Below are 110,772 nucleotides of genomic sequence, written 5' to 3' on the forward strand. Positions count from 1 at the left end.
GGCGATTGGCGCGCGCCGTCTGACGGCAATCCCGAAGCGTGGCTCGCGGAGCTCCGCCGGGCGCTCCCCGATCTCGTGGACTGACTCTCTCAGGCTGTCGGCAGCGTGCCGTAGGCGAGTGTGATGAGCCACCCGTCGCGCGAGATGTCGACGAGGGTGTACTTCATATTGCGGTCGGGGATCCAGCCGCGGTGGCGTCCCGGATCGAGCCGCACCTGCTCCGGCGCCACCCGCACACCGCGACCGTCTGCCTCGAGCACCGCTTGAACGTGCACCCAATGGTCGACGAGGTCGAGCGTGTCGGCCCCGGAGAACAGCCGGGAATGCTTGCGCATGCGGGCGAGGTCGGCGGGCTCCGGGTGTCCGTCGCGGATGTCGATGCCCACCGGCAGCCCCGGGTCGCTGACCGCGACGACCGTCGCCGCACGATAGCTGGCCGTCGTGATCGCCAGCGGCACCTCGACGCCGTCGCGTGAGGCGACGAGGCGCGTGTGGTAGCCGAAGCCGCGCGGCGCCTCGCGCTCGATGCGGACATCCTTCTCGTCGCAGCCGAGGGCCTGCGCGACGAGTTCGCGCGCGATCATCCGCCGACGGTGGTGCACCGTGATCGCCGGGTCCCAGCCGAGCCGGGCCGTGATCCCCGTGGGGGTGTCGAGAAGTACCGTCTGCATGCCGTCGCTCCCGCCTGTGGATGGTCTGACCTCAGCTCGAGTCTAGCGATCGCCCCTGGCGGCACCAGGGTGCGTCACCGGGTCAATCCCCGTGCCGCACCGCCGCGACTCCCGTTGAGGCGACCTCGCCTAGGCTGGCGGGATGAGCCTCGACAACGGCGACGACAAACGGCCGTCCTCCGCCCGCATCGCGATCTGGGTGGTGGTGGGCGGCATCGGTGCCTACCTGCTGATCTCCGGCATCCTCGGCATCATCGCTCGAGGCGGTGCCTGAGCGTGCGGCGGCTTCTGGTGGTCGCGCACCGCGACGAGCTGGTGGGCTTCCCCGCCGACATTCCGGGGTTCGACATCCTGCTCACCGGCCCGGGCAAACTGCTCGCCGCGCATGAGCTCACCCGTGCGCTCGATCGCACCGCGTACGACGAGATCGTCGTCGTGGGAACCGCGGGAGCCGTGGCGGGCGCGGTCGGACCGGGCATCTACGAGGTCGGCGACGCCGTCCAGCACGATGTGTTCGATCTGGCCGGGGTACGCGGCCGTCACCTCTCGATGCCCGACCGCGTCGAGGCGGGCGGCGAAGGCGTGCGCATCGCGACGGGAGACGTCTTCGTCGACGACGCCGAGGCGGTCGCGCTCATCCAGTCGCTCGGCGCCCAGCTGGTCGACATGGAGACCTACGTCTACATCTGGGTCGCCCAGCGCTTCGACATCCCCATCCGGGTGCTCAAGGCGGTGTCGGACGATGCCCAGGACGGCGCGACCACCGGTTGGGACGAGGCCGTAGCCGCGTGCAGCCGGGCCCTCTACGAACGCATCCGCGCCGACTACGGAGTCTGATCGCCGCTGCGGGCGAAAAGCCGGCGCAGCAGCAGGAAGACGACGAGCGCGACGACAGCGACGAGCCCGAGCTTGACCGCGAAGACGGCCAGGCGCAGCACGACGTCGACGATCACCCACGCGACGAAGATCGCGGCGATCACTCCGACGACGGTCCAGAAAGTCCTCACCCGCTCAGCCTAGTCGCGCTCGCTGAGCGCCTCCTGCCGGATGACGCTCGGCCCTTCACGAGTGGACTCGACGACGATCTGCGCGGCGAGCTGCTCTTTCATGCCTTCGACATGGCTGATGACGCCGACGGTGCGTCCGCCCGCGCGCAACTCGTCGAGGGTGCGCATCGCGAGCTCGAGGGTTTCGGGGTCGAGTGACCCGAAGCCCTCGTCGACGAACAGCGTGTCGAGACGGATGCCCCCGGCGCGCCCGGTCACGACCTCGGCGAGGCCGAGCGCGAGGGCGAGAGAGGCGAGGAAGGTCTCGCCTCCCGACAACGACTGCGGCGATCTGAGGCGCCCCGTGTGCGCGTCGAGAACCTCGAGCCCGAGGCCCGAAGCCGCGCCGCGCGCCTGGAGCGCGTCACTGTGATGGAGGGTGTACCGCCCCGACGACATGTCGCGCAGGCGCAGGTTGGCTGCCGCGACGATCTCTTCGAGCTCTGCCGCGAGCACGAACGTCTCGAGATCCATCTTCCGGGTGTTCGGCGCGCGGCCCGCGACCGTGTCGGCCAGGCGGGTCACGGCCGCCGTCCGCTCGGCGAGACCGGCGACGGCGACGAACGCGTCATCGATGCGCACGAGGAGCTCACGCATCCTCTCGGCGGCGTTGACGGCGTCGCGATGCGCGGCGATCGCGGCGCTGCGCGCGAGATCCCCGGCGGCGACCGCCTGCGCGGACGCGTCGAGGTCCGGCCGCTCGTCGGGGAGTCCCGCGGCGGTGAGCTCGAGCTCGAGCAGACGCGCGCGGGTGGCCGCGACATCCGCGGCGTGCTCGGCGACGCGCCGGGTGATGGCGGTGCGCTCGGATTCGGGAAGCAGCGCCTCGCGGACGTCGTCGACGTCGGCGAAGATCGATGCCTCGATGCGCCTCGCTCGGTCGCGTGCCGCGTCCGCCGCCGTCGCTTCGCCGTGGGCGAGCGCGGTGCGGCTCTCGAGGACGGCACGGGCGAGATCGCGGCGTTCGACCGTCGACGCGATGCGCTCCGCGACCGTCGCGAACGCACCGCGAGCATCGGCGACCTCGGTCTCGAGGCGCGTCAGGGTCGTTCCCGCCACGGCGAGGCGCTCGCGCGCGTCGGCCAGGGCGGCGGTGAGGCGGGATCGTTCTTCTGTCGCCTCGGCATCGAGGCGGTCGAGCACGTCACGCTGTTCGACGAGCGAGGCGACCCGCTCAGCGGCCAGCTCGGCTCCAGCCAGCTCCTCTCGGGCACCGGCGAGCGAGGTCGCGAGCTCGTCGCCGCCACGTCCACCGGCGCGCGCCGCCGCCGCGGCGTGCTCAGCGCGCAGGCGGGCGGTGTTCTCCCCTGTCTCGCGCGCCTCGGCCGCAGCGGCATCCCGCTCCGCCTCGGCGGCCGCCAGGTCGTCGTCGGTGACTCCGTCGGCGACCCGGGGGGCGGGATGCGGGTGCTCGAGCGATCCGCAGACCGGGCAGGCCGACCCGTCGGAGAGCTCGGCGGCGAGGTCGCCCGCACGGTCGGCCACCCGTCGGCGCAGCAGCTCGGTGACCGCGGCAGCGGCAGCCTCCGCCGCGCCGCTCGCGTGCAGGTAGGCCTCCTCGGCGGCGCCGAGCTCGGCAGCCAGGCGGTCGGCTTCGCCGGCGGCCTCGACCTGCGCCGCGAGATCGGCGACGCGGACGCGCACCTCGTCGCTTCGCGCAGCCTCGAGGGTCGCCGCCGCGAGGTCGGTCGTGAGCCGTTCGCGCTCTGCCGGCAGAAGCGCATGCTGCTCATCGAGAAGACCCGCTTGCTCCTCCAGCAGTGCGATCTCGGCGATGGTCGCGTCTCGCGCGTCGACGGCGGCCGTCAGCTCGTGCTCACGTGCGAGCGCATCGGTCCACCGCGCGATGTCTCCCGTGAGCGTCTCGACGACCGCGGCGACGTCGTCATCGGCGTTGCCGCCCGCCTCGGTCCAGCGCTCGGCAGCCCGGTCGGCCGCGGCGCGGGCCTCCCCCGCCGCCTCCTCGGACCGGTCTGCCTGCTCGAGCGTCGCACGCAGCGCCTCAGCCGCGCGCGCACGCTCGACTCTGCGTTCGATCGTGGCGACCTCGTCGGCGATCGCGTCGAGGTCGGCCAGACGTCGACGCGCCGCGGCGAGCTCGTCGAGCACTCGCACCTGCTCGACGAGTTCGGCGTGCGTCGCGGAGAGGTGAGCGTGGCGCGACTCCGCTTGCTGGCGGAGCTCTTCGGCCTGCTCCACGCGATAGTCGGCGCGACGGCGGGCACGCTCGATGAGATCTCGTCGAGCGGCGAGGTCGGGTGACGCCGGCACCGTCTCGTCGGTCGGGCTCTCGTCGGCGTCCGAGGCGGCCTGCCGCGCCATCGCCGCCTCGGCGAGATCGAGCAGCGTGCGCACCTGGTCACCGGCGGCGTCGAGCTCGCGCTGCGCGGCGCGGCGGCGGTTCTCGAGATCGTCCTTGTACTGCTCGAACCGCTTCGTCCCGAACAGGGTGCGCAGCAGCTGCTGGCGTTCGTCGTTGCGTGCCAGGAGGAACCGCGAGAACTTGTTCTGCGCCAGCAGGATGACCTGCTGGAACTGCTGGGCATTCAGCCCGAGCACCTCGTCGAGCAGGAGGGCGACCTCACGCGGCTTCGCAGCCCGTCCGATCCACTCGCCGTCCACGCGCTGCTCGAGCTCGGCGCGGGCGACCTCGGTGGTGAGCTTGTCACCCCGCTTCGCGGGACGCTCGTACTCCGGCGCCCGCGTCACACGCCAGCGCTCCCCGCCGACGGTGAACTCCAGACGCACCTCCGTCGGGTCGCCCAAGAAGCTGTGGTCACTGCGAAGGCGCCGCTCGCCGTTTTCGTAGCGCGGCACGGATCCGTAGAGCGCGAAGCTCACGCCGTCGAGGATGCTCGACTTGCCCGCACCGGTCCGCCCCGAGATGAGGAACACGCCGTCGCGGTCGAAGGCGTCGAAGTCGACGGTCTGCTTCTCGCGGAACGGGCCGAATCCGGTCAACTCGAGGCGATGGAGCTTCACGCCATCGCCTCGACGCGGACCCGCTCGTCGAGGACATCGGCGAGCAGCTCGCGCTCACGCTCGTCGGCGCCGACACCCTCACGCACGTGCACGAGGAACGCCTCGACGAGCTCGGCATCGCTGCGCGCGGCGCGCACGCGGTCGACGTAGGTGCGCGCATCGCGAGGCGCGATGTCGGCGGGCGCGTGCACGACCTTCGCGCAGAACGGGAACCGCTCCTGCAGGCGGCGCATGGGATCACGCTCGGGCAGGGTGTCGGTGTACTCGACGCAGATCCACGCATCGGCATACCGTTCGTGCGCAGGATCGGCGAGCACCTCGGCGAGCGGCCCGCGCAAGGTGACGACGGGGCGCGGGATCGGCAGCTCGAGCCAACGGGCGTCGACGAAGCCGTCGGCGTCGAGCTCGACCAGCCACGAGCCGCGGGGCTTGTCGCCCTCGCCGAAGCTGTAGTGCAGCGGCGCGCCGGCGTACCGCACGGCGGGGGCGAGCTGCTGGCGGCCGTGGATGTGGCCCAGAGCCATGTAGTCGACTCCGGCGAACGCGGCGAGCGGCACCACGTCGAGCCCGCCCTGCTGGATGTCGCGTTCGAGATGCGGTGTCGGCTCGACCCCCGCGGCGAAGCAGTGGGCGATCGCGACCGAGCGACCGCCGCGTGCCGCGAGATCGTCGCGCACGAGCCCCATCGCGCGGTCGATGACGGCCGCCTGCGAACGGGCTTCGGGCCAGAGGTGGCGAAGAAGGGCCGGTTCGAGATACGGGATGCCGTAGAAGTGCACGGGCCCGTCGGCATCCTCGACGGTGATGGGCGTGCCCACCGCGGCCGGGTCGGTCAGAACGTGGATGCCCTCGCGCAGCAGCCCCGCCTGGAAGCCGAGGCGGGCGGCCGAATCATGGTTGCCGCTGGTGACGATGACGCGCGCTCCGGCGTCGGCGATACCCCGCAGCGTGTCGGAGAGAAGGGCGTAGCAAGCGGCCGCCGGCGCGGCTGAGTCGAACACGTCGCCTGCGACCACGACGACGTCGACCTCGTGTTCGCGGACCTGCTCGGTGAGCCTCTCGAGCACGCCCCGCAGCGCGTCGAGCGTCGAATGACCGTGGAAGGTCCGCCCGATATGCCAGTCGGAGGTGTGGAGGATCCGCATGCCGACCAGGGTAGGAGCAGCCTCCGACATCGCCGGGGTGCCCCGCGGGGAAGGCGCAGACTCAGACCCGGCCGGCGCGTCGCCGCGACGTCAGATCGGCGACGCCCAGCACGAGGGCGAGCGCGAGGAAGAGCCCGACGGAGACCATCCCGAGGGCGTAGGCGTCGTGGTAGACATCGATCCGCGGTGTCGATCCACCCCCGAGCCGGTTCACCGTCGAGTAGAACAGCGACAGGGCGACGGCGGTTCCGACGGCCGTGCCGATCCGCTGCACGAGCTGACCGACGGAGCCGGCCAGCCCGCCCTGCTTGACCGGGATGTCCGCGAGGGTCAGGGTCTGGTTCGGTGAGATGACGAGGCCACCGCCGAAGCCCCCGACGGTCAACACTCCCGCCATCGCGAACTCGACGATCCCGGGCGGCACGAAGTAGGCGACGAGGGCGAGGGCGACGACCGCCGAGAGCATGATGATCAGACCCCCGACGACGAGCGGGCGCCCGACACGGGTCACGATCCGGCCGCCGACGTAGGAGGCGCCGGCGCTCGCGACGGCGAAGCCGATGGAGACCATGCCCGCGAAGACGGGCTCGAGGCCGACGCCCAACTGCAGGAACAGCGTCGTCAGCAGGAACATCGCCGGCAGCGCCATGAAGTAGACCGCCTGGATGAGAGTGCCGTTGCGGTACGACGAGATGGCGAAGAGCTGCAGCGGAATGAGCGGATGCTTGCCGGATGCCGCATAGCGACGCTCCCACCACACGAACAGGGCGGCGAAGACCCCGAAGGCCACGAGCGACCACCAGCGCTGCGGATCGTCGCCCTGCGCGCCGGTCGTGAGGAGGAACGGCACCATCAGCGCGATGACGACGAACGCGAAGAGCACGAGACCGACGGGATCCAGTTGCAGCCGCGCCGGCCGGGATTCGCGTGTCTTCGGGAGGAGCCAGACGACCCCGGCGAGGACGGCGAGGGTGAGCGGGACGTTCATCCAGAAGATGTAGCGCCAGCCGTCCTCGGCGCCGCCCAACGCGATCATGAGGCCCCCGAGCGTCGGGCCGAACGCCGTCGAGATTCCGATGGTGGCGCCGAAGAGCCCGAATGCCTTGCCGCGCTCGGCCCCCTGGAACATCTCCTGCGCCAGTCCGATCACCTGCGGCATCTGGATGCCGGCCGCGACGCCCTGCACCAGACGGGCGGCCAGGAGCACCTCCGTGTTCGGCGCGAGCGCGCACGCGACGCTCGTCACGGTGAACAGCAAGAGTCCGATCACGAACAGCGCGCGTCGCGACCGCTGGTCACCGATGCGTCCGGCGGGCACGAGCGTCAGTCCGAACGTGAGCACGTACCCCGACACGATGAGCTGCAGCTCCGTCGAGCCCGCGCCGAAGGCCTTCTCGATCGAGGGCAGCGCGACGTTGACCTTCGTCAGGTCGAGGATCGTCAGCGCCGCCACGGCGACGCAGACCCAGAAAGCCCGCCACCGCTGGTGCACCGACAGCGGGATGCTCGCCGTGTCACTCATCGTGGGTCAGGGTACGCCCGCGCGAAGGCAGCGATCCCGCCCTTGCACTGTCGGCCCGGGGGCCGTAAAGAGAACAGCCCCGGCACGACGAATGCCCCGAGGCCGGCCCGGGGCATTCGCGACGTCGTCGGGTCAGTCGACGGCGAGGTCGTCGACGATCCGCGCGATCTCGTCCTCGCCGACACCGAGGCCGACCTCTGAGACGCGCTGGCGCACGTACTTCTCGACCGTCGCCCGGTTCTCACCCGGGAGATCCGCGCGCAGCTGCGCGATGAGCCCGTCGATGCGCTCCCGCTCGGTCGTGTCGTGCATCGACAGCGCCGGGCCGTCCTGCACGCCCGGAGGGGAGACGGGGGTGTCCTCCTTCGGAGGCGTGACGTCTCCGTCGGTCCCCGCCGAGGTGGCGCGTGTGCCACCACGCCCCGTCTCGGGGGCGTCCTGCGTCGCGGAGTCCGAGACGCTCGAGTCGATCTCGTCGGCCTGTCCGCTCATCGCTGCTCCTCCTCGTCCGCCTGCTCGTCGGTGACGAGGTCCGGGTCGAGCCCCTGCTGGATCTCGGCGCTCTCGACGAAGCCGTCGGGGCTGTCACCGTCGGGCATCGCGGCGGCATCGGCGGGCGTGTCAGCGTCGCGGACGGCGTCGTCTTCGGCCTCGCTCGCGGCGAGCGAGGTGGCCCCAGCGCCATCGGGATCGACGACACCCTCGGGTAGATCGCGGTTCATGACTGTCTCCTTCGATCGATGGCCCCAGTCTGACGCCGGCATCCGATCGTCAGCACCGTCTTGACAGGCGCGCGGCGAGGGACGTAGCCCGGCGAAGACTCCACCGCGGCGCGGCCGGTCAGCGTCGCGGCTGCAGGATTCCCGCACGATCGGGGTGGGCCTCGAACCAGTCGGCGACGTACCAGCAGACCGGGCTGATCGTCCGGTCGCCGACCCCTTCGATGTCGGACACGGCGCGCTCGACGACCTCGGCCGCGTAACCGTGACCGCGGAAGGTCGGAATCGTGTAGGCACGGGTCAGCGCGACGGTGCGCCCGTCGTCGCGGTAGTCGAGCACGCTGACGAGGTCGCCTCCGCGGTGCAACGTGTAGCGGGAGGCATCCTTCTCGTGGGTGAAGGTCAGATCGCTCATGAGGCCACGCTACGCCCGGCCGGCGGCAGCGAGGCCAGCCAGACGTCGATCTCCGAACGACTGCGCAGCCGCACGATCCGCTCCCCCGCGGCGATGCGCCCGAGCATCCGCTCACGCGTGACGGGATGATTGGTCCACGCGAACCGGATGATGTTGCGTTCGGGATGCCATCGGAGCAGATTGCTCGCACGCTCGCGGTTCCCGTGCCAGAGCTCCTCGCGCCGCACCACACGCCGCAGCGTGCGCCCGATCACCTGACGCATCACGCGCCGACGCGGGAGATCGAGCCATACGACCGTGTCGGGACCTTCCGGCGAGCCCGGGTCGAGCAGATCGCCCAGCTTCGAGTCCCAGTTGCCGTCCATGACCCAGCCCTCGGGGTGCTGCCGCATGAATCCGCGGACCCGGGCGTGCGCCTCGTCGAGGTCGCGCCTGCGCCAGCCGGCATCCCAGAAGACCGCGTCGAGCTCGAGCCGCGGGAGCCCCGTGCGCGTTGAGACGCGGTCCGCGAGCACGCTCTTTCCCGAGCCGGAGGTGCCGACGATGCGGATACGCGTAGCCACGATCGTGCACCGTAGCGACGATTGAGCAATCTGTCACATTCCGTCATCGGACGACGCCGCGAGCTGGTGTGTTTGACACATCGGGACACGGATCGTCATAATCAACCCCATGACTGACATCGCACGCACTCTGTCCGCCCGGGAGGCGAACGGAACTGCCGGCATCATGATGATGCCGCAGCGTGCTGTCATGTGTTGCCGAATGTGCCGCTGACAGGTGAACCCCGCCTGATCCTCCGCCGCTTCTGAACGCGGCCGCGGATCCCCGAGTTCCGATGGACGGCCCACAACGCCGACATCCGGATGCTCGCTCACCGGCCCCCGCTGGGCCTCACGCAACGCACACCCGAACCCGCCGCAGGCTGCCAGCCCGGGTTCACGTTCCGAGGACGAACCTCCCATGTCGAACACCGCTCTTCTCGCCCCCGCCGCCCCCGCTCGCCACCTCCGCGCCGTCGAGACCCCTCCGCCGGCCCCCGCCGCCGCGACCTCGACCGCGCCGCGCGGCTTCGCGCTCTACGTCGGCATCGACGAGGCCAAGGCCGCCGCCGACGGCGTCTCGCTCTCGACCCTCGTCGAAGCTCTGCGCCGCACGCTGGGCGACCTCGCACCCCACGCCGAGACCTACGCGACCGTCGCGCTCGCACCGATCGGCACGGGTGGCCGTGACGTCGACGTCGTGCGCCTCGCGCTCCACGAACCCAGCGCCGTGGCTCGCACGAAGCAGGACGTCCCGTCCGAGGACCACGTTCCCGGCGGCGTGACCGTCGACATCTCGCGCAAGCGCGTCTTCATCGACGGCGAGTCCGCGGCCTTCACCTTCAAGGAGTTCGAGCTGCTGCAGTACCTCGTGCTCCGCGAGGGTCGCACGATCGAGCGCTCCGAGCTCGTCGAGTCGCTGTGGAACAACGGCTCCGACGACGAGGCGCCGGGTGAGCGCACGATCGACGTCCACGTGCGCCGCCTGCGCGCGAAGCTCGGACGCTACGAGGACATCGTGCGCACGGTGCGCGGCGTCGGCTACCGGTTCGACCGTCACGCCGACGTGGTCATCCGCTACGGACACGGCACGCCGTCGCCCGACCGCTTCTGACCCGGGCCACCGCGCCGCGGCATCATCCGGCGTCTCTCACGGCGGGATGTCGGAGGTTCCGACGTAGGGTGTGCCCATGAGCGCGGTGACGACGGGACGGATGCCAGGCCGTCGCCCGGCGATCCGCGAACGGGGTCGCGAGACCGAACCGTCGCACGCCCGCCCGATCGAGACGGAGTACCGCCCGGCCGCGCCGACCGACGTCGCCCGTGCGGTGCGCCACCAGCAGCACGGCGCACACGATCCCACCATGACCACGTCGGGCGAGGTGATCTGGCGCGTCAGCCGCACGCCGCACGGCATCGCGACGCTCGCCCTGCGGGTGGGCCGCTCGCTCGTGAGGGCGGCGGCGTGGGGTCCCGGCGCGGAATGGGCGATCGAGCAGCTGCCGCGGCTGTGCGGCGGCCATGACGATCCCGACGGTTTCGACATGGCGCGGCATCCGCTCATCGCCGACATCCATCACCGGTATCCCGACATCCGCCTGGGCGCGACCGATCTCGTCTTCGACGACCTCGCGAGCGCGATCTTCGAGCAGAAGGTGACCGGCCTGCAGGCGTTCGGTGCGTGGCGCGCGATCGTGACCTGGTACGGCGAGCGCGCGCCGGGACCGACGCCGCGTCCGATGTTCGCCCCTCCCGCCGACTGGCACCTCATCCCGAGCTGGGCGTGGCATCGCGCCGGTCTCGAACCGCCGCAGTCTCGGACCGTCGTGCGCGCGGCACAGCGACGGTCGTCGATCGAGCGCGCGGTCGGCGAGGCATCCGACGGCGACGAGCGCGAACGCATCCTGACGTCGCTGCCGGGCATCGGGCCGTGGACGTCGGCCGAGACCCGCATCCGCGCCTTCGGTGACCCCGACGCCGTGAGCGTGGGCGACTATCACCTGTGCCACACCGTGGGCTACGCCCTGACGGGGCACCGGGTCGACGACGACGGGATGCTCGAACTGCTCGAGCCGTGGCGGGGCCATCGACAGCGCGTCATCCGGCTCATCTACGCCGGCGGCGTGTTCGAACCCCGTCGCGGGCCGCGGCTGCATCCCGAAGACCATCGCGACCGCTGACGCCCCCGGCATCGTAGGCTCGGGTCATGGCGAATCGGGGATGGCAGCGCGGACACACCTATTGGGCGCTCGGCGCCGCCCTCGTCTTCGTGCTGGGCATCGTGTTCGGCCTCGTGATGAACAACGTGTGGCTGGGGCTCGTGCTCGCTGCGGCGATCTCGGTGGGCTGGCTCATCGCGTACGAGTCGCGTCGCGGACGCAACGAGGGCGTCTACGACCGCGATGACGACGGCGCGCAGCTCTGACGCCCGCGGGAACCGCTTCGCCTGACAGTTCCCGCCCCTTCGCCGCGCGAGATGGGGCCGGAACTGACAGGTGACGGCCTGCTCCGCGCGGCTCAGCGGAAGTACACGGCGAGCGGATAGTCGCCGTCGTCGCGAACGGCGATCGGCGTGTGGAACACGCTCTCGAGCACAGCGGGGCGCATGATCTCGTGCGGCGTCCCCGCGCACGCCACCGTTCCCCCGGTGAGCGCGACGATGCGGTCGGCATAAGCGGCAGCGAAGTTGATGTCGTGGATGACGACGACCACGGTCTTGCCCAGCTCGTCCGCTGCGCGCCGCAGCTGCCGCATCATCCCCACCGCGTGGCGCATGTCGAGGTTGTTGAGCGGCTCGTCGAGCAGGAGGTACTCGGTGTCCTGCGCCAGCACCATCGCTACGTAGGCGCGCTGACGCTGCCCGCCGGAGAGCTGATCGAGGTAGCGGTGGGAGAGATCCTCCAGATCGAGGAATCGCAGCGCCTCATCGACGTGGCGCCGATCGTCGGGGGTGAGGCGTCCTCCGGAGTGGGGGAAGCGCCCGAAGCCGACGAGGTCGCGCACCGTGAGCCGCGTGACGAAATGGTTCTCCTGTCGCAGGATCGACACGACGCGCGCCAGCTCGCGGCTCGGGGTGCGCGCGACATCGAGACCTCCGACGGTGACCGTGCCCGTGCTCGGCTCGGTCAGGCGCCCGACGATCGTGAGCAGCGTGGACTTGCCGGCGCCGTTGGGCCCGACGAGGGCGGTCACCCCGCCGGCCGGGATCTGGAGGTCGATGGGACCCAGCACGCGCAGACCCCCGTAGGACTTCGAGACGTCGGTGAGCGTGATCACAGCGCGCCCTTTCGCAGAAGGTAGACGATGAAGAACAGGCCGCCGACGAACTCGATGATGACCGTGAGCAGGCCCGCGGCGTAGAACACGTGCCGCAGCACGAAGTAGCCGCCGAGCAGCATCGCCGCCCCCAACAGCGCCGCGAAGGGCAGGATCACGGCGTGGCGGGACGATCCGGCGAGCTGGTAGGCGAGGGTCGCGACGATGAACCCGAAGAAGGTCATCGGGCCGACGAGCGTCGTGGAGACCGAGATGAGCACGGCCACCAGGATCAGCAGGACCGTCACCTCGCGCTTGTACGCGAGGCCGAGGTTCGTGGCGACGTCGCGGCCGAGGGTCAGCACGTCGAGACGTCGGCGGCGACGCCATACGACGACGAGGACGATCGCGACGATCACCGCAGCCCACGGAAGATACTCGGGGTTCGAGTTGCTCAGGTTGCCGAACAGCCGCGCCGAGAGCAGGTCGAAATCGCTCGGCGTGAGCAGCCGCTGCATCACCGACGAGAGCGAGCCGAACCCGACCCCGAGCACGATTCCGATCAGCAGCATGATGTGCAGGTTCCCCCGCTTGCCGGCGAAGAGCCATCCATAGAGGAGGGTCGCGAAGGCCACCATCAGCAGGCTCTGGAGAGCCACCTTGGCGAGCCCGTCGGTGGCCGCGAGCGCGGCTCCACCGAAGAAGAACACCAGGCCGGTCTGCATCACGACATAGAGCGCGTCGAACCCCATGATCGAGGGTGTGAGGATGCGGTTGCCCGTCGCGGTGTGGAACAGCACAGTCGCGACCGCCTGACAGCACGCGACGATCGCGACCGTCGCCACCGTCGTGACCCGGAGATCCACGGCGAGCCAATAGCCGCGCCGTCCCGGATCGAGCGGAATGTTCCAGGTCAGCAGCAGCACGGCGGCCGCGACGACCACGACCGCGAGAACGACGAATCGCAGCCAGACCCGCGGCACCCGCTCCACGGTGGTCGGGGACGGCGCATCGACGGCACCGCGCAGCGCCTCAGCCATCGTGCCCTCGCTGCCGGAGCAGCAGCGCGACGAACACCGCAGCACCCAGGACGCCGAGGATCATCGAGACGGGCACCTCGAACGGCGTCCGGATGACGCGGCCGACGATGTCGCAGACGACGATGACAGCCACTCCCCCGAGGCACACCCACGGGAGGTTCGCGCGGAGGTTGTCTCCGCGCCACATCGACACGAGATTCGGCACGATCAGCCCGAGGAAGGGCAGGAACCCCACGACGACGGTCGTGACCCCGGTCGCGACGGCGACGAGAGCCGTGCCGAGGAGGAGCACCCGGTCGTAGTCGACGCCGAGCGTCGTCGCGACATCCTTGCCGAGGCTCGCCGCCGTCAGCCGGTCGGCGAAGAGCGCGACGAGCACGACGACGATGCCGACGATCCACAACACCTCGTAGCGGCCGCGGACGACGGCGGTGAAGCTGCCCATGAACCACGTGCCCAGCATCTGCAGCGCGTTCGCGCTGACCGCGAGGTAGGTCGTGAAGGACGAAACGACGGCGCCGAGCATGATGCCGATGAGGGGGACGATCAGCGACGAGCGCAGCTGGATGCGCCGCAGGATCGCGAGGAAGACCATCGTGCCCAGGAACGCCGCGATGCTCGCGACGACCATACGCACGACCAGCGGCGCGTCGGGCACCAGGAGCACCGTGGCGAGGAGGCCGAGCGCTGCCCACTCGGTCGTGCCGGTGGTGGTCGGCTCGACGAAGCGGTTCTGCGTCAGCAATTGCATGACGAGGCCCGAGACGGCCATCGCGCAGCCCGCGAGGACCAGCGCGAGCGTGCGCGGAATGCGGGTGATCCACAGCATCTCGCCTCCGACGCCGCCGGAGGCGAGGTCGTAGACGCCGACGAAGAGTGAGAGCACGACGAGACCGGCCACGACGATGATCGCGGCCGGCAGGACGAGACGCCCGCGGAGGCGGGCGGGAACGGTGAGAGAAATCATGACGGATCACGGGCCCCGGCCAGCTGTCCCGGCCGGGGCACCGCGCAGAACGATCAGGCCGCCGCGGCGAACGCCGTCGCGATGTCGGCGTAGAGCTTGGTGTAGGCCTGGATGCCCTCGTCGAGGTAGAAGCTCGGTGCGAGGTAGACGATCTGCCCCTTCTGCACGGCGGGAACGTTCTGCAGGGCCTCGGAGCCCTCGATAAGCTCCTTGGCCGAGACGTAGCCGTCCTCACCGAACATGGCGTCGCGATCCAGCACGATCAGCCACTCGGGGTTCGCCGCCGCGATCGCCTCGACGCTGATGTCGTCGCCGTGCGAGGCGTTCTCGGCTCCGCGATCGATGCCGGGGACGAGCCCGAGCGTGGGGAAGACGGCACCGACGCCGCGCCCCTCCCCCGGGGCCGCGAACGAGATCTTGCCGCCCGACGTGAGCAGGCCCACCACCGTGTCAGTGCCGTTGTAGGCCGCCTTCGCGTCGGCGACGGCGCCATCGAGGTCGTCGGCGAGCTTCTTCGCGTCATCCTGCCGGTCGAAGACCTGCCCGAGGATCTCGACCTGGCGCTTCAGTTCGGCGACCTGCTCCTCACCCTCGCGAGCGCTGGTCTCGATCGTCGCGGGCTGGATCGCCCTCAGGTCGTCGTAGATGTCGCGAAAGCGGTATCCCCCGACGATGAGGTCGGGCTGCGCCGAGATGATCGCCTCGAGGTCGGGCTCGCGGTGCAGCCCGACGTCGAGCACCTCGTCGCCGCCGGACAGGTTGGGCCATAGGTCGTACATCAGCGGCTTCGGTGCCGCCACGAGGTCGATGTCCCAGTCGCTCAGCGTCTGGAAGGTCGTGTTGTCGAGCGCGACGACGCGTTCGGGCGCCACGGGCACTTCGATCTCGCCGTGGTTGTCTGTCACGGAGACGGTCGTCGGCGAGCTCGCGTCGCCACCGGACTCGGCGGCCGGGCTCGCCGACGAGGCGCAACCGGCGAGGCCGAGTGCTGCGACGAGCGCGATCGAGACGAGTGCGGGACGGCGGAATGCATGGCTCACGTGACGTATCTCCTGGTGCGGTGCGAATCGGATGCTGGTCGACGGGCGACCGGGTGCCGAAATCGAGACCCCGGCAGCCACTTAGGTTAGCCTAACCTTTATGTCCGCCTCGACCGCAACCCCCTCATTCCGGATCGCCCGCCGAGCGCTCGACCTGCGCTTTCGCTTCGTACGTCTGGCCGCCCGACAATGGCTGACACCGGCCTACGTGCGCGTGAGACTCGAAGGCGCGGATCTGCGGGACTTCGATTCCCCGGGCTGCGACGACCACGTGCGCGTCTTCTTCCCCGAGGTGGCCCCCGAGAGCATCGACGAGATGCGGGCGGCGCCGAGCCGCGAATACACCCCGCTCTCCTGGGACGCCGACGAGGGCTGGCTCGATCTCGAGTTCGCCCTGCACGGCGACGGCGTCGCAGCGGAGTGGGCGGCGACGGCGGAGATCGGGTCGACGATCGGGATCGGCGGCCCGCGCGGGTCGGCGGTGCTCACGGGCCGCCCCGACGGCTGGTTCCTCGCGGGAGACGAGACAGCCGTCCCCGCCATCCGGCGGTTCGCCCATCACATGGATGCCGCCGCCGTCGGGCGCGTGCTCATCGAGGTGCCCGACGCCGAGCACGAGTTGCCCATCGCCACGCCGCCGGGGGTCGTCGTCGAGCAGGTGCACCGCGGATCGGCATCCGCCGGCGTTGCCCTCGCCGCCCGGCTCGACGCCCTCGGCGACGAGCCGCGACCGGGCGGCGCCATCTTCGGATTCGTCGCGGCCGAACAGTCGATCGTGCGCTCGGCTCGAGCGCTGCTCATCGAGCGCTGGCGCCTCGACCCCGAGCAGATCACCGTCAAGGGCTACTGGAAGCGGGGCGAGCCCGAGTACCACGCTCCCCACTGACCCGCGCGGACCCGCTTCGCCTGACAGTTCCCGCCCCTTCGCCGCGCGAGATGGGGCCGGAACTGACAGGTGACGGCCTGCGCCGCGCGGCGACGCTCGGCTAGCATCGCGGGATGGAAGCCGTCTCGACAGCACCGCTGCCGAACGCTTCGCTGGCCCAGGCGATGCGCCGTTTCGTCGCGCTTCTCCTGCTCGCGCTGCGACGGTCGCGCTCAGAGGGCGCACGTTTCGACGGGGATGCCGCTCTGCTCGAGCGCGCCGCCGGCTGGGCGCGGACCGAGGTGGTGTGATGCCTTTCCTCTCCGTGATCCCGATGCTGCTGTCGGTCATAGGTGCGATGTCCGTCGGCGACTCCAGCGGGCTCGCGACGGCGGCCGCCGTCGCCCTTGTCACGATGGCGATCGCCGTCGTCTCGATCTCGGCCGCGACGACGACGACCGGGGCCGCGGGTTCACGGCGACCCCACCCGCGGCGGTCGATCTCACCGTCGACGCTGCTGGCGCAGAGCGACCCGGATGCTCCCGGTCGACGACGTCCCCGCGCGCCGGGCTGCGTGGCCCCGGCCGCGTAGCCACGCCCGGAACGGCTTCACACCAACGCGCGCGCCCGCGCCCGCGCTCCGCGCCAGCGCCGTCCGGCGTCCCTTCGCGGCTGATCCCTCGTGCTCAGCCTCGACGATCGGACTCATCATGGACCTGTCCTCCTTCCCACCCACCGCCACCGCGCTCGACGCGGTGGCCTCGATCCTCGCCGCTCTGACCGCGGCACTCGCACCCGCGCTCGGCGGCCTCGCCGCCGCGGCATCCGTCATCCTCATCACCGTCGTGGTGCGAACGGCGTTGATTCCCGCCGGGGTCGCACAGGCACGCGCGGATCGCGCCCGCGCGCGGTTGGCGCCCCAGCTGCGCGAGCTGCAGCAGCGCTGCCGCACCGACCGCGAGAGGCTGCAGCGCGAGACCCTCAAGCTCTATCGCGACGAGAACGTCTCGCCGACGGCGGGCTGCCTGCCTCTGCTCGTCCAGGCCCCCGTCGTGGGACTGCTCTACGGGGTCTTCATCCATCCCACGATCGCGGGCCATGCCAATGGGCTGCTCACCGAAACACTCGCCGGTGTCCCGCTCGGGTCGAGCCTCGCGGGCACCGTCGCGGCGGGGCCAGTGCCGCTCGCAGCCGCCCTCGTGTTCGGCTTCGTGATCGCCGCGATCGCGCTCGTCGGCGAGCTGACCCGCCGGTCGTTCCGTGTCACCGACGCCCCGGCGGCGGTGTCGGGGCTGCTCGGCGCGGCACAGTTCGCGACGGCGGTGGTCGCGGTGTTCGTGCCGCTCGCGGCGGGGCTCTACCTGGCGGTGACGGTGGCCTGGACGCTGGCGCAACGACTCATCCTCCGCCGCATTCTCCCGCCGACAGCGGCGTGAACGCGTGACCTGACAGGAATGGCCCCTTCCCGAGCGAGGAAGGGGCCATTCCCGTCAAGCGGTCGCCCCGCGGGGCGACCGACGCGCGGCTCAGGCGCGCGCGGGCAGATTCTCCTCGAGGAACGTGAAGACCGTCTCGTACCAGACGCGCGCGTTCTGCGGCGAGAGGATCCAGTGGTTCTCGTCGGGGTAGTACAAGAAGCGGTGCGGGCTCGTGCCGTCCTCGGCGGCGTGATGCTCGTTGAGGTCGGCCCACAGCCGCAGCCCCTCACCGATCGGCACGCGATAGTCGCGGTCGCCGTGGATCACGAGCATCGGCGTCCGGATGTCGGCGACGAAGCGGTGCGGCGAGTTGGCGATGGCTCCCTCGGGGCTGAAGATGCTCTGCCAGTACGGCGCGAAGTCGGTCGTGCCGGCGAACTGGTCGAATGCCCACAGGCTCGCGTGGGTGACGATCGCGTCGAAGCGGTCGGTGTGCCCGGCGACCCAGTTGGCCATGTAGCCGCCGAACGAGCCGCCCATGGCGGCGGTCCGGGTCTGGTCGATGTCGTCGCGGGCCACGACGGCATCCGTGATCGACATGAGGTCGGTGAACGGTGCCGCACCCCACGCATCCCACCCGCGGGCGATGAAGTCGAGCCCGTAACCGGTCGACAGGGCGGGATCGGGCAGCAGGACGGCGTATCCGCGGGCCGCAGCCAGCAGCGGACTCCATCGCCAGCTCCACGCGTTCCAGCTGTTGAGCGGGCCGCCGTGGATCCACAGGAGCAGGGGCGCGGGCGCCGCGGCATCCGCACCCTCGGGCAGCACGAGCCAGCCGCGCACGCGGGCTCCGTCGTCGGCCGTCGTCTCGACCTCGACCATGGATGCGGTCGTCGCCGGCGAGGGCGCGGGGCTCACCAGCGGCGTCACGGTGCCGTCGGCTGCGACCCGGACCGGATGCGGCGGGGTCATCCAGTTCGAGCGGAGAGCGATGACATCGGCGGTTCCCGCGACCGGCTCGACGTGCGTGTAGGCGAAGTCGTCGTGCGTCGTCTGCGCGACAGCACCGCCGTCGAGCGGCACCGTGAACACGGGGCCGCGACCGTCGTGATCGGCGGTGACGACGAGTGCGGCATCGTCGTCGGCGAAGCGGAGGCTGCTCGGCCAGCGGTCCCAGCCGGGTGCCAGGCGCTGCGCGTCGGTGCCGTCGAGGGCAGCCGCCCACAGCTCCTGGTCGGCGGGCCCGGCGGGGGTGGACTTCGCGGTGCGGACGTAGGCGATGCGCGTGCCGTCACGGCTGATCGCGGGTGCTTCGACATCGACGTCGACCTCGTCGCGGAGGATGCGCAGCTCGCCCGTCGCGGTGTCGATCGCAACGAGACGATGGCGGGCGTCGCGACCCTGCGGCTCGGGCACCGAGGCGACGAGCGTCGCGCCGTCGGGGGTGAGAGCCATGCCCGCCGTCGACGCCGCGCGACCGCGGAGCAGGATTCGCGGTCGCGGCAGGCCCGCCGGGTACGGCTCGTCGGCGGCGTCGGATGCTCCCGCGGCGGCTCCGACCACCTCGTCGACAGCCTGGTCGGCGGTCGCGATGACGGCGGGCGCGTCGGCCAGCTCGTCGAGGTCGAGGGCGAGCAGCACGGGCTCGTGCGGGCCGAGGTCGTGGTCCCAGTACCGCACGGGGTAGGTGTCGTGGATGATCGCCGAGACCTTGAGCTTCTTCCGCTCCGCCCGCAGCTTCGCGTCGGCCTCGATCGTGGCAGCGTCGGGAAGCAACGACGACGCGATCACGATGCGGTCCGATTCGGCCGCGGTCACGACGCCGGAGACGCCCCCGGCCAGCCGGGTCACGGGACGCGCCTCACCGCCGGCGGCCGGAAGCAGCCACAGCTGCGCAGGTGCCTCGTCGGCCGCGTCGTTGTCGGGGCGCGCCGAGACGAACAGCAGATCGCCGGACGAGGTGAACACGGCCCCGGATTCGCCGGTGGTCGAGCGGGTCAGGCGCCGCGGGGCGCCGGTGCCGTCGGCGGGCACGGACCAGAGCGAGCGCTCGTACCCGGTGCGGTCCTTCGTGAGGGTCGCGACCGTGAGCACGACGTGCGAGCCGTCGGGCGAGGTCGCCGCCGCGTCGATGCGGGGAAGGGCGTAGTAGTCGTCGAGAGAGTCGAACGGTGTCGTCGGCATGCCTCCACGCTATCCGGCGCCGCCTACATCTCCTCGTGCGTGTCGGGGTCTCCGTCCCAGAGCCGGCCGCGTTCGAGCGCGCTGATCGCGGCGATCTCGTCGTTCGACAGCAGGAGGCCGAACACGTCGGCGTTCTCGCGCTGGCGCGCCGGGTCGGCCGACTTCGGGATGGGGGTCGACGACAGCTGCGTGTGCCAGCGCAGCACGACCTGCGTGCCCGTCACCCCGTGGGCGGCCGCGATGTCGGCGATGACCTGCTCGTTCAGCAGCTCGCTGCGCCGGGCCAGAGGGCTCCAGCTCTCGGTGCGGATGCCGTTCGCGGCGTGGAACGCGCGCAGGCCGGCCTGCGGGAAGTACGGGTGCATCTCGACCTGGTTCACCGCGGGCGCGACTCCGGTCTCGTCGATCAGACGGGCGAGCATCGGCTCGGTGAAGTTCGACACGCCGACCGAGCCGACCTGCCCCTCGTCGCGGAGGGCGAGCATCGCCCGGTAGGTCTCGAGCCACTTGCCCTGACTGGGGTTCGGCCAGTGGATGAGATAGAGGTCGATCTTCTCCACCCCGAGCCGGCCGAGCGACCCCTCGGCGCTGCGGATCGTCTCATCGAAGCCGTGATCGCGTCCGGGCACCTTGGTGGTGATGATGAGCTGGTCACGGATGCCGCTGCGGCGCACGGCCTCGCCGACCTCCGACTCGTTCTGGTAGTTCACCGCCGTGTCGAGCAGCCGGTAGCCGGAGTCGATCGCGGCGGCGATGGCATCGACGCCCTCGGGTCCGCGCAGGTTGTAGGTGCCGAGCCCGAGCTCGGGGAAGTCGGAGCCGTCGTTGAGCGAGACCGTGGGAATCGTGAGCATGCCGCACACGCTACGCCTTCGGCGCTGCCGGCGGCGCGGGGTTGCGCAGGGCGTTCCCGTCGCTCAGCGAGCGAGGAACTCCTCGATCACCGTGAGCACTCCCGCCTCGGTGTGCGAGGGGGCGCTGTAGCGCGCGACCGCCGCGATCTCGGGATGCGCCTCGGCCATCGCGTAGGAGTACCGCGCCTGCTGCAGCAGTTCGAGGTCGTTGAGGTAGTCGCCGAACGCCATCGTGTGCTCGGGACCGATTCCCAGCGTCTCCTGCAACCTCGCCAGCGCCCGCCCCTTGTTGACTCCGGGGTTCATGATGTCGACCCAGTGCTGCCCCGAGACCACCACCTGGTGGGTTGCGCGCAGATCGATCAGTTCACGAGCGACCGAGTCCTCCGCGCGGGCGAAGTCGAAGACGGCGAGTTTGAGGATCTCATCGTCGACGCGGGTCAGGTCGTCGACGACTGCGAGCTCGGCGTAGTACGTGTCGGCCTCGGCGAAGAAGGTGTCGTCGGCGCGTTCGATGTAGGCCGAGCGCTTGCCGCAGACGACCAGACCGACATCGAGATGGTCGAGGCCGCGGATGCGCCGGACGACGGATGCCGCGAACTCGGGGTCGACGGCATCCGAGCTGATCTCGGCGCCGTCGCGGACGACGTACGCACCGTTCTCGGCGATGTAGTCGAGCTCCACCGGGGCGTCGGCGAACTGTCGGCGGAGCGTCGCGAGCTGCCGCCCGCTCGCGGGTGCGAACACGATGCCCCGGTCGCGCAGTCGCGGCAGCAGCCGCCACAGCCCGTCCGGGATGCGTCCGTCCGCGTCGAGGAGGGTGCCGTCCATGTCGACGGCGATCAGGCGGATATCGGGAGCGGTCACCGTCCCATCCTCGCCGACGGGACCGGCGGCGGTGATCGCGCGCTCCCGGGGGATAACCCGAAGGCGAGTCTCCGGGCCGCTCGCCTGCGCCGCACCGGGTCGCGGTCCTAGCGTGGAGCCATGACCACAGCCGTCGCCAGCACCGCCCCTCCATCCCGCATCATGACGTGGGTGCGCCCGCTCGGGGCCCTCACCCAGCTCGCCGCCCTCGGCTTCGCCGGCAGCGCCGCGTTCACGGTGATCCTGACGCTCATGGGTGTCGGCATCGGCCTCACCCCGGCACTGGGCCTCGGGCTCCCGGTGCTCGTGGGCTTCGTCTATGCGCTCTGGCTCACCGGCTGGCTCGAGTACGCCCGCGTCGACGGCCTGTACGGATGGGGCCTCCCCGCGCTCTCGCCGCGCAGCAGCGGCCGGCCCGGGTTCGGCGGATGGCTGCGCACCGTCTGGATGCAGTTCACCGACGGGCGGATGTGGCGCGGTGTCGCCCACGCCGCGATCTCGACGGTGCTGGGCCTGATCGTGCTGAGTCTCGCAGGCCTGCTCGCCTCGGGCATCGCGCTTCTCTTCGCGCCGCTGTACGCGACCCGCGACGTCACGCTCGCGGCGACCTGGATCACCGTCCCGCTCGAGGGCGCCGTCGTGGCCGGAGTGCTGATGATCATCGTCCCCGCGGCTGTGCTCCTGGGCATCGCGCTGCTGCACGGGATACTCGCGAAGTCGATCCTCGTCCCCTCCCGCGAGGCCCAGCTCGTCGAGGCCGCCCGCACCGCAGGCGTGCAGCGCGAGGGCGCGGTCCGCGCCGGGGAGCTGGAGCGCACCCGTATCGAGCGCGACCTGCACGACGGCGTCCAGCCGCGTCTCGTCTCGGTCGGGATGACGCTGGGGCTCGCCCAGCAGAAGATCGACGACGATCCGGATGCCGCCAAGGAACTGCTCGCCGAGGCGCACACCTCGACGAAGGCAGCCATCACCGAACTGCGTCAGCTCGCACGCGGCATCCACGCCTCGGTGCTCGACGATCGCGGGCTCGACGCGGCACTGTCGGCCCTCGCCGCCCGCTCGCACGTGCCCGTCAGCCTCGACGTGCGCGTCGACCAGCGGTGCAGCCGCACCGCCGAGGCGGCGGTGTACTTCGCGATCGCGGAGTCACTCACCAACGCGGCCAAGCATTCGCGGGCCGGGGAATGCCGCGTGGTGGTCCGCCACCGCGACGATCACACCCTCTGGGCACGGGTCGAGGACAACGGCGTCGGCGGGGCCCGGGTCATCGCCGGCGGCGGGCTCGACGGGATCATCAACCGCATCACCGCCGCGGGCGGCACGACACGCCTCGACAGCCCGGCCGGCGGACCGACCGCTCTGGAGGTGAGCGTCCCGTGCGCATCCTGATCTGCGAGGACTCGACGCTGCTGCGCGAGGGGATCGTCCGGCTGCTGGCCGACTCGGGCCACGAGGTCGTCGCGGCCCTCCCCGATGCCGACGGCATCTCGGCCGCCGTCGCCGAGACCGGTCCCGACCTCTGCATCCTCGACGTCCGACTGCCCCCGACGTTCACCGATGAGGGCATCCGCGCCGCCCTCGCCCTGCGCGCCGAGAACCCCCGACTGCCGATCCTCGTCCTGAGCCAGTACGTCGAGGAGCGCTACGCCAGCGAGCTCATCACCTCGCAGGGTGCGGCCCTCGGGTACCTCTTGAAAGACCGCGTGGCCGACGTCGGCGAGTTCCTCGCGACGATCGAACGCATCGGTTCGGGAGCCACCGTGCTCGATCCCGAGGTGGTCGCTCAGCTGCTCATGCGCCGATCGCGAGACGAGCGGATGTCGCGGCTCACCGAACGCGAGCGCACGGTGCTCTCGCTCATCGCCGAGGGGCGCAGCAACCAGGCGATCGCCGCCGCGATGTTCCTCAGCGAGGCGAGCGTCGAGAAGTACATCACCTCGCTCTTCCAGAAGCTCGACCTCGAGCAGGACGAGCACGGCAACCGCCGCGTGCTCGCCGCGCTCGTCCACCTCGAACACGGCGGCACGCAGCCGCAGAACGGAGCAGTGCGATGAGCACGACCCTGACCCCGCCCCCCGCCACGCCGCCCGGGGCCCCCGTCGAGCCTCCGACGACGGGAGGCACGCCCCCGACCGGCCCGACGTCGACGCCGTCGTCGGCAGCCCGCGTGATCGCGGGACTGACGATCGCCGCGGGCGCCGGCCTCCTCCTGTTCACCGCCGGAACCAGCGTCATGTCGACCATCATCAGCGGCGGCGCCGCGACCTCGACGATCTCGGCGCCGACGGCGGGTGTGAGCATGCTCGAGATGGATGCCGCCGCGGCAGACGTCGAGGTCTCATTCGGCGATGTCGACGAGGCGACCCTCACGGTCACGGGCACGGGAGGCGCCGAGGCGTGGGAGCTCGCCCGCGAGGGTGACCGGCTCACGGTCGACTCCGACCGCGACTGGTGGAGCGGATGGCGCCTGTGGGGCGGCTCGTCACGAGCGACCCTCGTGCTGCCTGCCGACCTCGCGGGGATCGACGCCCAGCTGAGCGTGGGGGCGGGAGCCCTGCGCGCGGACGGTGAGTTCGGCGCCCTCGCGCTGCGTGCCGACGCGGGATCGATCGATGCGGCAGGGACGGCGACGAGCCTCGATGCCCGGGTGTCGGCCGGACGCGTCTCGGTCGAGCTCGACGGTGTGCGTGAAGCGACGGTCGACGTCAGCGCCGGTCGCATGTCGGGCGCCCTCGCCGGCACAGCGCCGACGTCGGTGACGATCGCCGCCGAGGCGGGCGGCGTCGATCTCGCCCTCCCCCGCGGCGGCTACGCGGTCAGCTCGACACAGGAGGCGGGCTCGTTCGTCAACGGGCTCACCGAGGACCCCTCGTCCCGCAACCGGCTCGAGGTCCGGGTCTCGGCGGGCTCGGTCGTCTTGCGCGAGGGGCGCTGACGGCCCGCGGGGCGATCCTGAACGATCGCTATGCAGCATTGATGAGAACGACTCAGCCGTTGCATCCCGTTACCTGGCCGTTATAACTTCGAGGCACGCAGTTCCCCCCAACTGCGCGGTGTGATCTCTGGTGCAAGGGATGACAGGGCCGGTCGACGATTCTGAGTCGGCCGGCCCTTCTCACGTCCGCGGGGTGCTCCCGCCGGTCGTAGGCTGGCCCGGTGCGAGCGTTCACCGGTCATCTTCCCGGGTCACCCGCTTACCGCCGGCTCATCACCGGGTTGTTCTTCGCCGGCGTCGCGACATTCGCGCAGTTGTACTCGCCGCAGGCGGTCCTCCCCTTCATCGGCTCGGAGTTCGCGGTCGAACCCGCCACAGCCGCGCTGGCGGTCTCGGTCTCAACTCTCGGTCTCGCCGTCGGTGTCATCCCCTGGTCGGTCGTGGCCGACCGCATCGGGCGCGTGCCCGCGATGGCGATCGGAGTGATCGCCGCGACGGTCCTGGGCCTGCTCGCCCCGCTCGCTCCGACACTGCCCCTGTTACTCGGCGCCCGACTGCTCGAGGGCGCGGCGCTCGGCGCCGTGCCGGCCATCGCCCTGGCGTATCTGTCGGAAGAGGTCGACGCCGCCCACACCGCGACTGCGGCGGGCAGCTACATCGCCGGTACCACGATCGGCGGGCTGCTCGGAAGGCTGGTCGCGGGTCCCTTCGGCGACGTCGGTCTGTGGCGGGGCGGGGTGTTCGCCGTCGCGGCGGTGTGTGCCGCGTCGGCCGTGCTCTTCCTGTGGCTCACGCCACCGGCTCGCGGTTTCGCGCCGCAGCGTAGGACCGGCGCGACGGGCCCGTCACTGGTCGCCCGACTCACGACGAACCTGCGCGACCGCCGCCAGCTCGCTCTGTACGCTCAGGGGTTCCTCCTCATGGGCGGCTTCGTCGCCGTGTACAACTACCTCGGGTTCCACCTCGTCGCGCCGCCGTACTCGTTGCCGTTGTGGGTGGTGAGCTTCCTCTTCCTCGCCTACCTCGCCGGCACCGTCGCTTCGCCCTGGGCCGGGTCGCTCGCGGCATGGTACGGCCGCCTGGCGGTACTGCTCGCCGCGCTGGCGGTCATGGCGATCGGCATCGTCGTGACCGCGGTGCCTCACGTCATCGCGGTACTGGTGGGGCTGCTGATCCTGACGGCGGGCTTCTTCGGCGCGCATGCGATCGCGTCGGGCTGGGCTCCCGCGGCGGCGAGGCCGGAGACCCGGGCTCAGGCCGCATCGCTGTACTACCTCGGTTACTACGGCGGCTCGAGTCTGTTCGGATGGCTCCTGGGCTATGCCTTCCACGATCTCGGCTGGATCGGTGTCGCCGGATGCACCCTCGCGATGGTCGCGATCGCAGCGCTGCTCGCGGTGTTCGGGCTCACGGCGCCGCGTCGGTCTGCCTGACCGCCGGCGCCACACCCGACGACCGGGCGACCTCGCTGGAATCCGCACCCCGGGTGCCGCGGGCTCGGACGGCGGCGCCTCGGCGTACGCCCGGCTCAGCCGCCGGTACTGCGGCGAGGCGAAGGCGAGGAGCACGATGACGAGCATGAGGGCGCTCGCGGCGACGAAGGCCAGGGCGATGCCCCGCGCCTCGCCCCCGCCGAGCAACCAGCCGAAGGTGCGCTCACCGGTATCCGTACGCATGAAGGGGATGAGGCCGAACTGCGCGAGCGGCCCGATCAGATACGCCGAAATCGGCGACGCCGCCGACTCGACCGACGCCGCGAAGCCGAAGACCCTCCCCTGGGTATGGAACGGCACGACGCGCTGGATGACGGTCTGCTCGGCAGCCTCGGCCACGGGCATGAGCATCATGAAGACGAAGATCCCGAGTGCGTAGAGCCACCACCACTCGCGGATTGCGAAGGTCATGCCCAGCACGGCGACGCCCACGTTGACGAGAAGCAGCGTACGCACGGGGTTGCGTCCGAGTCCGCGCGCAGCGACGAGGGCGCCGCCGAGGATGAAGCCGGTGCCGGTGACCGCGAGCACGATCCCCCACGCCTCCACAGTGAAGAGCGTCAGCCCGTAGGGATCCATGAGAGCCATGAAGACCCCGCCCACGAGGTTGTTGATGGTGGTGAACAGGATCAGTGCCAGCAGGCCCGGCACGGCGCGGATCGCCGGGATCACACCGCGGAACGTGAAGGCCGGTGTGGCGGCATCGTGAGCCGCGGCGACGCCGCGCTCGGGGATCGACACGAACATCAGATGGCCGAGGGCGAGCGCCGTCGCGGTGACCGCGATCACGACCGTCCATCCCATTCCGAGCAGGCCGATCGAGAGGCCGGAGAAGACGCTCGTGACGATGAACGCCACGCCTTGCACGGTTCCGACCAGGCCGTTCGCCCGGTCGCGGCGGTCGCCCGGCACGAGAAGCGTCACGGTGGTCGACAGCGCGATGTTGCGCAGGTTCTCGACCACTCCCCCGATGAGGATCAGCCCCGCGAAGATCCAGAACCAGGGCCGGCCCCAATCGACGAGGACCGCCTCGGGGAACAGCAGATAGACCGCACCGGCACCGAGATAGGTCGCGAGGGTGATGAGGCTCGAGAGCACCATCACCGCCTTCTTCTTCAGGTGGTCGACGAGGGCCCCGAAGACCACCCCGAACACGGCGACGAGCAGCATGTACGAGCCGCCGATGATGGATGTCGCCAGGACGTTCTCCGTCGCGAGGTAGGCCCAGAACGTCAGGGCGAACCAGAGGAAGCTCGAGGTCACGTTCGCGAGCAGAGTATTGCCGAGCACCTGGTGGAACGCGCGCATGCGCGAGGACTCCAGTGCGCTGAGCGGGGCGGTCATGGGACGAACAGTAGACCCGGTCGCCGACACGGAGAAGAACGGGTTTCGGGTGGCTCGTCAGGCTCGCAGCGCGGGGTCGGCGAGCGACCACTTCTGGGCCGTCTGCATCATCCAGAACACGAGGAACAGCGCCAGGGCGACGAGCTCTCCGGCCAGCACGACGGGGAGGTCGAAGAGCATCGCCGACACGGCGGTCGCGGCGAGGTCGAGCAGCAGCGCGACCGCGACGACGATGTACCCGATCCGCGTCCGCCGCGCGGGTGGGTGCGTATCGGAGGGCCGCAGCGCCTCGGCGAGCGCAACGAGGGCGATGAGGATGAAGAAGCCGAACGCCGCGACGGCGTGACCGTAGCGGACGAGCTGGTCGGGCGCGAGAGTCCAGACGAGGGTCGTGGCCGCCAGCACCGCGGCCGCCAGAGCGAGGGTCGGACCGGTGTCGCGGAGGGCGATGTCGCCCCGCCGGGCCAGCACGAGCCCGATCGCGAGCACGGCAGCGCCGATCGCGAGGTACGTCGCCACGGCGTTGTCGAGGTCGTCCGTGAACCCGACGGGAACGCACGGGGCGGCGCAGTCGACGACGACGCCGGGCACCTCACCGGGCGAGACCGGCGTGGGGATGATGGCGATGAGCGGGGCCAGGAGCGCCGCGACATCCAACAGCACGCGTTGCGGGCCCCGCCCGGAGAGCGCGAGCAGGCAGGCCGCGGCGGTGACCAGGGCGGCGGAGAAGACGGTGCGGGCCGAGGAATAGAAGTAATGGCTGACGCTGGGGAGCACTCCCGCGTCGGGGATCGCGAAGAGCACCGCGAGCATGATCGCGATCGGGGTCCCCGCGAGGGTCAGGCGCAGGTAGCGATAAGTGCGCTGCGAGGTCGAGACGGCCGCCACGACGCCAGGCTAACGGCGGGCTCGGACGCGCGCATCCGCCCCGCGGCAGAGTGACTGCGGCGGAGCGGATGCGGCGACGCCGTGGATCAGGAGACGGCGGCGATCTCGTTCGGAACGTGAGGCAGCGTCACCGTCTGCACGATCTCACCCGTCGTGAGATCGACCGCGATGAGCTCGCTGTCGGCCGGATCGGTGATGTAGGCGATGTCTCCCGCGACCTTGACCGCCGGGTGCGGAGCCTGCCACTCGGCCGGCCCTTCCCACGGGTCGACGACGGGCAGCGACTTCGTGACACCGCCGGTGGCGGGATCGATCCAGTGCAGCGATCCGTCGGTGCCGATCAGCACGGCCTCGGCGGACGGCCCGCGCGCGATGCCGCGGAAGGTGTACTCGACGCCGGCGGGCAGCGCGACCTTGGTCAGCGACTTCGCCTCGGTGTCGACGAGAGCGATGTTGCGCAGCAGGTAGCCCTCGGCGTCGGGGTCGTCCTTATAGTCCATGACGACGAGCGGGCTGTCCTCGGCGACGAAGGCGTTGCCGATCCGGCCATAGAAGTCGGGCGAGGTGACCTTGGTGATCTCGCCGCCGTCGTAGATGATCGCGCCGTTCTCGCATCCGAACACGACGCGCTCCCCCTCGGCGGTGCCCTCACCGTGGACGCCCGGGCAGTCGGCGTTCGAGGCGATCTCGGCGCGATTCGCGTCGAGCACGCGGATGCCGGTGCGCCCGGCCTCGCCGCCGACGGTGGTCAGCAGCGTGCCGTCCTCGAGCTCGACCGAGACACCGTGGTGCGCCTCGACGCCGGGGATCACCTCGGCGTCGGGCAGCTCGCCGCTCAGCGACCCGAGGGCGGCGGTGTCGAAGATCGTCGTATCGCTCGTCGCGTCGTCGTAGAGCACGGTCTTGCCGCCGTGGACGACGACGTGGCCGGCGGCGGCCGCCGGGACGACGAGGTCGGTAAGTTCGGGCTGCTGGACGTCGAGCAGCTGGAAGCCCTCCGACGTCGTGACCATGACGTGGCGGCCGTCACCGGCCGCATTGAGTCGGATGAAGTCCTCCGAATCGAAGTCTCCGATCACCTCGAGCTCGTCGCCGCCGAGCACGAGCACACCGCCTTCGTAGCCGAGCGCGACCCGGGGACCGGCGGGGACGGATGCCTCGGTCGACGCGTCGCCGGACGGGCTGGAGGTCGCGGAGGGCGAGGACGAGCATCCCGCCAGCACCAGGGCTGCGGCGCCGGCGAGGGCGCCGAACTGCAGGGTTCTCTTCATGGGGTGGGTTTCCTTTCCAGGGAAATGCCTCATCGGGTGAGGCCGTCGGTGATGCGCTGGAGGTTCTGGCGCATCATGTCGAGGTAGGTGTCGCCGGGCTGCCCCTCCGGCGCGAGCGACTCGGTCAGCAGCGGCACGACCGCCACGTCGCGCCCGGCCTCATCGGCGAGGACGCGCATGAGCCGGTCGGGCTGCGACGAGTCGGCGAAGATCGTGCGGACGCCGGCGGCGTCGATCGCGTCGACGAGCTCCTGCAGGTCGGACGCGCTGGGGGCTGCGAGCGTCGTGCCGCCCGGCACGGCCGCCCCCAGGATGCGGACGTCGTAACGGCGCGCGAGGTAACCGAACACGTGATGGTTGGTGACGAGCGCGCGGTGCTCGGCGGGGATGGCCTGCAGGCCTGCGGCCATCTCGGCATCGACCGCCTCGAGTTCCGCGACGTACGCGTCGCCGGCATCCGTCACGGCCTGTCCGCCGGCGCCGGCGAGCTCGGCGAGGACCGGCGCGAGTGCGTCGACGACGCGGGCGGTCTGGGTCGGATCGGTCCAGAAGTGCGGGTCGACGGCGTCGGAGTCGAGGTAACCGAGGGTCTCGACGTGGTCGCCCGCGACGAACTGAGCCACACCGTCGGCGGCGGACGCGTCGACATGACGCTGCACGCCCTCTTCGAGCCCGAGCCCGTTCGAGACCACCAGATCGGCACTGCGCATCGTCGCCGCGTCCTGAGCCGACAGCTCGAACGAGTGCGGATCCGCGTCCGGAGGCATGAACGTCACGACGTCGAGCTCGTGGCCGGCGAGGTTCTCGACGATGTCGCCGAGGATGTTGGTCGTCACGACCACGGTCGGACGGTCGCTTCCGCCCGCCGAGCAGCCCGCGAGCGAGACGATTCCGGCGACGACGAGACCGAGAGCCAGCGTCACCCGCCTCATCGGCCCGTCTCCGCGAAGAAAGCGGGCGCATGCTCAGTCGTGAAGCTCCGGGCCACCCGCCCGCCGTCGGCGGGATCGATTTCGAAGAGCGTTCGCTCGGCGGGCCCGTTGAGGTAGGTGCGCCGCTGATCCGCGACGAGGTCGACACCGGCGGCGAGCGCCGGGTCGGCGAGGGATGCCGCCACGAGCGGCTCGGTGCGGGAGACCTGCTGCCCCGTTGCGCCCGAGATGACGATCACCGAACCGTCGGCGGCGAGCGCGACGACCGTCTCGTCGGCGTCGTCGATCGCCGTCACGCGGACGAGGGGTTCACCCGCGTCGTGCGCTGTCCACGTGCGCTCGCGGGTATCGAGCAGCCAGAACGCCGAAGATTCGGTGCGACCGGCCACGGTGGGGCGACCCTCGCGGTTCGCGAACGACAGGGCGCGGCTCGGCCCGCCCTCGGGGTACGGGATGCGCTCGAGGGTCGTGCCCGCGGCATCCGAGACGGCGAGCACGGCACCGTCGGCGCAGCCGACGACGACGCCGACGTTCGTTGCGATAGACCCCGCGGGATCGACGCAGGGCGTGGTGCCGAGTTCGGCCCCCGTCGCGTCGACGCGACGGATCTCGCCCGCGGCCGCGTCGCCGATCAGGGCGCCTCCGGGGCTCGGCACGACGAAGGAGCCGGGCGCGTCGAGCGTGAGCCGGAAGCTCTCGACGATGTCGCCCTCCTTCAGCGCGTCGAAGTCGAGCAGCACGGCCTCGCCGCCGCGGTCGCCGTCGTCGAAGTACACGCCCACTCCGAGGTCGCTCGTGACGGTGCGCGGGGTGCCGGAGCCGGCCACCTCGCCGAGGAGGCGGGCCGGAGCCTCGTAGTAGTGGAAGTGGTCGATGTGATTCCACGTCCACACGCCGCTGTCGATGATCGACACCTCGCCCTCACGACCGGAGAACAGGAAGCGCCCCTCGCTGTCGAGCGTGTCGGCCGGGGCGACGTCACCGAGCACCTCGGACTCCTCGTCGATCAGGTCGAGGTGGTGCACGGCACCGTCGGTGCCGATGCTCGTGAGGTGCAGAGCGGGCTCGGCGAGTTCGCGCGCCCCGGCGATGGCGCCGTGACCGTCGCCGAGGTCGGAGGCAGCCGCATCCGGGGTCGCCGCCGGTGTGCCGGCGTGCGTGGCCTGGCAGCCGGCGAGCAGCGCGGCGCCGATCGTGAGCGCGGTGAGCGAGAGAGGTGCACGAGTTCTCATGCGGTCCTTTCCGGGGTGTTCGGGATGACGGATGCCGGCGCGCGGCGTCCGTCGGGGCGGATGAAGGCGCGGGCGACCGCGCGGATGCCGGCCGAGAGCGCGCCCGAGCAGATCGCGGTGAACGCGACCGTGGCGCCGGCAGCGGTGGCGGCGTGCCACGAGATGAGCAGGCCCGTGGCGACCGAGAGGATGCCGATGAGCGCGGCGAGCATCATCGTGGGCACGATGCGCCTGGTCCACTGGCCGGCCGCGACGGCCGGGCCCAGAAGCATGCCCACCACGAGCAGCGAGCCGACGGCCTGATACGCCGAGACGACGGCCAGCGTGACGAGTCCGACGAGCACGATATGCGCCGCACGAGGGCGAAGCCCGAGCAGCTGCGCCTGACGCGGGTCGACGGTCAGCGCGACGAAGGAGCGATGCGCGAGGGCGGCGACGACGACGGTGACGACCATGGCGACGGCGAGCGCGACGAGTTCGGACGAGCCGATCGCCAGGATGTCGCCGAAGAGGATCGCCGAGGCATCCGTCGCGAAGCTCCGCGACGCGGAGATGACGATGATGCCGAGCGACAGGCTCGCGACGAACAGCAACCCGATGCTCGTGTCGGCGGAGAGCCTGCCGCGGCGTTGCAGGGCACCGACGCCGAGCGACATCACCGCGGCGCTGAGGGCGGCACCGACCATCGGCGGGAATCCCGTGAGGGTCGCGACCGCGACGCCGGGAAGCATGCCGTGCGCCATCGCCTCGCCCAGGAAGGCCATGCCCCGCAGCACGACCCACGTGCCGACGATGCCGCACACGATCGCGACGAGGGCGCCGCCGAGCAGCGCACGCTGGACGAACGTGACGGCGAGGGGGTCGAGGAGGAAGGACACGATCGACGACGATACATGAAAGTGAGAACGGTTTTCATTTGCAATACTGGGGCGATGCCCAGCTCGACCGCTTCTCCCGATCGCCGCCCCGTCGTCGAACTGCGCGAGGTGACCGTCGTCTTCGATGGCCACCTCGCCCTCCGCGGGGTCGACCTCGACATCTCGGGCGGCGAGGTCCTCGCGGTGGTGGGCGCCAACGGCTCGGGGAAGTCGACACTGGTCGCGGTCGCTGCGGGCCTCCTCTCGCCCACCTCGGGAACACTCCGCCGCGAGCCCGGCATCCGCGTGGGTCTCGTGCCGCAGACCTCGAACGACGGCGCCCGCCTCCCCCTCACCGTGAGCGACCTGGTCGCGATGGGCCGCTGGCGCGAACGCGGCCCGTTCCTGCCGTTGCGGCGGAGCGATCGGGCACGCATCGCGGACGCGATCGAGACCGTTGGGCTGACCTCGCTCGCCCGACGTCCACTCGGCCTGCTGTCGGGCGGCCAGCGCCAGCGAGCACACATCGCGCAGGCTCTCGCGCAGGAGGCCGACCTGCTGCTGCTCGACGAGCCGATGAGCGGGCTCGACGCGGCATCCCGTGAGGCCGTGGCATCCGCCCTCGCTGTCGCGGCGCGCGCCGGCGCAGCCGTCGTCGCCGTCACACACGATCTGGCCGAGCTCGGCGAGGTCGACGCGATCTGCCGACTCGTCGACGGGCGGGTCGTCGAGGGTTCTCCCGCCGCGCCGCGTGGACGAGGACGCGGCACCGGGGCTACCGTGAGAGCGTGACCGCTGCTCCCATCGATGCCACCACCACCGCCGCCTGGACCGACCTCGAGTCGCTGAAGAACGGCTTCACCCCCGACCTCCGCGGCTGGTTCGACAGCGACCCGGACCGCGTCGAGCGCCTGACCCTGCCGCTGGCCGATCTGCACGTCGACCTGTCGAAGAACCTCGTCACCGACGAGATCGTCGCGGCCCTCGTGCGCCTGGCCGAGCAGACCGGCGTCGCCGAACGCTACGCCGCCATGGTCTCGGGTGAGCACATCAACACCAGCGAAGACCGCGCCGTGCTCCACACGGCGTTGCGTCGCCCCGCGGGCGCCTCACCCGAGCTCGTCGTCGACGGGCAGCACATCGACGCCGACGTCCAGGCGGTGCTCGAGAAGATGTCGGCCTTCGCCGACCGGGTTCGTTCGGGTGAATGGACCGGTATCACCGGCAAGAAGGTGACCCACGTCGTCAACATCGGCATCGGCGGGTCCGACCTCGGGCCGGTCATGATCTCCGAGGCGCTGCGCCCCTATGCGACGGCCGGCATCCAGGCGCGATTCGTGTCGAACATCGACCCGTTCGACATCGCGGACAAGACCGCCGACCTCGACCCCGAGACGACGCTGTTCATCGTCGCGTCGAAGACCTTCACCACTCTCGAGACCCTGACCAACGCGCGTCTCGCACGCGACTGGCTGTGGGCGGGCCTGCAGGAGGCCGGCGCGATCGACGACAGCGAGGCGAAGAAGACCGATGCCGTCGCGCACCACTTCGTCGCCGTCTCCACCGCGCTCGACAAGGTCGAGGCCTTCGGCATCGACCCCGCCAACGCGTTCGGTTTCTGGGACTGGGTGGGCGGCCGCTACTCCGTCGACTCGGCGATCGGCCTGTCGCTCGTGATCGAGCTCGGACCCGACGCGTTCCGCGACCTGCTCGCCGGATTCCACGCGGTCGACGAGCACGTGGCATCCACCCCGCTCGAGAAGAACGTGCCCGTCCTCATGGGGCTGCTCAACGTCTGGTACACCAACTTCCTCGGCGCGCAGACGCACGCGGTGCTCCCGTACGCGCAACAGCTGCACCGCTTCGCCGCGTACCTGCAGCAGCTCACCATGGAGTCCAACGGCAAGTCGGTGCGGTGGGACGGCAGCCCCGTCACCTCCGACACCGGTGAGGTGTTCTGGGGAGAACCCGGCACGAATGGCCAGCACGCCTTCTACCAGCTGATCCACCAGGGCACGCGGCTCATCCCGGCCGACTTCATCGCCTTCGTCAACCCCGCCCACCCGCTCACCGACGGCGGCCGCGACGTGCACGGACTGTTCCTGGCGAACTTCCTCGCGCAGACCAAGGCACTCGCGTTCGGCAAGACCGCCGAGGAGGTCGAGGCCGAGGGCACGACCGGTGCGCTCGTGGCCGCCCGCACGTTCGCGGGGAACCGCCCGACGACGTCGATCTTCGCGCCCGCCCTGACCCCGAAGGTGCTCGGCGAGCTCATCGCGCTCTACGAGCACATCACCTTCACACAGGGCACGATCTGGGGCATCAACTCATTCGACCAGTGGGGCGTCGAGCTGGGCAAGCAGCTCGCCCTGCAGATCGCGCCCGCGATCGAGGGAGACGCCGACGCGCTCGCCGCGCAGGACGCCTCGACCCAGGCCCTCCTCGCCTACTACCGCACCCACCGCACTTCCTGACCCCTCCCCCTTCCTTCCGTCGACTCGCCAAGAAGAGCGGATGCCGGCACCCCGGCATCCGCGCTATCTGGCGAGTCGACGGGTAGGACGTGGGTCAGTCGGGGGCGGTCAGGGTGTGCATACGCTCACCGGCGGCGTTGAAGATGCTGATCACCTCGGCGGGGCGCGCGCCGACCGCGCTGATGGAGTGAGGGGTGCGCGTGTCGAACTCCGCCGCCTCGCCCCGTGACAGCGTGAGCTCCTGGTCTCCGAGGACGAGACGGACGCGCCCGCTCAGCACGTAGAACCATTCGAATCCGTCGTGGACCCGCGGCGCCGGCGCCGTATCCGAGGGCGGATAGGTCACCTTGTAGGTCTGGACGGGCGAACTCTCCCGCGTCAGCGGCGCGATCACGTGGCCGTGCCTGGTCGTCGCCGGCCGCCGGACGCGCGGGTCGGGATGCTCGGCGGGCACGAGGTCGTCGATGCGGATGCCGAGCTGCCGCGTGAGAGGAACGAGCAGCTCGAGGTTCGCCTGCCGCTTGCCCGACTCGAGGCGCGAGAGGGTGCTCGTCGACATCCCTGCCCGCCCGGCGAGCTCGTCGAGGGTCAATCCGCGGTCCTGCCGCGCAGCGCGCAGGCGCGGTCCGATCTGGTCGAGTCCGGTCATCCGTCTAGTTTGCCATTTTCGCAAACATGTTTGCTGAGAGTCGTCGACCGGGCGGATGCTGGTCGGCATGCAGAACTTCGATCATGACGTCGTCATCGTCGGTGCCGGGCCCGCGGGTCTCAGCGCCGCGCAGATGCTCGGGCGCGCCCGCCGCCGCACGCTCGTTGTCGACTCCGACAGCCCGCGCAACCGATTCGCCGAGCACATGCACGCCGTCGTGGGCTTCGACGGCACCGCGCCGGCGGAGCTGCGGCGACGCGGTCGCGACGAAGCGGGAGCGTACGGCGTCGGCTTCCGCACCGCGCGCGTCGAGCGGGTCGGCGAGATCGACGGCGGCCTCGAGGTCGTGCTCGCGGGCGATGAGCGCCTCACGACACGCGCACTCCTGATCGCCACCGGGGTCATCGACCATCTACCCGACATCCCGGGCCTCGCCGAGCGATGGGGCCGGACCGTGCTGCACTGCCCCTACTGCCACGGGTGGGAGGTGCGCGATCGCCGCATCGGTGTGCTGGCGACGTCGCCGATGAGCCTGCACCAGATCGAGCTGCTCCGGCAGTGGAGCCCCGACGTCGTGGCCTTCACCGCCGCGGCGGGCGAGCTCGGCGACGATGTCCACGAGCGACTTCACGCCCGCGGCATCCGCACCGTCGCCTCACCCGTGGTGGCCGTGACCGGCCCGGACGACGCGGACGGCACGGCGGCGGCGACCGACGGCGCAGCCATCGGTGCCGTCGTGACCGCCGACGGACAGCGCGTCGCGATCGACGCGATCTTCACCGGCGGGCAGCTCGAGCCCCACGACGGCTTCGTCGCCGCACTCGACCTCGCGCGCGCCGACGGTCCCGTGGGCTCGTTCATCGCCGTCGATGCGGCGGGCGCGACGAGCCACCCCCTCGTCTGGGCCGCCGGCAACGTCGTGGCACCGATGGCGAACGTCCCCCTTTCGATGGGCGCCGGATCGATGGCCGGCGCGGCGATCAACGGCGCGCTCGTCGCCCGCGACGCCGCGGCAGCGGTCGAGCGTCGCCGCGGCCACGCCGCCGACTGGGAGGCTCGCTACGCCGAGACCGACCGGGTCTGGTCGGGCCGGGTCAACGAGACGACCTCGACGATCATCGGCGAGCTCGAGGCAGACGGCACGCTCACCCCGACGACCGCGCTCGACCTCGGCTGCGGCGAGGGCGGCGATGCGTTGTGGCTGGCGTCGCGCGGCTGGTCGGTAACGGGCATCGATCTGTCGCCGACCGCGGTCGCACGCGCCCGCGCCGCCGCCCGGAGCGCTCAGCTCGAGGCGACGTTCGTCGCGGGCGAGATCGACGCCGCGGAGCTCGGGGAGTTCGACCTGGTGACGACGAGCTTCCTGCACTCGTGGGATCCGGGGTTCTCCCGTATCCCGCTTCTGCGCGCGGCCCTTCGCCACGTCGCTCCCGGCGGCCGGCTCCTCGTGGTGTCACATGTCGGCGGCACGTCCGCCGAGCCCGGAGGACCCGACGCGCACGAACATCCGGCGTTCGCGACGCCTGCGGAGGAGCGCGTCTCACTCGACCTCGATCCGGCCGAGTGGGTCGTCGAGCGCGAGGAGATCCGCGAGCGCCCAGCCCGCGCCGAATCCTCCCCCGCAGCATCCGCCCCCGCGCATCTGCTGGACGGCGTCCTCCTGCTCCGCCGCCTCCCCTGACCCGCCGACAAAAACGTCGACTCGCCAGAATCGCGGATGCCGGGTCCGGCATCCGCGATTCGTGGCGAGTCGACGTTCGGGGGTGGGGTGTTACTTCTCCAGGATCAGGAGCGGGGCGCCGGCCGTCGTCGCGCCCAGGCCCACCGGGTCGACCGTCGCGAACGCGTCGCCGTTGAGGACGATGACCGGTGTGATCAGCGGGTAGCCCGCCTTCTCGATCACGGAGCGGTCGAACGACACCAGGGGCGTGCCCTGCTCGACGCGGTCGCCCGCCTTGACGTGGACCTCGAAGCCCTCGCCCTTCAGGTTGACGGTGTCGATGCCGACGTGGATGAGCAGTTCCACGCCGTTGTCGAGCTCGAGCCCGAACGCGTGGCCGGTCGGCTGGGCCGCCGCGACGGTTCCGGCACCGGGCGAGACGACCGTGTCGCCCGTGGGCTCGATCGCCACACCGGGGCCCATGACGCCACCGCCGAAGACCGGATCGGGCACCTCGGAGAGCGCGACCACCGTGCCGTCGAGCGGCGACGCGATCTCGATCGCAGCAGACACCTCGTCGGTGGCGCCGGGCTTCTCGAGCGTCGCGGTCGCGGTTCCCCGCGGCGTCTCCGCGGGCGTCGTGGTCGACGAGCCCGCGGTCGTGGTCGCCGCACCTGCGCCGGCGGGCGCTGCCGCAGCACCGGCAGCCGTCGCACCGGCCTTGGCCTCGGCCTTGTCGCGCTGCGCCTCGAACTCGGCGCGCTGCTCGGGCGTGCGGTAGTCACTGATGATGACGAGCACCATCGCCACGACGAACGCGGCGAGCACGGCGATGCCGTAGAGGATGACCGAGTCGAACGCCGGGATCGTCAGCAGCGAGGTGAACACGAACGCCTGCGTCTTCACGCCGCCGCCGATGCCGATGATGAGGCCGCCCACGAGGCATCCGACGAGCATCCGGGGGTAGATGCGCTTGAACCGCAGGTGGATGCCGTACAGCGACGGCTCCGAGATGCCGCCGAGCAGACCGGCCGCGAGGGCACCCGTCGCGGTCTGGCGCATCTGCTTGTCACGGGCACGCCACGAGATCCACAGCACACCGGCGGTCGCGCCGAAGCACGCGAAGTTCCACGCACCCATGGGGCCCTGGATGAAGTCGTAGCCGAGGGTCTGGATGTTCAGCAGCATGACCGCGTTGATCGGCCAGTGCAGACCGAGCGGCACCATGAACGGGTATGCGAGCGGGATGACGATCGCGAAGATGAACGGCGAGAAGTCGTTGATCGAGCTCAGCAGGTTCGCAAGACCGGCACCGGCATAGACGCCGATGGGGCCGATGAGGAAGGCCGTGAGCGGGATCATGACCAGCATCGCCAGGAACGGCACGAAGATCAGCTGGATGTTCTCGGGGATGATCTTGCGCAGCCCCTTCCACAGCAGACCGAGCACGCCCGCCATGAGCAGCGGCGGGAACACCTGCGAGCTGTAGTCGAAGACCGTCAGCGGCAGACCGAACACCGAGACGGTGGTGATGTCCGACCCGAGGAAGTTGATCTGCTGGGCGCTCTCGTGGCTGGCCAGCCCCGAGAACTGGGGCAGCATGACGACGGCCATGATCGCGAATCCGACCCACGGGTCGGCGCCGACCTTCTTGGCCGCGTTGTAGGCGACCATGAGCGGCAGGAAGATGAAGACGCACTGCCACATCAGGTTGACGAACTGCCACGACGGGTCGAGGACGACCCCCGGGGCGTTCCACGCCGGGATGACACCGAGCGTCGCCATCAGCGCCATGAAAGTGATGAACAGCGACGCGCCCAGCAGCGCGCCGAGGATGGGGCGGAACGAGTCGGACAGGAACTCGAACAGGGAGTCGAGCCAGGCGACCTTGCCGCGAGGGCCCTTGGCCCGCTCGCGCGCCTTCACCGAATCGATGTCGTCTTCGTCGACCGCGCCACCACCGGCGCCCGACATCGCGGGAAGCGCGTTGATGTCGTTGTAGACGTTCTGGACGGCACCGCCGATGACGACCTGGTAACGGTTTCCCGCCTGCGGAACGGCGCCCATGACGCCCGGGATCGCCTCGACCGTCGACTGGTCGACGTTCGAGGAATCGCGCAGTTGGAAACGCAGGCGCGTGGCGCAGTGCGTCAGACTCTCGATGTTTCCGGGACCGCCGACGGCGTCGACGATCGATTCAGCGGGGCTTGTCGCCATGGCTCTTCTCCTGTTCTCCGACGGGTGGCCGGAGTTCTTCGCCCGGAACTTTACCCTGAGAGTTCGCCGGGAACGAGGGGTTGACCCGTCATGGCCTGACCACACTCGCTTCCGCTCCCCCGGACGAAGATTTCGGCGCACGTCGGGCTCGGATCCCCTGCACGATCGCATCGCCGATCACGAATGCCGCGAGTGGCACCCCGACGAGAGGAAGGGCGTATCCGATGCCGATCGCGGCGGCGACGACGAGGGCGACCGCCCACACCGGTGCGTTCGGCAGTGCGTCGCCGGGAACCGCTCCCATTCGACGGGCACCGTCGCGCGTGGGGCGGCGTCTCCACCACATGAGGTAGCCCAGCACGACCATCACGGCGATGCCCGCGGCGACGACGAACAGGACGAGCTGGTTCACCAGTCCGAACATCGACCCCATGTGGAGGTCGACGGCCCAGCGCGCGAGCTTCGCCATGACGGGGTAGTCGGCGAAATCCACCCGATCGACGACCGCGAGCGTGTCGCCGTCGACCGCGACCGCATCGACCTCGGTCGGGAAGCTCCGCTGGATCTCCTGGACGACCCAGGCCTGCCCCGCCGAGGCGGGCGGCCGGATCTCGATCAGCCCGACGTTCACGTTCTCGGTGCGGGCGACCGCGAGCACGTCGTCGAACGTGTCGGGCGACACCGCCGCCGTCGGCGCGGTGACGACGCCATGGTCGGCGTGGGTTCCGGCGGTCGAGCCGGCGGTCGAGCCAGCATTGCCGAGCTCGGTCGTCAACGCGGGGTTCTGCCACGACAGCGCGGCGCGCAGCGTCGAGACGTTGGCTCCGCCGTAGGTCGACCACGTGATGCCCGACGCCGAGAGGAAGAGCGCTCCGACGACGAGCCACACCCCGAGCGACGCGTGCCATCCGAAGAGCCTGCGATACCCCGTGGCGCCGCGCTTCGGGCGGAGCAGGTCCTTCTTCGCGCGTGCCCGGCGCAGCCGCGCGACCCAGAGGGCGAGTCCCACCGCGACGACGATGCCGAGCCATGAGGCGGCGAGCTCGCTGTAGAGGCGGCCGGGCTCACCGAGCTGGAGGTTGCGGTGCAGATCGCTCACCCACGCGCGGATCGGCAGCGCGCCGCTCGTGCCGTACACCGTGAGGTCGCCGCGGATCTCGCCGGTGCCCGGGTCGACGAAGACGGCACGGGTCTCGCTCGGTCCGAGGCCTTCCTGCGCGAACATGACACGCGTCGTGTCGCCGGCTTCCGGCGCGGGCCGGACGGCGGCGAGGGATGCGCCCTCGCCGATGTACGCCTGCGCGACGCGGACCTGGTCGCCGATCGAGAGTGCCGTTTCGGTGACGGGCGCGCTGAGCTCGTGGGCGTAGACGGCACGCTCGAGCTGCGGCGTCACGACGTAGACCGCGCCGCTGAGGGCGGCGATCAGGATGAACGGGCCGACCAGGATGCCGGCGAAGAAGTGGATGCGCAGCAGCAGCGGCATCGCCCACGGCCGGCGACGGGCGGGCGGAGCGTGTTCGCGCGTCGGGGTGACGGGTGCGCCGTCGCGGTCGGAGGCGCCGCCTGCGGGCGTGCGCGACTCGGTGATGGACATGGGTCTCCTCGGTCGTCGGGGTGCCGGCGCGCGGAGAAGGTTCGGCGCGCACGACGCATCGCCCCGACGGTCGCCGAGGCGTCAGGAAGCGAGGAGTGCGGGCGGGCCGCGGCGGGCGGGAGCCGCCAGGAGAGTCCGGAGGCGCGGCATACCGACGCTCGCCGTCAGCGGGCGCACCCGCGGCGGCATCTGGACGCGAGGGAGGGCGCCTCGGGTCACGGTACGCAGTCGCAGCGCGATCCGCCGGGCGATGTCCGACAGGGCCGCGACGAGCTGCTCGCCGCGATGGAGCAGAAGCGTCGTCACCGCGGCGGCCAGCACGTGGGCCACGAGCATCGCGGCATCCGGTGCGACCCCGGCCAGCCCACCGGGCACACCGGGTATAGCGAGGAATGCCGGCAGCGACATATGTCCCGCATGCAGGCTGAACGGACCCGTCTGGCCCGCGGCGCCGGGCGCGCCCGGCGCCGAGCCTGCAAGCGGGACGACCCCGAGCGCGAACATGACGTGGAAGAGCGCCTGCGCGGCGGTGACGGCCACCCCGAGGCGAACGACCGAGAGACGCCGCCCGACGACGAGAAGGCTCACCATCAGCGAGAGCGCCCACGGTAGCGCGGCGCCCAGGGGCGAAGGCGGTTCGCCTCCCGCCGCGACGTGCGAGAGCAGCGCGACGAACGTCGCCAGGGTCGCGGCGGCGACGGCTCTCAGCGCGCGCTGGTGGCGAGGGGAGGTCACGTCGCGGCGGTCAGTCGGTCGATCGGTCGGTCGGGCGGTCGTCAGACTCCGACGCGGGAGAAGGCGTCGAGGCTGATGCCCTGATCGAGCACGGTCCTCGACCACTCGCGGGCAGAGTGCAGGGAGTGGTCGCGGTAGTTGCCGCACTCGAGCGCGGAGACGCCCGGGATGTCGGCCTCGACCGCCTCATCTGCGATGAAGCGCAGGCTCCCCGTCAGTGCGGCGACGACGTCGGCGACCTCGGGCTCGCCCCACATCAGCAGGTGGAATCCGGTGCGGCAACCGAAGGGCGAGATGTCGATGACACCGTCGATGCGGTCACGGAGGAGGCCGGCGAGCATGTGCTCGATGGTGTGGATGCCGGCGGTCGGGATCTCGCCCGCGTTGGGCTGCACGAACCGCACGTCGAAGTTCGTGATGGTTCCGCCGCCCGGACCGTGCTCGACCCCGATGCGCCGCACATAAGGGGCGATCACGGCGGTGTGGTCCAGCGTGAAGCTCTCGATTTCAGCCATGGTTTCCTCCCTCGGCGCGGGCGGTCGGACAGCAGACACAGCCCGTCGTTCCGGCCAGATTAGCCCGCCGAGCCGCGGGGTCGGCCCACCCCCGCTCCCAGGTTACGTCCAGGGACTGTCCGGGACTCGTCCAGACTCACCGCGCAGACTCGGGGAGTTTTGTGCGTCCGCCCGAGACGCCCGCCGCCTGTCGCGGTGCCCGCAAACATCGAAGGACCGCCCCTGTTCGCATGACTTCTTCGTCAAGCCAGCCCACCCGCCGCGACCTGCGGCGCTCCACCAGCTCCAGCTCCACCAGCTCCACCACCTCCGCATCCCGCCGCTTCGTCCGCCCCGCCGCCCTCACTCTCGGGCTGGCCCTGGGCCTGACAGCGGTCGTCGGCACGACGGCCTCGGCCGCGCTTCCCACCGCCTCGGGTCCCGCCCCCGTCATGCAGCGCGCCGCGCTCGTGACCGCGGCGGCGACGTCGACGGCCAAGCCGCTCAGCGCGATCGAGCAGGCCACGAGCGACGCGGTCGCCGCAGCCGAGGCATCCGTCGTCGAGGCCGCGACCGTGACCGGCGACGTGTCTGCGGCCGCCCTCCCCATCGAGGGCGACACGACGATCGACACCGCGCAGCTGCGTGAGCGTATCGAGGGTCTGAAGCAGACCGACGTCATCCCGACGCTGCTCCTCCCCGACCTGACCGACAAGCTGGTCGACGCGACCGATGACGTGCAGGCCGAGACGTCCGACCTGCGCGGGCGCCTCGAGGCGGCGCAGGCGCAGAAGGCCGCCGAGGAGGAGGCCGCTCGCATCGCCGCTGAGGAGGCTGCAGCAGCCGAGGCCGCCGCACAGGCCAAGGCCGAGGAAGAAGCCGCCGCCGCCGCGGCCGCACAGCGCTCGACCAGCTCGCGTTCGTCGTCCTCGTCGTCGGCTGCGCCCGCTGCTTCTGCGGTCGCCTCGACGGGTGACAACTCGCCCGGCGCCGCACAGGAGGCCGCGAGCAGCATGCTCGGCGAGTTCGGTTGGGGCCAGGACCAGTTCTCGTGCCTCGTCTCCCTCTGGAACAAGGAGTCGGGCTGGAACTACCAGGCCTACAACAGCGGCAGCGGCGCCTACGGCATCCCGCAGGCGCTCCCCGGCAGCAAGATGGCGTCGGCCGGCGGCGACTGGCAGACCAGTGCCGTCACGCAGGTCCGCTGGGGCCTCGGCTACATCTCCGGCCGCTACGGCTCGCCGTGCGGCGCGTGGGGCCACTCCCAGTCGACCGGCTGGTACTGACCCGATAGCAGGCGAAAGCGCACGTCTGCACGGTCCGCTGACGCGGAGACCGTGCAGACGTGCGCTTTCGCTGTTCCGGCGGGTCAGTCCTCGTCCGGGAGAGCCTCGTCGTCGAGGAGGTCGTCGCCCGTGACCTCGAGCGTCGGGGCCTCCTCGATCGGGTCGATCGGCATCTCACCGGGTGCGACGAAGGGCACGTTTCCATTGAGACTCATGAGGGTTCCTCCCTGCAGTTCGTGAACCGCTCACGCTACGACGATGCCCGGCCGCGGTCAGCCCCGTTGCCTCGCGGCGACGTCGGGTGTACCCGGTGTCGGTGGTCGGGGGTACCGTCGGTCGCGACGAGGAGGTCACCATGAACAGGCTCGGCAACATCACCTTCTATGCAGACGATCCGCGGGCGCTCTCGCACTTCTGGTCGGATGTCTTCGGCTATCCCCGCCTCGACTGGCCCGACGACATGCGCCGGCAGCAGCTCGAGGCCGGTCTCACCGACGACGATCTCGACCGCCGAGGGCTCGCCGAAGATCCCGACGGCCGCGGGCCGCGCCTCTACTTCCATCACGCCGACGGCGCGAAGACGGGGCGCAACCGGCTGCACATCGACGTCTCGGTCGCACCCGCAGACGGCGAGCGCCGGGCCTCGCCGCAAGCCGTAGACGCCGAGAAGGATCGGCTCGTCGCGCTCGGCGCGAGCGTCGTCCGGCTCGTCGAGCAGCAGTGGGGCGCGTGGCCCGAGCGCTACTGGCAGATGACAGACCCCGAGGGCAACGAGTTCTGCCTCCAGTGACCACCCGTCATAGGGTCGACGTCATGGCCCCCCGCATCCTCGCCGTCGTGAACGGCCGCATCGTCCCCGTGTCCGCACCCGTCATCGAGGGCGGGACGGTCGTCGTCACCGACGGCGTGATCACCGCCGTCGGCGGACCCGAGACGCCCGTTCCCGACGGAGCCGAGATCGTGGATGCCGCGGAGCGCTGGGTGCTGCCCGGATTCGTCGAGGCCCACGGGCATCTCGGCGTCCACGAAGACGGCGAAGGCTGGTCGGGCAATGACACCAACGAGATGACCGACCCGAACGGCGCTCGTTTCCGCGCACTCGACGGCATCGACATCGAGGAGGTCGGGTTCCGCGACGCATTGCGCGGCGGCGTGACGTCCGTCGTCATCAAGCCGGGATCGGGCAACCCGATCGGCGGACGCACGGTCGCGATCAAGACCTGGGGCGGGCGCACCGTCGACGAACAGGTGATCGCCGAGAACGTGTCGGTGAAGTCGGCCCTCGGCGAGAACCCCAAGCGCGTCTACGGTGACAAGAAGCAGACGCCCTCGACCCGCCTGGGCGTCGCCTCCGTGCTGCGCGACGCCTTCGTCGATGCGCAGAACTACGTGGCCAAACGGGATGCCGCGGCAGCCAAGGGCGAACCATTCGATCGCGACCTCGGCAAAGAGACGCTCGCGGAGGTGCTCGACGGCACGCTCCTGTGGGACCAGCACAGCCACCGGCACGACGACATCGTCACCGCGATCCGTCTGGCCGAGGAGTTCGGCTACCGCCTCGTCGTCAACCACGGCACCGAAGGCCACAAGATCGCCGATGTCCTGGCCGAGAAGGGCATCCCGGTCATCTTCGGACCGATGCTCACCTCGCGCTCGAAGGTCGAACTGCGCGACCGTGCGATCGGGGCCCTCGCCCTGATCGCTGCGGCGGGCGTCACCGTCGCGATCACGACCGATCACCCCGTTGTGCCGATCGACCAGATCCGGCTGCAGGCCATCCTGGCAGTGCGCGAGGGCCTCCCGGCCGACGTCGCCCTGCAGGCGCTGACGACCAACCCCGCCAGCATCCTGCGTCTCGACGATCGCGTCGGTGCTCTCGAGCCCGGTCGCGACGGCGACCTCGTGCTGTGGTCGGGCGACCCCCTCGCGGTCGAATCGCGTGTCGAGCACGTCGTGATCGGCGGCGCCACGGTGCTCGAGACCACCGATGACGGAGACGTGCACATCGTCGAGCGGTGGGAGCGGTTCGGGCGCTCCAGCTGGCTGCGCTGATCCCGCCCGGCTGAACCGGGGTCTCCCTCGCGCGCGAGCGCAAGAGGTACCCGCATGCCGCGGAACGGGTGTGCACTGAGGGCATGTCGAACCTGCCCCTGTGGCTGCTCCTGGTGATGTTCGTCGGCGCTGCCGCCGTCGTGTGGGTAGCGGGCATCCAGCTCTCGAAGTCGACCGACGTGCTCGACGACCGGTGGCATATCGGCAGTGCCTTCGGCGGACTCATCGTGCTCGCCGTGGCGACGAATCTTCCGGAGATAGCCATCACCGTCAGCGCCGCGATCTCGGGCAACCTCGAGGTCGCCGTGGGCAACATCCTCGGTGGCATCGCCCTGCAGACGGTCGTGCTGGTGATCCTCGACGCGTTCGGCAGGCGCGGGCACGGGGTCAAGCCACTGACCTACCGCGCGGCATCCCTCGTCCTCGTCCTCGAAGCCGTGGTCGTGGTCGCCGTGCTCGCCGTGGTGATGGCGGGGAGCCAGCTGCCCGGTGACCTCGTCGTCGCACGGCTGACCCCCGATGTCGTGCTCATCGCGGCGCTCTGGCTCGCGGGACTGTTCCTCGTGCAGCGCGCCGGGAAGCATCTGCCCTGGCATGAGAACGGCACGTCGCCGGGCGCGAGCGAGCACACGCCGGGCCACCGGCGCGCGAAGCCGCAGCATCCGCATCATGCGATGAGCACTCCCGCGGTCGTCGTGGTGTTCGTGGTCTCGGCGCTCGCGACCCTCGGTGCGGGAGTCGTTCTCGAACGATCCGGCGACGCGATCGCCGACGGGATCGGGCTGTCGGGCGTGCTGTTCGGAGCCACCGTCCTCGCGCTGGCCACCGCGCTGCCGGAGATCTCGACGGGGCTGCAGGCGATCCGGCAGGGCGACGACAACCTCGCGATGAGCGACATCTTCGGCGGCAACGCCTTCCTGCCGGTGTTGTTCCTCGTGGCGACACTGATCTCGGGGCAGGCCGTGCTGCCCCAAGCGAACGGCGCCGACATCTATCTCACGGCGCTGGCCGCGCTGCTGACCCTCGTGTATGTCGTCGGGCTCATCTTCCGGCCCGCACGGCGCGTCGCCGGGATGGGCGTCGACTCGCTCGTCGTGCTCGTGCTCTACGGCGCCGGCGTGGCGGGTCTCTTCGCCGTCGCCGGGTGAGCGTCGCCGAGTGGGCGTCGCCGAGGGCGCGGGTCAGACCTCGTCCGAGCGGGGCGACCGCACCGACCAGCCCACGCGGCGCAGTGCATCTGCCAGGCGCGCGGCCTCGGTCGCCGCAGCATCCCACGACACGTCGGAGCACACGTCCACCGCCAGCGGGGGCGGGTCGGCGAACTTCGGGATCTGCACCTCCGCCCATACGTCCCGGCCGAGTCCGACGCGGGGGAACGCGGTGCCCGCGTTCTCGATGACGCCGTCCGAGACGAAGGCGATCGTCTCGAGCGCGTCGGGCTTGGCGATCGGCAGGTCGACGACGAGCGTGACCACGAAGGGTCCGCTGGCGGTGTCTCGGCCGTGGGCGTGCACCCGCTCATCCTGACAGACCGGCGGCTCCTCGAAGGCCGAAAGCCCGACGTCGGTGAGGCGCAGGCTCAGTGTTCTCAATGATTACGAAGAGATAACGGAAAACCCTTGCTCGTCGTTACCTCGTCGTTATAGAGTGCTCGCACGGTAGCTGTTTTGCTGTGGCAGCCACCGGCATGTGATTGCAGGAAACTCTTGGTGCAAAGGGACGAGGGCCCGACCGAATGCCTCTTCGGTCGGGCCCTCAACTGCGTTCGCGACGCCCGGCGGGGCTCCGACTGACGGTCACTCAGGCGCCGCCGCCACCACCCCCGCCGCCTCCCCCGCCCGCTGAACCGCCGCCGCTCGACCCGCCAGCCGTCGACGACGACGACGCGGCGGCCGACGACAGGGTGCCGATGCCGGCCGCGAACGACGAGGCGTCGAACCCTCCGGAACCGGAGTACCAGATCGGCGCGGTCACGCCGGCTGCGGCGTACGCCGCCGTCAGGTGGGCCGCCCACTCCTTCTCGCGGCCGAACAGCACGGCGTACGGCAGCAGCCGCTCGTAGATCCGCAGCACCTCCCGCGGGTCGTCCGTCGCCACGGGCTCGCGTTCAGCGCCCGCCGGCGACTGCAGCATCCGGATGCGATCTTCTTCGGCCCAGCGAATGAACAGGTCGAGCCCCAGGAGGTGATCACGCGTCTCGGCGCCGGCTCGCGAGAGCGGCGAGCCCGAGACGGCGAAGATCACGACGAAGAAGGATGCCGCGGCCAGCACGATCCCCACCACGGGGAGGGCCGGGTGCACGTACGAGCTCAGGGCCAGCGCGCCGAACAGGATGACGAGACCGGCCAGCACGACGCACGCGGCGACTGGCCAGCCACGAACCCCGGCCGGAACCGTGCGGTACATGTCGCGCCGCTTGAGGTTGTCCTCGGCGAGCTTGAGGGCGCGCTGCGTCTCGGATGAGAGCCGGGTATCGGACGAGCCGAAACGGTAGATCTCGCCGCGCCGGTGGTGCGGGAACATCCCGCTCAGCAGCATCCGGCCGTTCTGATCGGCCAGCTTCGGGTCGACCAGTTCCGCCTGCAGCTTCGCCCGCCCCCAGCGATGCTTGCCGTCGTCGACGATGCGGATCGAGCCGACGAGCGCCTGCTCGAGCACCTCGGCCGGGATCGCCTTCGAGGTCTTCTTCAGCAGCACCGCCGACTCGAGAGCATCGATATCCCGGGGAGGGGTGTACTCGGCGATGATCGTGGGGCGCCCCGGCTCGTCGCGGAGGTAACGGCGCCGGTTCCGCAGCGCCCAGCCGGTAGCGCCGGCGAGGAGCGCGACCGACCCGGACTGAAGCCATCCGAGAGGCGACGACACGAACGAGGTGTCGTAGGTCTCGAACGCACCCGCTTCGAACCCGACCGCCAGGGTGAGGGTCTCATGCGGAGCCAGGTCGGACGCCGACGCGGTGATCGTGGCGCCATCCGGCGACGCGGTGATCTCCGGGCACGCGGTGGTGCTGTCCTGCTCACCGACGTAGCAGGCCTGACGTCCCGCGAGGGAGTCCGCGATGGTCGGATCGACATGCAGCGTCGCGGTCACCTGACGGAACGGCTGGTTCCAGTCGGTGCCGTTGACGTCCCAATAGAACTCGAGTCCCGTGTCGGGGAAGTCCCAGACGACGTTCTCAAGGTCGTAGGTGAACACGAACGTGTTCCGGCCGTGCAGGTAGGCAGCGCCTCGCGTCAGGATGCCGAGCGTGCCGTCCTCGCTGTCGGTCTCGACGGGCCGGGCCGCGCCGTTCTCATCCGTGACCGAGATGAGCTCGGGATGCAGCGGCTGCCCGTTGTAGGTCTCGGGAAGAAGTCGCCGCATGCCGCGGTTCTGATCCGAATCGGGGAAGTCGGCGACGAACGTCTCGACGACGCGCATGCGTGCGGTCCCGTCGTCTTCGCGGGTGAGTGTGTAGTCGACGGACAGCGAGTCGAAGACGAACGCATCGAGATGGGCGGATTCGTCGGCGGATGCCGCGGCCGGTGCTGCCAGCGCGAAAACTGCTGTGATCAGCATGAGGACCGCGACCGCGACTGCCGCCCGGCTGCGACGGATCATGCCGACCAGCTTAGGCGGGCAGTAAAGTTGTCGCCATGAGCGATCGTCGTCGTGCCGTGGCAGCGTGGGAGAGTCTCTTCCGCGCACAGCACGAGATCTTCGACGACATCAGCAACGACTTCGCCGGCGACGAGCTCACGCAAGCCGAGTACGACGTGCTCTTGACCGTCGTGCGTGGCGCCGGTCATCGTGCGCGGCTGCGCGACGTCACGGCGAATATGCTCATCAGCCAGCCGAGCGTGTCGCGGCTCGTCGACCGGATGGTCGCGCGCGGGCTCATCACCAAATGCGGAGACCCGACCGACGGCCGCGGCGCGATGCTCACCGCGACACCCGAAGGCGTCTCGGCGTTCCGCCGCCTCGCGGCAGCTCACGGACGTTCGATCGCCGAGCGGATGTCGGTGCTGTCGACCGACGAACTGGAGCAGCTCGAGCAGCTCACGACGAAGCTGCGCCGACTCTCCTGATCTGCGGCGCCCGGTCCGGTGACTTTCGGGCGGGTGGTGGCGTGGCGGTTCGTGACGGGCCTTGGCTCGGTTCGGGTGCGGCGTCGCCGGGGCCGGAGTGCCGGGCGCCTGCTCCTCCCCAGCGGCGCCGTCATCAATTGCCCTCACAGTCGCACAAAAGTTCGACCTGAATGTCGTACCCCGCTGCCACAATGGGAACATGGCAGCGAGCGGCGAGATGGGTGGGGTGCGATGCGATGACGCCGCGCCCGCGCAGGTGCTCGCGTTTGCGCGGTTCGCGGAAGCGCTCGATGTTGTCCATGCCGGCGAGGTCGCGCGGATGCGTGCGTTGGCCGATCTGGGCCGGTCGGCGTTGCGGGAGGCCCGGCACGGTGGGGTGCGGGGCATGGCCTCCGACATGGAGCTGCGATCGGTTGCGGCCGAGGCCGCGGGGATGGCCCGGTTGACGGATCGGCGGTTGCAGGGCGAGATCGACCATGCGATGACCGTCATCGACGACTACCCCGCCGTGTTCGAGGCGTGGGTGGAACGGCGGATCGAACGCGGACACGTCGATGTGATCGTGCGGGTCGGGGCGGGGCTGCCGGACGAGGTGTGGGAGTCGTTCGCGGAAGCGGCGATCGGCGTGTGCGAGCGGGATGTGCCGTCTCGGGTGCGGGGTGCGCTCGAGGTTTTGGCGGCGCGGGTGCACCCCCAGTCGTTCACGGAGCGGCACACGGCTGCGGCGGCGGAGCGGTGCGTGCGGGTCTTCCACGGGGCCGACGGGATGTCGAACCTCGTCGCCAACCTCCCCACCGTCATCGCCACGGGGATGCTCGATCGGCTCACCCAGATGGGACAGTCGGTGAAGGACGCCCGGGATGCGGGTGGTTGCGGTGGGGCGAATGAGGTCGGGGCGAGCCCGGAGGCTGACGCGGCGGATGCCGCCGGGGAGGATGCGGCGCCAGACGCCCGAACCATGGACCAGCTGCGGGCCGACATCCTCGGCGACCTCGTCCTCGGCGGAGCACCGGTGGTCGACCCGACCTACGGAACCGACCGGGCCGGCGGGCTCGGCGCGATCCGGGCGCGCGTGCAGGTCACCCTCACCGCGGAGACCCTGATAGGCCGTGACGAGCACCCCGCCGACGCTGTCGGTGCCGGACTGATCGACGCCGACACGGCGCGTGACCTCGCCGGACAGGTCTCCGAGTGGGACCGGTTGTTCATCGACCCGGTCACCCGCACCCCGGTCGAGGTCGACACCTACCGACCCACCATCGCGATGAAGAAACTCCTCACCGCACGCGACCAGCACTGCAGGTTCCCCGGATGCCGCAGAGCCGCGATCCGGTGCGAACTCGACCACACCATCGACTACGCCCTCGGCGGCCACACCCACATCTACAACCTCGCCCACCTGTGCCAGAGACACCACTCCATGAAGCAATTCACGACATGGGAAGTGCGGCAGGTTGGTGGCGGAGTCCTGGAATGGACCTCACCCCTCGGCAGGGTCTACCGAGAAGACGTACCCGTGCCCGCGGTCTGCTTCACCACCGACCCGACCGACACGACCGATCCACCGCGGGGCGGTCGAACTGGCGGGGCACCGCCACCCGAACCACCACCCTTCTGAGCCGGTGCGTCGCGCACTCGCGCGCACCACGACTTTTCCCAGGCGTGGCGAAACTATGCCAGCGCGCCCCACGACGCATCGCTGCCTCGACGCATCGCTGCCTCTCTGAGGTCAGTCCGCGACGACCCTGAGACCCTGCCGTCGCTGTGCACACGCAAAGGGCGGCCGCGCCCCCGAAGGGGCTGCGGCCGCCCGTCATGCAGTGCGCTCGACGCGCGCCGTGAACGCGTCACGACATGCGCTTCGGCAGGTCCTGCGCGATCAGTTGTCGATCAGTTCTCGATCGGCACCACCGGCGCGGCGGCGTCGGTCGTGACCTCCACCTTCCGCGGCTTGGCCTTCTCGCTGACCGGGATCGTCACCGTCAGGACACCGTTGTTGTAGGTCGCGGCGATGCCCTCGGTGTCGACGCCCTGACCGAGGTTCAGCTGACGCAGGAAGCTGGCGGCCTCGCGCTCGCGCGTGATCCACTTCACACCGTCACCGCTCGCGAGCGTGCGCTCGGCGCGGATCGTCAGCAGCTGGCCGTCGACGTCGATGTCGACCGAACCCGGGTCGATGCCGGGCAGGTCGGCGGTCATCACGTAGTGGTCGCCGTCACGGTAGAGGTCCATCGGCATGCGACGGGGGCCGCGGCGCGTGTCGAAGAGGCTCGAGGCGATGCGGTCGAGGTCGCGGAACGGGTCGTAAGTAGCCATCGATCTTTCCCTTCTCTGATGCTTCGTGTTGAGATCTGAAAGTTGAGCCTTAGCGGCTCAACTGCATACAGATTAGCACTCCACCCCATCGAGTGCCAAGGGTTCTCGCACGGCGAACAGCGCCCCGACGAGCGGGGCACATGGGCGCCACTCAGCACTCGACGACGTTGACGGCGAGACCGCCTTCGCTCGTCTCCTTGTACTTGTGCGACATGTCGATCCCGGTCTGACGCATCGTCTCGACGACGGCGTCGAGCGAGACGTAGTGCTGCCCATCGCCGCGCAGGGCGAGGCGCGCCGCGGTGACCGCGGTCGACGCGGCGATCGCGTTCCGCTCGATGCATGGAATCTGCACGAGGCCGCCGACCGGGTCGCACGTGAGCCCCAGGTGATGCTCCATGGCGATCTCAGCAGCGTTCTCGATCTGCGCGCTATTGCCGCCCATGACTGCCGTCAGACCGCCCGCCGCCATCGCGCACGCGGAACCCACCTCCGCCTGGCAGCCGCCCTCCGCGCCCGAGATCGACGCGTTCGCCTTGAAGAGCGAGCCGAGCGCGGTCGCGGTCAGCAGAAACCGCCGGATGCCGCGCCGGCGATCGAGCTCCTCCGACCCGAGCCGCGACTCCGCGGCGAACCGCCACCAGTACATCGCGACGGCGGGGAGGATGCCCGCGGCCCCATTCGTGGGCGCGGTGACCACGCGTCCCCCCGATGCGTTCTCCTCGTTGACGGCGAGCGCGAAAGCGCCGAGCCACTCCCCCGGGAGCTCGCGCCCACCGGCGGCCTCGGCCGCTTCGAGCTGCGCGCGCATCGCACCTGCGCGACGCCGCACCCGCAGCATCCCCGGCAATGTGCCCTCGGCGCGCAGGCCCGCCTCGACGCACCCCGCCATGGCGTCCCAGATCGCGTCGAGGCCGGCGGCGACCTCGGCCTCGGGCCGGAGCGCCTCCTCGTTGCGGCGCGCCAGCCCGGCGATGCTCAGGCCATCGCGATCGCACAGCTCCAGCAGCTCTGCGGCACTGCCGAAGCGGTACGGCCATGCGACATCCCGGCCCGGCGAACCATCGGCGTGCGATTGCTCGCCCGTCCCCGCCCGGCGGATGAAACCGCCCCCGACCGAGAGGTAGGTCTCCGATGCGACGAGCACGCCTGCGGCATCCCAGGCGTTGAGCGTCATCGCGTTCGGGTGCTCGGGCAGTCGCGTCCGCGGCTCGAAGGACACGTCGCTTCGCGAGAACGACACCGGGTGCCGCCCCGCGAGCGAAAGGACCGCTCCGTCGACCCAGTCCGTCCACGCCGCGCGAACCACATCGGGATCGACGGTCTCCGGCGCGTGGCCCTGCAGCCCCGCGACCACGGCATCCGGCGTGCCGTGCCCGATCCCGGTCGCCCCGAGCGACCCGTACAGCACACAGCCGACGCGCTCGACCTCGTTCAGCCGGCCACCGGCTTCGAGCCCCACCGCGAAGGCGCGGGCAGCGCGCAACGGTCCGACCGTGTGGGAGCTCGAGGGTCCTACACCGATGGAGAACAGCTCGAACGCCGAGACGTAAGCGCTCACACCCCCAGGCTACGCCAGCATCTGCCGCAGGAGCCCGGCGACGTCAAGGGCATATGCGAGAACCCGGGGCGCACCTATCGTCGCGACCGATGACCACTGCACCCCACCCCCGTCTGGCGTCGCTCAAAGCCGCCGCGCGAACCGCGGGCGGCGAGGCCTTCGCGGTCTCGCGCCTGCTGCTGGCCGGCAAGACGGCCCTCGCCGCCGCCATCGCCTGGTACCTCGCACCGTTCGTCCCCTTCGCGCACGACGAGTACTCCTACTACGCACCGCTCGGCGTGCTCGTCAGCATGTACCCGACGATCGCCGACTCGGCCAAGGCCGGACTGCAAGCGGTCGGCGGGCTGGCGATCGGCATCGCGATCGGGCTCGCGGGCCTGTGGATCGTCTCGGGCCCGAGCCCCCGCATCCTGGGTGTCGCGATCGTCGTCGCCGCGGGCGTGGCTGTCGGCGGCATCCGGGCGCTCGGCACCGGCCGGGACTGGATCGCCATCGCGGCGTTGTTCGTGCTGCTGCTGGGAGCGAACGACGCCGGCGGTTTCTCGGTGTCGTACCTCGTCACGATGGCGTTCGGCGTCGTCATCGGTGTCGCCGTCAACCTCGCGATCGTTCCGCCCCTGTACCTGCGACGCGCCTCCACCCGCCTGTCGCAGCTGCGCGACGCGGTCTCGGACCGCCTCGAGATGCTCGCCGCCTCCGTCGCCGACAGCGCGCCCACCGACGCGACCGGCCAGCGCTATCTCCAAGAGATCCTCGACGCCGTCTCGGCCGACGTGCGCGAGGCCGCCCGCAGCCGCAAAGCCCACCCGCTCGCCCGACGACGCCGCGGGATCGAGGCCGAGAACGGGCGCCGCCTGAGAGCGCTCGAGAACACCGTCCGCCAGACGATCGAGCTCGCCGAGGGGATCGACGCCCTCCCTCTGACCCCGGATGCAGAGCCGCTGCGCGCCGAGCTCGCCGAGGCGGTACGGGCCACGGCGCGGGCGGTGGCACGGCCGGTGCGCGATCCCGCGACCCCGGCGGCGGTCGAGGAGGCCGAGACGGCACTCGCCCGCGTCGTCGAGGCGGCACCCACGCCCAGCGACGGCCGCATCTCGCCGTGGACCCGCGCCGCGGTCGATCTCAGCCGCATCATCGACGCGTCTCGACCGTTCGCCTGACGCGACCGGTCGGCGCGGCAGGTCACCGCGCCGGGATACCCAGCACCCGTTCGAGGTACGGCCCCGAGAACTTGCCGTTCGGGTCGACCCGCGCGACAAGCTCGCGGAAGTCGTCGAGGCGCGGAAGCGAGTCGCCGATGGGCATCGAGAAGACCTTGCCCCAGTGCGGACGAGCGTCGAACGGTGCGAGCACGCGCTCGACGTGAGAGATCGCCGCCCGAACGGCATCCGGTTCGTTCTTCCAGGTGAAGTGGATGCAGACGCTGTCGCGTCCGAACCCGGGCGAGAGCCAGAGGTCGTCGGCCGCCACGGTACGCAGCTCGGTCACGAGGAGTGCCGGCTCGACCCGGTCGGCGATCGAACGAACGGCCGCGATGGCCTCGACGGCCACAGCCCGGTCGACCCAGTACTCGGTCTGGATCTCGTCGCCGTTGGACGGCGTCGCGTCGATACGGAAGTGCGGCAGACGCTCGCACCAGTCGCCGGGCACGCCACCCTGCTCGGTGGTGTTGTCGACCCCGTCCGCGGCCGGCGAGTCTGCCTTCGTCCTCACGCGACGGGCACTCAGCAGCCGCTCCGCCATGTCGGGAGCCGAGGTTTCGTCGAGACGCTCTTTGATCCAGACCTCGCCGACATCGGCCGTGTTCCAGCGCGTGAACACGCTGACGCTGTACCCGGATGCCGTCACCTCGTCGAACCGCTCGAAGAGGTCGTCCCACGTGAGCCCGGCATACGTGTCCTGGCGAACCCGGTACGTGGGTTCGATCGCGAGCGTCAGGCGCACGACCGGCCCGAGCGCGCCGAGGTGGACGACGCTCCCGGCAAAGTCGTCGTCGCCCGCTGAGACCGTGCGCAGCTCGCCGTCCGGGTCGATGAACTCCAGCGCGCGGACGGCGGTCGCGAGCGAACCGTTGCGATCGCCTGATCCGTGCGTCGACGTCGCCGTCGCGCCCCCGACGGAGATGTGCGGCAGCGACCCCATGTTGTGCAGCGCCCACCCGTGATCGGCGAGGTGCCGAGCGACGACGGCGTACCGCGTGCCGGCCCCCACGGTCACGGTGCGGGCCGCCTCATCGATGACGATGTCGGGATCGATCCCGGTCAGGTCGAGGAGAACGCCGGCAGCGTCGGCCAGGTCGTTGAAGGAATGCCGAGTCCCCAGCGATCTGACGTGGTCGTGAGACGCGACGAGTCGCTGCGCCTCGGCGATCGTCGTCGGCACGAGCACGCCTTCGGCGGCGAAGGTGTGTGTTCCGGCCCAGTTCCGTTCGGTCACGAGCCCACGCTACGCGATGGCCACCGAGAATGTACACAGCTACAACAAAGTCCTCGACGCTGTCACGCCAGATGGCGCCAGAGAAACAAAGAAGCCCCCGCAGAGCGGAGGCTTCTCGTTCACTGTCTCAACACAGTGTGCGCCCGAAGGGACTCGAACCCCTAACCTTCTGATCCGTAGTCAGATGCTCTATCCATTGAGCTACGGGCGCATGGCCTGGAATGTCTCCCGGGCCGTCGTCAAGCATAGCCCGCTCTCGCACAAAGAGCGAATCGAGCGCGGAACGGCTAGTCGATCACCGGCGCGGCCGCGGAATCGAGGGCTTCGTCGCGCTCGACAACCTGCCGTTGCGCGTTGCGACGCTGCGACCGCAAGCGCGGAAGATCGACCATCCGTAGAGCTTGCATGCGCGCCGTGCGCATGCGCTCGTAGTCGGGTTCGAGATCCGGCCGCGCCGCCTCGATGCGAAGGGTCCGGTCGATGTTGCCGGCGACCTCGGACCACGCGGCCTCGCGCGCGTCGGCGATCAGTTTGCGCAGCTCGCCCTCATCCGCCGCGCGTTCACGCAGCTCCTTGGCGATGCGCAGCGACTGCTTGCGCCGCCGTCGCAGGTTCGACACATCGCGGCTGCGGTAATCGTGGGTGCCGCTCGAGTCGCTGTAGCGGCCGCTCGCCGCCTTACGTTCTCGGTGAGTGCGCTCGGCGTCGGCCTCGGCTTCCTCCGCGAGCGAGATCAGCGCATCGCGGGCGTCGTCGAGAAAGCGATCGGGCTCGAAATCGCGCCCGTCGGCGAGGATGTCGACGAGGATGGCGTTCTTGAGCGCCAGGCGGGTCGCCGCGGAGGCGATGTACAGCCCTTCGGCGACGATCTCCGAGCTCTTGGTACGCGCTTGACGGGTGGCCAACGCTGCCCCTCCTCACCTCACCCCAATCCTATGGGGCCCAGGTGTCATCCGAGCTTGGTGATGATCGCCGCGATCCGTCTCGCACGGGTCTCCGGCGTCTTCGCCGACTCGACGTTGACGACGTGCGCCTTGCGCGCGCTCGGCGCCAGACGGTCGAACGCCGCGGTCGCCCCCGCTTCGGCCAGCGCGGCGACCAGATCGTCCGGCGTCTCGACCTCTCGAGGCGCCTCATCCAGCTCGATGTCGACGACGATGGCATCCCCGCCCGCGAGGCCACTCTCGCGCCGCCGCTCGGCGGAGAACGGCACCAGCGCGAGCCCGCGCATCGAACCCACCGTGCTGCGGAAGGAGAAGCCGTTGACGGTGACGGAGACGGCGGGACGACGCCCACCGCCTAGGGCATCCAGCACCGAGAAGGGCACCTCGATGCCGGTGTTGTTCCCGAACTGGGACAGCGTCGTCTCGAATCGCACGATTCTCATTACCACCGCCCATGAAGGCAGCACAAGGCCTGTGAGCCGTGAAGTCGCTGACCGTAGCCTCGCGTCACGGCCTGGGCATTACTCCCCATCGATATCGACGACCACACAAGATCGGACGCCCCGGGCCCACCCAGAGGCAAACCGATCTGCCACTGTCACCGAACAACCGCAGCACCGCGACATCCGTCGCCCAATGGGAGGGAACCCTCATGCGTACATCACCGAACCGCCTCGTGGCGATCATCTTCGGCGCCGTCTACATCCTCGTCGGCCTCCTCGGCTTCACCGTGACCGCGGGCGTCGACTTCATCGCCACCGAGGGTGGCCTGCTGCTCGGCATCTTCGAGGTCAACCCGCTGCACAACATCGCGCACCTCCTGATCGGCGCCGCGCTGCTCATCGGCGGCCTCTCCGGCGTCCGCGCCGCGAAGGGCGTGAACACGACGGTCGGTGCCGCCTACCTGCTTCTCGGCATCGTGGGCTTCTTCATCCAGGACAGCGCCGCCAACGTGCTCGCCCTGAACACCGCCGACCACTTCCTCCACCTCGCCAGCGCCCTCGTGCTGCTGGGTGTCGGCCTCGGCACCGACCGCGCCACCGCCCCGCGCACGGCCGCGATCTGATGAACGCCGCCGCGCTCACCCGCTCCTGGCCCACGCTCGCCGCGTGGGGGGCTGGCCTGCTCCAGCTCGGCGTGGGCGCGGGCATGATCACCCAGGGCACCGGAGCCGCCGACCGCGGCGTCGGTGCCCTGGCGGTCGCGGTCGGGGCGGCCGCCCTGGGTTGGGGCGTCGCCGCCCTGACGCGCGGCCGCCTCGTCGCTCCCCGCGTCGCGATGGCCATCGCCGTCGTCGGCACGGTGATGTCGGGGCTTGCTCTTGCGGCGGACCCGATGCGCATCAGCGTGCACGCCGTCGGCGTGACCGCCCTTCTCCACGTCGCGTACGGCGTAGCGGCGGCGGCCGTCGTACGGCGGGCGCGCTCAGCGTCAGCCGACACCTCTCCCGCCGACGCCCGAGTCGCACCACGGACGAGCGTCATCGGACTCGTCGCGGGCTGCGTCATCGTCGCCGGACTCGTCACACCGGCACTGGGCGCGACGGAGGCCGGCCGCGCTGCGCCGAGCCACTCCGACCACCCGCTCTTCTCCACCGAGCACAGTCACTGAGACCCGGCGCTCGGCGACCCAGCCGCGGGATCAGATCGCGCTGATGCGCCAGGAAGCCTCGACCGTCTCGGCGGGAGCGATGAAGATGAGTCCCGCGTCGTAGTCGTAGCGTGCGGCGTTGAACGCATCCGGCGCGCACGTCATCGGCTCGACCGCGAGACCCGCACGGTGCCCCGGCTGCGCCGGTCCCCCGGGAAGGTCGGCGGTGTGCACCTGCACCCAGGGACACGCGGAATCCCACGAGATCGCGACGCCGGTGCCCGACGGATCGGTCACCCGCACGGTTGCCACGCTGTCATCGGTACGCGAGAGCCCCGTGAACGCATGGTCGATCTCGACGGCGCCCAGCGCCCGCGGCTCTCGGAAGTCGAACTCGGCGATATCCGAGACATCGGCCAGCGCGACCGGCGACAACCGATCAGGCGTCACCTCGAGCACGCGTGCGGCGGGAAGCTCGAGCGTCCACTCGTCGAGCGGCGACGACCCGGCGACGAGATAGGGATGCGGCCCCGTGCCGAAAGGCGCGGCATCCGTACTCTCGTTCGTCGCGCGCACCGTCTGCGTCAATCCGTCGGCGCCGAGCCGGTAGGTCGTCTCGACGCGCACCGTCCACGGGTAGGCCGTCTGCGCGACGATCGTGGCGCCGAGCGTCACGTGATCGGCGGCGACGACCAAGGGCTCGAAGTCGAGCCAGGCCACCAGGCCGTGCAGCGCATGGTGCCGCTCGGGTTCGGTCAGGGCGAGGCGGTAGCGCGTGCCGTCCACCTCGTACTGGCCGTCGACGACCCGGTTCGGCCACGGCGCGAGCGTCGCGCCGCGGTAACCCGGACGCACCTCGTCCTCGCCGTAGGGCACGACGAGGTCGCGTCCGGCGACCCGGAAGGAGCGCAGCGACGCTCCCACGCTCGCCACGATCGCCTCGGCGTCGCCGAATCGCAGCACGTACGACGTTCCGGATGCCGCCACGGGCGTCCCCTCTCGATTCTGGTTCTCAGAGCTCACAGTCCGCGGGCCAGGCGGTAGTAGGCCTGGTTCCAGCGGAGCTCCTTCTGGAATCCTCGCACCGTCGTGTCGTCGTCGATGACCACGAGCTCCGTCCCGGCGATCTCGGCGAAGTCGCGGAACACCTCGATGCCGACCGCCGTCGTCATGACCGTGTGGTGGGCTGCACCGGCTGCGAGCCAGCACGCGGCGGACGTGGCGAAGTCGGGCGCCGGCTTCCAGATCGCGCGTCCTACGGGCAGCTTCGGCAGGTCGGGAGCCTCGACGTTCTCGACGACGTTCGCCGTCAGACGGAACCGGTCGCGCATGTCGCTCATCGCCACGACGAGCGCGGGACCCGGGTCGGCGGTGAAGACGAGGCGCACCGGGTCGTCCTTGCCGCCGATGCCCAGCGGGTGGATCTCCAGACGGGGCTTCGCGGTCGTCAGCGACGGCGACACCTCGAGCATGTGCGCCCCGAGGATGCGCTCAGAACCGGGAACGAGGTCGTAGGTGTAGTCCTCCATGAGGCTCGCCCCACCGGGCAGACCCGAACCCATGACATTGGCGACGCGCACGAGGATCGCGGTCTTCCAGTCGCCCTCGGCGCCGAAGCCGTACCCCTCGGCCATGAGGCGCTGGACGGCGAGGCCGGGCAGCTGCTTCAGGTCGCCGAGATCTTCGAACGATGTGGTGAACGCCCCGAAGCCGCCGCTCACGAGGAACGAGCGCAGCCCGATCTCGATCGCCGCGCCGTCGCGCAGCGACTGGTGCCGCTCGGCTCCCGGGAGCAGTTCGTCGGCGACGTCGTACTGCGCGAGATAGACCTCGACCAGCGCATCGACGTCGGCGTCGGATGCCGCGGCCACGGCCTCCGCCAGCTCGTTCACGCCCCACGTGTTGACCTGCACGCCGAACTGCAGCTCGGCCTCGGTCTTGTCGCCCTCGGTCACCGCGACGTAGCGCATGTTGTCGCCGAAGCGCGCGAGCTTGAGCGTGCGGGCGGCCTGCCAACCGGCCGCGGCCCGCTGCCAGTCCTCGATCTGGCGGGTGACCTCGGGGTTGGAGACGTGCCCGACGACGGTCTTGCGCGAGACGCCGAGACGCGTCTGGATGTAGCCGAACTCGCGGTCGCCGTGGGCGGCCTGGTTGAGGTTCATGAAGTCGAAGTCGATGTCGGCCCACGGCAGCTCGACGTTGGCCTGCGTGTGCAGGTGCAGCAGCGGCTTGCGCAGGGCGTCGAGACCCGTGATCCACATCTTGGCCGGGCTGAACGTGTGCATCCACGCGATGACGCCGATCACCGAGTCGTCGGCGTTCGCGTCGAGCGCGAGCCGGCGGATCGACTCGGAGTCCTTCAGGACGGGCTTCCACTCGACACGCACCGGCAGCCCGGCGAGGCCGGCGACGACCTGCTGCGACTGCTCGGCGACCTGGCGGAGGGTCTCCTCGCCGTAGAGGTTCTGACTGCCCGTCACGAACCAGACGGTGTACTGCTCGAGAGAGGTGGAGAGGGTCATTGTTCTTCTTCCGGTGGTATCGGACGGGTCAGGAGAGGGCGGCGACGGCGGCACGCTCGACGGCGAGCCCCGCGTCGTAACGATCGAGGTAGGCGGCGAAGCCGGCGGCATCCGCCTCGTCGGGCTCGGCGACGTCGATCGACGCAGCCGCGAAGACGCGCTCGCGGAGGTAATCGTCGAGATCGAGCCCGTCGCCGTGGACGAGATAATCGGCGAGGACGGCGATGCCCCACGCGCCTCCCTCGGAGGCGGTGTCGCCGACGGCCACCGGGGCACCGAGAGCGGCGGCGAGGAACCGCTGGGCGACGCCGGCGGTGCGGAACATGCCACCGTGGGCGAACATCCGGTCGAGCTGCACACCCTCGCGGTCGAGCACCCGCATACCGAGCGCGAGGGTGCCGAAGACGCCGTACAGCTGCGCGCGGATCGCGTTCGCGAGCGTGAAGCGGCTGTCGGGGGTGCGGACGAAGAGCGGACGCCCCTCGTCGGTACCGGCGATGGGTTCGCCCGCGAGGTGGTTGTAGGCGATCAGGCCGCCCGCGTCCGGGTCGCCCGAGAGGGCCTCGCGGAACAGGATGTCGTAGACGCCGTCCGCACCGAGCTCCGAACCCGACGCTGCGGCGAACCGCTCGAACATCCCGACCCACGCCGCGAGCTCGCTCGCTCCGTTGTTGCAGTGGACCATCGCGACGAGATCGCCCGCGGGCGTCGTGACGACGTCGATCTCATGGTGAGTGCTCTGCAGCGGCCGCTCGAGGACGACCATGGCGAAGATGCTCGTGCCGGCGCTGACGTTGCCCGTGCGCGGGGCGACCGCAGCGGTGGCGACCATGCCGGTCCCGGCGTCGCCCTCGGGAGGGCAGAACGGGATGCCGGGGTGCAGCGCCCCCGACGGGTCGAGCAGTGCGGCGCCGGCGTCGGTGAGCACACCGGCGGCCTGCCCGGCGACACGGACCTCCGGCAGCAACGAGCGAACGCCGGCGGGAAGACGGCCCGCCAAGTGGGCGTCGAAGAGGTCGACGCGGCGCTGGTCGTAGTCGCGCGTGGCCGGATCGATGGGGAACATCCCCGACGCGTCACCGACGCCGAGCACCTTCTCGCCGGTCAGTCGCGCGTGCACGTAGCCGGCGAGGGTGGTCACGTGACGGATGTCGTCGACGTGCGCCTCGCCGTCGAGCACCGCCTGGTGCAGGTGGGCGATCGACCAGCGGAGCGGGATGTTGATGCCGAGCAGCTCGGTGAGCTCGGCGGCGGCCGGGCCGGTGCTGGTGTTGCGCCAGGTGCGGAAGGGCACCAGCAGCTCGTCGTCAGCGTCGAAGGCGAGGTAGCCGTGCATCATCGCCGAGACCCCGATCGCCCCGAGAGTCTCGGGCACGACGCCGTACGCGGACTCGACCGCGGCCGTCAGGTCGGCGTAGGCGGCTTGGAGACCTGACCACACGTCGTCGAGGGCGTAGGTCCAGCGACGCTCTTCGAACCGGTTCTCCCACGCGTGCGATCCGGTCGCGAGGACGTGTGCCGGATCCGGGCCGATGAGGCACGCCTTGATGCGCGTCGAGCCGAACTCGATGCCCAGGCTGGTGCGACCGGCGAGGATGTCGTCGCGATCGGCGGATCGATCGCGCGTGGCGGTGTGGGTCACGGATGCCTCCATTGGTCGTGCCGCGGTGGGATCATGTTACCGGTAACACCTGCTTCGTGCGAGCGTCGAAGACCTGGTCACCCGGCCTCATACCCCGCGAGTCGATTCGCGCACGACGAGTCGAGGCGGAGTGGGCTCGGCGGGCGAGGCATCGCCCAGCAGGATACGGACGCATCTCCACGCCTCCCCCGCGATGTCGAGCCGCACCGTGGTCAGGGCCGGCCGGTAGAACGCAGCGTCGGGATGGTCGTCGAAACCCACCACGCTGACGTCCGCGGGCACATCCAGCCCGAGGCGAGCCAGCCCGGAGATCAAGCCGAGCGCCATCTGGTCATTCGCGACGACGACCGCGGTCGGCCCTGCCGCGGCGCCGATCGCGCCCGCGATCTCGGGAGCCAGGGCAGCGCCCGAGCCGGCGGACCAGTCGCCGCGCCACCGGCCCGCGATCTGCAGTCCCCGGCGCGCGAGGGCAGACTCCGCGCCGGTGTCGCGGGCGACGGCCTCGAGCCAGGCAGCCGGGCCCGACAGGTGGGCGATGCGGCGGTGCCCGGCATCCAGCAGGTGGTCGACGGCCAGCGCCGCTCCCTCGGCGCCGCGATCGCCCCCGCTCGCGCGCTCCCCCGCTGCATCCACCCGCGCATGCAGGGGCACGACGGGAACTCCGAGGGAAGCCGCAGCGAGGACCGCGAGGGCGGCGGTATGCGGAGCCACGACGACGATGCCGTCCACGCCCTGGGCGAGCAGATGATCGGCGGCAGCGGAGACGCTGCCCGCGTCGGAGCCGTCGGCGTAAGCCGTGGCAATCCACCGGCCTGCTGAGCGCGCCGCACGCTCGAGGGCGCCGATGCCCGCCGCGGGGCCGTACAGGTCGGTGTCGGAGGCGATCACCCCGATCGTCCGCGTCGTCGCGGTGCCGAGGGCACGGGCTGCGTTGTTGACGCGGTAGCCCAGCTCGGACATCGCCGTGATCACGCGCTCGCGCGTCTCGGGCCGGATGTGGGGGTGGTCGTTGATGACACGCGAGACCGTCTGCGTCGACACGCCCGCAGCGGCCGCGACATCCCGCACACCCACTCGCGCCCGCCCGGGCATCGCTTCGCTCACTGCGCCAGGCTAGCGGGCACGCCGAAGGGCGGCACCGGCCGAAGCCGCGTGCCGCCCCTCGAGATCTCTCGGTCGGATCCGGTCCTGAGGATCAGCGGTCGCCGAGGATGCCGCCGACCAGGTCGTCGACGTCGGAGGTCACATCCGAGGTGATGCCGCCGACGAGGTTGTCGACGGTGCTGCCGATGCCGCTCGTGACGTCGCCCGTGCTGACATCACCGGTGCCGACGTCCGTGCCGTTGCCGAGGTCGGTGCCGACCTCGTTGCCGTTGCCCACCTCGTTGCCGGTGCCGACCTCGTTACCGTTGCCGGTCTCGTTGCCGGAGACGACGGGGGCGTCGATCGGGGCCTCCACGGCGGTGTCGTTGCCCGAGGCGATCGGGGTGTCGTTACCCGACAGCAGTGCGCCGTTGCCGACGTCGCTGATCAGCGGGCCGTTGACGAGGCCGCCCTCGAGCCCGAGGTTGCCGATGTTCGCACCCTCGCCGACTCCGGTGCCGTTGGCCTCGAGGACGCTGTCGATCCACGTCGACAGCGCGTCGAAGGACGACGTGACATCCGTGGTGGTGGTCGTGTCTGTGGTGGACGAGTCGACCGCGGTGGTGTCGTCAGCCGACGCGGGCAGAGCGAATCCGGCGGTGGCGATCGCGGCTGCACCGAGGCCCGCCGTGCCGAAGATTGCTGCTCGCTTCAGGTTCGTACGCATGTCTCTTCCTTCCGTCACGTCCGCTGGATTGCGGCACGTGGGGCTATCCGAGACGGGCACCGGGGCGGATTGGACACCTCGAGCGAAAACCGTGCATCCGCCCCCGTTTGGAGCGACGGCGATCCGCGCCCTCATGCGGATCGCGGCGGTTTCCTGGCAGTCGCCTGAGAGCGCGGCATCCGGCCCCGTAGGCTCTGCGTCATGCGCGCAGAGCTCGCCGATCGCCGTGACACGACCTGGGAGGATCTCGGCCCGAGATTCCGGGTGTTCGTCTACCCCTGCGACGCAGAAGACACGCGGATCATCGACATCGTCGACGTCTCGATCGACACCGTGTTCCGCGAGATGCGCATCCTCTCCGACGACGATCGCCACCTCTGGTCGGTCGCTCTGGTCCGTGGGGAGGGAGCGCAACGGGGTCTGGTCTGGCTGTCGGGTTACGACTACGACGACACCCCGACCGACGGCGTCGAATGGCAACGTCGTCGTGAGATGCAGGATCGCTACCTGATGGCGCGTTCCCGTCGCGGCGAGCCGGTCGTGCTCCCCGACGGACGGCGCGTCATCCGCATGTTCTCGGGATGGGCCTCGAGCCCGCTGTGGGAGAGCTTCACGGACGAGTACGTCGTCGACCCGCGCAGTCTCGGAATCAGCGATGACCTGACCCGGGATCTCCTCGCCTGGGACGGCGCGATCCAGGACGCGGGGCCCGACGGCCCGGTCCCCGCCGACTCGTTCGAGACCGGCCTGGCGATCTGGCGCCGCCTGCGCGACGAGCTCGCCCCCATCGCCGAGGTCCGCCCCGATTTCTGGGCTACCGGGTGTGGGCTCGGCTGAACTCAGGCTTTGACCGGCCGCCCGCGCTTGGGCTTCTCCGTCGACAGCTCGATCGCCATCGCGCGGCCGGGATGCTGCGCGAGGCGCTGCTCGGTGTGATCGAGCCAGCGCACCTCGGCCTCGGCGGCGAAGATCATCGAGTCGACGACGAGCGACCAGGCGAGCTGCTCGGGTCCGTCGGGGTTCGCGCCGGCGTACTCGGCACCAGTGAGTGCCTGCAGCTGCGCAAGCGACGCCCGCCGCTGGGCGTGGATCACCTCACCCACATCGATCCCGGGCAGCGTCGCCGCGACGGCGAGCTTGATCGCGAGCTCATCGCGCGTGCCCGCGGGCCGCTCGACGGGAGACCCCAACCACGACGCGACCTCGGCTCGGCCGGCATCCGTGATCTGCCAGTAGACATGCCCCTGACCGTCGACGGCCCCCTTCTCGACGAGCCCGTCTCGCTCGAGCCGGTCGAGCGTGTTGTAGATCTGACCGACGTTGAGCGGCCACGTCGAGCCGGTGCGACGATCGAACTCCGCCCGCAGCTGATAGCCGTAGCACGGGCCCTGATCGAGGATCGCCAGAAGGCTGAGTCGAACCGACACGGTCATCCTTTCGCATACCGGGTATGTAATTTGCGAGTATATGCATACCGAGTATCGAACGAGCTACCGACGCGGTCCCACCACGATCAGGCTGCTGAGGATGCCGAGCCCGACGCCCACCGCCGTATCGACCACCCGCTCGACGGCGAGCTCCGGACCGCCACCTCCCGCTGAGCTGAGGATGAGGAGCACGAGCGGGGTGATGAAGACGAGCGCGAGAGCGTAATGGCGCACGACCACCAGCTCGATGACGAACTGCAGCGCCCCGAGCACGAGGCCGAGCACGACACCGCCGAGCGGCACGATGCTGACGGCGAGGAAGACGGCGCCGCCGGCCGCGGTGCCGAGCGCCCGGTGGATGCCGCGCGACAGCGCGACGCGGCGGCTCGCGCTGACCCCGAGCACGGCGATGCCCGCCCCGACGATCCAATAGGCGCGCTCCGGATCGACGATCACCGCGATCAGGGTGCCGACGACCGCGACCGCCGCCGTGCGCGCGACCAGCGTCCGCGTCGTCGCCGTCCCGAGCGCGGCCGGGAAGAGGGAGCGCAGCGCTCGAGGCTGGGCGCCTCGGTGCGAGCGCCGCACGAGCGGCGCCGCGGTGACCAGCCACCCGAACGCGAGCGACGCTGCGAGGACGCCGAGGTACAGCGCCGGGTGCACCGCATGCGCCGCCTGCGGAGCCGTGACATGTGCGGACAGACCGTAGATGAGCACCGCGAACAGCGGGCCCGGGGGCCCCACCGAGCGCCCGAAGACCAGAACGGATGCCGCGACGGCGACCACGACGAGGCCGACGGCCACCGCGACCGGACCGACCGCTGCCGCCAGGACCCCGAGGGCTGCACACGCCCACAGCACCGCCGCGACGATGGGCACGAATCCCGCGCGCTCGCGGGGAGTCAGTCGCCCGCCGTAGAGCGTCGCGAACGCGCCGGTCGCGGCGAGCAGCGCGATGCTCTCGAGCCCCAACGCCGAGAGCGCCACGACGGGCAGCGCCATCGCGATCGCTGCCTGCAGCCCCAGGTGCCAGCGCGGCCCGGGCGACGGGCCGAACCGGGCGAGACTGCGCCCCAGCTCACCCGCTTCGCGCCGCCACCGGCCGGAACTGTCGGGCGTCGGTCCGGGCGAGAGCGGCATTACCCCATTGTCTCGCGACATCGGCATCGACCAGGCGAGCACATCTACGCTGGAGGAGGAGAACGATATGAGCGACGATTCCCCCGCCTCCCCGACGCCGGACACGCCTGCGCCCGGCGCACGCGAACGCGCCGCCTACATCGAGACGGCGATCCAGCAGGCCATCCGCCGCGGCGACTTCGACGATCTGCCAGGGGCCGGTAAGCCCATCGCCGACCTCGGGCCGAGCCACGATCCCGACTGGTGGATCAAACGCAAGATCCGCGACGAGCAGCTCACCGGCCTCGGTCCGCCGGCACTGACCCTGCGGATCGAGCACGCGGAGTTCGACGAACGCGCCGACGCCCTCGCCCGCGAGGACGACGTGCGCGAGTACGTCGCCGATTTCAACCGGCGCGTCGTCGAGGCCCGGCGCCAGTTGCAGGGCGGACCGCCCGTCGTGACGCCCACACGCGACGTCGAGAGCGAGGTCGCGGCCTGGCGTCAGCGCCGCAGGGATGCGGCTGCCGCGGCATCCGCCGCTCCCCCACCCGAACCCCGCCGGCGCCGGCGGCTGTTCCGGCGCTGAGCGCCCCGCCCGCACAGCGGGTCACTCAGCGGGTTCAGCGCAGCGCCTGCTCCACGTCGGCCAGCAGATCGTCCACCGACTCGATGCCCACCGAGAGCCGGACGACCTCGACCGGCACGGCCGCCTCGGTGCCGCGGACCGACGCGTGGGTCATCGCATCGGGGTAGTTCACGAGCGACTCGACCCCGCCGAGCGACTCGGCGAGCTGGAACAGCCGCGTGGACTCGGCGAAGCGACGTGCCGCCTCACCCGACTCGAGCGCGAGCGAGAGCATGCCGCCGAAACGGATCATCTGCGATGCCGCGAGCTCGTGCCCCGGGTGCGAGGCGAGACCGGGATAGAACACGCGAGCCACGCGCTCGTGTCCCTCGAGGAACGCTGCGATCGCGCCCGCGTTCTCGCTGTGGCGCTGCATACGGACGTCGAGCGTCTTGATGCCGCGCGTGGTGAGCCAGGCATCCATCGGCCCCGACACCGCGCCGGCGGCGTACTGCAGGAAGCCGATCTTCTCGGCGAGCGCGTCATCGTCGAGCACGAGTGCGCCGCCGACGACATCCGAGTGTCCGCCGAGGTATTTCGTCGTCGAGTGCACGACCACATCGGCGCCGAGTTCGAGGGGGCGCTGCAGCGCCGGTGTCGCGAAGGTGTTGTCGACGACGACGAGCGAGCCGGCCTCATGACCGATGGCTGCGAGCCCGGCGATATCGGTGATGCGCAGCAGCGGGTTGGACGGCGTCTCGACCCACAGCACGCGGGGCGCGCGCTCGGCGACCGCGGCCCGCACGGCGGCGAGGTCGCTCATGTCGACCACGCGCAGCTTGACACCCCAGGGAGCCAGGACACGCGCGATGAGACGATGTGTGCCCCCGTAGACGTCGTTGCCGAGCAGCACCTCGTCGCCGGGCGTCAGCGCGGCACGCAGCAGCACGTCCTCAGCGGCGAGCCCCGACGCGAACGAGAAGCCGTGAGCTCCGCCCTCGAGCGCGGCGAGCTGCACCTGGAGCGCCGTGCGCGTCGGGTTGCCCGAACGGCCGTACTCGTACCCGCCGCGGAGGCCCCCGATCCCGTCCTGGGTGAAGGTGGTGGAGAAGTGCACCGGCGGGATGACGGCGCCGGTCGTGGGGTCGAACTCCTGGCCGGCGTGGACCGCGAGGCTGGCGAGGCCGCGGGCGGAATCGTGCGTGGTCATGCGTCGCTCCTGGTGTCGGGGGTGGTGTGGGGATCGTCGACGAGGTCGGCGAAGCCGTGGGCGCGCATCCAGTCGTCGTCGTAGATCTTCGAGAGATATCCGCGGCCGTGGTCGGGGAGCAGAACGACGACGATGTCGTCGGACCCGAGGTCGCGGGCGGTGCGAAGCGCGGCGACCACCGCCATGCCCGACGAGCCGCCGACGAGCAGACCCTCCTCGCGCGCCAGGCGACGCGTCATCGCGAACGACTCGCGATCGCCCACCCGCTCGTAACGGTCGACCATCGAAGGGTCGAAGGTCTCGGGCCAGAAGTCCTCACCGACGCCTTCGACGAGGTACCGGCCGACGTCGCCGCTGTAGATCGAGCCGTCGGGGTCGGCGCCGACGATCGTGACGGCTCCGGAAGAGGCCTCGCGGAGGTACCGGCCGGTGCCCGTGATCGTGCCGCCCGTGCCGACACCGGCGACGAAGTGCGTCACGCGCCCGTCCGTGTCGCGCCAGATCTCGGGTCCAGTCGTCTCGTAGTGCGCGCGGGGTCCTGCGGCGTTGGCGAACTGGTTGGGCTTGAACGCGCCGGGGATCTCCCGCGCGAGCCGGTCTGAGACGCTGTAGTACGAATCCGGATGCTCGGGCGGCACGCTCGTGGGAGTCATGACGATCTCGGCTCCGTAGGCCTTCAGCACCGCGACCTTCTCGCCCGCGAACTTGTCGGGAACGACGAAGACCATCCGATATCCCCGTTGCTGCGCGACGAGAGCGAGGCCGACACCGGTGTTGCCGCTCGTGGGTTCGACGATCGTTCCCCCCGGCCGCAGCGAGCCGTCGCGCTCGGCGGCCTCGATGATCCTCGCGGCGATGCGGTCCTTCGCCGAACTGCCCGGGTTGAAGTACTCGATCTTGGCGAGCACGGTCGCCCGCGTCGACGCGGCGACACGGTTCAGCCGGACCAGGGGTGTGTTGCCGACGAGTTCGGCGATGTTCTCTGCGTAGCGCACGAGGGTGTCCTCACGGTGTCCGCGCGCTCAGAGGCGCGGGTGCTGTCGGGGTCGTCTGAGGTGAGCGCGGCGGCGCTCAGCGACAACAACGACAGGTCTGCACGCGTCCACCCTAGGCCAGGGCCGGGGCGCTGTCGAGGGTTCCGCCCGTCGAGCTCAGCGCGACGACAGCCCGCGCCGCTCGAGAGAGCTGCGCAGCGTGTGACGCCCGTGCAGGCTGGCGGCATCCCGCACCCGCGCGATCGCGGCGCGCAGCCAGCCCCGCGGCTCGCCCTGCGCGCGGTAGTACGCCGTGACGGCCTCCTCGTATGCGGCGATGTCGGCGTCGACCGGCATGCGGTAGGTCTCGCGGTGACGGACGACCCGCTGCGGCAATCGCGGCTTCACCCCGGCGCGATCGTCCGGGTCGGGGCGACCGAGCACGAGACCGAACGCGGGGAAGGCGCCCACGGGAAGCTCGAGCAGGTCGGCGATCTGCTCTGGGTGGTTTCGGACGGCTCCGACGTAGACGGCGCCGAGCCCCAGCGACTCCGCCGCGACGACGGCGTTCTGGGCGGCGAGCGCCGCGTCGATGAAGCCGACGATCGTGCTCTCGATGTACTCGACGGCGTCCGACCTCTCCCCCGCTCGGTGTGCGAGCTCGCGCGCGCGGGCCCAGTCCGCGACGAAGACGAGGAAGACGCCGCCCCGGCGGATGAAGTCCTGGTCGCCGGCGAGCGTCGCGAGCGCGTCGAGCCGCTCGGGGTCGCGCACCTCGATGACCGACCACGCCTGCAGGTTCGAGCTCGTCGACGCCGACTGCGCCGCGGCGACGATCGCGGTCAGTGTCGCATCGTCGATCTCGCCGGGCGCGAACCGGCGCACGGAACGGTGACGGTAGAGCAGGTCGAGCACGTCGTTGCGCGGAAGGTCGTCGTGGGGCGCAGCCGAGCCGTACCGGCGCGACCATCCGTCGTGGGGTTTCGTCGTCACGCGGGGAACGTTACATGGCGTCATCGATCGTCTCCGACGTTCACGGAACATGTGGTGAGCCTTCGTGGTTACTAACGTCGTGATCATGTCTCAGCCGAACATCGACCCGTCCGCGGAGCACCCCTCCCGTCATCTGGGCGGCTCGCTGTCCGCCGATGACTTCAAGACGCTCTTCCGCGGGCACCCCGGCGGTGTCGCCGTCATCACGGCTGACGCAGGCGACGGCCCGGTCGCGCTGACGGCGACCTCGGTGTCGTCGGTGAGCGCCGACCCGCCGCTGCTGGTGTTCTCGGTGTCGGCGCAGTCGTCCGCCTCGGCGGTGCTGTCGACGGCCGAGACCGTCGTGGTGCATCTCCTCGACGCCGACGACCTTCCGCTCGCGAAGCTCGGCGCGACGAGCGGCATCGATCGCTTCGCCGACACCTCGACCTGGTCACGGCTGACTACGGGAGAGCCCGTGTACCGCGGCGTGCGTGCGTGGGTCCGTTGCGCGGTCGTGTCGCGCATGGATGCGGGCGGCTCCATCGTCATCGCCGGCCACGCCCTGCAGTCTCACGTCGAACGCGACGTCGAGCCGGGCGGTCACGGCGACGCACTGGTCTACCACAACCGCACGTGGCACCGCCTCAGCGAGGGCTCCGCCCTCCGCGACTGATCGTCGTCAGATCAGATCGTCGTCTATTAGACGACGCCGATCGCGGCGGCCGGGCTGGGACCGGTCGCGACCGGACGGCCGCGGTCGCGAGACCACTGGCTCCACGATCCCGCGAACACCCGCGCACGGCCGTATCCGGCGACGGCGAAGGCGAGGGCGGTGTGAGCCGAGGCGATTCCCGAACTGCACGTGATGACGACATCCGTGTCGGGACCGATGCCCACTGTTGCGAGCGAGGCACGGATCTCGTCGGGGCTTCGCAGCAGGCCATCCGGGGCGATGTGGACGACCGTCGGAAGATTGAGCGCGCCCGGGATATGCCCGCTGACCGGGTCGGCCCCGGCCGTCTGACCGCGGTAGTGCTGTGGCGCGCGGACGTCGAGCAGCACGCCTCGGGCCGGAGCGACGGCCGCCTCGTCGATACCGGCGAGACCACCCCTCCCCTCCGGCAGCTCCACGTCGCCCGCGGCCGCGGCGCGGTCGCTGCGCTCGAGACGCCGGCCCGATGCGACCCACGCCCGGAAGCCACCGTCGAGCACGCGGATGTCGAGGCCGTGACGGCGCAGCAACCACCACGCGCGGGCTGCCGCGACGCCGTCGTTGTCGTCGTAGACGACGAGCCGGTCGCCCCCGGTGACACCCCAGCGTCGAGCCGCGATCTCGAGGTCGGCGCGACCGGGCAGCGGATGCCGCCCCTGCTCGGGAACACCGGGGCGAGCGAGCTCGCGCTCCAGGTCGACGTAGACGGCGCCGGGCAGGTGCCCGCTCAGGTAGTCGGGCCGCCCCTCGGCACGGTCCAGCCGCCACCGGACATCCAGCAGACGCACGGGAGCGTCCGCGGCGAGTTCGGCGGCGAGGTCGTCGACGCTCACCAGGGGGGACATGACCCCATGCTCGCCACGACCGCCCGCGGCCCACCTCCCCCGGCGAAACAGTCGGAAACGCGAGAACACAGGGCGACACATGAGAACACAGGGCGACACACGAGGGCGGCCGACAGGCGCCGCGTGACTCCGCATGACGAGACGAAAGCGCCGCCTCGGTCGCCCGCCGTACTCTTCCCTCCATGTCCGCTCTGGAGAACAACCCCGAATCCCTCGCCTTCGCGACGCGTCAGTTGCACGCGGGGGCCCGCGGTTTCGACGCGTACGGCTCGCGCGCGACACCGATCTATCTGACCGCCGGGTTCGAGTTCGACGACATCGCCGACGGCGAGGGCCGCTTCGCCGACCCCGGCACGGGCTTCAGCTACACGCGCGTCGGCAACCCGACGGCGGCGGCGGCCGAGCGGCGCATCGCCGATCTCGAGGGTGGCGTCGGAGCGCTGCTGGTCGGCAGCGGCCAGGCGGCAACGACGACGGCGCTGCTGACGATCCTGGAATCCGGCGATCACATCGTCGCCGCCTCCGCGATCTACGAAGGCACGCGCGAGCTGCTGCGCTCGGAGTTCGCACGGCTCGGGATCACGACGGACTTCGTCGACGACCCGCGCGACCCCGCCGCCTGGGAGTCGGCGATCGGCCCGCGCACCCGCGCCCTCGTGGCCGAGTCGATCGCCAACCCACGCGGCGGCGTGCTCGACATCCCCACCGTCGCCGAGGTCGCACACCGCCACGGCATCCCGCTCGTGGTCGACTCGACCCTCGCGACCCCGTACCTGCTGCGTCCGCTCGAGCTGGGTGCCGACATCGTCATCCACTCCGCGTCGAAGTTCCTGTCGGGCCACGGCACGGGCCTCGGCGGCGTCATCATCGACGGCGGACGCTTCGCGTGGGATGCGGTACCAGGACGCTTCCGCCAGATCGCCTCCGAGACCGGACCCGACGGCCGCACGTTCGTCGAACGCTCGGGCGAGAGAGCCTTCCTCGACACGGCACGACGCGTCGCGATGCGCTTCGGTCCGTCACCGTCGCCCCTCAACGCGTTCCTGCTGCTACAGGGCATCGAGACCCTCTCGCTGCGCGTGGCTCGCCAATCGCAGACGGCGGCGGCGCTCGCTGCCTGGCTCGAGACGCGCCCCGAGGTCGTCGGCGTCGACTACAGCGGACTCGCCTCGCACCCCGACCACGACCTCGCCGCCCGCCTCCTCCCGGCCGGGCAGGGCGCCCTGTTCTCCTTCACCCTCGCGGGCGGGAGAGCAGCCGCGGAGGCATTCACCCGCAGCGTCCGGCTGTTCACCCCGATGACCCATCTCGGCGATGTGAGGTCGCTCGTGCTGCATCCCGCGACCACCACCCACGCCAGCCGCAGCGACGCCGATCTCGAGCGGATCGGCGTCGGACCGGGGCTCCTGCGGCTCTCGGTCGGGCTGGAGGACACCGGCGACCTCATCGCCGACCTCGAGCGCGGGCTCATCGCGGCCGCGGCCGCGACCGCCGATGTGTCGGAGGCGGTGTCGGCGTGACCCGCACGCAGCATTTCGGGTGGTTCCTCTCCCGAGGTTTCGGTCCCCACGGCTGGGCGCGGCCCTACCAGCGGTGGAACTGGCCGTGGCAGAAGCCCGACCTCTACCAGCACTCGGCGCGCGAGCTCGAGCAGGCGGGGTTCGACTTCGTCCTCATCGAAGACGCGCTCTCGGTCGGCATCACCCCCGAGACGCTCAATCTGCGGGTGCGCAAGGCCTACGGCGGGCCGAAGCACGACCCGTGGACACTCGCGCCGTACCTGTTCGCCGCGACGCAGCACCTCGGCGTGATCCCCACCGTCAATCCGGCCGCCTGGCCGCCGTACCTCGCGGCCCGTCAGTTCGCATCGCTGCAGCACCTCAGCGGCAGCCGGCTCGGACTCAACGTCGTCACCGACGTCGGCTCGGCGCACCACTTCGGCACCGAGCGCCTCGGTCACGATGCAGCGTACGACCGCGCCCAGGAATGGCTCGACGCCCTGCGCCTGCTCTGGCACAGCTGGGACGACGACGCGCTGATCGCCGACCCCGACACGCAGATCTACGCCGACGGCTCGAAGATCCACGCCGTCCGGCACCGGGGCGAGTACTTCTCGTTCGACGGTCCACTGAATGCCGAGCCGCTGCCCGCCGGTGATCCGATCGTGGCCTCGCCCGGCGGCTCCCCCCGGGGCATCGGCTTCGCCGGTGCGAACTCCGAGATCCAGCTCGCCCTGTCGAACCTCGATCCCGCGAGCATCCGCGCCTACCGCGCCCGGGTGCGCGAGGCGGCGCGCGCTGCGGGCCGGGATGCCGACGCCGTCAAGACCTTCTTCGTCTTCAAGCCGATCGTCGCGAGCTCGGCCGACGAGGCGGAGCGCATCGTCGAGGCGTCACGCCACCCGGACGAGGCGACCCTCGTCGAGGTCGCCGAGGCCTGGTCGAGCGACCTCGAGACCGACCTCACGACGCTCGATCTCGACCGCCCGCTCGACCCCGCGATCTTCGGCGATCACGTCTCGAAAGGCACCATCCGGGGCCTGCTCGGCCGATACTCCGATTTCTCGGAGGCGCCGCTGCGCGACATCCTCGCCGGCAAGGCACGGCTCGGTCGCGTGACCGACGGCGCCGGAGGAACGGTGGGGACCGCGGAGGAGATCGCCGACGTCATCCAGGCGCTCGGCGACGACGCCGACAACGACGGTCTGATCTTCTCGGGAGACTTCCACCCCGTCACACTGCACCGAGCGCTCGACGAGCTCGTTCCGGTGCTCCGGCGGCGCGGCATCCTGCGCACCGAGCACACCGGTCAGGGCCTGCGCGCCGACCTCGACGCCTTCTGAGACCCTGCCCCTCAGACGTGCGGGTGCGTCCGCTCGAGCTTGGCGCCCTCGACGTCGACATCGGGCAGGATGCGGTCGAGCCACCGGGGCAGCCACCACGCGCCGCGGCCGATGAGGTGCATGAGCGCCGGCATCAGCAGCATGCGCACCACGAGCGCGTCGACCAGGATGCCGAAGGCCAGACCGAAGCCCATCGAGCGGATGATCGTCGCCTCGGCGAAGATGAAGCCGCCGAAGACGGACACCATGATCAGCGCCGCCGCCACGACGACCGAGCGGCCGGCGCGGAACCCCTGCATGACGGCGAGCCTCGCTTCGGAGCCGTGCACGAACGCTTCACGCATGCCCGATGCGAGGAACAGCTGGTAGTCCATGGCCAGCCCGAACAGGATGCCCACGAGGATCACGGGGAGGAAGTTCAGGATCGGACCGGTCGTATGCAGACCGATGAGCTCGGCGCCCCACCCCCACTGGAACACCGCGACGACGGCGCCGTAGGTCGCGAACAGCGACAGGATGAAGCCGCCGGTGGCGATGAGCGGCACGACGAGCGACCGGAACACGACGATCATGATCACGAGCGACAGCCCCACCACGACCGCGAGGTAGATCGGCAGGATGCCGACGAGACCTTCGGAGATGTCGATGTTGATGGCGGCCTGACCGGCGACACCGAGCGCGTACTCGCCGTCGACGGGCGGCAGTGAGCGCAGGTCGCGCACCAGGTCTTCGGTCGCGACGCTGCTCGGGCCTTCGGTGGGGATCACCTGGAACGCGGCGATGGCACCGCTGTCGGAGACGGCGATCGGGGCGACGGCGCTCACGTGCTCCCGGCCGGCGATCGCCTCGGCCACCGCGACCTGCGCCTGCAGACGCCCGGCGTCGTCGAGGCCCTCCGGGAGGCTCGCGGTCACCAGCAGCGGCGAGTTCGCGCCGGGACCGAAAGCGTCTTCGGTGAGCTGGAACGCACGCTGTCCGTACGACCCCTCCGGCTCGGATGCCCCATCGGGAAGGCCGACCCGCATCGACAGCGCCGGCACCGCCAGGACGAGCAGGAGCCCGACCGAGACGACGGCGGTCGTGACGGCGCGCCAGGTCGGCATGGCGCGCGTCGGCGTCGACACGACGTCGGGCGCTCCGACACGGGTGCGCGCCCGGCGGCCGAGCACGCGCATCCCGAGCAGCCCGAGGAGCGCCGGAAGCAGCGTGATCGCGATCAGGACGGCGATGGCGACGCACACGGCCCCGGCCGTTCCCATGAGACCGAGGAACGGGATGCCGGTGATGTTGAGGGCGAGGAGGGCGACGACGACCGTCGAGCCGGCGAAGACCACGGCGTTGCCGGCGGTGCCGCCGGCGAGGCCGATCGACTCGTGCAGGTCGATGCCGCGCAGCAGCTGCTTGCGGTGCCGATTGAGCACGAACAGCGCGTAGTCGATGCCGACCGCGAGCCCGAGCATCACGCCGAGCACGGGGGTCACAGACGCCATCTGCACGACTCCCGACAGCGAGAGCACCCCGAGCACGCCGACCCCCACGCCGACGATGGCGGTGACCAGCGGAAGCGCGGCCGCGATCAGGCTTCCGAGCATGACGAGCAGGACGACGGCGGCGACGCCGACGCCGACGGCCTCGCCGACACCGAGGATCTTCGGCACGCCCTGCGAGATCTCGGTCGAGAAGCCCACCTCGACACCGTCGATCGGCTCGGCGGTGAAGTGCTCGACGACGGCGTCCTTCGCGTCCTGCGGCAGTTCGAGGCGCGGCAGGGTGAAGGCGACGTTGACCGTCGCGGTCGAGCCGTCGGGCGAGACCAGCGCGATCCCGTCGGCCAGGTCGAGCAGACGACCGCCGAGGTCGGCGGTCTCGGCCTGCGCCTCGAGCTCGGCGCGGCCCGAGTCGAGGGTCGCCTGTTGCCGTTCCAGCTCGGCGCGGCCGGCGTCGAGCTGTGCCTGCTGGGCATCGAGCGCGGCGAGCTGCTGAGTGGGGGCGCCGGCAGCCTCGAGCTGAGCCCGTGCGGCGTCGAGCTGGGCCTGCCCCGCCTCGAGCTGGGCCGTCCCCTGGTCGAGCTGCGCTTGTCCGGCGTCGAGCTGGTCACGCGCGGCCGACAGCTGCGCCCGGCCGTCGGCCAGCTGCTGAGCCTGCGTCGCCCGCTGCGCCTCCGCCTGGAACGGATCGTTGACGGTCGCGACGTCGGGCAGGTCGGTGGCCGAGGCGACGAGGTCGGAGATCGCCGTGCGCTGATCGTCGGTGAGCGCACCGTCCTCGGCGTGGAACACCACGGTTCCCGCGGCTCCGGCGAAGTCGGGCAGCTCGTCGGCGAGCTGATCGGTGACCTTCGACGAGGCGGTGCCCGGGATGTCGAAGCTCGACGACAGCCCGCCGAATCCGAGTGCGAAGGCACCGCCGGCGATCCCCAGCACCGCGATCCAGGCGACGACGACGAGCCAGGCGCGGCGCGCGGCTCCCTTGCTCAGGCGGTACAGCAGCTCGGCCATCGGCGACTCCTTCGCGGTGCGGACGCCTTGACGAGACGCGACGTCTCGTCAACCCTAACTCGGCACGAGGACGTGGACGATCGCTCGGATGCTGTCGGGCGTGGGAGCCGCGCCCAGGAGCGCCTGCATCATCATCCACCCCGCCACCGCGTCGCCGATCTCGACCGCCGCGAGCGCGGGATCACCGTGAGCGACCACGCGCGCCCGGATGCCCCCGTCGGCGCTCAGGCGATCACGCATGAGCTCGCCGATCGGCGGGTGCTCGGTGGCCGCTGCGACGAGCGATCGCAGCAGCAGGCGCCCCTGCGGGGCATCGAGCACCGTCCATACCCGCGACATCCACTCCGTGAGGTCGCCCCGCAGGTCGCCGGTGTCGCGCACCGCGAGCTGATGCCGGAAGATCATCCCCTCCAGCAGCGCCTCACTGAGGATGGCGGCGCGTGAGGGCCACCACCGATAGATCGTCTGCTTGCCCACGGCCGCGTGCCGGGCGATGGCCTCGATGGTGAGGTTCTCGTAGCCGCTCCGGGCGATCAGCTCGGCCGCTGCCGTGAGCACCGCCAGACGAGCCTGCTCGCTGCGGCGCGGACCGGCGCGATGCTCCTCCATCCCTCCACCGTAACGAGCCGGACGCTACGGTGGAGCCCATGCTCGCCGTGCTCGTCCTGGCCGACCACGACCTGGTCCGTCGCGGCGTCGCCGACCTGATCGATGCGGCCACGGGCATGCAGGTCGTCGCCGAGGCGGCCACCGCCCGACAGGCCACCGCACGCGCCGAGGTGACACGACCGGATGTCGCAGTCCTCGGCTATCGACTCGCGGACGGCACCGGGGCAGACGCGTGTCGCGCACTCCGGGCGATGGATCCGCGCGTGAGGTGCATCGTCCTGAGCGCCGCCGACGACGATGAGGCCCGCAGCGCGAGCGCGTCGGCGGGGGCCTCGGCATTCCTCCTCGAAGACCTCGCGGCGAGTGAGCTCATCGACGCGGTGCGCCGCGTCGGCTCGGGGCACCCGCTGAGCGCGACCCTGCACACGGCGGCGGCGCCGGTGCCGCCCGGGGAGGCCCTTCCCCGCCGACAGCGCGAGGTCTTGGCGCTGGTCGCGCGCGGGCTGTCGAATCGCGCGATCGCGGCCGAGCTCGGCGTCGCCGAGAAGACGGTCAAGAACCACCTGACCGGCATCATGCGCACGCTGGGTGTCACGAGCCGCACGCAGGCCGCGCTGCGCGCCAGGCACCCCGGACGCGAATGAGCGAAGGCACGGACCCGGGTGGGGTCCGCGCCTTCGCTGGGGCGACTCGATGTCAGACGAGCCACCGGAAGCGCTGCACGAGAGGCAGCTTCTTCCACATGGCGCCGAGGCCCCAGGTGTCGCCGGCGTGGAGCACGGCGATCACGATCAGCGCGAGCGCGTAGACGATGTGGTAGTCGACGAGGGGGTTGGTGGATGCGGCACCCCAGGCGAACGGCCACTCGGCGAGATACATCAGGAGCATGACGAGGCTTCCGGCGACCGCGGCGACGCGGAGTCCGATCCCGGACATCACCGCGACACCGATGGCGAGCATGCCGCCCATGAACAGGACGTCGGCGAGCGGGCTCGCCATGCCCTGGAACCACGGCTGGAGCGGGCCGGTGACGGCAGGGCTGTTGAGGAAGCCCTGCGCCGGCGTGCCGCCGTTGATCCACGCCCGCTCGAACGGCGTCGAGAAACCGAGGCCGAGCAGCTTGTCGAGGAACGCCCAGAGGAAGATGAAGCCGGTCGCATAGCGCAGCGCAGCGAGGGTGCGGCGTCCGGTGAGCGAGGTCACGATCTCGTCCTGGCGGGCGATCGCCTGGGTGCGGGTCCGAGCCTCCGTGCGGGGAATGGCTGCGTGGACCGCGTGCGTGGTCATTTCTGTCTCCTTCGTCGTATGTGGTCTGACCACATAACTTTCTCGCGTTTACTCCCCGCCGAACTAGGACTAAAGTCCCGATTCTGCATGCAGGTGCGGCGCACGTATCACCGCACCGGTTTCCGGACAATCCCCGCGCCCCCGGCGCCGCGCGGTGCTTAGGGTCGCCCCAGGAGGAGACATGACACACATCGACGAACTCGCCCGCCGCGCGCAGGAGACCGGCACCGTGATCGCCGTGGCGGAATCACTGACCTCGGGCAACCTCGCCGCGACGATCGGCGCCGCCGAGGGCGCCGGCGACTGGTTCGCCGGCGGGGTCGTCGCCTACCGACTCGAGACGAAGCACCGGGTCCTGGATCTGGCCGAGGGCATCGATCCCTGCTCCCCCGAGTGCGCCGAACAGCTGGCGCGGGCCGTCCGCGAGCTCACGGGAGCCGACCTCGCAGTGTCGGCGACCGGCGTCGGCGGACCGGAGCCCCACGACGGACATGAGCCGGGGACGGTCTACCTCGGGTGGAGCGCCGGCGACGACACCGGGCACGTGCTGCTCGAGCTCGACGGCGAACCCGAGCAGGTCATCGACGACAGCGTGAACGCGGCCGTGGGACTGCTCATCGATCGGATGCGAGACTGACCGCGGTCGCGCCTCACGCCGGCGAAAGCGGAGGCCGGTGCGCGATGGGCAACGGCTTGGTCGCCAGCGGCGATCCCGCCCGGCGCGACGCGGCATGGCGGGCGGCGATGGCGAACGCCGCCTCACCGATCGCGACGAACGTCTCCGTCCCCGCGGTCCCGCAGAGCCACACGACCTCGTAGACACCGTCGCGGCGCCGTTCGACGTAGGCGACGACGGCGTCGGCATCCGAGGCCGGGCGAGCGGGATCGCATACCCGCCAGGCATCCTCAGCGATCTCATCCCAGCGCAGTCCCGAGTGTTGCATGATTCGAGCCTGCGTCGAGCGGCCACGGAACCCCAGGGCCTTGACACCACGCTCGACGGATGCGTCAGGCGGCGGCCGCCTGACGAATGCGCTCGAGGGTGCGCAACGTAGCCGATGTCCGAACCTGGTCGTCGTCGGGGGCGGCGCCACCGCCGACGAGCTCCACGAAACGAGCGACCTCACCGTCGAGAGTGTCGACGGGCGCCTCGGACGTCCACTCCGACTCGGGGCCGCCGGCCCCGAGTCGCGTCACGCGGCGCGGGCTGGCCAGATGATCGATCAGGAGCGTCGCGCTCTCGCCCTGGATCTCGCTCGGCCGGACCGCGGTCGTGATCTTCGAGTATCCGACGTCGACGACCAGTCCCGGGTACCGCAGCACCGCGAGACCGGCGCCGTCCGCGCCGGTGGCGATCGTCACCGCCGACGCGGAGACCTGTGCGGGCTCACCGAAGAGCAGGATGGCCGCATGCACGCCGTAGACGCCGAGGTCGGCGAGCGCACCTCCGCCCATCGCGGGGTCGAAGATGTTCGGCGTCTCTCCGGCGAGCACGGCGTCGTAGCGCGAGGACCGCTTGGCGTAATGGAATGAAGCGCGACGGAGGACTCCGAGCGATCCCAGCTGCTCGCGAACAGCCCCGATGCCCGGATCGTATGCCGTGCGCATCGCCTCGATCAGCACCACCCCGGCACGCCGGGCGCGGTCGACGAGGTCGTCCCACTCGGCGGCGGAGGCGACCGCGGGCTTCTCGACGAGCACGTGCTTTCCGGCTGCGATGGCGGCTGCGACCTGCGGTGCGTGCGCCGAGTTGGGCGACCCGATGTAGACCGCGTCGATACCGGGGTCGGCCAGGACCGCGTCCAGGCCCGCGAACGCCCCGGCCACGCCCAGACGATCCGCGTACGAGCGCGCCTTCGCACCGTCGCGCGAGGAGACCGCGGCGACCTCGATGCCGGGGGTGCGGGATGCCGCGCCGATGAACGCGTCGGTGATGACGCTCGTGCCGACGGTCGCGATCCGGATCATGCCTTCAGCCTAGAAGGCCGCGGCCTCGGCTCCGAGCGCCGTCAGTGGCGCCGGGTCGAACGCAGCGTCTGCACCGCTTCGTCGAAACGCAGCGTCTGCCGCAATTCGACCGCGGCCGAGTACCACGGGCCGCCGAGCGCGACGAAGACGGCGCCGACGACGTCGATGAATCCGAGGACGACCTCGCCCTCGCGCACCTCGTAGCGGTCGACGTCGACGAGCTCCCAGCGGACATCCGCCTGCGCGCTCGCGGGCTCGGGGCGCCGAGTGGGTAGCTGACGAAGCGCTCCCGATGTGGCCAGGCGCACCGCGCTGGGCTTGCGGGCGATCGGTGACATATCCAGAACCATGACCACTCCTGTCGCTCTTCACCGAGTGTCGCGCCCCGGGCCCGCCGCACCTAGCCGCTTGACAGAAGTTCACGCGGGGTTTACGCACGAGCAACACGGCCTAACTAGTTCGCCTAACTAACCGGAATTAGTTAGGCCGGAACCCGCGATTAGCCTCGCGTCCGTGGGAACACTCGTTTACGGAAGCCAGGGGCGGACGTTCGACGTCGAGGACCGTCTGCTCGCGCACCTGCGGGTGGTCTTCATGAACAAGTTGCGACGCAACGAGCCCTTCATGTTCCATCGCTCGACCGACAGTGGGCTGTTCAGCGTCTGGGTGCATCCGGCGGTGCCGATGGTGTTCCTCTTCAGCGGCAGCCGACCGCCGACGATCAACCGGCACTGGGTCGAGGCGCTCATGCTCGAGGCGGGCGGGGCGAACGGCCTCCGTGTGATCCCGGAGCCGGCGACCGCCGACGCCTGACGACCCGCGTGCCTCAGCGGCACTCCTCGTCGACGGCCTCCGCGATCGCGTCGAGAAGGGTCGCCAGCTTGGCGGCGGTCTCCTCGTCGAGCCCGCGCGCGATGTCGCGGACACGGACCGTGAGCGGATCGACGCCCTCGACGTCGGCGTTGCGGTCGGTCGGGACGACGTACTTGCTCCGGCCGTCGTCGGGGTTCCGCTGAAACGCGACGAGTCCCCCGTCGTGGAGTCGCTTCAGCATCGTGGTGGCCGTCGGCGTCGAGATGCCGAGCGTCGCCGCGATATCGGTCGGAGTGACGCGCTTGCCGGCATCCGCACTGTCGTAGACGACGCGCATCGCGGCGCGCGCGGTCTCACTCGGACCGCAGTCGCTCTGCCGACGCCGAGCCAGACTGGCTTCGGCCAACCGCAGACGCTCGACCGCACGCGCGACGGATTCGGGCTCGGACGAACCGCTCACCATGGAACCTCCCGCAGACGACGATGATCCGTCCACTGTAAGAGCGCGGCGGATCGACGCACTTCCGCTTGACTCGGACACATCGCGACCCTAGAGACGCGGCGACAGGTCGGGCCGGGTGCGCACACCGAACTCGTGCCGCAACGCGCTCAGCGCCGCCCACCACCCCGCCAGGCCGTGCACACCCGGCCCCGGACTCGTCGACGACGAGCAGAGGTACACCCCCGTCATCGGCGTTCGCCACGGGTCGCGGGCGAGCACGGGCCGCGCGATCAACTGGTCGAGCGACGGCACACCGGCGGAGATGTCGCCGTCAGGGTAGTTCAGGTTACGGGTCGCCACCTGCCGCGCGGTCTCGGAGCGTGTGCCGAGGATCGTGTCGCGGAAGCCCGGCGCGAAGCGTTCGATCTGACGCACGATCGCCTCCGTGCGGTCGACGTCGCTGCCCGCGGGGACGTGCGTGTACGCCCACAACGTGTGGTGGCCGGCCGGCGCGCGGCTCTCGTCGAACAGCGACGGCTGGGCGACCAGCACGTATGGCGCATCGGGCAGGCGACCCGCCCGCACCGCGTTCTCCGAGGCCGCGATCTCCGACCGCGTGCCGCCCACGTGCACCGTGCCACTGCGCGCGATGTCCGGATCGCGCCACGGCACGGGCGCCGAGAGCGCGAAATCGACCTTCGCGACGGCGTCGCCATAGCGGAAGCGCTCGAGGCGGTGGCGGTAGCGCGCCGGCATCCGCTCACCCGACATCCCGATGAGGGCTCGCGGGGTGACATCCAGCAGAAGCGCACGCGCGGAGGGCAGCTCGTCGAGCGAGCTGATGCGGCGACTCGCGAAGAGCTGGCCGCCGTGGGCGCGGATGTCGTCGACCATCGCCGCGACGATGGCGCCACTGCCGCCCACCGGGATCGGCCACCCCCGAGCGTGGCCGTAGGTCGCGAGCGCGAGTCCGCCACCGGCCGCCGCGAGCGTGGGCAGACCCAGGATCGTGTGGGCCGCGACCCCCGACACGAGCGCCGGTGCGGCCTGCTCGCGGAACCGCAGGTTCCATGCCGCCGTCCCCTGTTCGAGGGTGCGAGCCCCGAACCAGGCCGCGGCGATCGGATCACCGGGCACGCGCAGCAGCGAGCCACCCGTGAAATCGGCGATCCCCCGCACGCGGTCGACGAGGGGGGCCATCAGTCGTGCGTATGCGCGGCCGTCGACGCCCAGGCCGTCGGCGGTGCGGTCGAGGTCGCGATAGGCCAGGGCCGCCCCACCGTCGAGCGGGTGCGCGTACGACACCTCCGGCACGACGAACTCGACCCGCCGACGGAGTCCGAACTCGCGGAAGAACGCTGATTCGAACGCGAGCGGGTGCACCGCCGAGCAGAGGTCGTGCCGGTACCCCGGAAGGGTGATCTCACCCGTCGCCGCGCCGCCGCCGAAGTGGTCCTCCGCTTCGAAGACGGCCACCCTCAGTCCCGAGCGGGCGAGGGTGACGGCCGCCGCCAGTCCGTTCGGCCCCGAGCCGACGATGACGGCGTCGTACTCGGTCGTCACCGTCCCGCGCCGCCCTCCGCCAGGTGCGCGAGCCGCCGGAGCGTCTCGGCGTTGCGCACGTGGAGGGGCAGATCGAGGAGCGGCTGCGGGATGAGGGAGCCCGGCCCCTCCGCGGCGACCTCCTGCAGCCGCACGACGCAGTCGTCGCCCCGCGGCTTGACGTCGATGGTGATGTGGGCCTCGCCGACCGGCCACCCTCGCGCCTGGAGCACCATGCGTCGGGGCGGGTCGAACTCGAGCACCGAGGTGCTGTCGTCGATCACGAAGGGCCACACTCCGAAGGAATGGTGCAGCTTCGAGCCCTTCTGCGGCCACGCTTCGCCGACGTCTCTCATGCGCGACGCGCCGACGACCCAGGCCGGGAAGAGCCAGCCGTCGTTCAGGACCGCGAAGACATCCTCGGGTGCACAGTGCATGAGCCGGACGTTACGCGACACGGCGGTCTCCTCTCCGGGGCGAGGTCACGGCTGCAGCACCACCTTGATGCAGCCGTCCTCCTTCTTCTGGAAAGTTTCGTAGAGGTCCGGCGCGTCGGCCAGCGGCGCGCGGTGGGTCGTCAGATCCATGACCCCGAGCGGGTCGGCGGGATCTTCCACGAGGGGCAGCAGGTCATCGATCCAGCGCTTGACGTTGCACTGTCCCATCCGCAGGCTCAGCTGCTTGTCGAACATCGTCTTCATCGGCATCATGTCGGCCTCGCCCGCGTACACGCCGCTGATCGACACGGTGCCGCCGCGGCGCACCAGGTCGATCGACGAGTGGAGCGCGGCGAGCCGGTCGAGTCCGCCGGTCTCCATGACTTTCTGCGCCAGAGCGTCGGGCAGCAGGCCCAACGCCTTGTGCACGGTCGAGACGGCCGGGTTGCCGTGCGCCTCCATGCCGACCGCGTCGACGACGGCGTCCGCGCCACGTCCGTCGGTGAGATCACGGAGCTCGTCGACCACCGAGTCGGTCAGGTCGAACACCTCCGCGCCGTGTCGTTCGGCCATCGCACGCCGCTCGGCGACAGGATCGACCGCGAGCACCCGGTAGCCGCGATGCGCGCCGACGCGAGCGACGAACTGCCCCACGGGACCGAGGCCCATGACGGCGAGCGTCCCGCCGTCGGGCACGTCGGCATACTCGACGCCCTGCCATGCGGTCGGGAGGATGTCGCTGAGGAACAGGTAACGGTCGTCGGGCAGGTCGGAACCGACCCGGATGTGGTTGTAGTCGGCGAGCGGCACGCGGAGGTACTCGGCCTGCCCTCCCGCAACCTGACCGTACAGCTTCGTGTAGCCGAACAGCGACGCACCGCTGCCGTACTCCGTCACCTGGGTCGTCTCGCACTGGGACTGCAGTCCCCTCCGGCACATGAAGCAGTGGCCGCATGAGATGTTGAACGGCACCACGACCCGGTCGCCGACCGCGAGGTTCGTCACCGCCGAGCCGACCTCGACGACGACGCCCATCGGCTCGTGGCCGAGCACGTCGCCGCGGTCGATGAACGGCCCGAAGATCTCGTAGAGGTGCAGATCCGACCCGCAGATCGCCGTCGACGTGATCCGCACGATCGCGTCCGTCGGCTCGAGGATCTCGGGATCGGGCACGTTCTCGACCGAGACGTTGCGGCGCCCCTGCCAGGTGAGTGCCTTCATCGCGCCTCCTCCGATCCGTCGCCGTCGGCTTCGGGCGTGCCGGGGCCGGGGCCGGGGCGCACGGCGGCGGTCTCGGCGATGTCGATGCGCGTCACACCATCGTGCTCGCTCGTCTCGATACGTGGTGCCGCGTCGGCCTCGGTCGAGCCGCCGGCGCGCAGCAGCTCTTCACGGCGGTCGTTCTCGTCGGTCAGGGGTTCAGATGAGTCGGACATGGGCCGACCGTAAGCACGTCGCCCCGACCGGGGCGAGGGGATGGCGACGACCTGGCAAGCGTGATAGCCAGGGGACGACAAGCCCATCCCGGAAGGAGACCGTCGATGTCGCGAGACGACGCGAAGCCCAGTCAGGCCGAAGGTGCCGACCCCGAACACCCCGACACGGGCGAAGCCCCGGAGGAGGCTACGGGACACCCCTCGCAGGCCGAGGGCGAAGACAGCTGACCACGAGATCAGCTGAACGCAATGAGCCAGGGGCCGGCATCCACCGAGGTGGAGCCGGCCCCCGGCATGTTCAGGCTCGTCAGGCGCTGCGTCCGGCGACGTCGTCGAGGGCGGCGGCGAGCAGGTCCATGACCTCGGCGGCGATGGCGGCCCGGTCGGCGTCGAGCTCATCGATGACGGTGACGATCGCGCGGTGATGGGCGGCGAAGGCGGCATCCACCCGCTCGATCGCCGCCTCCGTGGGAACGAGGTAGTGCGCGCGGCGGTCGCTGGGGTGCTGGACGCGTTCGACCAGGCCCTTCGATGCGAGGCGCTCGACGACGTTGGTCACGGTCGCGCTCGAGGTGGCGAGCATGACGATGAGGTCCTTCGGGCCCAGGTCGCGGCCGTCCCGGTGACCCTGGACGAGGTACCGCAGCGCCGTCAGGTCGATCGCCGACAGCTCGGACGCCCGCACGGCGAGACCCGCCTGCACCTGCTCGGCGCGCCGCAGGCGCAGCACGGCATCGCTCAACCGACGGCCGACCTCATCGCGGGGTTGGTCCGCGTAGAGATGAAGTCCTTCATGACGGACGACGTTCTGAGGCATCGGGTTGCCACCTCCTCACGAACAGCATCCTAGAACACTAGTCCGGCTTGACAGATTCTGTCTTTCACAGATCGTGAGATACATAAGATCTAAGAATTGACAGGAAGTGTCTTGTCTGGCTAGATACTTAACGAGGGAACCAACACTTTCCTCTCTCATCGACGATCTCAGGAGGACAGCATGGGACAGCTCCACTACGGAAACTCCGACACCCGCATCGAGATCCCGGACCGCCTGCTCGCGCACCTGAAGGTCGTCATCGCGACCAAGCTCCGGCGCAACGAGAGCTTCATGATGTCGTGGACCGGCGACGGAGGTCGTTCGTCGATCTGGCTGCAGCCGTCGATCCCCCTGCGCTTCGTCTTCGGAAGCGCCGACATGGAGGTCCTCAACCCGGCCGCTGTCCGCGACATGGCCAACGCCGCGACGTCGTCCGCCGGTCTCATCGTGGCTCTCGATCAGGAGATCCCCGAGGCCCCGCAGCGGGAGCTGCGCCCCGTGACCGCCGGAGTGCCGCGGCTGAAGGTCCCGGCCTGACCCGCACCGCACCGCACACTTCACGCCGTCGTCGGTCGTTCCTATAATCGGAACGTCCGGCGGCGGCGTTGCCGTCGGTGCTCGAAAAATGGGCACGAAGCGGCATCCGCGCGTGAGACACATACGGCCTCCATCACCGTCCCGTCTCGAAAGGCATCGCCATGCCCTCCGTCTCCGCGCATGTCTCCGCAGTCCTCGCCCGACACGTATCGCACGTCTTCGGCGTGATGGGCAACGGCAACGCCCATCTGCTCGATGCACTCGAGCGTTCGCCCCGCGTCACCTTCACCGCGCTTCGCCATGAAGCCGGCGGCGTGGTCGCCGCCGATGCCCACTACCGTGCCGGAGGCGGCCTCGCGGCAGCGACCGCGACGTACGGCGCGGGCTTCACGAACACCCTGACGCCGCTCGCCGAGGCGGCTCAGGCACGCACCCCGCTGGTCCTGGTCGTCGGCGACGCGCCGACGTCGGGACCGCGCCCGTGGGACGTCGACCAGATCGCCCTCGCCTCGGCGGTCGGGGTCCGCACGTACACGGTCGGCCGAACGGATGCCGCCGCCACGACCATCATCGCGATCGAGCACGCCCTCGCGTACTCCGCCCCCGTCGTCCTGGCGATCCCCTACGACGTCGCGAAGGCCGACGCCGGGCCGCTGACCGACACGCCCGAGCCGCGGCACAGCGCAGCACCGGCTCCGACCACACCGTTCGCGGCGGGCACGGTCGCACAGATCGCCCGCGCGCTCGCGACGTCGCAGCGCCCCCTCATCCTGGCCGGCCGGGGCGGCTGGCTCGCGGGAGCGGGACGAGCACTCGGAGACATCGCCGACGCCACCGGCGCCGTGACCGCGACCACCGCGCTCGGACGCGGCCTTTTCCCCCGCCCGGAGTTCGACCTCGGAGTCACGGGCGGCTTCGGCGCCGAGGGCGCGATGCACCTCATCCGCGAAGCCGATGTCGTGGTCGTCGTGGGCGCGTCGCTGAATCAGTTCACGATGCGGTTCGGCGCCCTGTTCTCACCCGGGACGACCGTCGCACAGATCGACACGGCCCCCACGGCGACGCATCCGCATGTCGGGCTCTACGTGCGCGCCGACGCGGCCCTCGCCGCCCGGGCGATCGCCGACGAGCTCACCGCGATCGGTGCTCCCGCGAGCGGCTGGCGCGAATCGCTCGACATCGCCGACCTGCGCGACCACCACCCCGGCGACGCTCTCGCCCCCGATGGGCGCCTCGACCCCCGGTCCGCCGCGCGGCGGATCGGAGAGCTGCTGCCCGAGGACCGCGTCGTCGTGTCGGACGGCGGACACTTCATCGGGTGGGCGAACATGTACTGGCCCGTGTCGTCGCCCGACCGGATGATGATGGTGGGCACGGCGTATCAGTCGATCGGACTCGGCTTCCCCTCCGTCCCCGGCGCGGCTCGCGCCCGCCCCGACGCGACGATCGTGCTGACGACCGGTGATGGCGGCGGACTCATGGCCGTCAGCGACCTCGAGTCCGCGGTGCGGGTCGCGGGCGGCCGCGGCCTCGCGGTCGTGTGGAACGATCGCGCGTACGGCGCCGAGGTGCACCTCTACGGCGCACAGGGCCTCGCGCCCGCCCCCATGCTCATCCCCGAGGTCGACTTCGCCGCGCTGTGCCGCGCTGTCGGCGGTGAGGGCGTCGTCGTGCGCGCACTCGACGATCTCGACGCCCTCGCCCGGTGGCGCGATCGCCCCGCCGATGAGCGGCCGTTCCTCCTGCTCGACCTGCGGGTGTCGGCGCAGATCCGTGCGCCGTACCAGGAGGAGATCCTGCGCGTGAACTCCTAGCGCGGCAGCAGTGCTGCCGCGAAGAAGCGGGCGAGCTCGTCCGTCGCGGTCAGCGGCAGCACGGCGGCCACATACTGGTCGGGGCGGACGACCACGACGACCCCGTCTCGCGAGAGCCCCCGCTCGTCGAAGATGTCGGAATCGTGCCACGCGCTCGGCGCCGCGGCGAACACCTTCTCCCAGTCCGTCAGGCCGAGCGGGCCCGTGCTCGGACGGAAGACGTCGGGCACGAGCGGCAGCTCGATCTCGTCGTACCGCTGCTGGTACACGACCTTGACGTCGAACACCGCATCGACGTCGGCGCCCGCGGGGGTGTGCACGGACACCGGCGACACCGGCGACGCCAGCCACCGCGCGAAGTCGTCGAGGGCCGAGGGCGCGCCAGGCAACGGGGCATCGGCGAACGCGTAGATGCGCCACCGCCCGTCGGCGCGGGCATGGTGACCGAGGTGGACCGCGTTGCCGTCGGCGACGCGCGCGACCTCGACCGAGGCGAAGCGCATGCCGATCGGGAAGCCCGAAGCGAGCTCCTGGTGGGCACCGTCGGCGACGATCACCGACGGTGCGTAGCGCGTTCGGAAGCCCGAGGGGAACTCGGCCGTCGCCAGGTAGTGCGTCGCGAGGTCTTGCGGATCAGTGACCTCCTCGGGCTTTCGCGCCATGAGGGCCGACCACTCCCGGTCGAAGTCGATGAGCTGCTGCGCGACGGGGCGCCGCTCCGCTGAGTACGTGGACAGCAGCGACGGCGCAGCCAACCCCGTCAGGACATGACCGAGCTTCCACCCGAGGTTGAACCCGTCCTGCATCGAGACGTTCATCCCCTGACCGGCTTTCGCGCTGTGGGTGTGGCAGGCATCACCGGTGAGGAACACGCGCGGCGCACGCTCGGCCCCCGCCGGGACGTCGTCGAAGCCGTCTGTGACACGGTGTCCGACCTCGTAGACGCTGTGCCAGGCGACTTCCTTCACGTCGACCGAGTACGGATGCAGGATCGCGTTAGCTCGCCGGATGATCTCGTCGATCGGCGCCTGCCGCACACGGTGGTCGTCGTCGGGGGCCACCGCGCCGAGATCGATGTACATGCGGCTGAGGTAACCGCCCTCCCGCGGGATGTGCAGGATGTTGCCGGCGGCCGAGTTGATCGCGCACTTGATCCGCCAGTCGGGGAAGTCGGTGTTCACCAGCACATCCATGACGCCCCACGCGTGAGCGGATGCCTCACCGACGTGGACCCGCCCGATCGCGTCGCGCACGCGGCTGCGCGCACCGTCGCACCCCGCGACGTACTTCGCGCGGATCGTGCGCTCCTCCCCCGCCCGCTCTCCCGTGAGATGACGGACGCGCGCCTCGACGGGGAAGTCGCCCTCGTCACCGACCGTCAGCCCGAGGAACTCGACGCCGTAGTCCGGCACGACGCGCCCAGGGCCCTGCGCCGCAGCCTCGGCGAAGTAGTCGAGCACGCGCGCTTGATTGACGATCAGGTGCGGGAACTCGCTCATTCGCAGCGCGTAGTCCTCGGTGCGCATGGTGCGCACGATGCGCACCGGGTCGGCAGGGTCGGGCGCCCAGAAGTTCATCCAGCCGATGTTGTAGGCCTCGGCCATGATGCGCTCGGCGAACCCGAAGGCTTGGAAGGTCTCGACGCTGCGCGGCTGGATGCCGTCGGCCTGCCCCAGCTCGAGTCGCCCGACCCGGCGCTCGATCAGGCGGACGTCGACGTCGGGGAACTGCGACAGCTGCGCCGCCAGCAGCATCCCCGCCGGTCCCGAGCCGACGATCAGGACGTCGGTCTCATCGGGCAGCTCAGCCGAGCGGTGCAGCCCGCGACCGGCCGCGGGCTGCACGCGGGGATCCCCCGAGACGTAGCCGTGATGGTGGAACTGCATCGCGCCCCCTCCTCGCCGCCGCGCTCAGCGTCGACCGATGCCGACGATCGGGCTGACCGACTGCTCGGCCTCGTGGTCGGGGTCGAGCGGGATGCCGCTGCGATCGCGCAGGAGCAGCGTCGCGACGAGCCCGAGGACCGTCATCCCGGCCAGGTACCACGTCACCGACATCGTCGAGCCCGTCGCCTGCACGAGCGCCGTGGCGATGGTCGGCGCGAACGCGCCGCCGAGAATGGCGCCGATGGCGTATGAGATCGAGACCCCCGAGAACCGGATGGATGCCGGGAAGAGCTCGGCGTACAGCGCGGCCTGCGGGCCGTACGTCAGGCCCAAGCCGATCGTCAGGATCGCCAGCCCGGTGAAGAGGAGACCGATGCTCCCGGTGTTCACGAGCGGGAAGAGGGCGAACACGCCCGCGAGCTGGAGGATCCAGCCGGCGATGTAGGTCGTCCGGCGCCCGATCCGGTCGGAGAGGAACCCGGCGATGAGCGTCGTGATGAGCCAGGTGACCGCCGAGCCGGCCACCGCCCACAGCACCGGCTCGCGGTCGAAGGCGAGGGGGCCGTCGGGGTTCGTGGCGTAGTTCTGGATGTATCCGCCGGTGGTCATGTAGCCGACGGCGTTGTTGCCCGCGAAGACGAACGCGGCGATGATCACGAGCGCGGCGTGCTTGCGGAACAGCTGCACGATCGGCATCTGCGCCTTCTCGCGGCGCTCGGCGAGCTCGGTGAACACGGGGCTCTCCTCGACGCGGCGACGCACGTACCAGCCGACGAGGATGAGCACCACGCTCAGCAGGAACGGCACCCGCCAGCCCCAGGCCAGGAACGCGTCTCCCGGGGCGATCATGGCCATGAGCGCCATGACGCCCGATGCGAGGAGCAGCCCGAGCGGCACACCGATCTGCGGCGACGCCCCGAACGCACCACGGCGCGTCTTCGGGGCGTGCTCGACGGCCATGAGGACCGCGCCGCCCCATTCCCCGCCCGCTGAGATGCCCTGGACGATGCGCAGCAGCACGAGGATGACGGGAGCGGCGAGACCGATCGTCTCGTACGTCGGCAGCAGGCCGATGAGAGCGGTCGCTACGCCCATCAGGATGAGTGTCCACATCAGCACGAGCTTGCGCCCGAGCCGGTCGCCGAGGTGCCCCGCGAGAAAAGCTCCGAGGGGGCGGAACAGGAAGCTCACGCCGACGGTGGCGAAACCGATCAGCGCGCTGTTGGCGCCCAGCGGCGCGAAGAAGAGCTGGCCGAACACCAGCCCAACCGCCGTGGCGTAGATGAAGAAGTCGTACCACTCGACGGTGGTCCCCACGACGGTGGCGAACACCACGCGGCGCCGGTCGGCGGTGGTGGCGATCGTCCCGGTGGGGGTGAAGCCGCTTCGCGCGGCCGGGCCGGGTGTGGATGTGGGGGTGCTCATCTTCGTGCTCCCGAGGTGTCGACGTCGTTGTCTGCAGCGTTGTTCTGCTGGCGATGATCATATACGATTTCGAATATGAGACAAGAGCGAGGAAGCTCCGGTCGACCGGGCAAGGTCATCGCGGTCCACCTGAGCTACGCATCCCGGGCGACCCAGCGCGGGCGCACGCCCGCCGCCCCCTCGTACTTCCTGAAAGCGGTGAGCTCGATCGCCACCACCGGCGGCACGGTCGAGCGACCCACCGGCACCGAGCTGCTCGCCTTCGAGGGCGAGATCGCGCTGATCATCGGCCGCGACACCCACCGCGTCGGCCTCGCCGAGGCGTGGGATCACGTCGCCGCAGTGACCGCCGCCAACGACCTCGGCGTCTACGACCTGCGCGCCGCCGACAAGGGGTCGAACCTGCGGTCCAAGAGCCGCGACGGCTTCACTCCCCTCGGCCCCGACCTCATCGATGCGCGCAGCATCGACCCCGAGCGCCTCCGCGTGCGCACGTGGGTCAACGGCACGCTCGTGCAGGACGACACGAGCGCGGGGATGCTGTTCCCCCTGGCGCAGATCGTCGCCGACCTCTCCCAGCATCTGACCCTCGAGACCGGCGACGTCATCCTGACCGGCACGCCCGCCGGTTCGTCGGTCATCGGCCCCTGCGACGTCGTCGAGGTCGAGGTCGACGCGCTCGACACCGGTGCCACCTCCGGGCGACTCGTCACCACCGTCGCGGCCCGCTCCGATGCCGGCTTCGACCCCGCGCTCGGGTCGCTGCCCGCGGTCGACGACGTCCAGCGCGAAGAGGCCTGGGGGTCGCGCGCCGCGGCCGGGCTGCCCGAGGCACCGGCATCCGTTCTCACCGCGGACCTCCGCGCCAAGCTCGAGCGCGTCCCCGTCGCCGCGCTTTCTCAGCAGCTGCGCAAGCGCGGTCTCGATGACGTCTCGATCGACGGTGTGCACCCGATGCACCCGGGCCGCACGCTCGTCGGAACCGCCGCCACGTTGCGATTCGTGCCCTTCCGCGCCGACCTCTTCGCCCGTCACGGCGGTGGCTTCAACGCGCAGAAGCAGGCCTTCGACTCGGTCTCGCCCGGCGAGGTGATCGTCATCGAGGCGCGGGGCGAGACCGGGTCGGGCACGCTCGGCGACATCCTCGCCCTCCGCGCCCAGACCCGGGGAGCCGCCGGCGTGGTGACCGACGGCGGCGTGCGCGACTACGCCGCCGTCGCCGAGATCGGACTCCCGGTCTACACGGCGGGACCGCACCCGGCCGTGCTGGGCCGCAGGCACGTCCCGTGGGAGGCGGGCGGCACCATCGCCTGCGGCGGCGCGACCGTCCAGCCCGGCGACATCATCGTGGGCGACGCGGACGGCGTGATCGTCATCCCGCCCGCTCTCGTGGCCGAGGTCGTCGATGCCGCGCTCGCCCAGGAGGACGAAGACGCCTGGATCGCCGCGCGCGTCGCGGAGGGCGCATCCGTCGACGGCCTGTTCCCGATGAACGCGGCCTGGCGAGCCCGGTACGACGGCGAGCGCGGCGCATGACACCGCCGACGCCTCCCCTGCCCGAGACGCAGAGCAAGTCGCAGCGTGCGTACCAGTGGATCCGCGAGCGCATCGCCGAACAGGAGTTCACCCCCGGTTACCGGCTCGTGCTCGGGACGATCGCCGGCGAGCTCGACATGAGCGTCGTACCGGTGCGCGAAGCGATCCGGCAGCTCGAGGCCGAAGGGCTCGTGACCTTCGAGCGCAACATCGGTGCCCGCGTCGCGATGGTCGACGACTCGCAGTACCGGTTCAGCATGCAGGCACTGTCGATCCTCGAAGGCGCGGCGACGGCGCTCGCCGCGCGTGCGCTCGACGTCGACGACATCCGACGCGCGCGCGAGATCAACGACCTGATGACCGAATCGCTCGACCACTTCGACCCGCGGTCGTTCACGCGCCTGAACCAGGAGTTCCACGCCGTGCTGTTCGAGCGGTGCGCGAACCCGCGGATGCTCGAGCTCGTGCAGACCGAGTGGGCGCGGCTCGGACACCTGCGCGACTCGACGTTCAGCTTCGTGCCGGGCCGCGCGCAGGAGTCGGTGCGCGAGCACGAGCACATCGTCGCGCTCATCGAACGCGGAGCACCGCTGACGGAGATCGAGCACGCCGCACGACGCCACCGCTCCGCGACTCTCGACGCCTATATGACCCACGAGCACCCCGATCAGGCGCTCGGCCTGCCCAATTTCTGACCGCCCCCGTTGCAAGGACGCACGAGATGACCGACACGACGCTCACCGCCCCCCACACGCCCGCGGACCTGCCCGGCGCCATCCGCCACTACATCGACGGGTCGCTCGTCGACTCGGTCGACGGCGGCACCTTCGACGTGCTCGACCCCGTCACCGGGCGCGTGTACCTGCAGGCGGCCGCCGGCAAGAAGGCCGACGTCGACGCGGCCGTCGCAGCAGCCCGGCGCGCATTCGCCGATGGCCCGTGGCCGCGGATGCTCCCGCGCGAGCGCTCGCGCGTGCTGCACCGCATCGCCGACCTCGTCGAGTCGCGCGACGCCCGCCTCGCCGAGCTCGAGTCGTTCGACTCCGGGCTCCCCATCACCCAGGCGCTCGGGCAGGCCCGGCGCGCGGCCGAGAACTTCCGCTTCTTCGCCGACCTGATCGTCGCTCAGGCCGACGACACCTACAAGGTGCCCGGGCGTCAGATCAACTACGTCAACCGCAAGCCGATCGGCGTCGCCGGACTCATCACGCCGTGGAACACGCCGTTCATGCTCGAGTCGTGGAAGCTCGCCCCCGCGCTCGCCACCGGCAACACGGTCGTTCTGAAGCCCGCCGAGTTCACTCCCCTGTCCGCGTCGCTGTGGGCGGGCATCTTCGAGGAGGCGGGACTGCCGCCCGGAGTGTTCAACCTCGTCAACGGCCTCGGCGAAGACGCGGGCGACGCCCTCGTGAAGCACCCCGACGTGCCCCTCATCTCCTTCACCGGCGAGAGCTCGACGGGGCAGCTGATCTTCGCCAACGCGGCGCCGCACCTGAAGGGCCTGTCGATGGAGCTGGGCGGCAAGAGCCCGGCGATCGTCTTCGCCGACGCCGACCTCGACGCCGCGATCGACGCCACGATCTTCGGGGTCTTCTCGCTCAACGGCGAGCGCTGCACGGCCGGCAGCCGCATCCTGGTCGAGCGCTCGGTATACGACGAGTTCGTCGAGCGCTACGCCGCTCAAGCGAAGCGAGTCAGAGTCGGCTATCCCCATGATCCGGCGACCGAAGTGGGCGCGCTCGTGCACCCCGAGCACTTCGCCAAGGTCATGTCGTATGTCGAGCTCGGAAAGAGCGAGGGCCGTCTCGTCGCCGGCGGCGGCCGCCCCGAGGGGTTCGAGAGCGGCACGTTCGTCGCCCCGACGGTGTTCGCCGACGTGGCCCCCACCGCGCGGATCTTCCAGGAGGAGATCTTCGGCCCGGTCGTCGCGATCACCCCGTTCGACACGGACGCGGAGGCCCTCACCCTCGCCAACGACACGAAGTACGGGCTGGCCGCCTACGTGTGGACCAACGACCTGAAGCGGGCGCACACCTTCTCGCAGGCCGTGGAGGCGGGGATGGTGTGGCTCAACTCCAACAACGTGCGCGACCTCCGCACCCCGTTCGGCGGTGTCAAGGCGTCGGGCCTCGGCCACGAGGGCGGCTACCGGTCGATCGACTTCTACACGAACCAGCAGGCGGTGCACATCACCCTCGGCGCGGTCCACAACCCGACCTTCGGCAGAAGCTGAGCCGCCGCCCGGAACCGCCGGCCCCACCCGCATCGAGAGCAAGGACGCTGTCATGACCCACCGCGAACAGATGACCCGCACATCGTCGGGATACTTCGTCAGCCCGGAGGCGCCGATCGCCTGCGACGACCCGATCCCCACGCCGGCCGCACCGGCGCCCGACATCCTCCGCTGCGCCTACATGGAGCTCGTCGTCACCGACCTCGCCGCCTCACGCGAGTTCTACGTCGACCTACTCGGCCTGTACGTCACCGAGGAGGACGACGCGGCGATCTACCTCCGCTCGACCGAGGAGTTCATCCACCACAACCTCATCCTGCGTCAGGGGCCGGTGGCCGCCGTCGCAGCGTTCTCGTACCGGGTGCGATCAGCCGAAGACCTCGACCGCGCCGTCGCGTTCTACACCGAGCTCGGCTGCCGGGTCGAACGGCGGCCGGACGGCTTCGTCCGGGGTATCGGCGACGCGGTGCGCGTCGAGGACCCCCTCGGCTTCCCGTACGAGTTCTTCTTCCAGACCGAGCACGTCGAGCGCCTCTCCTGGCGCTACGACCTGCACACACCGGGCGAGCTCGTTCGTCTGGATCACTTCAACCAGGTGACGCCCGACGTCCCGCGTGCCGTGCAGTTCATGCAGTCGCTCGGGTTCCGGGTGACCGAGGACATCCAAGACGACGCGGGCACCGTGTATGCGGCGTGGATGCGGCGGAAGCCCACCGTCCACGACACCGCGATGACCGGCGGCGACGGGCCCCGCATGCACCACGTGGCTTTCGCGACCCACGAGAAGCACAACATCCTCGCGATCTGCGACAAGCTCGGCGCACTCCGCCGGTCGGACGCCATCGAGCGCGGTCCGGGCCGTCACGGCGTCTCGAACGCGTTCTACCTCTACCTGCGCGACCCCGACGGGCACCGCGTCGAGATCTACACGCAGGACTATTACACGGGCGACCCCGACAATCCCGTCATCACATGGGACGTCCACGACAACCAGCGCCGCGACTGGTGGGGCAACCCCGTCGTGCCGTCCTGGTACACCGAGGCCTCCCTCGTCCTCGACCTCGACGGGAAGCCCCAGCCGCTTCGCGCCCGCACCGACGACTCCGAGATGGCCGTGACGATCGGGGCGGACGGGTTCTCGTACACCCGGCCCGGCGACGACGGGCTGCCCGAGGACAAGCAGGGCGAGTACAAGCTCGGCCACCAGCTCTAATCTCCTACCAGCTCTGAGAGGACGCCCATGCTCTCCCCCGACATCGTCACCGCCATCGCGGACGAACTGGCCGAAGCCGATCGCACGCACGGCGTCATCCCGCGCATCACGGCGCGCTATCCCGGCGCCACGATCGAGGACTCGTACGCGATCCAGGGCGTCTGGCGCGATCGGATGATCGCTTCAGGCAGACGCCTGGTCGGACGCAAGATCGGCCTGACCTCGAGAGCGATGCAGCAGGCGACCGGCATCACCGAGCCCGACTACGGCGTCATGTTCGACGACACCGTCTTCGACTCCGGCGTCGAGATAGCGACCGAGAGGTTCTCGAACGTGCGCGTCGAAGTCGAGCTCGCCTTCGCGCTCGCCCGCCCGCTCGCGGGACCCGACTGCACACTCGACGACGCACTCGATGCGATCGACTACGCCGTCCCGGCCCTCGAGATCCTGAACTCGCACATCGAGCTCGAGGGCCGCACGATCGTCGACACGATCGCCGACAACGCCGCCTATGGCGCGATGGTGCTCGGCGCCGAGCGGCGGCGCCCCGACGAGATCGACCTGCGGTGGGTGCCCGCGCTGCTCTCGCGCAACGGCGAGATCGAGGAGACCGGCGTGGCGGCGGGCGTGCTCGGACACCCCGCGACGGGAGTCGCGTGGCTCGCCAACAAGGTCTCGCAGCACGGTGCACGCCTGGAGGCTGGCGAGCTGATCCTCGCCGGATCGTTCACCCGGCCGATGTGGGTGTCGCGCGGCGACGAGGTCCGCTGCGACTATGGCCCGATGGGAGAGATCGCATGCCGTTTCGTCTGAAGCCGACCTTCCGCGACGCGCTCGCCCGCGCGGATCGCCCGCTCGCGGGCATGTGGGTGTGCTCGGGGTCGCCGCTGATCGCCGAGATCTGCGCCGGCGCGGGACTCGACTGGCTGCTCATCGACATGGAGCATTCCCCCAACGGACTCGAGTCCGTCCTCGCGCAGCTGCACGCCGCTGCCGCGGCGCCGGTCACCACCCTCGTCCGCGTCCCGACCGCCGACCCGGTCATCATCAAGCAGGTGCTCGACCTCGGCGCGCAGAACCTCCTCGTGCCGATGGTGTCGTCGGCCGCCGAAGCAGAGGCGATCGTGCGCGCGGTGCACTATCCGCCGCGCGGCATCCGCGGTGTGGGTTCCGCCCTCGCCCGTTCGGCCCGCTGGAACCGCGTCGACGACTACCTGGCCGAGGCCGAGCAGCACGTGTCGCTCGTCGCGCAGATCGAAACCGCCGCGGGGGTCGAGGCCGCCGCGGCCATCGCTGCCGTCGACGGAGTGGACGGCGTCTTCGTCGGCCCGAGCGATCTCGCCGCCTCGATGGGACTGCTCGGACAGCAGACCCATCCCGACGTCGTCGCCGCCGTCCGACGGGTCTTCACCCAGGCCCGAGCGTCGGGCACACCGGTGGGCGTCAACGCCTTCGACCCCGCGCTCGCCCGCGACTACGCCGAGGCCGGGGCGGACTTCCTGCTCGTCGGCGCGGACGTGGCGCTGCTGGCCCGCGGCTCGGAAGCGCTCGCCACGGCCTGGGTTCCCGAGGCCGACCGCACCGCTCGCGCCGGGTACTGACGCGCGATCACCTCGGCACCGCCCGCGCGACGTGCAGGGCGAGGTAGGCCACTTCCTCGTCGGAGATCTCGATGTCGTGCTGAGTCCGCACGAGCGCGCGTACGCGCTCGGCCGTCGCCGTCGCTCTCGGATGCCGCCGGCTCATGCTCTCGAAGAGGAAACCGTCGTCGCTCTCGAGCATGCGACCCGAGAACACCCGCTCGGCGAAGAATTGCAGGTGCACGAGGAAGCGCGACGAATGCAGGTCGTCGCCGAAGGCGATCCCCGTGGAGTTCGACACGATCGTGGTCGCCGCCGAGATGAGCCGCACGACATGCATCGTGTCGGCACCGGCCCGCCCGTTGGCCGCGTTGGCGAGGTGGAACGCGATGTTCGCCGCCTCCTCGTCGGGCACCGCCACGCGCATGCGCTCCCGGAGCAGGTCGACGCCCCGCGATCCGACGGCGTACTCGTCGGGGTAGACGGTGCGCAGTTCCCAGGCGAGCCGGTTCACCACGACGAGACCGCGGCGGTGCCGTTCGACGGCGAAGTGGAGGTGGTCGGTGAGCGTGAGGTAGATGTGCGGGTCGAGGTCGAGACCCGACGCCACCGCGTCTCGCACGATCTCCCGGGTGAGCTCGACGAACTCACCCGGGATCTGCGCGAGCAGTTCGACGAGGTTGCGCTGATCCGCGTCGTCGAGCGCGACGAACACCCGGTCGGTCGCGCCCTCGTCGACGACGTCGCCGGGCTTGGCACCGAAGCCGATGCCCTTGCCCAGCAGCACCCGCTCGACGCCGCGCTCGTCGTCGACGAGCACGACGCTCGAGTTGAGCACCTTCTTGATGATCTGCATGCCCGTCCTCATCGACCCGGCCTCACGCTCGTGGAGCAGTGGGGTCACCCGAGATCTGCACCGTTCGTGGCGATCACCCGCTGGTACCACCAGAACGAATCCTTGCGTCGACGCTCACCGCTGCCCTGGCCGAGGTCGTCGAGGTCGACGTGAATGAAACCGTATCGCTTGGAGATCTGCGACGACGACGCGCTGATGATGTCGATCGGTGCCCAGCTGGTGTACCCCATCAGCTCGACGCCCTCATCGACCGCCCGGATCATCTCGCGGAAGTGCGCGCGGAAGTAGTCGATGCGGTACGGGTCGTGGATGCGTCCGTCTGCGGTCAGCTCGTCGCGCATGCCGAGTCCGTTCTCGACGATGAACAGCGGCTTGCCGTAGCGGTCGTACAGATCGATGAGCGAGATCCGCAGTCCGACCGGGTCGATCTGCCACCCCCATTCGCTGGACTCGAGGTAGGGGTTCTTGACCCCGAGCACCGTGTTGCCCGGCGTCCGCTCGGCATTCGGGTCGACCGACTCGGCGAGGGTCATGTAGTACGACAGCGAGATGAAGTCGACCGGGTGCTCGCGCAGCAACTCGGCATCCCCCGGCGCGAACGGGATCTCGACGCCCTGTCGCGCGAGCGCGTTCAGGGCGAGCCGGGGGTAGGCACCGCCGGCCTGGACGTCCGTGCACAGATAGAGCAGCCGGTCCTTCGCCTGCGTCGCGGCGATGTCGTCGGGGTGGCACGTCAGCGGGTAGGTCTTCAGCATCGTCAGCATGCACCCCATCTGCGACTCCGGCCACATCTCGCGCAGCATCCGGGTCACCGAGGCCGAGGCCACGAACTGGTGGTGGAGGGCCGTGTAGCAGGCCTGCAGGACGCTGCCCTCGACGGTCTCCTCGATGATGCCGCCCGAGGTGAGCGGGTGCCGCACGATGCCGTCGATCTCGTTGAACGACAGCCACAGCTTCACGAGATGCCCGAAGCGTTCGAAGCACGTGCGCGCGAAACGCTCGAACAGGGCGATCGTGCTGCGATCGACCCAGCAGTTGTTCTTCAGGGCGAGAGCGAGCGGCGGGTCGTAGTGCGAGAGCGTGACGAGCGGCTCGATGCCCAGCCGCCGCATCTCGGTGAACAGTCCCTCGTAGAAGGCGATGCCCGCCTCGTTCGGCTCGGTCTCCTCACCCGTCGGGTACAGCCGCGTCCAGGCGATCGACACGCGCAGCACCGTGAAGCCCATCTCGGCGAACAGCGCGAGGTCTTCGGGGTACCGGTGGTAGAAGTCGATCCCGCGGCGCTTGGGGTAGTAGGTCTCGTCGTCATCGGCCATCGCCGCCGTGATGCTCTCGACTGTGTGCGCGTGATGGATCGCGTACTCGCGAGGATCGACGTTCGGGCGGTACTTCGCGATGTCCGAGACGGCCGGCCCGCGGCCGCCCGCGCGCCACGCGCCCTCGGCTTGGTTGGCGGCGAGCGCGCCGCCCCACAGGAACGATTCAGACAGTGCCACGAGCGGCCTCCTTGGTGCGTGCGGTGAAGATGCCGGTGCCCGCCTCGACGGGGCCGGTGAGAGCCTCGACCACGTCGAACGCGTCGCCGTTGAGGACGACGACCGGGGTGATCGTGTCGAACCCGGCGAGATGGATCGCCTCGAGGTCGGCCTCGAGGACGAGCTGACCACGCTCGACGCGATCGCCCTGCGCGACGTGGGCGACGAAGGGGGCACCGTCGAGCTTGACGGTGTCGAGCCCGACGTGGACGAGGACCTCGACGCCGTCGTCGCCGGTGATGCCGAAGGCGTGCTTCGAGGGCAGCAGGCTCGAGACCACCCCCGACAGCGGCGCGTACACCGAGCCGGCGCTGGGACGGATCGCGACGCCGTCGCCGAGGATGCCGCCACCGAACACCGGATCGTCGACGCGGTCGAGCGGGACGACCTCGCCGGCGACGGGGGCGACGAGCCTGCCGTCGGCGACCGGTTCGGCCGCGATGTCGCCCGCGCTGCCGGCCTGAGCCTCGAGCGCGCGGATCGTGCCCGAGTCGGAGTCCTTCCAGATGACGAGCGCGACGACGAAGGCGGTCGCGAAGGCGACGAGGGCCCCGATGACGGCGTGGATGAGGTTCCACGGGTTCAGCACGTCGATGAACATCGAGATGCTCGCCGCTCCGGGGCTGACGAGGGCGAAGGCTCCGACAGCAGCGATGCCGAGGTAGACGCCGCCGGTCAGCGACCCGGCGATCACCGCGAACAGTGCTCGGCGGTTCTGCAGCGTCACGCCGTAGAGCGCGGGCTCGGTGATGCCGAAGAACGCGGAGATGCCCGACGAGATGGCCGTGCCGCGCAGCGTCTTGTTGCGGGTGCGGATCGCGACGGCCAGGCTCGAGCCCGACTCGGCGATGTTGTGGGCGAGTGAGGCCACGAGGTAGAAGGGGTCACGTCCCTGCTGCGCGACGGTCGCGATCGTGGGCGGGATGAAGGCCTTGTGCATCCCGACCGAGATGATGAAGGGCAGCACGACGGCGAGCAGTGCGATGGCGACCCAGCCGAGAGTGCCGTACAGCCAGAGCATTCCGCCGGTCAGCAGCGACCCGAGTCCGTAGCCGAGCGGCCCCAGGGCGAAGATCATGATCGGGGAGACCACGATGAAGCACAGGAGCGGCACGAAGAAGGTGCGGATGGGCCCGGGCGTGATCTTCGTCGCCAGCTTCTCGACGGGCCACAGCAGCAGCACAGCGAGGATCGGCGGGAACACCTGGGCGTTGTAGGCGATCGCCGGGATCGGCAGGCCGAACAGCGCGACGCCACCCTCCTGGGTCAGCAGCCCGGAGAAGGCCGGGAACACCAGCAGACCGACGATGCCGAGGGCGAGGGGGATATTGACGCCGAGCTTCTTCGCGGCGGTGTAGGTCACCAGCAGCGGCAGGAAGAAGAACACCGCGTCGGGGATCGCCGAGAGTACCTGATAGCTGGGATCGGTCGTCTGCATCCACCCGAGCGCGGAGGCGAGGATCAAGAACGACTTGAAGATGCCCGCGCCGGCGATCGCGGGGATGATCGGGGTGAAGACGGCCACGACGAAGTCCATGATCGCCGAGCCCGCGCGCTTCCACGTCAGCTTCTGCCGGGTCTGCCCCGCCGCACGACCGGCCGCGCGGCCGCCGCGCAGTCGCTCGATCTCGGCGAAGTAGTCGCTCACCTTCGACCCGACGATGATCTGCGTCTGGGGGCCGCGCACGACGCCGATGACGCCGGGCACCGCTTTCAGGGCCGCCTCGTCGGCGCGGGCATCGTCGACGAGATTGAACCGGAGCCGCGTCGAGCAATGCTGCAGCGCGGCGATGTTCTCGGGTCCGCCGACATGCTCGAGGATCGCGCCCGCGGCATCCTTCGTGGTGGTCATCTTCGTTTTCCTCCTGTGGAATCCCGGACCGTGCCGCCGGAGCGGCTCCGCTCCGGACCCGGTCGGAGGCAATAAAAAAAGGACCCGAGCGTCGTGCGATGCACGTACGTTCGGATCCTGCCTGCATGACCAGTCACATGTCCGAGATGATCGTCGCACGTTCGGCGGCGGGGTGCAAACGGACGCGGCCGCGGAGCGTGCGGATGGGACGATGGGTGCATGACGAAGACGCATCTCATCACGGGGGCGGGTTCGGGCATCGGCCTCGCGATCGCCCGCCGGCTCGCCCACCGCGGCGACCGGCTCGTGCTCCTCGGCCGCGACGAACCCCGAGCGTTCGAGCTCGCGGACCTCTTTCCGGGCGCCGTCGGCGTCGCTGCGGACCTGCGTCAGCCCGCCGAGCTCGCGGCGGCCCTCGCCGATCGCGTGCCCGATGCGATCGATACGGTGATCCACGGCGCGGGCATCGTCGAACTCGGCCCCGTCGCCGACCTGCCGGTCACCGCGTGGGTCGACCAGCTCACCGTCAACCTCATCGCCGCCGCGGAGCTCACCCGCATCAGCCTGCCCGCGGTACGCGCCGCGCGCGGTCAGATCCTGTTCGTCAATTCCGGCGCAGGCCTCACGGCACACCCCTCCTGGAGCGCGTACGCCGCGTCGAAGCACGGCCTCAAGGCCCTCGCAGATGCGCTCCGCGGCGAGGAGGCCGCGAACGGAATCCGGGTGACGACGGTGTACCCGGGGCGGACCGCCACCCCGATGCAGGCGGAGGTGCACCGTCAGGAGGGCCGCGACTACGACCCCGCCGCGTTCATCGACCCCGAGTCGGTCGCGACGGCCGCGCTCGCCGCACTCGACCTCCCCCGGGACGCCCAGGTTCCGGACGTGTCCGTGCGTCCCGGACCGCGGTGACCACGCCGTGCCCGTCTCCGATCTTCCTCCCGGACGTCACCTCGCGCTGACCTGGGGCATCGCCATTCCCTACGGCGGTATGACGACCGCGATGCTCGACCGCAGCCGCCTGTTCGCCGACGCGGGAACACCGGTCGACGTCCTGACCCTCGACGACCGCGCCTTCCCCCTCCCGCCCATCCCGGGCGTCGGAGTCGAGACGTCCGTGACCATCCGCAACCTCTACGACTGGCCGCGCACGGGTGAGGTTCCGACCGGCTCCGGGGTGCCCGACGCCCCGGCGCCGCTCGACCCCGACGGCGACGACATCGTCTGCGACGAGGCCGGCGGCGTGCTCCTCCGCCGGCTGCGGCTCGGCGAGGACGGCAAACCCGTCGACATCGACCACCTCCGCCCCGACGGCACGATCGCGCTGTCGGAGCGACGTGTCGGGGCGCGCGGCCGCGTCCTCCTCGCACGCGACGCCGGCGGCCGGCCCATCCGGGCCTGGCGTCGGCGATACGACTTCTACGCGGACTGGCTCGACCACATCGTGGGCGAGGACGAAGCGTTCCTGATCGTCGACAGCAAGACCGTCGCCCCCTTCGCCGCAGGCTACCGCCGTCGCCGCGTCACGACCGTCCACGTCGTGCACGGCTCGCACCGCGGCCCGACACCCGGCTCGGTACGCGCATCCCGGCAGCCGGTGTTCTCGCGGCTCACCGATTTCGACGCCGTCGCGTTCGCGACCGAGGCCCAGGCCGCCGACGTCCGCGCGATCGTCGGGCCACACCCGTTCCTCACCAGCGTCGCCCACCCGGTCGCCCCCGTCGACGTCTCCGCGCTGCCGCAGGAGTCCGAACGCGAGGACGCCGTCGTCATCGCCCGCCTCGAACCCATCAAGCGCGTCGAGGATGCCATCGCCGCGATGCGCCGGGTCCACGGTGACACCCGCGGCCACACCGCGATGCGCCTCGACGTCTACGGCACCGGGTCCCAGGCCGACCAGCTCGTCGCGCTGGCTGCCGACGACGACGGCATCCGCTTCCACGGTCACACGGACGACCCCGCCTCGGCGATGGCCACGGCGAGCCTGCTCCTGCTCACGAGCCGGTCCGAGGCGTTCGGCCTCGTCCTGCTCGAAGCGATGGCCGCGGGCTGCCTTCCCATCGCGTACGACATCGCCTACGGGCCGGCCGAGCTCATCCGCCACGGCGAGAACGGCTGGCTCGTGCCCGACGGCGACGTCGACGCACTCGCCGACGCCATCCGGGCCGCAGCGGCGCTCGACCCCGCCCGACGAGCCGCGATGCGGCGGAGCGCGCGAGCGACGGCATCCGCCTACAGCGACGCGCGCATCCGCAGCCGCTGGGCGAGCGTTCTCCGGACGGCGCGCCGCCGCCGGCGGACGCGAGGCGGGCTGCGTCGCCTGGCGGCGACCGCACGCCGGATGACGGGCGCGCTGCGACGACGCCTGCGTCCCTCGCGCCGTTAGCTCGCCCACGACCGGCTCGTCAAGGGCCACTCGGAACGGCGAGCGGGTGGTGCACCCTGTCGTGGCACGAGGGGAGGCGAGCACCGCGATGGGCGTACTGAGATACGGGTCGGACCTGATCCCCATCGTCATGCCCGACGATGTGCTCGCTCATCTTCAGCTCGTGGTCGCGGCCAAGCTCGGCGCAGGCGAAGGGTTCACGGTGAGCTGGCGACACGGCGACGGACAGGGGCGGAGCACGCTGTGGTTCGAGCGCTCGATCCCGCTCCGATTCGACTTCGCATCGCCGCACCCGGTCGTCACTGACCCGCGGCGCGTGCGGGCAATGATCACCGAGGCCGCTGCGGTCACCGGGCTTTCGCTCGGCACGCTGCCTTCCGAGGCCTCATGACCGGGATCCTGACGTCGCACGCCGACGCCCGCTGGCTCGTCGCGACTCCCGAGTACGCCGGTGTCACCGCTTACACCGGCGGGATCGGCCGCCACTACGCTGCCCTCCTTCCGGCCCTCGCGCGCCAGGGGATCGCGGTCGATCTCGCGATCGAGACGAACGACGAGCTCGTGTCCGACGACGCGGGCGACGGCATCCGCCTGATCGGCGGCGGCGTGCGGCGCGCCTACCGATCACGCCGCCATGACGTCGTCTTCGCACCCGAGTGGCGAGGCCTCGCGGCCATGCTCCCCCGCACGGCGCCGCTATTGACGAACCTCGCGACCGGGGTCCGGCTCGCCGACGAGGTCTCCGGGTTCCGTCCTGCCGACCTGCCGATCGGACAGCGTGTCGTGCGTGCGCGGCAGGCCGCCGCCGAACGGCGCCAGCTGTATCGCTCCGCGGGTCTCATCTCCATCTCCCGCGCGATGCTCGAGCGCACGAGCGACCTCTACCCGGGATTGCCCCCGGCTCGCGTCGTGCGCAACTGCATCGACGTCGACGCCGTGGCCGCCGCCGCGGCACGCGCCGGGGTCCCGCAGGGCTGGCCGGACGATGAGGCGCCGGTCGTGCTGTTCCTCGGACGGTCCGAACGTCGCAAGGGCATCGAAGACGCATTCTCGGCCTTCCGGCGCGTGCACGAGGAGCTACCGCGGGCGCGGCTGGTCGTCGCCGGGGCCGGCGGCGATGCCCGCTACGAGCCGACGCGTGCCGCGCTCGTCGAGATGCTGCCGCCGTCGGCGCGCGACCGCGTGACCTGGCTCGGGCACGTGCCCGGTGACGAGCTCTACGGGGCCATCGCTCGCGCCGACGTCGTCATCTGCCCCTCGCGCTGGGAGGGATTCGGCAATGTCGCCCTCGAGGTCAAGACCATCGGAACCCCGCTCATCGTCACCTCCGGCAGCGGGTACGACGAATTCTGCACCGACGGACAGGACTGCCAGAGCGTGCCGCCCGCGGACCCCGAACGCCTCGCCGCCGCCATCAACGTCGCGGTGCGCCATCCGGCGTGGGCACGCACCCTCGCCGAACACGCCCGCGCTCAGGTCGCCGACTTCGCCCCCGACCCCGTCGCCCGCGACCTGATCGGCGCCGCGACCGACCTCCTCGCCGGCGCGATCAGGCCGAGGCTCGACGCCAGCCGTCGTCCCCGCTGACGATCGCTCCGGCCCGCTCGAAGGCTTTCAGCCAGCCCGTCATGGGCCACTCGCCCCACTTCCGGGCGAAGAGGGCACCGTTGCGCAGGATGTCGTCGAGGTGCTGCCACGGCGGCGAGGACGTCTCGTGATACTGGTGGTACGCGTCGGCACCGCCCACCCAGATCATCGGGATCGATGCACGCCGCAGGGAGAACGCGAAGTCGGTGTCCTCACCCCCGTATCCCTCGTACCTCTCGTCGAAGCCGCCGACGGCCCGCCACACGGCGGGCGTGGTCGCGAACGACAGCGACCAGAACAGCGGGTACTCCTCCGGGGCGGCGCGTTGCAGGGCGCCCGCCGCCGGAGCCGGGCGCGCCGCGTGGGGCGCGGTGGCCGCGCGGAGGGAAGCCGCATCGAGTGCGGCTTCGGCGGGCAGATACGTCACCGGCCCGCACAGGACCGCATCGGGGTGCTGACCCGCCGCATCCCGGTAGCGACCGACGAGCTCGGGCCCGGGAATGCAATCGGCGTCGAGGAAGATGAGCAGTCTCGCCCCGAGGGCCTCCGCGGCGCGGGCGCCGGCATTGCGCGCCGCCGCGAGCCGCAGGCCGGCCGCTCCCGGAGCGACGCGCACGACGCGCTCGGCATCGAGGTCCGGCGCATCGTCGTCGCCGATCCATACGACGACGCGCGCCAGGCCCGCCGTCGCACGCAGCTGATTGCGCAGGTGCCCGAGGCGAGGCGCCGAACAGAGCGTCACGATCGCGACATCGCTCATCGAGCCTCTCCCGTCCGCAGCTCGGCGCTGATGACCGCGGCAGCGCGCTGCGCCGCTCCTTCGGTGCGCCACGCAGCCCAGGCCTCGCCGCCGCGGGCGGATGCCTGCCCCAGCAGGTCCGGCCACCGCGCCGGATCGGGCCACCCGGTCAGGGCGACCGCGAGGCCCGAGCGTCCGAGCGCCGACGCCGTCGCGTGCTGCTCGGCGAACGGGCGTTCCTGCGGGATGACGACGGCGGGCGCGCCCGCCGCAGCGAGGTCGGCGACGGCGTTCTGGCCGCACCACGACACGACGACGGATGCCGTCGACAGCGCCTCCCACGGATCGGCCGTCCATGAACCCGACCCGGCGCCGAGCACGCGCCACGGACGCCCCGACGCGCTCTCCGCCGCCGCGATGTCGTCAGCGGAGACGTCGGCTCCGCCACCGCCCCCGAGCAGGACGACCTCACCACCGCGTGGGCGGGCCGGGCGTGCGCGGCCCGCGAACCGCGATATCCCGCCCACGAACGCGACACGGTCACCCAACGAGGTCAGATGCCGGGGCGCGTAGAGCTCGACCGGCCACGGCGCGATGACGCGCCGTGCCGCCGCGAAGGCCAGCCGGTGGGGCTCGTCGATGCGGTCGCCGGGCTGCGTGACGATGATCACCGGGACGCCGAGGAGTCGGAGGAAGAGCGTCACCTCGGCAGAGACGTCGACGACGAAGGCATCGACGTCTCCCGTCGCGACCGCCGCCGCGATGACGGCGAGCCGAGACCGATGGCCGGCGTGGCGCAGGGGCGCCCAGTGCAGGAGGCCGCCCGCCGTCGGATCGTCGCCGGGGAGAGCCGGGGCCGGCTGGTCATCGCGCGCGAGGCCGACCCACGAGACGTTCGCAGGTAGGTCGTCGGGAGCGGGCAGCGAGCTGAAGCAGACGACGTGGGCATCGAGATGGGGCGCGATCGCCCGCATCCGCGTGAGGTGCCCGCGGCCGTGATGATGGACGTACCAGCCGATGCGCCCCGTCATGCCGGCAGCTCGGCGGGCGCGGCTTCCGTGCTGAGCGACGCGAAGATCTCCTCCAGGGCGGTCGTCCGCGCATCGAGGGAGAACCGATCGACCGCACGCGCGCGGACGGCTCGACGGAAGTGCGGATCACGGCCGTGCCCCCACATCGCCTCGACGGCATCCGCCATCGCCGCGACGTCCCCGGCACCGACCAGACGCATACCGATGCTCGCGGCGGCGATCTCGGGCACGCCGCCCACCGCGAAGCCGACGACCGGCGTTCCGCACATGAGGGCTTCGGGCCCCACGAGCCCGAACGGCTCGGCCCATGCCGGTGTGGCGAGCGCGACCGCGGACCGGCCGACGAGCACGGCGAGCTCGCGCGGCGTGAGCTCGCCGACGAGGGTCACGTCATCATCGAGCAGCGGGGCGAGCACCTCGTCGGCGTACGCGCGATCACCCACGCGACCCGCGATCGTCAGGCGTCTCCCGAGCGCGCGGGCGACGGCCACCGCCAGGTGCGGGGCCTTCTCAGGCACGATGCGGCCGAACCAGACGAGGTCGTCGCCGCCCGGACCGATCGTCCACACTCGGGGGTCCACCCCGTTGGCCAGCAGAGTCGAGGCGACTCCCGCGTGCTGCCATTCGCGGCGGGTGTGCTCGCTGACGGAGAGGAACGTGCTGCCGCGGCCCGCAGCAGCACGATGCGCGCGCACGAAATCGTCGTCCACCGGAGTGTGCAGGGTCGTGACCATCGGCACATCGAGCTGCGGGGCCATCTGCAGCGGCAGAGCATGCAAGCAGTGGTTCGAGATCACGTCGACATCGGCGGCGCGCGACCCGAGGGTCTCGAGGGCGCGGCGGAGCTTCGGCACGCTGAGGGTCTCGTAGGCGGGCGGATACGTCTTGTCGGTGCGCACCGCGTCGGCATCCCAGCCCAGCTCGGGCATCTCCCACACGCTTCCGGGCTCGACGTGGTCCGACCCGGTCACCGCGACGACCGTCACCTCATGGCCACGAGCGCGCAGGGCCTCGACCTCCGACCACACCGCGGCCTCGAGCCCGCCGGCGTGGGGCCTCCGGATCGGGAAACGCAGCGGGGCGATGACGGCGATGCGCAGCGGACGCCCCGTCACGAGGCACGCTCGCTGCGCAGCCGGCGGTACAGTCCGGCGTGCGCTGACGCCGTCGCGGCATCCTGCTCCCGGCGTCGCGTGCGACGCTGTTCGATCAGCTCGGCGCGCGCGATCGAACCGGGCCGTGCCGCGTCGTCGCACGACAGCAGCGACCGCAGCGCCGCCGTCAGAGTCTCGACGTCGCCCGGACGGAAGCTCGCGGTCGAGGCGTCGTCGTGCTGATCGGCGAAGTGACCGACGTCGGGCACCGCGACGGGCACCCCCAGGTCCCAGCACAGCTCCAGCCACCCCGAGTGGCTGCCGTAACGGTAGGGCAGCACGCAGACGTCGAGCCCGCTGAGCGCAGCGTTCAAGGCGGCGTCGGGAAGCCGGCCCTGCTCCACGAGGACG

Annotated in this window: 113 protein-coding genes, 1 tRNA gene and 1 pseudogene (2 of these 115 cut by a window edge); 47 read left to right on the plus strand and 68 right to left on the minus strand. The window is 70.8% G+C overall.

All coding sequences use genetic code 11. From position 1 onward, the window contains the following. Positions 1 to 84: the 3' portion of an NAD(+) synthase gene (locus ACU6RU_RS01625; protein WP_120263339.1), read on the plus strand. It extends 1,986 nt beyond the left edge of the window; only the last 84 of its 2,070 coding nucleotides appear in the window; its start codon lies off the left edge, out of view; it ends in the stop codon at positions 82 to 84. Positions 85 to 89: 5 nt separating this feature from the next. On the opposite strand, the gene ACU6RU_RS01630 is transcribed toward ACU6RU_RS01625, so the two are convergent. Continuing rightward, complete coding sequence (locus ACU6RU_RS01630; protein ID WP_120263340.1) at positions 90 to 671, minus strand: hypothetical protein; 582 nt, start codon at positions 669 to 671, stop codon at positions 90 to 92. Positions 672 to 813: 142 nt separating this feature from the next. Between ACU6RU_RS01630 and ACU6RU_RS01635 the strand changes: the two genes are divergently transcribed. Together ACU6RU_RS01635 and ACU6RU_RS01640 are read left to right on the plus strand one after the other, a co-directional pair. Further along, complete coding sequence (locus ACU6RU_RS01635) at positions 814 to 945, plus strand: hypothetical protein (protein WP_258524632.1); 132 nt, start codon at positions 814 to 816, stop codon at positions 943 to 945. Between the two features lie 2 nt (positions 946 to 947). Further along, positions 948 to 1,508, plus strand: coding sequence for a phosphorylase family protein (locus ACU6RU_RS01640; protein WP_120263341.1), 561 nt, complete (start codon positions 948 to 950; stop codon positions 1,506 to 1,508). On the opposite strand, the gene ACU6RU_RS01645 is transcribed toward ACU6RU_RS01640, so the two are convergent. From ACU6RU_RS01645 to ACU6RU_RS01680, 8 genes are all read right to left on the minus strand, one after another. Next, positions 1,496 to 1,678 carry a hypothetical protein gene (locus ACU6RU_RS01645; RefSeq protein ID WP_120263342.1) on the minus strand — a complete coding sequence of 61 codons (183 nt, stop codon included), beginning with the start codon at positions 1,676 to 1,678 and terminating at the stop codon, positions 1,496 to 1,498. The two genes, ACU6RU_RS01640 and ACU6RU_RS01645, sit on opposite strands and share 13 nt — an antisense overlap. A gap of 9 nt (positions 1,679 to 1,687) precedes the next feature. After that, positions 1,688 to 4,699, minus strand: coding sequence for an AAA family ATPase (locus tag ACU6RU_RS01650; protein WP_289330979.1), 3,012 nt, complete (start codon positions 4,697 to 4,699; stop codon positions 1,688 to 1,690). Beyond that, on the minus strand, positions 4,696 to 5,844 hold the full coding sequence (locus tag ACU6RU_RS01655) for an exonuclease SbcCD subunit D (protein WP_446725731.1): 1,149 nt from the start codon (positions 5,842 to 5,844) through the stop codon (positions 4,696 to 4,698). Before ACU6RU_RS01655 ends, ACU6RU_RS01650 begins: the two co-directional genes overlap by 4 nt. Positions 5,845 to 5,905: 61 nt before the next feature. Continuing rightward, positions 5,906 to 7,366 (minus strand): MFS transporter, encoded by a 1,461-nt coding sequence (locus tag ACU6RU_RS01660; protein WP_289330977.1) that lies wholly within the window; start codon positions 7,364 to 7,366, stop codon positions 5,906 to 5,908. Between the two features lie 132 nt (positions 7,367 to 7,498). Next, on the minus strand, positions 7,499 to 7,858 hold the full coding sequence (locus tag ACU6RU_RS01665) for a hypothetical protein (RefSeq protein ID WP_259455232.1): 360 nt from the start codon (positions 7,856 to 7,858) through the stop codon (positions 7,499 to 7,501). After that, complete coding sequence (locus ACU6RU_RS01670; protein WP_289330976.1) at positions 7,855 to 8,088, minus strand: hypothetical protein; 234 nt, start codon at positions 8,086 to 8,088, stop codon at positions 7,855 to 7,857. Before ACU6RU_RS01670 ends, ACU6RU_RS01665 begins: the two co-directional genes overlap by 4 nt. Positions 8,089 to 8,206: 118 nt before the next feature. Beyond that, positions 8,207 to 8,500 (minus strand): GNAT family N-acetyltransferase, encoded by a 294-nt coding sequence (locus ACU6RU_RS01675; RefSeq protein WP_446725732.1) that lies wholly within the window; start codon positions 8,498 to 8,500, stop codon positions 8,207 to 8,209. Then, positions 8,497 to 9,063 (minus strand): toxin, encoded by a 567-nt coding sequence (locus ACU6RU_RS01680; RefSeq protein ID WP_289330974.1) that lies wholly within the window; start codon positions 9,061 to 9,063, stop codon positions 8,497 to 8,499. Before ACU6RU_RS01680 ends, ACU6RU_RS01675 begins: the two co-directional genes overlap by 4 nt. 400 nt (positions 9,064 to 9,463) lie before the next feature. Here ACU6RU_RS01680 and ACU6RU_RS01685 point away from each other — a divergent pair, with 400 nt between their 5' ends. From ACU6RU_RS01685 to ACU6RU_RS01695, 3 genes are all read left to right on the plus strand, one after another. After that, complete coding sequence (locus ACU6RU_RS01685; RefSeq protein ID WP_120263349.1) at positions 9,464 to 10,156, plus strand: winged helix-turn-helix domain-containing protein; 693 nt, start codon at positions 9,464 to 9,466, stop codon at positions 10,154 to 10,156. Positions 10,157 to 10,232: 76 nt separating this feature from the next. After that, a complete protein-coding gene (locus ACU6RU_RS01690; RefSeq protein WP_446725733.1) occupies positions 10,233 to 11,222 on the plus strand; it encodes a DNA-3-methyladenine glycosylase family protein in 990 nt (329 codons plus the stop codon). A 26-nt stretch (positions 11,223 to 11,248) separates the two neighbouring features. Further along, positions 11,249 to 11,467: a hypothetical protein gene (locus ACU6RU_RS01695; protein WP_023952268.1), complete on the plus strand. Its 219-nt coding sequence runs from the start codon at positions 11,249 to 11,251 to the stop codon at positions 11,465 to 11,467. Between the two features lie 92 nt (positions 11,468 to 11,559). On the opposite strand, the gene ACU6RU_RS01700 is transcribed toward ACU6RU_RS01695, so the two are convergent. Genes ACU6RU_RS01700 through ACU6RU_RS01715 form a run of 4 tightly spaced genes read right to left on the minus strand, consistent with a single transcriptional unit; the run spans position 11,560 to position 15,344 of the window. After that, positions 11,560 to 12,318 (minus strand): iron ABC transporter ATP-binding protein, encoded by a 759-nt coding sequence (locus tag ACU6RU_RS01700; RefSeq protein ID WP_446725734.1) that lies wholly within the window; start codon positions 12,316 to 12,318, stop codon positions 11,560 to 11,562. Next, on the minus strand, positions 12,315 to 13,337 hold the full coding sequence (locus ACU6RU_RS01705) for an iron chelate uptake ABC transporter family permease subunit (RefSeq protein ID WP_446725735.1): 1,023 nt from the start codon (positions 13,335 to 13,337) through the stop codon (positions 12,315 to 12,317). The genes ACU6RU_RS01700 and ACU6RU_RS01705 overlap by 4 nt, the downstream gene beginning before the upstream one ends. Then, positions 13,330 to 14,304: an ABC transporter permease gene (locus ACU6RU_RS01710; protein WP_446725736.1), complete on the minus strand. Its 975-nt coding sequence runs from the start codon at positions 14,302 to 14,304 to the stop codon at positions 13,330 to 13,332. Before ACU6RU_RS01710 ends, ACU6RU_RS01705 begins: the two co-directional genes overlap by 8 nt. Before the next feature lie 53 nt (positions 14,305 to 14,357). Further along, on the minus strand, positions 14,358 to 15,344 hold the full coding sequence (locus ACU6RU_RS01715; RefSeq protein ID WP_120263353.1) for a siderophore ABC transporter substrate-binding protein: 987 nt from the start codon (positions 15,342 to 15,344) through the stop codon (positions 14,358 to 14,360). A gap of 100 nt (positions 15,345 to 15,444) precedes the next feature. On the opposite strand from ACU6RU_RS01715, the gene ACU6RU_RS01720 reads away from it, so the two are divergent. The 4 genes from ACU6RU_RS01720 (at position 15,445) to ACU6RU_RS01735 (ending at position 17,645) form a co-directional block, all read left to right on the plus strand. Further along, on the plus strand, positions 15,445 to 16,230 hold the full coding sequence (locus ACU6RU_RS01720) for a siderophore-interacting protein (RefSeq protein WP_446725737.1): 786 nt from the start codon (positions 15,445 to 15,447) through the stop codon (positions 16,228 to 16,230). A 113-nt stretch (positions 16,231 to 16,343) separates the two neighbouring features. Continuing rightward, entirely contained in the window at positions 16,344 to 16,520 is a 177-nt protein-coding gene (locus ACU6RU_RS01725; RefSeq protein ID WP_446725738.1) for a hypothetical protein, read from the plus strand. Continuing rightward, positions 16,520 to 16,801 carry a DUF6412 domain-containing protein gene (locus ACU6RU_RS01730; RefSeq protein ID WP_446725739.1) on the plus strand — a complete coding sequence of 94 codons (282 nt, stop codon included), beginning with the start codon at positions 16,520 to 16,522 and terminating at the stop codon, positions 16,799 to 16,801. Before ACU6RU_RS01725 ends, ACU6RU_RS01730 begins: the two co-directional genes overlap by 1 nt. Positions 16,802 to 16,919: 118 nt before the next feature. After that, entirely contained in the window at positions 16,920 to 17,645 is a 726-nt protein-coding gene (locus tag ACU6RU_RS01735) for a YidC/Oxa1 family membrane protein insertase (protein WP_446725740.1), read from the plus strand. Between the two features lie 90 nt (positions 17,646 to 17,735). Here the strand turns inward: ACU6RU_RS01735 and ACU6RU_RS01740 are convergent, their stop codons facing one another. The 3 genes from ACU6RU_RS01740 to ACU6RU_RS01750 all read right to left on the minus strand — a co-directional run bounded on the left by ACU6RU_RS01740 (position 17,736) and on the right by ACU6RU_RS01750 (position 21,532). Beyond that, positions 17,736 to 19,811, minus strand: a complete 2,076-nt coding sequence (locus tag ACU6RU_RS01740; RefSeq protein WP_446725741.1) for a S9 family peptidase — start codon at positions 19,809 to 19,811, stop codon at positions 17,736 to 17,738. A gap of 23 nt (positions 19,812 to 19,834) precedes the next feature. Next, positions 19,835 to 20,665, minus strand: coding sequence for an aldo/keto reductase (locus ACU6RU_RS01745; protein ID WP_120263358.1), 831 nt, complete (start codon positions 20,663 to 20,665; stop codon positions 19,835 to 19,837). A gap of 63 nt (positions 20,666 to 20,728) precedes the next feature. Further along, positions 20,729 to 21,532 (minus strand): Cof-type HAD-IIB family hydrolase, encoded by an 804-nt coding sequence (locus ACU6RU_RS01750; protein WP_120263359.1) that lies wholly within the window; start codon positions 21,530 to 21,532, stop codon positions 20,729 to 20,731. Between the two features lie 120 nt (positions 21,533 to 21,652). Between ACU6RU_RS01750 and ACU6RU_RS01755 the strand changes: the two genes are divergently transcribed. The 4 genes from ACU6RU_RS01755 to ACU6RU_RS01770 all read left to right on the plus strand — a co-directional run bounded on the left by ACU6RU_RS01755 (position 21,653) and on the right by ACU6RU_RS01770 (position 25,900). Continuing rightward, positions 21,653 to 22,921: a sensor histidine kinase gene (locus ACU6RU_RS01755; protein WP_289330965.1), complete on the plus strand. Its 1,269-nt coding sequence runs from the start codon at positions 21,653 to 21,655 to the stop codon at positions 22,919 to 22,921. Continuing rightward, positions 22,909 to 23,586: a response regulator gene (locus ACU6RU_RS01760; RefSeq protein ID WP_120263361.1), complete on the plus strand. Its 678-nt coding sequence runs from the start codon at positions 22,909 to 22,911 to the stop codon at positions 23,584 to 23,586. Before ACU6RU_RS01755 ends, ACU6RU_RS01760 begins: the two co-directional genes overlap by 13 nt. After that, complete coding sequence (locus ACU6RU_RS01765; RefSeq protein ID WP_289330964.1) at positions 23,583 to 24,467, plus strand: hypothetical protein; 885 nt, start codon at positions 23,583 to 23,585, stop codon at positions 24,465 to 24,467. The genes ACU6RU_RS01760 and ACU6RU_RS01765 overlap by 4 nt, the downstream gene beginning before the upstream one ends. A 221-nt stretch (positions 24,468 to 24,688) precedes the next feature. Further along, positions 24,689 to 25,900 (plus strand): MFS transporter, encoded by a 1,212-nt coding sequence (locus ACU6RU_RS01770; protein ID WP_446725742.1) that lies wholly within the window; start codon positions 24,689 to 24,691, stop codon positions 25,898 to 25,900. Between the two features lie 300 nt (positions 25,901 to 26,200). Here the strand turns inward: ACU6RU_RS01770 and ACU6RU_RS01775 are convergent. From ACU6RU_RS01775 to aztB, 6 genes and pseudogenes are all read right to left on the minus strand, one after another. Then, positions 26,201 to 27,304, minus strand: a pseudogene (locus ACU6RU_RS01775) (MFS transporter); the annotation flags it as partial. A gap of 57 nt (positions 27,305 to 27,361) precedes the next feature. Beyond that, a complete protein-coding gene (locus ACU6RU_RS01780) occupies positions 27,362 to 28,192 on the minus strand; it encodes a hypothetical protein (protein ID WP_446725743.1) in 831 nt (276 codons plus the stop codon). 86 nt (positions 28,193 to 28,278) lie between these two features. Continuing rightward, the gene (gene aztD, locus ACU6RU_RS01785) at positions 28,279 to 29,463 is read right to left on the minus strand and encodes a zinc metallochaperone AztD (protein WP_446725744.1); all 1,185 of its coding nucleotides are present in this window, start codon (positions 29,461 to 29,463) and stop codon (positions 28,279 to 28,281) included. Between the two features lie 29 nt (positions 29,464 to 29,492). Further along, positions 29,493 to 30,395, minus strand: coding sequence for a metal ABC transporter solute-binding protein, Zn/Mn family (locus ACU6RU_RS01790; RefSeq protein ID WP_446725745.1), 903 nt, complete (start codon positions 30,393 to 30,395; stop codon positions 29,493 to 29,495). Beyond that, the gene (locus tag ACU6RU_RS01795; protein ID WP_446725746.1) at positions 30,392 to 31,627 is read right to left on the minus strand and encodes a hypothetical protein; all 1,236 of its coding nucleotides are present in this window, start codon (positions 31,625 to 31,627) and stop codon (positions 30,392 to 30,394) included. The genes ACU6RU_RS01790 and ACU6RU_RS01795 overlap by 4 nt, the downstream gene beginning before the upstream one ends. Beyond that, positions 31,624 to 32,505, minus strand: a complete 882-nt coding sequence (gene aztB / locus ACU6RU_RS01800) for a zinc ABC transporter permease AztB (RefSeq protein WP_446725747.1) — start codon at positions 32,503 to 32,505, stop codon at positions 31,624 to 31,626. The genes ACU6RU_RS01795 and aztB overlap by 4 nt, the downstream gene beginning before the upstream one ends. 54 nt (positions 32,506 to 32,559) lie before the next feature. On the opposite strand from aztB, the gene aztA reads away from it, so the two are divergent. Then, positions 32,560 to 33,276: a zinc ABC transporter ATP-binding protein AztA gene (gene aztA, locus ACU6RU_RS01805; RefSeq protein ID WP_259455234.1), complete on the plus strand. Its 717-nt coding sequence runs from the start codon at positions 32,560 to 32,562 to the stop codon at positions 33,274 to 33,276. Then, the gene (pgi, locus tag ACU6RU_RS01810) at positions 33,273 to 34,958 is read left to right on the plus strand and encodes a glucose-6-phosphate isomerase (protein ID WP_289330955.1); all 1,686 of its coding nucleotides are present in this window, start codon (positions 33,273 to 33,275) and stop codon (positions 34,956 to 34,958) included. The genes aztA and pgi overlap by 4 nt, the downstream gene beginning before the upstream one ends. 94 nt (positions 34,959 to 35,052) lie before the next feature. Here pgi and ACU6RU_RS01815 read toward each other — a convergent pair whose 3' ends face one another. After that, entirely contained in the window at positions 35,053 to 35,607 is a 555-nt protein-coding gene (locus ACU6RU_RS01815; protein ID WP_289330954.1) for a helix-turn-helix domain-containing protein, read from the minus strand. 67 nt (positions 35,608 to 35,674) lie between these two features. Between ACU6RU_RS01815 and ACU6RU_RS01820 the strand changes: the two genes are divergently transcribed. Continuing rightward, positions 35,675 to 37,288: an FAD-dependent oxidoreductase gene (locus ACU6RU_RS01820; protein ID WP_446725748.1), complete on the plus strand. Its 1,614-nt coding sequence runs from the start codon at positions 35,675 to 35,677 to the stop codon at positions 37,286 to 37,288. 90 nt (positions 37,289 to 37,378) lie between these two features. Here ACU6RU_RS01820 and ACU6RU_RS01825 read toward each other — a convergent pair whose 3' ends face one another. The 4 genes from ACU6RU_RS01825 to ACU6RU_RS01840 form a co-directional block, all read right to left on the minus strand. Next, a complete protein-coding gene (locus ACU6RU_RS01825) occupies positions 37,379 to 39,484 on the minus strand; it encodes a glucose PTS transporter subunit IIA (protein WP_446725749.1) in 2,106 nt (701 codons plus the stop codon). An 88-nt stretch (positions 39,485 to 39,572) separates the two neighbouring features. After that, the gene (locus tag ACU6RU_RS01830; protein ID WP_446725750.1) at positions 39,573 to 41,081 is read right to left on the minus strand and encodes a PepSY-associated TM helix domain-containing protein; all 1,509 of its coding nucleotides are present in this window, start codon (positions 41,079 to 41,081) and stop codon (positions 39,573 to 39,575) included. Positions 41,082 to 41,162: 81 nt separating this feature from the next. Continuing rightward, a complete protein-coding gene (locus tag ACU6RU_RS01835) occupies positions 41,163 to 41,816 on the minus strand; it encodes a hypothetical protein (RefSeq protein WP_446725751.1) in 654 nt (217 codons plus the stop codon). Between the two features lie 41 nt (positions 41,817 to 41,857). Beyond that, positions 41,858 to 42,331 carry an S-ribosylhomocysteine lyase gene (locus ACU6RU_RS01840; RefSeq protein WP_289330950.1) on the minus strand — a complete coding sequence of 158 codons (474 nt, stop codon included), beginning with the start codon at positions 42,329 to 42,331 and terminating at the stop codon, positions 41,858 to 41,860. Positions 42,332 to 42,561: 230 nt separating this feature from the next. On the opposite strand from ACU6RU_RS01840, the gene ACU6RU_RS01845 reads away from it, so the two are divergent. Further along, on the plus strand, positions 42,562 to 43,596 hold the full coding sequence (locus ACU6RU_RS01845) for an aggregation-promoting factor C-terminal-like domain-containing protein (protein WP_259455235.1): 1,035 nt from the start codon (positions 42,562 to 42,564) through the stop codon (positions 43,594 to 43,596). A gap of 83 nt (positions 43,597 to 43,679) precedes the next feature. On the opposite strand, the gene ACU6RU_RS01850 is transcribed toward ACU6RU_RS01845, so the two are convergent. Next, on the minus strand, positions 43,680 to 43,811 hold the full coding sequence (locus ACU6RU_RS01850) for a hypothetical protein (protein ID WP_259455236.1): 132 nt from the start codon (positions 43,809 to 43,811) through the stop codon (positions 43,680 to 43,682). 140 nt (positions 43,812 to 43,951) lie between these two features. Between ACU6RU_RS01850 and ACU6RU_RS01855 the strand changes: the two genes are divergently transcribed. The 3 genes from ACU6RU_RS01855 (at position 43,952) to ACU6RU_RS01865 (ending at position 46,796) form a co-directional block, all read left to right on the plus strand. Next, entirely contained in the window at positions 43,952 to 44,386 is a 435-nt protein-coding gene (locus ACU6RU_RS01855) for a VOC family protein (RefSeq protein WP_120264392.1), read from the plus strand. A 23-nt stretch (positions 44,387 to 44,409) separates the two neighbouring features. Beyond that, a complete protein-coding gene (locus ACU6RU_RS01860) occupies positions 44,410 to 45,648 on the plus strand; it encodes an amidohydrolase (protein ID WP_446725752.1) in 1,239 nt (412 codons plus the stop codon). An 83-nt stretch (positions 45,649 to 45,731) separates the two neighbouring features. Further along, positions 45,732 to 46,796: a sodium:calcium antiporter gene (locus tag ACU6RU_RS01865; RefSeq protein WP_446725753.1), complete on the plus strand. Its 1,065-nt coding sequence runs from the start codon at positions 45,732 to 45,734 to the stop codon at positions 46,794 to 46,796. Positions 46,797 to 46,829: 33 nt separating this feature from the next. Here ACU6RU_RS01865 and ACU6RU_RS01870 read toward each other — a convergent pair whose 3' ends face one another. Continuing rightward, positions 46,830 to 47,162, minus strand: a complete 333-nt coding sequence (locus ACU6RU_RS01870) for a hypothetical protein (protein WP_446725754.1) — start codon at positions 47,160 to 47,162, stop codon at positions 46,830 to 46,832. 286 nt (positions 47,163 to 47,448) lie between these two features. Further along, positions 47,449 to 49,248, minus strand: a complete 1,800-nt coding sequence (locus ACU6RU_RS01875; RefSeq protein WP_446725755.1) for a DUF2207 domain-containing protein — start codon at positions 49,246 to 49,248, stop codon at positions 47,449 to 47,451. A 35-nt stretch (positions 49,249 to 49,283) separates the two neighbouring features. On the opposite strand from ACU6RU_RS01875, the gene ACU6RU_RS01880 reads away from it, so the two are divergent. Both ACU6RU_RS01880 and ACU6RU_RS01885 read left to right on the plus strand, forming a co-directional pair. Next, positions 49,284 to 49,715, plus strand: coding sequence for a MarR family winged helix-turn-helix transcriptional regulator (locus tag ACU6RU_RS01880; protein ID WP_120263379.1), 432 nt, complete (start codon positions 49,284 to 49,286; stop codon positions 49,713 to 49,715). Between the two features lie 199 nt (positions 49,716 to 49,914). Continuing rightward, positions 49,915 to 51,333 carry a DUF222 domain-containing protein gene (locus ACU6RU_RS01885; RefSeq protein ID WP_446725756.1) on the plus strand — a complete coding sequence of 473 codons (1,419 nt, stop codon included), beginning with the start codon at positions 49,915 to 49,917 and terminating at the stop codon, positions 51,331 to 51,333. A gap of 272 nt (positions 51,334 to 51,605) precedes the next feature. Here the strand turns inward: ACU6RU_RS01885 and ACU6RU_RS01890 are convergent, their stop codons facing one another. Next, on the minus strand, positions 51,606 to 52,031 hold the full coding sequence (locus ACU6RU_RS01890; protein ID WP_064956137.1) for an Hsp20/alpha crystallin family protein: 426 nt from the start codon (positions 52,029 to 52,031) through the stop codon (positions 51,606 to 51,608). Positions 52,032 to 52,182: 151 nt separating this feature from the next. Continuing rightward, the gene (locus tag ACU6RU_RS01895) at positions 52,183 to 53,592 is read right to left on the minus strand and encodes an L-serine ammonia-lyase (RefSeq protein WP_289330944.1); all 1,410 of its coding nucleotides are present in this window, start codon (positions 53,590 to 53,592) and stop codon (positions 52,183 to 52,185) included. An 89-nt stretch (positions 53,593 to 53,681) separates the two neighbouring features. Here ACU6RU_RS01895 and ACU6RU_RS01900 point away from each other — a divergent pair, with 89 nt between their 5' ends. Continuing rightward, on the plus strand, positions 53,682 to 54,752 hold the full coding sequence (locus ACU6RU_RS01900) for an FUSC family protein (protein ID WP_446725757.1): 1,071 nt from the start codon (positions 53,682 to 53,684) through the stop codon (positions 54,750 to 54,752). Between the two features lie 22 nt (positions 54,753 to 54,774). Here the strand turns inward: ACU6RU_RS01900 and ACU6RU_RS01905 are convergent, their stop codons facing one another. The 4 genes from ACU6RU_RS01905 to ACU6RU_RS01920 all read right to left on the minus strand — a co-directional run bounded on the left by ACU6RU_RS01905 (position 54,775) and on the right by ACU6RU_RS01920 (position 57,415). Beyond that, the gene (locus ACU6RU_RS01905; protein ID WP_446725758.1) at positions 54,775 to 56,028 is read right to left on the minus strand and encodes an FAD-binding protein; all 1,254 of its coding nucleotides are present in this window, start codon (positions 56,026 to 56,028) and stop codon (positions 54,775 to 54,777) included. A gap of 138 nt (positions 56,029 to 56,166) precedes the next feature. Next, a tRNA-Arg gene (locus tag ACU6RU_RS01910) sits at positions 56,167 to 56,239 on the minus strand. Positions 56,240 to 56,315: 76 nt separating this feature from the next. Then, positions 56,316 to 56,933, minus strand: a complete 618-nt coding sequence (locus tag ACU6RU_RS01915) for an asparagine synthase (protein ID WP_446725759.1) — start codon at positions 56,931 to 56,933, stop codon at positions 56,316 to 56,318. Between the two features lie 44 nt (positions 56,934 to 56,977). Then, positions 56,978 to 57,415: a YdeI/OmpD-associated family protein gene (locus ACU6RU_RS01920; protein WP_446725760.1), complete on the minus strand. Its 438-nt coding sequence runs from the start codon at positions 57,413 to 57,415 to the stop codon at positions 56,978 to 56,980. Between the two features lie 209 nt (positions 57,416 to 57,624). On the opposite strand from ACU6RU_RS01920, the gene ACU6RU_RS01925 reads away from it, so the two are divergent. Together ACU6RU_RS01925 and ACU6RU_RS01930 are read left to right on the plus strand one after the other, a co-directional pair. Beyond that, a complete protein-coding gene (locus tag ACU6RU_RS01925; RefSeq protein ID WP_120263386.1) occupies positions 57,625 to 58,038 on the plus strand; it encodes a DUF4383 domain-containing protein in 414 nt (137 codons plus the stop codon). Continuing rightward, complete coding sequence (locus ACU6RU_RS01930; protein ID WP_120263387.1) at positions 58,038 to 58,583, plus strand: hypothetical protein; 546 nt, start codon at positions 58,038 to 58,040, stop codon at positions 58,581 to 58,583. The genes ACU6RU_RS01925 and ACU6RU_RS01930 overlap by 1 nt, the downstream gene beginning before the upstream one ends. Positions 58,584 to 58,613: 30 nt before the next feature. Here the strand turns inward: ACU6RU_RS01930 and ACU6RU_RS01935 are convergent, their stop codons facing one another. The 5 genes from ACU6RU_RS01935 to ACU6RU_RS01955 all read right to left on the minus strand — a co-directional run bounded on the left by ACU6RU_RS01935 (position 58,614) and on the right by ACU6RU_RS01955 (position 64,536). Continuing rightward, a complete protein-coding gene (locus tag ACU6RU_RS01935; protein ID WP_446725761.1) occupies positions 58,614 to 59,549 on the minus strand; it encodes an aldose 1-epimerase family protein in 936 nt (311 codons plus the stop codon). Positions 59,550 to 59,581: 32 nt separating this feature from the next. After that, positions 59,582 to 61,084, minus strand: coding sequence for an L-arabinose isomerase (gene araA / locus ACU6RU_RS01940; RefSeq protein WP_446725762.1), 1,503 nt, complete (start codon positions 61,082 to 61,084; stop codon positions 59,582 to 59,584). Between the two features lie 28 nt (positions 61,085 to 61,112). Further along, on the minus strand, positions 61,113 to 62,726 hold the full coding sequence (locus ACU6RU_RS01945; RefSeq protein WP_446725763.1) for a xylulokinase: 1,614 nt from the start codon (positions 62,724 to 62,726) through the stop codon (positions 61,113 to 61,115). Positions 62,727 to 62,813: 87 nt separating this feature from the next. Beyond that, positions 62,814 to 63,830: a LacI family DNA-binding transcriptional regulator gene (locus tag ACU6RU_RS01950; protein ID WP_446725764.1), complete on the minus strand. Its 1,017-nt coding sequence runs from the start codon at positions 63,828 to 63,830 to the stop codon at positions 62,814 to 62,816. 91 nt (positions 63,831 to 63,921) lie between these two features. After that, entirely contained in the window at positions 63,922 to 64,536 is a 615-nt protein-coding gene (locus tag ACU6RU_RS01955) for a hypothetical protein (RefSeq protein WP_120263392.1), read from the minus strand. A gap of 201 nt (positions 64,537 to 64,737) precedes the next feature. On the opposite strand from ACU6RU_RS01955, the gene ACU6RU_RS01960 reads away from it, so the two are divergent. Beyond that, complete coding sequence (locus ACU6RU_RS01960; RefSeq protein WP_289330937.1) at positions 64,738 to 65,373, plus strand: hypothetical protein; 636 nt, start codon at positions 64,738 to 64,740, stop codon at positions 65,371 to 65,373. A 2-nt stretch (positions 65,374 to 65,375) separates the two neighbouring features. On the opposite strand, the gene ACU6RU_RS01965 is transcribed toward ACU6RU_RS01960, so the two are convergent. Then, a complete protein-coding gene (locus ACU6RU_RS01965) occupies positions 65,376 to 65,963 on the minus strand; it encodes a PadR family transcriptional regulator (protein ID WP_120264393.1) in 588 nt (195 codons plus the stop codon). A 63-nt stretch (positions 65,964 to 66,026) separates the two neighbouring features. Next, positions 66,027 to 67,103: an FUSC family protein gene (locus ACU6RU_RS01970; RefSeq protein WP_446725765.1), complete on the minus strand. Its 1,077-nt coding sequence runs from the start codon at positions 67,101 to 67,103 to the stop codon at positions 66,027 to 66,029. 67 nt (positions 67,104 to 67,170) lie between these two features. Between ACU6RU_RS01970 and ACU6RU_RS01975 the strand changes: the two genes are divergently transcribed. Beyond that, positions 67,171 to 67,671, plus strand: a complete 501-nt coding sequence (locus ACU6RU_RS01975) for a DnaJ family domain-containing protein (protein ID WP_120263395.1) — start codon at positions 67,171 to 67,173, stop codon at positions 67,669 to 67,671. 34 nt (positions 67,672 to 67,705) lie between these two features. On the opposite strand, the gene ACU6RU_RS01980 is transcribed toward ACU6RU_RS01975, so the two are convergent. The 3 genes from ACU6RU_RS01980 to ACU6RU_RS01990 form a co-directional block, all read right to left on the minus strand. After that, entirely contained in the window at positions 67,706 to 68,860 is a 1,155-nt protein-coding gene (locus ACU6RU_RS01980; RefSeq protein WP_120263396.1) for a cystathionine gamma-synthase, read from the minus strand. Further along, positions 68,857 to 69,855 carry a pyridoxal-phosphate dependent enzyme gene (locus tag ACU6RU_RS01985; RefSeq protein ID WP_120263397.1) on the minus strand — a complete coding sequence of 333 codons (999 nt, stop codon included), beginning with the start codon at positions 69,853 to 69,855 and terminating at the stop codon, positions 68,857 to 68,859. Before ACU6RU_RS01985 ends, ACU6RU_RS01980 begins: the two co-directional genes overlap by 4 nt. Before the next feature lie 156 nt (positions 69,856 to 70,011). Then, positions 70,012 to 70,827 (minus strand): NADPH-dependent oxidoreductase, encoded by an 816-nt coding sequence (locus ACU6RU_RS01990; protein ID WP_220700896.1) that lies wholly within the window; start codon positions 70,825 to 70,827, stop codon positions 70,012 to 70,014. 85 nt (positions 70,828 to 70,912) lie between these two features. Here ACU6RU_RS01990 and ACU6RU_RS01995 point away from each other — a divergent pair, with 85 nt between their 5' ends. Continuing rightward, positions 70,913 to 71,482: a flavin reductase family protein gene (locus ACU6RU_RS01995; RefSeq protein WP_120264394.1), complete on the plus strand. Its 570-nt coding sequence runs from the start codon at positions 70,913 to 70,915 to the stop codon at positions 71,480 to 71,482. 26 nt (positions 71,483 to 71,508) lie between these two features. On the opposite strand, the gene ACU6RU_RS02000 is transcribed toward ACU6RU_RS01995, so the two are convergent. Next, positions 71,509 to 72,366 carry a sulfurtransferase gene (locus ACU6RU_RS02000; protein ID WP_446725766.1) on the minus strand — a complete coding sequence of 286 codons (858 nt, stop codon included), beginning with the start codon at positions 72,364 to 72,366 and terminating at the stop codon, positions 71,509 to 71,511. Between the two features lie 182 nt (positions 72,367 to 72,548). Between ACU6RU_RS02000 and ACU6RU_RS02005 the strand changes: the two genes are divergently transcribed. Together ACU6RU_RS02005 and ACU6RU_RS02010 are read left to right on the plus strand one after the other, a co-directional pair. Next, entirely contained in the window at positions 72,549 to 73,886 is a 1,338-nt protein-coding gene (locus ACU6RU_RS02005; protein ID WP_446725767.1) for an O-acetylhomoserine aminocarboxypropyltransferase/cysteine synthase family protein, read from the plus strand. Further along, positions 73,883 to 75,208, plus strand: coding sequence for an NtaA/DmoA family FMN-dependent monooxygenase (locus ACU6RU_RS02010; RefSeq protein ID WP_446725768.1), 1,326 nt, complete (start codon positions 73,883 to 73,885; stop codon positions 75,206 to 75,208). Before ACU6RU_RS02005 ends, ACU6RU_RS02010 begins: the two co-directional genes overlap by 4 nt. A gap of 11 nt (positions 75,209 to 75,219) precedes the next feature. On the opposite strand, the gene ACU6RU_RS02015 is transcribed toward ACU6RU_RS02010, so the two are convergent. Both ACU6RU_RS02015 and ACU6RU_RS02020 read right to left on the minus strand, forming a co-directional pair. After that, positions 75,220 to 77,706 carry an MMPL family transporter gene (locus ACU6RU_RS02015; protein WP_446725769.1) on the minus strand — a complete coding sequence of 829 codons (2,487 nt, stop codon included), beginning with the start codon at positions 77,704 to 77,706 and terminating at the stop codon, positions 75,220 to 75,222. A 54-nt stretch (positions 77,707 to 77,760) separates the two neighbouring features. Then, positions 77,761 to 78,315 carry a TetR/AcrR family transcriptional regulator gene (locus tag ACU6RU_RS02020; RefSeq protein WP_446725770.1) on the minus strand — a complete coding sequence of 185 codons (555 nt, stop codon included), beginning with the start codon at positions 78,313 to 78,315 and terminating at the stop codon, positions 77,761 to 77,763. A 38-nt stretch (positions 78,316 to 78,353) separates the two neighbouring features. Here ACU6RU_RS02020 and ACU6RU_RS02025 point away from each other — a divergent pair, with 38 nt between their 5' ends. After that, on the plus strand, positions 78,354 to 78,959 hold the full coding sequence (locus ACU6RU_RS02025) for a LuxR C-terminal-related transcriptional regulator (RefSeq protein ID WP_446725771.1): 606 nt from the start codon (positions 78,354 to 78,356) through the stop codon (positions 78,957 to 78,959). A 52-nt stretch (positions 78,960 to 79,011) separates the two neighbouring features. On the opposite strand, the gene ACU6RU_RS02030 is transcribed toward ACU6RU_RS02025, so the two are convergent. Then, complete coding sequence (locus ACU6RU_RS02030) at positions 79,012 to 79,602, minus strand: DoxX family protein (protein WP_220700897.1); 591 nt, start codon at positions 79,600 to 79,602, stop codon at positions 79,012 to 79,014. 181 nt (positions 79,603 to 79,783) lie between these two features. Here ACU6RU_RS02030 and ACU6RU_RS02035 point away from each other — a divergent pair, with 181 nt between their 5' ends. Further along, the gene (locus ACU6RU_RS02035) at positions 79,784 to 80,239 is read left to right on the plus strand and encodes a CinA family protein (protein WP_120263405.1); all 456 of its coding nucleotides are present in this window, start codon (positions 79,784 to 79,786) and stop codon (positions 80,237 to 80,239) included. A 13-nt stretch (positions 80,240 to 80,252) separates the two neighbouring features. Here ACU6RU_RS02035 and ACU6RU_RS02040 read toward each other — a convergent pair whose 3' ends face one another. The 3 genes from ACU6RU_RS02040 to ACU6RU_RS02050 form a co-directional block, all read right to left on the minus strand. Beyond that, positions 80,253 to 80,546, minus strand: a complete 294-nt coding sequence (locus tag ACU6RU_RS02040) for a hypothetical protein (protein WP_120263406.1) — start codon at positions 80,544 to 80,546, stop codon at positions 80,253 to 80,255. A 64-nt stretch (positions 80,547 to 80,610) separates the two neighbouring features. After that, positions 80,611 to 81,570 carry a Gfo/Idh/MocA family protein gene (locus ACU6RU_RS02045; protein ID WP_446725772.1) on the minus strand — a complete coding sequence of 320 codons (960 nt, stop codon included), beginning with the start codon at positions 81,568 to 81,570 and terminating at the stop codon, positions 80,611 to 80,613. A gap of 41 nt (positions 81,571 to 81,611) precedes the next feature. Continuing rightward, positions 81,612 to 81,920 carry a hypothetical protein gene (locus tag ACU6RU_RS02050; protein WP_259455241.1) on the minus strand — a complete coding sequence of 103 codons (309 nt, stop codon included), beginning with the start codon at positions 81,918 to 81,920 and terminating at the stop codon, positions 81,612 to 81,614. A 163-nt stretch (positions 81,921 to 82,083) separates the two neighbouring features. Here ACU6RU_RS02050 and ACU6RU_RS02055 point away from each other — a divergent pair, with 163 nt between their 5' ends. Continuing rightward, positions 82,084 to 82,383: a DUF7882 family protein gene (locus ACU6RU_RS02055; RefSeq protein ID WP_120263409.1), complete on the plus strand. Its 300-nt coding sequence runs from the start codon at positions 82,084 to 82,086 to the stop codon at positions 82,381 to 82,383. A gap of 13 nt (positions 82,384 to 82,396) precedes the next feature. On the opposite strand, the gene ACU6RU_RS02060 is transcribed toward ACU6RU_RS02055, so the two are convergent. From ACU6RU_RS02060 to ACU6RU_RS02080, 5 genes are all read right to left on the minus strand, one after another. Next, positions 82,397 to 82,843, minus strand: coding sequence for a MarR family winged helix-turn-helix transcriptional regulator (locus ACU6RU_RS02060; protein WP_183045307.1), 447 nt, complete (start codon positions 82,841 to 82,843; stop codon positions 82,397 to 82,399). A 90-nt stretch (positions 82,844 to 82,933) separates the two neighbouring features. Then, a complete protein-coding gene (locus ACU6RU_RS02065) occupies positions 82,934 to 84,388 on the minus strand; it encodes a phytoene desaturase family protein (protein ID WP_289330926.1) in 1,455 nt (484 codons plus the stop codon). Beyond that, entirely contained in the window at positions 84,385 to 84,825 is a 441-nt protein-coding gene (locus ACU6RU_RS02070) for an SRPBCC family protein (RefSeq protein WP_289330925.1), read from the minus strand. Before ACU6RU_RS02070 ends, ACU6RU_RS02065 begins: the two co-directional genes overlap by 4 nt. Before the next feature lie 24 nt (positions 84,826 to 84,849). Continuing rightward, on the minus strand, positions 84,850 to 86,025 hold the full coding sequence (locus ACU6RU_RS02075; protein WP_120263413.1) for a zinc-dependent alcohol dehydrogenase: 1,176 nt from the start codon (positions 86,023 to 86,025) through the stop codon (positions 84,850 to 84,852). After that, positions 86,022 to 86,240 (minus strand): multidrug transporter, encoded by a 219-nt coding sequence (locus ACU6RU_RS02080; RefSeq protein WP_120263414.1) that lies wholly within the window; start codon positions 86,238 to 86,240, stop codon positions 86,022 to 86,024. The genes ACU6RU_RS02075 and ACU6RU_RS02080 overlap by 4 nt, the downstream gene beginning before the upstream one ends. A 105-nt stretch (positions 86,241 to 86,345) precedes the next feature. On the opposite strand from ACU6RU_RS02080, the gene ACU6RU_RS02085 reads away from it, so the two are divergent. Continuing rightward, on the plus strand, positions 86,346 to 86,468 hold the full coding sequence (locus tag ACU6RU_RS02085) for a hypothetical protein (protein WP_023952386.1): 123 nt from the start codon (positions 86,346 to 86,348) through the stop codon (positions 86,466 to 86,468). Positions 86,469 to 86,547: 79 nt separating this feature from the next. On the opposite strand, the gene ACU6RU_RS02090 is transcribed toward ACU6RU_RS02085, so the two are convergent. Then, positions 86,548 to 87,057, minus strand: a complete 510-nt coding sequence (locus ACU6RU_RS02090) for a MarR family winged helix-turn-helix transcriptional regulator (protein ID WP_120263415.1) — start codon at positions 87,055 to 87,057, stop codon at positions 86,548 to 86,550. Positions 87,058 to 87,237: 180 nt separating this feature from the next. On the opposite strand from ACU6RU_RS02090, the gene ACU6RU_RS02095 reads away from it, so the two are divergent. After that, positions 87,238 to 87,594 carry a DUF7882 family protein gene (locus ACU6RU_RS02095; RefSeq protein ID WP_120263416.1) on the plus strand — a complete coding sequence of 119 codons (357 nt, stop codon included), beginning with the start codon at positions 87,238 to 87,240 and terminating at the stop codon, positions 87,592 to 87,594. Between the two features lie 161 nt (positions 87,595 to 87,755). After that, positions 87,756 to 89,408: a thiamine pyrophosphate-binding protein gene (locus ACU6RU_RS02100; protein WP_446725773.1), complete on the plus strand. Its 1,653-nt coding sequence runs from the start codon at positions 87,756 to 87,758 to the stop codon at positions 89,406 to 89,408. Here ACU6RU_RS02100 and ACU6RU_RS02105 read toward each other — a convergent pair. Next, positions 89,405 to 91,294, minus strand: a complete 1,890-nt coding sequence (locus tag ACU6RU_RS02105) for an FAD-dependent monooxygenase (protein WP_446725774.1) — start codon at positions 91,292 to 91,294, stop codon at positions 89,405 to 89,407. The two genes, ACU6RU_RS02100 and ACU6RU_RS02105, sit on opposite strands and share 4 nt — an antisense overlap. Positions 91,295 to 91,318: 24 nt before the next feature. Next, positions 91,319 to 92,719: an MFS transporter gene (locus ACU6RU_RS02110; RefSeq protein WP_120263419.1), complete on the minus strand. Its 1,401-nt coding sequence runs from the start codon at positions 92,717 to 92,719 to the stop codon at positions 91,319 to 91,321. 75 nt (positions 92,720 to 92,794) lie between these two features. On the opposite strand from ACU6RU_RS02110, the gene ACU6RU_RS02115 reads away from it, so the two are divergent. The 6 genes from ACU6RU_RS02115 to ACU6RU_RS02140 are packed head-to-tail and all read left to right on the plus strand — an operon-like array spanning position 92,795 to position 99,302. Next, on the plus strand, positions 92,795 to 94,255 hold the full coding sequence (locus tag ACU6RU_RS02115; RefSeq protein ID WP_289330921.1) for a fumarylacetoacetate hydrolase family protein: 1,461 nt from the start codon (positions 92,795 to 92,797) through the stop codon (positions 94,253 to 94,255). Then, the gene (locus tag ACU6RU_RS02120) at positions 94,252 to 94,950 is read left to right on the plus strand and encodes a GntR family transcriptional regulator (RefSeq protein WP_446725775.1); all 699 of its coding nucleotides are present in this window, start codon (positions 94,252 to 94,254) and stop codon (positions 94,948 to 94,950) included. Before ACU6RU_RS02115 ends, ACU6RU_RS02120 begins: the two co-directional genes overlap by 4 nt. A gap of 26 nt (positions 94,951 to 94,976) precedes the next feature. Beyond that, positions 94,977 to 96,488, plus strand: a complete 1,512-nt coding sequence (gene hpaE, locus ACU6RU_RS02125) for a 5-carboxymethyl-2-hydroxymuconate semialdehyde dehydrogenase (protein ID WP_446725776.1) — start codon at positions 94,977 to 94,979, stop codon at positions 96,486 to 96,488. Between the two features lie 52 nt (positions 96,489 to 96,540). Beyond that, positions 96,541 to 97,701: a 3,4-dihydroxyphenylacetate 2,3-dioxygenase gene (gene hpaD / locus ACU6RU_RS02130; protein WP_446725777.1), complete on the plus strand. Its 1,161-nt coding sequence runs from the start codon at positions 96,541 to 96,543 to the stop codon at positions 97,699 to 97,701. A 27-nt stretch (positions 97,702 to 97,728) separates the two neighbouring features. Beyond that, positions 97,729 to 98,514 carry a 2-keto-4-pentenoate hydratase gene (locus ACU6RU_RS02135; RefSeq protein ID WP_120263424.1) on the plus strand — a complete coding sequence of 262 codons (786 nt, stop codon included), beginning with the start codon at positions 97,729 to 97,731 and terminating at the stop codon, positions 98,512 to 98,514. After that, complete coding sequence (locus ACU6RU_RS02140; protein WP_446725778.1) at positions 98,499 to 99,302, plus strand: HpcH/HpaI aldolase family protein; 804 nt, start codon at positions 98,499 to 98,501, stop codon at positions 99,300 to 99,302. Before ACU6RU_RS02135 ends, ACU6RU_RS02140 begins: the two co-directional genes overlap by 16 nt. Before the next feature lie 7 nt (positions 99,303 to 99,309). Here ACU6RU_RS02140 and ACU6RU_RS02145 read toward each other — a convergent pair whose 3' ends face one another. From ACU6RU_RS02145 to ACU6RU_RS02155, 3 genes are read right to left on the minus strand one after another with little or no spacing between them, the layout of a single operon-like run. Then, complete coding sequence (locus ACU6RU_RS02145) at positions 99,310 to 100,137, minus strand: PRD domain-containing protein (RefSeq protein WP_446725779.1); 828 nt, start codon at positions 100,135 to 100,137, stop codon at positions 99,310 to 99,312. 44 nt (positions 100,138 to 100,181) lie between these two features. Beyond that, positions 100,182 to 101,633, minus strand: a complete 1,452-nt coding sequence (locus tag ACU6RU_RS02150; RefSeq protein WP_446725780.1) for a family 1 glycosylhydrolase — start codon at positions 101,631 to 101,633, stop codon at positions 100,182 to 100,184. Beyond that, complete coding sequence (locus tag ACU6RU_RS02155) at positions 101,620 to 103,524, minus strand: beta-glucoside-specific PTS transporter subunit IIABC (protein WP_289330918.1); 1,905 nt, start codon at positions 103,522 to 103,524, stop codon at positions 101,620 to 101,622. The genes ACU6RU_RS02150 and ACU6RU_RS02155 overlap by 14 nt, the downstream gene beginning before the upstream one ends. A gap of 219 nt (positions 103,525 to 103,743) precedes the next feature. On the opposite strand from ACU6RU_RS02155, the gene ACU6RU_RS02160 reads away from it, so the two are divergent. The 4 genes from ACU6RU_RS02160 to ACU6RU_RS02175 all read left to right on the plus strand — a co-directional run bounded on the left by ACU6RU_RS02160 (position 103,744) and on the right by ACU6RU_RS02175 (position 107,497). Further along, positions 103,744 to 104,436 (plus strand): SDR family oxidoreductase, encoded by a 693-nt coding sequence (locus ACU6RU_RS02160; protein WP_446725781.1) that lies wholly within the window; start codon positions 103,744 to 103,746, stop codon positions 104,434 to 104,436. Between the two features lie 7 nt (positions 104,437 to 104,443). After that, a complete protein-coding gene (locus ACU6RU_RS02165; protein WP_446725782.1) occupies positions 104,444 to 105,910 on the plus strand; it encodes a glycosyltransferase in 1,467 nt (488 codons plus the stop codon). 88 nt (positions 105,911 to 105,998) lie between these two features. Then, on the plus strand, positions 105,999 to 106,301 hold the full coding sequence (locus ACU6RU_RS02170; RefSeq protein WP_289330915.1) for a DUF7882 family protein: 303 nt from the start codon (positions 105,999 to 106,001) through the stop codon (positions 106,299 to 106,301). After that, positions 106,298 to 107,497 carry a glycosyltransferase family 4 protein gene (locus ACU6RU_RS02175; protein WP_446725783.1) on the plus strand — a complete coding sequence of 400 codons (1,200 nt, stop codon included), beginning with the start codon at positions 106,298 to 106,300 and terminating at the stop codon, positions 107,495 to 107,497. Before ACU6RU_RS02170 ends, ACU6RU_RS02175 begins: the two co-directional genes overlap by 4 nt. On the opposite strand, the gene ACU6RU_RS02180 is transcribed toward ACU6RU_RS02175, so the two are convergent. The 4 genes in view from ACU6RU_RS02180 to ACU6RU_RS02195 are tightly spaced (each overlapping or abutting the next) and all read right to left on the minus strand, a layout consistent with a single transcriptional unit that may run on beyond the window. Further along, positions 107,460 to 108,257 carry a glycosyltransferase family 2 protein gene (locus ACU6RU_RS02180; RefSeq protein ID WP_446725784.1) on the minus strand — a complete coding sequence of 266 codons (798 nt, stop codon included), beginning with the start codon at positions 108,255 to 108,257 and terminating at the stop codon, positions 107,460 to 107,462. The two genes, ACU6RU_RS02175 and ACU6RU_RS02180, sit on opposite strands and share 38 nt — an antisense overlap. After that, positions 108,254 to 109,267 (minus strand): glycosyltransferase, encoded by a 1,014-nt coding sequence (locus tag ACU6RU_RS02185; RefSeq protein WP_446725785.1) that lies wholly within the window; start codon positions 109,265 to 109,267, stop codon positions 108,254 to 108,256. The genes ACU6RU_RS02180 and ACU6RU_RS02185 overlap by 4 nt, the downstream gene beginning before the upstream one ends. Next, the gene (locus ACU6RU_RS02190) at positions 109,264 to 110,382 is read right to left on the minus strand and encodes a glycosyltransferase (RefSeq protein WP_289330911.1); all 1,119 of its coding nucleotides are present in this window, start codon (positions 110,380 to 110,382) and stop codon (positions 109,264 to 109,266) included. The genes ACU6RU_RS02185 and ACU6RU_RS02190 overlap by 4 nt, the downstream gene beginning before the upstream one ends. Further along, positions 110,379 to 110,772, minus strand: the 3' end of a protein-coding gene (locus ACU6RU_RS02195) for a hypothetical protein (RefSeq protein ID WP_446725786.1). Its footprint extends 734 nt past the window's final position; the window shows 394 of its 1,128 coding nt (coding positions 735–1,128); its start codon lies beyond the right edge, outside the window; the stop codon is at positions 110,379 to 110,381. The genes ACU6RU_RS02190 and ACU6RU_RS02195 overlap by 4 nt, the downstream gene beginning before the upstream one ends.

It is taken from the genome of Microbacterium sp. F1-18 (assembly GCF_052921305.1).

Bases quoted from the DNA above. Each gene is read 5' to 3' on its own strand.
- ACU6RU_RS01845 (WP_259455235.1), top strand. From the start codon at position 42,562: ATGACTTCTTCGTCAAGCCAGCCCACCCGCCGCGACCTGCGGCGCTCC.
- ACU6RU_RS01630 (WP_120263340.1), bottom strand. From the start codon at position 671: ATGCAGACGGTACTTCTCGACACCCCCACGGGGATCACGGCCCGGCTC.
- ACU6RU_RS01765 (WP_289330964.1), top strand. From the start codon at position 23,583: ATGAGCACGACCCTGACCCCGCCCCCCGCCACGCCGCCCGGGGCCCCC.
- ACU6RU_RS01830 (WP_446725750.1), bottom strand. From the start codon at position 41,081: ATGTCCATCACCGAGTCGCGCACGCCCGCAGGCGGCGCCTCCGACCGC.
- ACU6RU_RS01670 (WP_289330976.1), bottom strand. From the start codon at position 8,088: ATGAACCGCGATCTACCCGAGGGTGTCGTCGATCCCGATGGCGCTGGG.
- ACU6RU_RS01960 (WP_289330937.1), top strand. From the start codon at position 64,738: ATGCGCGCAGAGCTCGCCGATCGCCGTGACACGACCTGGGAGGATCTC.
- ACU6RU_RS01790 (WP_446725745.1), bottom strand. From the start codon at position 30,395: ATGAGGCGGGTGACGCTGGCTCTCGGTCTCGTCGTCGCCGGAATCGTC.
- ACU6RU_RS01995 (WP_120264394.1), top strand. From the start codon at position 70,913: ATGTCTCAGCCGAACATCGACCCGTCCGCGGAGCACCCCTCCCGTCAT.
- ACU6RU_RS02040 (WP_120263406.1), bottom strand. From the start codon at position 80,546: ATGCAACACTCGGGACTGCGCTGGGATGAGATCGCTGAGGATGCCTGG.
- ACU6RU_RS01660 (WP_289330977.1), bottom strand. From the start codon at position 7,366: ATGAGTGACACGGCGAGCATCCCGCTGTCGGTGCACCAGCGGTGGCGG.
- ACU6RU_RS01980 (WP_120263396.1), bottom strand. From the start codon at position 68,860: ATGACCACGCACGATTCCGCCCGCGGCCTCGCCAGCCTCGCGGTCCAC.
- ACU6RU_RS02090 (WP_120263415.1), bottom strand. From the start codon at position 87,057: ATGCCTCAGAACGTCGTCCGTCATGAAGGACTTCATCTCTACGCGGAC.
- ACU6RU_RS02005 (WP_446725767.1), top strand. From the start codon at position 72,549: ATGTCCGCTCTGGAGAACAACCCCGAATCCCTCGCCTTCGCGACGCGT.
- ACU6RU_RS02120 (WP_446725775.1), top strand. From the start codon at position 94,252: ATGACACCGCCGACGCCTCCCCTGCCCGAGACGCAGAGCAAGTCGCAG.
- ACU6RU_RS01865 (WP_446725753.1), top strand. From the start codon at position 45,732: ATGTCGAACCTGCCCCTGTGGCTGCTCCTGGTGATGTTCGTCGGCGCT.
- ACU6RU_RS01970 (WP_446725765.1), bottom strand. From the start codon at position 67,103: ATGCCGCTCTCGCCCGGACCGACGCCCGACAGTTCCGGCCGGTGGCGG.
- ACU6RU_RS01840 (WP_289330950.1), bottom strand. From the start codon at position 42,331: ATGGCTGAAATCGAGAGCTTCACGCTGGACCACACCGCCGTGATCGCC.
- hpaE (WP_446725776.1), top strand. From the start codon at position 94,977: ATGACCGACACGACGCTCACCGCCCCCCACACGCCCGCGGACCTGCCC.
- ACU6RU_RS01635 (WP_258524632.1), top strand. From the start codon at position 814: ATGAGCCTCGACAACGGCGACGACAAACGGCCGTCCTCCGCCCGCATC.
- ACU6RU_RS02025 (WP_446725771.1), top strand. From the start codon at position 78,354: ATGCTCGCCGTGCTCGTCCTGGCCGACCACGACCTGGTCCGTCGCGGC.
- ACU6RU_RS02140 (WP_446725778.1), top strand. From the start codon at position 98,499: ATGCCGTTTCGTCTGAAGCCGACCTTCCGCGACGCGCTCGCCCGCGCG.
- ACU6RU_RS01955 (WP_120263392.1), bottom strand. From the start codon at position 64,536: ATGCGTACGAACCTGAAGCGAGCAGCAATCTTCGGCACGGCGGGCCTC.
- ACU6RU_RS02030 (WP_220700897.1), bottom strand. From the start codon at position 79,602: ATGACCACGCACGCGGTCCACGCAGCCATTCCCCGCACGGAGGCTCGG.
- ACU6RU_RS02105 (WP_446725774.1), bottom strand. From the start codon at position 91,294: ATGCAGTTCCACCATCACGGCTACGTCTCGGGGGATCCCCGCGTGCAG.
- ACU6RU_RS02020 (WP_446725770.1), bottom strand. From the start codon at position 78,315: ATGGAGGAGCATCGCGCCGGTCCGCGCCGCAGCGAGCAGGCTCGTCTG.
- ACU6RU_RS01820 (WP_446725748.1), top strand. From the start codon at position 35,675: ATGCAGAACTTCGATCATGACGTCGTCATCGTCGGTGCCGGGCCCGCG.
- ACU6RU_RS01920 (WP_446725760.1), bottom strand. From the start codon at position 57,415: ATGAGAATCGTGCGATTCGAGACGACGCTGTCCCAGTTCGGGAACAAC.
- ACU6RU_RS02000 (WP_446725766.1), bottom strand. From the start codon at position 72,366: ATGTCCCCCCTGGTGAGCGTCGACGACCTCGCCGCCGAACTCGCCGCG.
- ACU6RU_RS02085 (WP_023952386.1), top strand. From the start codon at position 86,346: ATGTCGCGAGACGACGCGAAGCCCAGTCAGGCCGAAGGTGCCGACCCC.
- ACU6RU_RS01850 (WP_259455236.1), bottom strand. From the start codon at position 43,811: ATGAGTCTCAATGGAAACGTGCCCTTCGTCGCACCCGGTGAGATGCCG.
- ACU6RU_RS01710 (WP_446725736.1), bottom strand. From the start codon at position 14,304: ATGATTTCTCTCACCGTTCCCGCCCGCCTCCGCGGGCGTCTCGTCCTG.
- aztD (WP_446725744.1), bottom strand. From the start codon at position 29,463: ATGAAGAGAACCCTGCAGTTCGGCGCCCTCGCCGGCGCCGCAGCCCTG.
- ACU6RU_RS02080 (WP_120263414.1), bottom strand. From the start codon at position 86,240: ATGTCCGACTCATCTGAACCCCTGACCGACGAGAACGACCGCCGTGAA.
- ACU6RU_RS01675 (WP_446725732.1), bottom strand. From the start codon at position 8,500: ATGAGCGATCTGACCTTCACCCACGAGAAGGATGCCTCCCGCTACACG.
- ACU6RU_RS02075 (WP_120263413.1), bottom strand. From the start codon at position 86,025: ATGAAGGCACTCACCTGGCAGGGGCGCCGCAACGTCTCGGTCGAGAAC.
- ACU6RU_RS01855 (WP_120264392.1), top strand. From the start codon at position 43,952: ATGAACAGGCTCGGCAACATCACCTTCTATGCAGACGATCCGCGGGCG.
- ACU6RU_RS01795 (WP_446725746.1), bottom strand. From the start codon at position 31,627: ATGAGAACTCGTGCACCTCTCTCGCTCACCGCGCTCACGATCGGCGCC.
- ACU6RU_RS02100 (WP_446725773.1), top strand. From the start codon at position 87,756: ATGCCCTCCGTCTCCGCGCATGTCTCCGCAGTCCTCGCCCGACACGTA.
- ACU6RU_RS02095 (WP_120263416.1), top strand. From the start codon at position 87,238: ATGGGACAGCTCCACTACGGAAACTCCGACACCCGCATCGAGATCCCG.
- ACU6RU_RS01815 (WP_289330954.1), bottom strand. From the start codon at position 35,607: ATGACCGGACTCGACCAGATCGGACCGCGCCTGCGCGCTGCGCGGCAG.
- hpaD (WP_446725777.1), top strand. From the start codon at position 96,541: ATGACCCACCGCGAACAGATGACCCGCACATCGTCGGGATACTTCGTC.
- ACU6RU_RS02175 (WP_446725783.1), top strand. From the start codon at position 106,298: ATGACCGGGATCCTGACGTCGCACGCCGACGCCCGCTGGCTCGTCGCG.
- ACU6RU_RS01900 (WP_446725757.1), top strand. From the start codon at position 53,682: ATGACCACTGCACCCCACCCCCGTCTGGCGTCGCTCAAAGCCGCCGCG.
- ACU6RU_RS01745 (WP_120263358.1), bottom strand. From the start codon at position 20,665: ATGCTCACGATTCCCACGGTCTCGCTCAACGACGGCTCCGACTTCCCC.
- ACU6RU_RS01720 (WP_446725737.1), top strand. From the start codon at position 15,445: ATGTCCGCCTCGACCGCAACCCCCTCATTCCGGATCGCCCGCCGAGCG.
- ACU6RU_RS02155 (WP_289330918.1), bottom strand. From the start codon at position 103,524: ATGACCACCACGAAGGATGCCGCGGGCGCGATCCTCGAGCATGTCGGC.
- ACU6RU_RS02185 (WP_446725785.1), bottom strand. From the start codon at position 109,267: ATGACGGGGCGCATCGGCTGGTACGTCCATCATCACGGCCGCGGGCAC.
- ACU6RU_RS02110 (WP_120263419.1), bottom strand. From the start codon at position 92,719: ATGAGCACCCCCACATCCACACCCGGCCCGGCCGCGCGAAGCGGCTTC.
- ACU6RU_RS01665 (WP_259455232.1), bottom strand. From the start codon at position 7,858: ATGAGCGGACAGGCCGACGAGATCGACTCGAGCGTCTCGGACTCCGCG.
- ACU6RU_RS02115 (WP_289330921.1), top strand. From the start codon at position 92,795: ATGAGACAAGAGCGAGGAAGCTCCGGTCGACCGGGCAAGGTCATCGCG.
- ACU6RU_RS02135 (WP_120263424.1), top strand. From the start codon at position 97,729: ATGCTCTCCCCCGACATCGTCACCGCCATCGCGGACGAACTGGCCGAA.
- ACU6RU_RS02180 (WP_446725784.1), bottom strand. From the start codon at position 108,257: ATGAGCGATGTCGCGATCGTGACGCTCTGTTCGGCGCCTCGCCTCGGG.
- ACU6RU_RS01975 (WP_120263395.1), top strand. From the start codon at position 67,171: ATGAGCGACGATTCCCCCGCCTCCCCGACGCCGGACACGCCTGCGCCC.
- ACU6RU_RS01890 (WP_064956137.1), bottom strand. From the start codon at position 52,031: ATGGCTACTTACGACCCGTTCCGCGACCTCGACCGCATCGCCTCGAGC.
- ACU6RU_RS01925 (WP_120263386.1), top strand. From the start codon at position 57,625: ATGCGTACATCACCGAACCGCCTCGTGGCGATCATCTTCGGCGCCGTC.
- ACU6RU_RS01730 (WP_446725739.1), top strand. From the start codon at position 16,520: ATGCCTTTCCTCTCCGTGATCCCGATGCTGCTGTCGGTCATAGGTGCG.
- ACU6RU_RS01655 (WP_446725731.1), bottom strand. From the start codon at position 5,844: ATGCGGATCCTCCACACCTCCGACTGGCATATCGGGCGGACCTTCCAC.
- ACU6RU_RS01880 (WP_120263379.1), top strand. From the start codon at position 49,284: ATGAGCGATCGTCGTCGTGCCGTGGCAGCGTGGGAGAGTCTCTTCCGC.
- ACU6RU_RS02145 (WP_446725779.1), bottom strand. From the start codon at position 100,137: ATGCAGATCATCAAGAAGGTGCTCAACTCGAGCGTCGTGCTCGTCGAC.
- ACU6RU_RS02050 (WP_259455241.1), bottom strand. From the start codon at position 81,920: ATGGTTCTGGATATGTCACCGATCGCCCGCAAGCCCAGCGCGGTGCGC.
- ACU6RU_RS02170 (WP_289330915.1), top strand. From the start codon at position 105,999: ATGGGCGTACTGAGATACGGGTCGGACCTGATCCCCATCGTCATGCCC.
- ACU6RU_RS01755 (WP_289330965.1), top strand. From the start codon at position 21,653: ATGACCACAGCCGTCGCCAGCACCGCCCCTCCATCCCGCATCATGACG.
- ACU6RU_RS01725 (WP_446725738.1), top strand. From the start codon at position 16,344: ATGGAAGCCGTCTCGACAGCACCGCTGCCGAACGCTTCGCTGGCCCAG.
- ACU6RU_RS01885 (WP_446725756.1), top strand. From the start codon at position 49,915: ATGGCAGCGAGCGGCGAGATGGGTGGGGTGCGATGCGATGACGCCGCG.
- ACU6RU_RS02045 (WP_446725772.1), bottom strand. From the start codon at position 81,570: ATGATCCGGATCGCGACCGTCGGCACGAGCGTCATCACCGACGCGTTC.
- ACU6RU_RS01685 (WP_120263349.1), top strand. From the start codon at position 9,464: ATGTCGAACACCGCTCTTCTCGCCCCCGCCGCCCCCGCTCGCCACCTC.
- ACU6RU_RS01825 (WP_446725749.1), bottom strand. From the start codon at position 39,484: ATGGCGACAAGCCCCGCTGAATCGATCGTCGACGCCGTCGGCGGTCCC.
- ACU6RU_RS01695 (WP_023952268.1), top strand. From the start codon at position 11,249: ATGGCGAATCGGGGATGGCAGCGCGGACACACCTATTGGGCGCTCGGC.
- ACU6RU_RS01860 (WP_446725752.1), top strand. From the start codon at position 44,410: ATGGCCCCCCGCATCCTCGCCGTCGTGAACGGCCGCATCGTCCCCGTG.
- ACU6RU_RS01690 (WP_446725733.1), top strand. From the start codon at position 10,233: ATGAGCGCGGTGACGACGGGACGGATGCCAGGCCGTCGCCCGGCGATC.
- ACU6RU_RS01930 (WP_120263387.1), top strand. From the start codon at position 58,038: ATGAACGCCGCCGCGCTCACCCGCTCCTGGCCCACGCTCGCCGCGTGG.
- ACU6RU_RS02035 (WP_120263405.1), top strand. From the start codon at position 79,784: ATGACACACATCGACGAACTCGCCCGCCGCGCGCAGGAGACCGGCACC.
- ACU6RU_RS01705 (WP_446725735.1), bottom strand. From the start codon at position 13,337: ATGGCTGAGGCGCTGCGCGGTGCCGTCGATGCGCCGTCCCCGACCACC.
- ACU6RU_RS01740 (WP_446725741.1), bottom strand. From the start codon at position 19,811: ATGCCGACGACACCGTTCGACTCTCTCGACGACTACTACGCCCTTCCC.
- ACU6RU_RS02015 (WP_446725769.1), bottom strand. From the start codon at position 77,706: ATGGCCGAGCTGCTGTACCGCCTGAGCAAGGGAGCCGCGCGCCGCGCC.
- ACU6RU_RS01875 (WP_446725755.1), bottom strand. From the start codon at position 49,248: ATGATCCGTCGCAGCCGGGCGGCAGTCGCGGTCGCGGTCCTCATGCTG.
- ACU6RU_RS01735 (WP_446725740.1), top strand. From the start codon at position 16,920: ATGGACCTGTCCTCCTTCCCACCCACCGCCACCGCGCTCGACGCGGTG.
- araA (WP_446725762.1), bottom strand. From the start codon at position 61,084: ATGACCCTCTCCACCTCTCTCGAGCAGTACACCGTCTGGTTCGTGACG.
- aztA (WP_259455234.1), top strand. From the start codon at position 32,560: ATGCCCAGCTCGACCGCTTCTCCCGATCGCCGCCCCGTCGTCGAACTG.
- ACU6RU_RS02160 (WP_446725781.1), top strand. From the start codon at position 103,744: ATGACGAAGACGCATCTCATCACGGGGGCGGGTTCGGGCATCGGCCTC.